Source organism: Rhizobium sp. SRDI969, assembly GCF_025152725.1.
GTDB lineage: Bacteria > Pseudomonadota > Alphaproteobacteria > Rhizobiales > Rhizobiaceae > Rhizobium > Rhizobium leguminosarum_I.
In genome coordinates this window covers 3789286-3904628 of sequence record NZ_CP104035.1, presented here as the reverse complement: position 1 = coordinate 3904628, position 115343 = coordinate 3789286, and the positions used below count along the sequence as shown (strand labels likewise).

Sequence of the window (115343 nt, the reverse complement as noted above, 5' to 3'; positions counted from 1 at the left end):
GAAACCGACACCGTGGCCTTTGACAAGACGGGCACCTTGACGATCGGCAGTTCGCGCCTTGTCAGAGTGGATGCCATGGACGAGAGCGCCACCGCGATCGCCCGTGGATTGGCAGCGCATTCACGGCATCCCCTTTCTCGGGCCCTGGTACGGGACACCGAAACCGACCTCATGTCCTTCGACATCGTCACGGAAATCCCCGGCAGGGGACTGGAAGCCAGGAACGGAGCAGATGTCTATCGATTGGGCAACTTGGCGTTTGCCTGCGGAACCAGCATCGTGCCCCGCACCGCCGACAGTCCGTTCTCGGAAGTGGTCCTGTCGAAGAATGGTGTCGATCTTGCCCGCTTCTTCTTCGATGACACGCTTCGTCCGGGTGCTTGCGAGGCAATCGACCGGCTCGATGCAGCCGGCCTTGAAACGCTGATCGTGTCCGGAGACAGGCAGACCGTCGTCGACAATACGGCGCATGCCCTGGGTATCGACAGGGCTTTGGGCTCTCTGACGCCGAAACAGAAGGTCGAGGAATGCCAGAGGCTGAATGGCGAAGGTCGTCGCGTGCTCATGGTTGGCGACGGGATCAACGACGCCCCGGCACTTGCAGCCGCGCATGTCTCGATGGCGCCGGCCACAGCCTCCGATATCGGAAGACAGGCGGCCGACCTGGTTTTCTTCAACGATCGCCTTGACGCTGTTCCGGAAGCGATCGCCGTTGCGCGACGATCCGCCAGCCTCATCCGGCAGAACTTCGCTCTCGCCATCGGTTACAACGTTCTAGCAGTGCCGATCGCCATCGCCGGATTGGCGACGCCGCTGATAGCGGCGGTGGCAATGTCGACATCTTCGATCATCGTCGTGACGAACGCCCTGCGCCTGAACGCCTTCGGCAAGCGTCCGGATATGCACATTCGAGGGCGGATCGGCAGGAGTGCGGAGGTCAAAGCCGCATGAACATGTTGATCTATCTCATACCGATCGCGCTGCTAATGGGAGGAATAGGACTCTTGGCATTCCTCTGGTCGCTGAAGAGCGGCCAGTATGACGACCTTCAAGGCGCCGCCTGGCGAATCCTCGCCGAGGACGAAACCGATCAACGAGAACCCTGACCGCACAGTGGGTCCAAACACGAAAGGAAGATGGATGCTTGCGAAAAATTCTGTGCTTCTGCAGTCTGACCTGTTTGCTGGTTTGGATCAGGCGACTGTGGAGCAATTCGCCGCAACGGCTGAGCTTCGAACCTTCGCCGCTGACGAGAAGATCGTAGCCGAGGGCCAGCAGGCATCGTTCGTCTACTGCGTCATGAACGGGTTTGTGCGACTTTCAAAATCGGAATCCGCCGGGCGCGAAGCGGATATCTGCGTGTGCGAGCCGGGCGACACCTTTGGAGAATATCTACTCGCGGGGGGCGGCTCCTACGCTTATAGCGCGCGGTCCGCCGACGGGGCCGAGATCGCGCTGTTTGCGCTTGCGGAGTTGCAGGCGTTCGCCGACCAACATCCGGTCGTACACAGGAACGTCATGCGCATCGTGGGCAGGCACCTGCTCGGCGCGATGGATTGTATTGCGGGAGACCGGTTGCTCACAGCCGCGCAACGGGTGGCAAACTACCTTATGAGCCGCTGCCCCGCCTCGGCGGCCACCTCGCGGGTTACGTTCCGCCTTCCTTACCGAAAGCGAATCCTGGCCGGCAAACTGGGACTGGCGCCGGAAGCCCTTTCCCGCGCGTTTGCGGCGCTCGCCCCGGCGGGGGTCGAAGTCAGAGGCAAGGTCGTCCTCGTCGATAGCGTCGACCTGCTGCGGGAGGCATGTTAACCGTTGGATCACCGGGCCACATGTTGAAGTTCGCCGCGCTGTTCCTGCCATTAACTACCATGTCAATGGGGTACCTGTTCGCCGCAGACTCAAGCCTCTCAAGGCCTCCACACACTACGAGTTCATTTGCAAAGCATGGGCTTCATAACCCGAGCGCTTCACCAGATTCGCTCTATCTAATGCCAGGTCTAAACATCCAGCGCGTGCCAATCATTTTATTATCTATCGCGGAGTTCGGGGAACCGGAAGAATCCGACTAGCGCAATAGTGTCGATCCTATTAGTAACGCAATGATGCGGGCATTTATTCCGACATAGGCTTTAAATGCTCGAGCCGAGTGCTTCAGATTACGGCGATATCACAAGCTTTTCGCGTGCCCAGGAAGCCCTGTTAACCCACGTTCGTTCACCTCTTGTACGACCCTTGGGACGGCATCGCGTTCTAGGTCAAGGTGGTTCATCAACGCGGACTCCACCAAGTTTGTCGCGGCGCCTAGTTCAGACATTGCGGCAATTAATTTCTCGAGGCTTTCGACAAATGCGGGCCTAAGTTCCGACGCAGTTATTTCCATTCGTAGAGGGTGAGTGCAAAAACAGAATCGTTGAACGATTTTACATGCCTCGCAATTCGATGCTTCTTCGGCGATTCTAGTAAATATCGCTTCTGCCGTTAGGGCGAGTTCGTCGGGGGACAATTTATCTGCCACGGCCCAGCTCTCTGGGATCTGCGGCCGCTTTCGATTCAACGCCGAGATTAGCGTCTCACTTCCAACAACATAAAAATCTAACAGAGTACCCTCCAACATCGGCCTGGTGAAAAAGCCCTTCTGAGGGATGTATTGGATCTTCCCTTCAGCTGCTAGTCGCTGAAGTGCTTCGCGAATTGGTGTTCGACCAAGATCAAGATTAGACGCCAGATCCTGTTCCCTGAGATGTTGCCCCGGCACACGGCCGTTATTGTGGAGAATTCGTCGAATAGCATCGTAGGCAATATCGGCCTTTGCAGGTTCTGGTTCAGTAGAAAAGTTTGTGTCAGCCCCACGCTGTGGGGGCGCGTTCTTGCAACACCGCATTTGATGGTTTTCCTCTGTCGATGTCCTTCGGGGACCCTACAGGAGCTTATTCATTGATATCGGGCGGCGTTCCGATTCAAGCCCGAATTAATTGGCCTCACCATATCGGCACGCGTTTTAACCCAGGCGAGATTCGGGACCTTTATAACAGCCGCGGCCGCAGCTGGCCGCTATCGCACTCTCTCGCCGCTGAGTTCAACGGAATGGGGCAAGAGGAAGCTGTCACGTTCTCCATCTAAGAGGGCGATCTTCATCTCTGGCCTGTCGGATCTGATTTTGTCTGGGTGCATGTTGTCACGTCGGTTCACCTAAGCCTCCCGTCGCTGACCGGGGTAGACCCCCGTGCCGCTTGTTGACCAGATCTAGACGGCGCTCCGCGATATATCAACACATAACATTGATATTTTTTTTGATATATTTTGGCCTATCGCGCCACCTTAACGTTTTGTTTTTTCTGCTGTTGGCAAAGAACTCAGGCAGCGTCTAATTTGTGACGCATTATCCAGCCCGCAGAAAGGTTTGCGCGGATTTCCGAGTTGGCGATTCCGGTTGGCGGATCGAAAAAGCTCTGGGTGTTTAGTCCCGGCATTTGATGGTGGATTATTTTCGTTAGAATGGAGGGAGGCACTATGGGCCCTAGTAGCCGAGACGAGAGGAGCTAGCAGACTGGATGCGCGACCGACCCAGTCAGCCATTACGGATCGCGAGATGTCTATCCCTAACCGCTCGTACATCTCGGATAGGCGATAGAGGGGAATGTGATCGTCGAATTTAGCGATCATGATATGGGCGAGCAGTCCCGGCCCGGGTTTGCCGCGCTCGATCGGCAGGGTCGGCATCTCGCCAGCTACCGTCGTATCGCCATCCCTGCAGATCATGCGCTTTTCGACATGGCGGACAATCTTAACCGACGCCGGCACGTGCTCCAACACCTGGACCACCCTGTCGGCCGCCTTCAGGAACGATGCGCCACCCCAGGTCGGGCAGATGTCGACGTTCCGCGTCACTTCACAGCGGCGTCACCGTCGGCTTCGTTTTGTTTCTGTTGATTGAAAAAGAATCGTGATCGCCCGCACTTCCTACCAGCCAAACCGCCATGCATACCGCATTGTCGGGGAACAACCTAGTTCCATAAATCTACTTATGCCTCAGAGACATCCTCGAATCTCGACCAATTTTACAAGTCTCTGTGCGATCAGGCCCCCGCAACCAAATCTTCCCAAATACACTCCTGAGCAGTATCGCTGGCGCGAAGACTTCATCTTCGCTGGCGATGGTAGCTCGTCGTCCTGCGGACCATAACCTGAAGGCCGCAGGTTCAAATCCTGCCCCCGCAACCAAATCCCAAATACACTCCTGAGCAATATCGCTGGCGCGAAGACTTCATCTTCGCTGGCGATGGTAGCTCCTCGTCCTGCGGACCATAACCTGAAGACCGCAGGTTCAAATCCTGCCACCGCAACCAAATCCCAAATACACATACGCAAAAGCCCGCCTCCTGCGGGCCTTTTGCGTTTCTGCTTACCGGTGGGTCGAGACCTTGCCCCCAAGTTTTATCCAGTTTTGAGTTCGCTCCAGCGGTTTTTGGTTGCTGTTGTTGGTTCGGTAGCGGCGGGTTGCGGTGCGGAGCCATGGTCGCCATCATCGCGATCTGGATTGGTGTCGGTCTGATCACATGGACAATGATGCTGAAGGTTATCTCAGTTCGAGCCTGAGTGCCAGGCATGCCTAAAGAGGCATGAAACCACCGAGCCACAACCAGAGGCCAGCGAAGACCATGGATAGGAGTGTGATCGGTACCCCAGCTTTCGCGTGATCCCGAAAAGTCAGCCGTACCCCTTGGGCTGAGGCACGCTCGGCCACGATCAGATTTGCAAGGCTTCCGACCAGAAACAGGTTTCCGGCCAGCGTCGAAAGAATGGCGAGGCCGACCAGGACCCCCTCCGGGATCTCTTGCCAGACCTTCAGGATCATCACCACGGCGGGAACATTGCCGATCGTGTTGCTCAGAAAAAGCGAGATCGGCACAAGGAACGAAACTCGATCGGGAAGGAGGCCATGGGCGGCGAGCATCCGCACGGCCTCCTCCGGAATTCCGGTCCGCGCGAAGGCGTCGTTGACGACGAACAAGGCCGCAAACAGGATCAGCAATGGCAGATCGATTTCGCCGAAGAGTTGTCGGGTCGGAAGGGTGCGGCTTACGATCAGGCAGGCGGCGACCAAAAGAGCCGAGATCTCGCGTGGCAGCGGCGTGGCAAACAAGACAAGCAGCGCAAGAAGGGCGACGGTACAGATTCCAACCTGAGCGCGGTCGAAGGCTACAGGCTCGAGGGGTGCGCCGTCGTCTGCCGCTGCGAGACTTGATCGCCAGATGAACGCGATACATCCGAAACTGAGAACAAGACCTGCGATCGCCGGGATGACGGCCTGCGCGAAATAGGGCCAGAACCCCAGCGCGCCGGCCTGACCGATGAGGATGTTTTGTGGATTGCCGATCAAGGTGGCGGCCGAACCCGCATTGCTGGCCGCGGCGAGACCAAGCAGGAATGGCCGTGGGTCGAGTTTCCGCACTTTGAGGCCGGTGCACAGCAGCGGCGTCATGGCGAAAACAACGATATCGTTGACAAGGAAGGCGGAGAGGATGCCGCCGACCGTGATCGTCAAGGCGAGCAGGCGCAGCGGCCTGCCTGCCTGGCCCGCTATCCAAACCGACGCCGCATCGTAGAAGCCGCTTGCACCAACACGCGCGGAAAGGATCATCAAGCCGCCAAGCAAAAGCAAGGTCGGAAAATGGATCGCTTCGCTCATCCCGTCGACGGGAACTGCCCCGAGAGCGACTAGCGCGACTGCGACGATCATTGCGATGCCGGCGCGGTCGATCCTAAGTCCTGGGACGCGTCCCAATGCCATCCCGAGATAGGTGAGCCCGAAGAGAATAACGACGAGATTTGTCATTGTGTGAGGTCGTCCATCGCGTCCGTTTACGATCGCACCATTGTGTCGACAAAGGCCGGCAGCCGGTCAAGCGGCTCCTGACCTGCCCACTTCTTGTTTCGCTAATTTCCAACGCGAGTAGAGACGCTCTCCACTGCAGTTTCTCCGGCCTCGCATCGTCGCCTGTCATCTGATTGTGGTGAAGATCTCCGCTTATGATCTTGTAGAGCGCCGCCGATTTCAGGCGCGTTGCCCATCCCGCCCCAAACCATGCACCGAACAGGCTTCCACCGAGCAGGTTGGAAACGATAAGCCAGTTCTCAGCGAGAGCGGCGAAAGGCACTGTTCCGGCGCGGAACGGCAGGGCGGTTGCGACCCCAACGAGGCTCATGGCCTTGTTAAGGATGGCCACTTCCAGGCCGCGAAACTGAAAAGGCCGATCAGAAGAGGCAAGCGGAACTGCGCGCCGCCAAGGCCAACCAGCCTGCCGAGGGTGCCGATAATTGCACCTCCGCCGAATGCAATGGGTAAGCTTCGAGACTGAGGTGCTGTCGTTGCGTTCATCGGTATTGCGGTCGATAGCGCCTGATGGAAATATCGACTCTGTAGCGGCTTTCGTTGGCCCATGCCAGTCACATACCCGCCAAGTGTAGCTAATGCTTCATCATTATTGGAAGCGTTCTATGTGACAACAGATAGCGAGTGACGCGGCCGAGCAGCAACTCCAAGAAATATCCGTGCTTGTAGGCGCCGATCAGCAGGCAGGTGGCCTTCTCGGTTTTTGCGAAATCGAGGATCGTTTCGCCGACGGAGCGGCCGCCTGAGTTGATCGCGATAACGTCGCCGTCGAGTCCGAGTTGCTTGAGCAGTTCCCGCGCCGTGAACTGATAACTTCCGTCGGGTCTGTCGTTGACGCAGAGAACGGTAATGCGATCGGCCGTCGCCAGCCAGTGTCTCGCCGCGACGACGGCGCGCTGCGCATGATCCTGCGGCTTCCAGCCAATCACGACATGGCCGAGCAGGTTGCCGGCATATTGGCCGGGTGGCGGCACCAGCACCAACTTGCGTTCGTTGAACAGGATGTCGTGGAACGTGTCACGGGCATCCATGTTGCCATGGCACGGGGCAACGACGAGCGCCGTCTCATGGCATTCGGTCGTCACGCAACGATCGAGATCGCCGCGGCAATCGTCGAGAAGGAGCCGGTCTCGACCAGGCTTACCTTGCTTCCAATCCTCGAAAGCGCGTGCGACACGCTCGAACCGCTGCGACGGCGAGCCTTCATCGTGTTCTCTCAGTAGCTGCAGGTCGATCTCCTCGGCCGCAGCGATCATCCTTTCCGGATCCGCACCGACGTGGGCGGCGGCCATGGTGCCATTGATGGCACCTGCGGCATCCTCGGCGATATCAAGGCAAGAGCGCGCTGTTGCCGGATCGGGCAGCAATGCGAGAATATCGGCATGGACGGTGATCTCATGCACATGGTCGGCGAAGATGACACCAGCCGGTTGTGACGGCGGTCTCGACGAGCCGTCACTTGAGAGCACATAGTTCATGTCGGACCTCCTTCCACGATGCTTGCATCGCTCCCAGTCCACAGAACTTCATTTTACGCCCGCGTCGCATGGCTCGCAACGCCGCCGGCGGTGCAGGATTGTTCAAGGTCACCCGTTCAATTGATCGGCGCCTCCGGCCGACGCTGCGAGAATGTCCTAATATAGAAATCCCTCGCCAAAACTCGTGCGCAAAGGCGCCGCCTCGGTAAGCTTGAAACTGCGGGTTCCGTCGTCCCGGCGTTCGGCGCGCAGGAACGCCACGTCGGACCTGGCTTCCTCCGCGAAGTCGTTGGCGAACTCGAACATGCGGGTGACGAAGAACATGCGCGCGCGATCGTCGAGGAAGGTGGCGACGATCTGCCGGGCGATCTCCCTGACTTCGCGTTCGTTGGTCGTAGCGAAGGATTCGTTGAACGAAGAATCCCTCAAACTTTTGCCAGAGCTTCAGGTCCTTGGCAGCGCAGCGTCGTATCACTGTAGCAGGCCCCGCGCGCGCTTCTTCCCCAAAAGAGGGAGCAAGAGATCGGCCACCGATATCAAAGATATGGACCTTCCGCTGCCCGCGGCTGCCAATACGTCGATAACTTCATGCGACGGCGGTCGGAACCTTCAATGTCTTCGATCGGTTCGTACGCGTGAAGTGGAGGAACTGACCATGTCCGCAAAAAATGCTGCCCCATCCGAGAAGGGCATTCCTGAAGACCAGCGCGTCAATCGCCCCGACCACAAGGAAGCGCCACCGGACCCTGACGATCGCAAAGATCCGCCCCGAGATACAAGGGAGGCGCCCGTGCCCAACCCAAACAGCGAGCCTGTCGACAAGTCTTAGCGCCGCCAGATCGTCGCCAATTGACTTGAGGATTAGCGGAGCATTTGCCGAGGATCAGCAAAAGCAACGGCAATGGAGAGGGTTTGTTGAAGACGTTGCCCATAATCCGGGTGAATTGATGGATGTCATCACAGATATCGCCGCATTTCTGATGCCTCATGCCTCGCCGCGACAGATGAGGCGTGCATAATCCTCGGATCAACCCATTTATCGGTTCTTAAGCAAAGAATGACAGTTTGGCTCCGATCGGTGGTGGGGGTGCATTCGTGGTAAATGGTTTGATGTCGCAGGTTCGCATTCAGACGAAGGTGCTGGTACTTTTGGCGCCATTCGTCATTAGCCTATGCGCAGTGGGGCTGACGGGCTATTACGCGGCCAGCCTTCTCGAAGGTCGGATGGAGATCTCCAACCATGTTTTGCAGTCCCTGAACGGGTTCAAACATGTTTCTTCCAGCATGACCGGCTTTCTGATGAAGCCGTCGCAGGAAGCCCGTGATACCGCGCTTGCGGATGCCCGAGAGCAACTGGGCAACCTGAAGCAGACGATCGAGAGCCTAAGGCCGACGACCGATGTGGGGCTTCTTGACCGGGCACTCGATCAATCGCAAATCATCCCGCAAAAGATCGAAGCGATCTGGCAAATCGAAACGGGGCAGCAGAAAATTCTCAGTGATGTTGACGCTGCTTCCGCGGCACTTCTTGATCTGCAAGGGCAGGTTGGCAAGCGCTCGTTCATGCTGATGGCTAGCGCGAAGAAGACGGAAAATGCCAACAAGGGCGGACTGAACAATTCCGTCTCCGTCAGCGCCGCTGCCAGTGTCGCGACAAAACTTCGCAATGACTATACGAATGCGATGACGCCGGCTGACAAAGTTAGCCTGTTAGCCAAATACGCGCCCGATTTGCAAAAGGCAAAGGAGCAGCTTTCGCCTGCGGTCGCGACCGACAAACAAGCGTTCGCCGCGCAGTATGCCGCTGCTGTGGACGTCATTGCCAACGCTTCGAAGGTGTCGCCTGACACTTTGGATGTCCCAGCAACGGATGCCACCGTTACCAATCTTGCTGCAACCGGCGACAGTCTCAAGGCGATTGGCGACGATCTGATGCGGACCTCCGTGCTCGCGCTTGCCGCGTCGGACAAGGATATTTCGCAGGCGACGAATGTCGGCAACGAACTGCGCGCCATCGTTAACAGCAATAACGAGATCCGCGTCGGCTTCGCCGAACTCGCCGGCAATCCAGACGACGCGCGAGTGAAGAAAGTCCAGCAGTCGATCTACATGTATCAGACCGAGCTCGGCCGTCTTGCCGGCGTGGTGAACGACGATCCTGTCTTTGCCGAAATTCCGAAGAAGGCTCAACCCGTCCTCGATCTGCTTGCAGCAAACGCTGCGGCGCTCTCCGAAGGTGCGGCGCGCAAGCTGGCGGAATTCGACAGCGCTGCTGCGCAGATCGACAACACCTGGAACCTGCTTGCTCAATTCGCCGAGACGCAAAGGCAAAATGCTGGGCAGGATCGTCAACAGGCCAATAGGATATCCGGTGGCGCCATTGTGTTCGGCATCCTGATCGCTATGACCGCGGGTGCCGCGCTGGTCGTCACCCTGAAGGGACCGATCACCCAGATTACCGCAGCGATGCGCAAGATCGCAGAGGGAAGGCTCGATACCGCAATCACCGGCGAGGCACGGGGCGACGAAATCGGGGAAATGGCCCGAGCGCTTTCCGTCTTCAAACAAAATGCGCTGTCGAATGTCGATATGGAACATCGGGCCGAGATCGCGCGGAGCGATGCGGAATCCGAGCGCGCCCGTAACGAACTCGAGCGACGTAGCGCCAAGGTCCAGGTTGACGCCGCAATCGAGGCGCTTGCAGAAGGGCTCACGCGGCTGTCGCGGGGAGAGTTGAATTTTTCGATCGATACGCCCTTTGCCGCCGACCTCGACCGGATCCGTACCGATTTCAACATGTCCGTCGCGGGTCTCAGGGAGACGCTTTGCGATATCCGCGAGACGTCTTCCCTCATCAGCGACAATGGCCGACAGATGGCGGAAGCCGTTGATGACCTGGCCAGCCGAACGGAAAAGCAGGCCGCCGCACTTGAGGAAACCGCAGCGGCAGTGGAGGAGATTTCTTCCGCCGTCAACACCTCTTCAGGACGGGCAGCAGCAGCGCTTGCGCTTGTCCAACGCGCCAAACAGGGCGCCGACGCCTCGGCTTCAGTGGTCCAAAACGCGGTTTCGGCCATGGGACGAATTGAGGACGCGTCGGGCAAGATCGTTCAGATTGTCAGCGCCATCGACTCCATCGCTTTCCAGACCAATCTCTTGGCCCTAAATGCAGGAGTCGAAGCGGCAAGAGCGGGTGAGGCCGGCAAGGGCTTTGCAGTCGTGGCGCAGGAAGTGCGAGAGCTGGCGCAGCGGTCGGCTCGCGCAGCCAAGGAAATCGGTGAGCTCATCAACAATTCCGTCCGAGAGGTTGCATCCGGCTCCGAATTCGTCGGTCGCACCGGCGATGCGCTGATGGAGATTTCCAGCGAGATCGTCCATATTGTCGGTCATATCGAGCTCATTGCCTCGTCAAGCCGCGACCAAGCGACGACACTCCATTCGATCAACGCATCGGTGAACGATATTGATCATATGACGCAGCAAAATGCGGCGATGGTGGAAGAGACGAATGCTGCCACCAGACAGCTATCGTCCGAGGCGCTTGCACTTACCGACATGATTGCGCGCTTTCGGCTTGAAGGCCACGAGCGCGCGGCTTCAAGAGGGTACCAGACTGCGGCGGCATGACGGCAGCATGTATTCGCAGTACCTGTTAACTTGCTTTGAGATGGATGATTTCCGATCATCAGGCTGATGAGTGATACGTTTCCCTTGATCAGTTTTCAGGCGCACGATAGTTGCTAAAATAGCAATCTTCTAATATACGTGGAGCCGCCGTTTTAATATTTCCGCAGCGGCAAGCAACGTCCCTCCAACTGACGGGCGTTTATTATCCTATTCAGCAGGACGTTCGATTTCATGAAGTAGATTAGAGATTTATGGGAGGAGGAATAATGCGAAAATGGGCATCTTCTCTACTGACGGCCCCGCATGGAAGGCGTCTTCTTCTCTTTGCTATCTCGGGATTGCCAACGTTCTGCGCAGTGGTGCTCTTAGCTGGCGCCTCGTCCGCGCAGGCGCCGACCGAAGAGCAGCGCAATGCGATCAAGGCGGAATGTCGCTCCGATTTCATCGCGCAATGTTCAGGGGTGACGCCGGGCGGCATCGAGGCGCTCACTTGTCTGCAACAGCATAATGCCACACTGTCGGCGGGCTGCCGGAAGGCGGTGTCGGCGGTGAGCAAACCCAAGTCGACATCCGCGGAACCGGCCCCGGCTGCGCCCGCAACCACCGGGGCGACCACACCGGCGCCGGCGACGGCCGCACCGACGCAGGCGCAGCGCAATGCCGTCAAATCGGCTTGCCAACGCGATTTTATGGCGCAATGCTCTGGTGTCAAACCGGGCGGTACCGAGGCGCTCAGCTGCTTGCAACAGCACAGTGCCGCTCTATCGGCGCCGTGTCAGCAGGCCGTTGCGGCCTTGGGAGGATCAGCCTTGGGAGGATCAGCCGGATCAACCCCAGCCAGCGGTGCTGCCGCGACGGTTGCGACCACGCCTGTTCCTCGGACCATGATGCCGGCCTTCTCGCCGCGCGAGGAACTGATGATCCTGCGCGAAACCTGCGGATCGGATTTTCAGGCTCTGTGCCGCACGGTGCCTTTGGGCGGAGGACGGGCTATCGCTTGTCTGCGGGACAATTTGCAACGCGTGTCGCCTGCATGCCACCGGGTCCTGACCTCGGGATTATAGTGTCTGTTCGAAACTTGCGCAGTGAAGAGACTCAACAGCAACCTGCCTCCGCGTGAAACCGCTGGTGATTGCGCGACAGGCTGTTGCAACAGCCTTACTGAACCTTCGGCATCTCCGCCCCCGCGACGGCTGCTGTCTTTATGCGCCCTTTCCAATATTCCTCGAGGCGCTGCAGCAGGACGTAGAAGGACGGTACGAAGAGCACGGCGAGGCAGGTCGAGGCGATCATCCCGCTGAAGACCGATATGCCGATCGACTTGCGGGCGGATGCGCCGGCGCCCGTCGCCAGCACCAGCGGCAGGACACCGAGAATGAAGGCGAAGGACGTCATCAGAATCGGCCGGAAACGCAGGCGGGCGGCCTCGACTGCGGCATCCAGAATTTCCATGCCTTCCGCCCGCTTTTCCCGCGCATATTCGACGATGAGAATGGCATTCTTCGATGCCAGCGCAATCAGCAGGATGAGACCGATCTGCGTATAGAGATTGTTGGCAACGCCCGCCGCCGTCAGGGCCGCCACCGTGCCGAGGAGGGCGAGCGGCACGGCCAGAATGACCGCCAGCGGCAAGATCCAGCTTTCATATTGACCGGCGAGCACGAAATAGACGAGGAGGATGACGAGCGCGAAGACGAAATAGATCTGCCCGCCCACGGCCTTCTCCTGGTAGGATAGCGCCGTCCATTCGAAACTGGCGCCCGGCGGCAGCGTTCGATCGGCAATCTGCTCCATGACGTCGAGTGACTGGCCGGAGCTGAAGCCGGCGGCCGGCCCGCCAACGATCGTTGCTGAGGGGTAGAGATTGTAGAGGCTGATCAGGGAGGGGCCTTGAGTCGTCGTGACATCGACGACCGTGCCGAGCGGCACCATTGTCCCGTCACCGGCCTTGACCCTCAGCTTGCGGATATCATCCGCGCTGACCCGGAAATCGGAAGCGGCCTGCGCATAGACCTGGAAGGTGCGGCCGAATTTGTTGAACTGGGTCACATAGCTCGAGCCGACGTAGCCGGAGAGCGCCGAGAAAACCTGACCGACGGTAACCCCCAATGTCTCCGCCTTGATGCGGTCGACGGCGACTGCGAGTTGCGGCACGTTCGAGCGGAAGGGCGTGCTCAGCCTTTGCAGCGACGATTGGGCACTGCCGTTCTTGACGATCGTATCGGCAAGCGATTGCAGCAGCGGGTAGTCGGAAATGCCGTTCTTGATCTCGACCTGCATGGTGAAGCCGCTGGCATTGCCGACGCCCTGGATCGGAGGCGGCACGACCACCAGCGTCTTGGCGGCGAGCACGCTTTGCAGCGCGCCGTTCAGATGCTGGTAGATCGACAGCAGATCCTGCCCCTTCTGCTTGCCGCGCTCGTCCCAATCCTTCAGCACGACATATGCGACGCCGGCATTCTGCAGGCTGGCATTGTTGTCGAGAACGGAAATGCCGCTGATCGTCAGCACCTGATCGACGCCAGGTGTGGCTTCGGCGATCTTGCCGACCTCGTTCATTACGGCATCGGTGCGCTCCTTCGAGGCACCGTCAGGCAGTTGTGCACTGATCAGCACGTAACCTTGATCCTCGATCGGCAGGAACGCGGTCGGCAGGCGGGTGAGACCCCAGACGGCGACCCCGATCAGCACAATTGCCGCTATGGCCATGACACCGGCGTGGCGGGTCATCGATCCGATCAGCCCGGCATAGCCGCGTTCGCCTTTGTCGTAGACCCTGTTGAAGCCGCGATAGAGGGCGTTGCGTTTCTCGGGCGGGACCGGCGGCCGCAGCCAAAGGGCGCATTGCGTCGGTTTCAGCGTGGCGGCATTGATGGCGCTGATCAGCGCCGTGGCGGCGATGACGAGGGCGAATTGCCGATAAAGCTGTCCGGTCAGGCCGGGCAGGAAGGCGGCCGGAATGAAAACGGCCATCAGCACCAGCGTAATGCCGATGACCGGACCGAGGAGTTCCTCCATGGCCTTCTCGGCCGCCTGTCGGCCGGACATGCCCGCCTCGATGTGGCGGGCGACACCCTCGACGATGACGATGGCATCATCGACGACGATGCCGATGGCGAGAACGATGGCAAACAGCGTCGACAGGTTGACCGTGAAGCCCAATGCCGCCATGGCCGCGAAGGCGCCGATAATGGTGACCGGAACGGTGGTCGCCGGAACGAGCATTGCCCGCCAATCCTGCAGGAAAACGAGAATGACGATGAGAACGAGGACGCCCGCCTCGATCAAAGTGACGTAAACCTCGTCGATGGACGCCTTGACGAATTTCGTCGTGTCGAACGGCACATGATATTCGAGGCCCTGCGGGAAGCTCTTCGAGAGCTCCTGCATTTTTGCGCCCACCTCCTGCGCCACCGCAATGGCGTTGGCCTCCGGAAGCTGAAAAATGCCGATGCCGGCCGCCGGTCGGCCGTTCTGCATGAAGGACTGGCTGTAAGTCTGGGCGCCGAGTTCGACGCGACCGATATCGCGGATGCGCGTGACGCGGCCGCCTTCGCCGCTTTCGACCTTGACGACAATATTCTCGTAATCGGCAGCCTCGTTCAGCCGGCCGTTGACATTCAGCGTGTATTGGAAGACCTGCCCGTTCGGGACCGGCGGAATGCCGATCTGGCCGGCGGCGACCTCCTGGCTCTGCTGCTGCACCACGTTGACGATATCCTGCGGCGTCAGACCGCGTGCCTGCAGCAGGTTCGGGTCCATCCAGATACGCATGGCATACTGGCCGGCGCCGAAGACGGTGACGTTGCCGACGCCCGGCAGGCGGGCGAGTTCATTCTGCAGGTTGATGACGGCATAGTTCGACAGGAACAGGCTGTCATAGCGGCTGTCCGGCGAGGTCAGGCTGACGAAGCCGAGGATCGCCGTCGATTTTTTCTGTGTCGTGACGCCTTGAACCTGCACCGCTTCGGGAAGCGATGACATCGCTATGGCGACGCGGTTTTGCACCAGAACCTGCGCTTGATCGGGATCCGTTCCGATGGCGAAGGTCACCGTCAGCGAATAGGTGCCGTCGCTGGCGCTCGTCGACTGCATGTAGAGCATGTCCTGCACGCCGTTGACCTGCTGCTCGATCGGCAGAGCGACGGTGTCGATGAGGGTCTGGGCGCTGGCGCCTGGGAAGCGCGTCGTCACCTGCACCGTCGGCGGGACGACATTCGGATATTGCGCCACGGGCAGTTGGAACAGAGCCACCGCGCCGATGAGCACGAAGACCAACGCCAGAACGTTGGCGAGTACCGGTCGCTCGATGAAGAAGCGCGAGATCATGCTGTTGTCCTTAGACTAGACGGTCAGGTGAAGCATGGTGGCGAATTCATTGCGTGGTGGTGGTCTTTGCCTTGGTATCGCCAGCGGCAGCTGCCGGCGGGTTCATTTCGATCTTCTCGGGCGTGACCTTGCTGCCGGGGATGGCCTGCTGGATCCCTTGGGTTACGACCCAGTCTTCCGGATCGAGGCCGGAGTCGATGACACGAAGTGCACCTTCGCGCTGGCCGGTCTTGACCTGCTTCTGCTCGACGACGTCGTCCTTGCCGAGAACGAGCAGGTAGCTGCCCAGCTGGTTCGTTCCGATGGCATCGTCGCGCACCAGCAGAGCCTTGTCGTTATGGCCGACCGGCACCCGGACGCGCACGAAGAGACCGGGCAGCATGGCGCGGTCCTTGTTGTCGAACAGGGCGCGTACCTGAAGCGTGCCTGTGGAGGCATCGAGCTGCGGCGAGACGTAATCGAGATGTCCCTTGTGTGGGTAACCTTCTTCCGTCTGCAGGCCGAGCTCTGCCGGGATACTCGGAAGATCCGTCTGCTTGAAGGTATGTCCCTGCTTTGCCAGCGTTTCCTTGATCATCAGCACCTGTGTTTCGCTGACGTTGAAATAGGCATAAAGCGGATCCGTCTGGACGATGCTGGCAAGCTTGGTGGGGCCTGATACGCCGACAAGTGCGCCGATATCGACGAGGTGATCGGTGACGGTACCGTCGAAGGGGGCAAGCACTTCGGTATATCCGAGGTTGATCGTCGCGAGATCGAGATTGGCCTGGGCATTGAGGATGGACGCATTCGCCTCGTCGAGTGTCGCCTTGGCGCTGTCGACCGCGGTCTGCGTGGTGACCTGTTGCTTCGATAGATTGAGCTGCCGGTCGTATTCCTGCTTCGCGCCAACCTGAGATGCCTGTTGCGAGGCAAGCGATGCTTTGGCCTGATCCAGTTGGGCCTGGTAGGTGTTACGCTCAATTCCGAAGAGCTTGGTGCCCTTCATCACCATCATGCCGTCCTGGTAGTCGATCGATTGGATGTAGCCTTGGACGCGCGCCTCGATATCGACGGAGTTGAGCGGTGCGGTGTTGCCGGTGAGTTCAAAATAGAGCGTTACCGGTTGCTGGACCGGCTGGGCGACACGAACCGGAGGTGGCGGCGGTGGAACGTAAGCGTTGCCGCTTTCCTGGCATCCACCGAGAATTGCCATGCCGAGCAGCGCCACGGAAAGTTGTAGACTCTGATACAATCTCACACGCATTGCCGCCGCCCCGACATCATGAGCCTACTTAAGAAATGTGCAGTAATTTCAAAGATCCACAGCGTCCTTTTGCGCGTCTGAAAAAGACGCGCGACGCTGTAGTCTCCATGCGTGCTTCGGCGGAGACCACCCTTCTCCGAAAGTTCCGGGCATGCGATATTATGTCGCGGCATTGCTAAAAATTGCAATAGCTGCTGGTGCACAATTAAACTGTGAGCTTGTCCTCGACGGACGCCGTGCTGCGGCTACGGTTTCCCGAGGGCCACGTAGGTCCTGCAGCCACCGCGATTGCGTGCAAGCTGTGCAGTAGATCCCGTCATCATAGCGGAAGACTGACCGAGCGCGGAACTCTTTACTTTCCGGATCTTGTGCGGCGGCAATCGGGCGGGTTTCATTGCTGGAAAATCAGCAGCACGTAAGCCAGGAAAAGCACCAGATGGACAGCGCCTTGCATGAGATGCGTGCGGCCGCTGGCAAAGGTGATGATGCTGACAGCAAGAGTAAGCAGGAGCATCACCAGATCTCCATGCTCCAGGCCGAGTGTCACGGGGTGTCCGTAGAGCTGACTGACAACGAGCATCGCCGGCACCGTCAGCCCGATCGTCGACAGCACCGAACCAAGGAAGATGTTGACGGAGCGCTGGAGATTATTGGCGATGGATGCACGCACGGCGCTGACTGCTTCAGGCGTCGCGACGAGGATGGCCATGACAACACCGCCAAATGCGGTTGGAGCATGCAGGGTTTCGATAATGTAATCGATCGGCCGGGCAAGCTGTTCGACGAGAAAGACGACAGGACCCATATGGGCGAAAAGCAGAATGGCATGAAGCCAGACCCGTCCATGACGAGGGACACGTTCGCTGATGCGCTCGTGACGGTTGCTGTCGTCGGTGAAATAGTCGCGATGGCGGCCGGCCTGAAGGAACAGAAACGTAGCGTAAAGGCCGACCGATATTATACCCAGTATCAGTTGTCTCGGTGCAGATGGATGCTGACCCTCCGGCCCCGCAAGAAATGTCGGCATCACCAGGCTCAGGGTCGCCAGCGGTACGATGACCCCGAGATAGGCGTTGGCGCCCTGCAGGTTATGCTGCTGTTCCGGTCGCCGCCATGCGCCCAGCAGCAAGGACAGGCCAACCATGCCGTTCAGGATGATCATGACGACTGCGAAAAGGGTGTCGCGCGCAAGTGTGGGATTGTTCTCGCCGTGAAGCATGACGGCTGATATTGCCATCACCTCGATTGAGGTGATGGCAAGCGTCAGAATGAGCGTGCCGTAAGGCTCCTTCAGCCGCTCTGCCAAATGATCCGCGTGCCGGACAACCGACAGAGCGGAGCCAAGGACGGCAGCGAACAGCCACGCGAAAACGACAGTGAACCAAAGCGGATCGGAAAGCTGCCCGAAGAGTTGCTCCTGGAAAACAAGAAACGCCAAGCTCGTCGCGACGCTGACACCCAGGAACCATTCCTCGCGGGCCTCCGGCCCGATCGGTCCCATCTGGAAACCGCCGACGGTGTTGACCAATGCACTGACGCCGCCGAAGCGCTTGACGGCCCGGGCGACAGCGGCGGCGCAGGAAGCATAATCGGTGAGATCTGTTCCCGCGATCGACAGAAAATCGGTGGAAGCTGGAAGATCGCCGGCCAAGGCTTCCAACTCGTGGCTCGAACGGTTCATGCAGACGAGTTTTGCGCCGGCGCTGGCAAGCTCGCGGACAACGGCGCTGCCGAGGTTGCCGCCGGCTCCCGTCACGATCACGGCTTTCTGTTCGTTCATGGCAATCGATCTCCTGACGTGCCCGCGCTGGACGCTGCCGCACATTGTTGATCCAGGCTGCGCGGCAGCGCAAGCCCGCCGCCCAAGACAAGGTCAGATGTTTGCGGAACGGCCCGCGGAGCTATCCGCGGGCCGTTCGTCTTTGATCGTCTGTCGGACCTGATTTCAGTGATATTTCGCCCGTTCTCGGCCGAGGATGACAGGCGCGTCGAGGCCGGCGATCGGACGGGTGACATCGGCCGGAATGTCGCCGGTGAGCTGCAGGTCGAGATAGCGAGCGCAGCAGACCCGCAGGAAGGACGTGAAGTTGCCGAGATCGTGGCCGGCATCGATCGATTCATGATGCAGCCGGGTGATCAGCTGGACGACATTCATGCCGTCGCGCCGCGCGATTTCCTCCAGCTTCGCCCAGAAGAAGTTCTCCAGCCTGACGCTGGTGACCATGCCGTCGATGCGCAGCGACCGGGTGGTGCTTTCCCAGAGCCGAGCATCCGCCTTGATGAACAGTTCACACATATCATCCTCCCCAGTGCAGCCCTCCTCAGGCGGCGTTGGTTTCGAGCAGTGCTGCGGCATCGAGCACGGCCATGAACTGGCGCAGCCACGACGGATGCGCCGGCCAGGCCGGCGCCGTGACCAGATTGCCGTCCGAGACTGCATCGGTGATTGCGATGTCGGCATAGATGCCGCCGGCAAGTTCGACTTCCGGCCGGCAGGCGGGATAGGCCGAGCAGGTTCGGCCCTTCAGCACACCGGCAGCGGCAAGCAGCTGTGCGCCGTGGCAGATGGCGGCAACCGGTTTTCCGGCATCGAAGAAGTGCCGGACAGATTTGATGACGTCGGCGTTGAGGCGTAGATATTCGGGCGCACGGCCGCCGGGAATGACGAGGGCATCGTAATCTTCGGCGCGCACGCTATCGAAGGTGGCATTCAGCGCGAAATTATGGCCGCGTTTTTCGGAATAAGTCTGGTCGCCTTCGAAATCATGAATGGCGGTCGCGACGGTGTCGCCGGCCTTCTTGCCGGGGCAGACGGCATCGACGGTATAGCCGCAGGCGAGCAGCGTCTGGAACGGCACCATCGTTTCGTAATCTTCGGTGAAGTCACCCGTGATCATCAGGATCTTTGAGGCTGGCATCGTTTCCTCCCTTTGAAACCAACTGGCGGAGATTAGCAAAGAGCTTCTGCGAGCAGGTACTATAGGAATACTACAGGCGAAATTCCCACCCGACGGGCGACGGCATCAGACCGCCCTGACCTTCACATCAGGCACTGCGCAAGCCTCGCCGCCGCCGAAGAGACGGGAACGAGTGAGGAAGCGTTTCTCGCGGCCATTGTCGAGCGAGAACATGCCGCCGCGTCCCGGCACGACGTCGATGATCAGCTGCGTATGTTTCCACGCCTCGAACTGGCCAGCGCCGATATAGACCGGCACGCCGCCGATCTCGCCGAGCTTGACGTCGCCGTCGCCGATCATGAATTCGTTAGCCGGATAACACATCGGCGAGGAGCCGTCGCAGCAGCCGCCGGACTGGTGGAAGAGAATATCGGGATGATCCCGCTTGATTTCCAAGATCAAATCGAGGGCGGCGTCGGTTGCGAGAACACGGGGTTCGCCGTTGACGGTGGGTTCCATGGCTGCTCCTTCAGCGCATAACCCCGAAAATCGGATCGATTTTCGGAAGGATCATACGCAAATTCAAAGCGTTAGAGCGTCATGAGGGATGCGTGGCGCTCTAAAGACAAGGCCTTCTCCCCCGTGTCGGGGAGAAGGCTTTTCATCATAACACCATTGGCTGCCCTCAGAAGAAGCCGAGTGCCTTCGGGCTGTAGCTCACCAGCATGTTCTTGGTCTGCTGGTAGTGGTCGAGCATCATCTTGTGGGTTTCACGGCCGATGCCCGACTGCTTGTAGCCGCCGAAGGCGGCATGGGCTGGGTAGGCGTGATAGCAGTTGGTCCAGACCCGGCCGGCCTGAATCTCCCGGCCGAAGCGGTAGCAGCGATTGGCATCGCGGCTCCAGACACCGGCGCCGAGACCGTAGAGCGTGTCGTTGGCGATTTCGAGCGCTTCCTTCTCGTTCTTGAAGGTCGTGACCGAAACAACCGGTCCGAAGATTTCTTCCTGGAACACACGCATCTTGTTGTGACCCTTGAAGATCGTCGGCTTGACGTAATAGCCATTCGCCAACTCGCCGCCGAGATCGTTGCGCGAGCCGCCGGTCAGCACTTCCGCGCCTTCCTGCTTGCCGATATCGAGATAGGCGAGGATCTTTTCCAGCTGCTCCGTCGAGGCCTGGGCGCCGATCATTGTTGCGGTGTCGAGCGGGTTGCCCTGCTTGATCGCCTCGACGCGTTTGACGGCCTTTTCCATGAAGCGGTCGTAGATCGATTCCTGGACGAGGGCGCGGCTCGGGCAGGTGCAGACTTCGCCCTGGTTGAGGGCAAACATCGCAAAGCCTTCGAGCGCCTTGTCGAGGAAGTCGTCGTCTTCGGCCATCACATCGGCGAAGAAGATGTTCGGCGATTTGCCGCCGAGTTCCAGCGTCACCGGAATGAGGTTCTGGCTGGCATATTGCATGATCAACCGGCCTGTCGTCGTCTCGCCGGTGAAGGCGATCTTGGCGACGCGCTGGCTGGTCGCCAGCGGCTTGCCGGCTTCGAGGCCGAAACCGTTGACGATGTTGAGCACGCCGGGCGGCAGGAGATCGCCGACGAGTTCGGCCCAGAGCAGGATCGAGGCTGGTGTCTGTTCGGCGGGCTTCAGCACGACGCAGTTGCCGGCGGCAAGCGCAGGTGCCAGCTTCCAGGTGGCCATCAGGATCGGGAAGTTCCACGGAATGATCTGGCCGACGACGCCGAGCGGCTCATGGAAGTGATAGGCCACGGTATCGTGGTCGATCTCGCCGATCGAGCCTTCCTGGGCGCGAATGCAGGAGGCGAAGTAGCGGAAGTGGTCGATCGCCAGCGGAATGTCGGCCGCCATGGTTTCGCGGATCGGTTTGCCGTTGTCCCAGGTCTCGGCCTGGGCGAGCAATTCCAGCTTGTCTTCCATGCGCTGGGCGATCTTCATGAGGATATTGGAGCGCTCGGCAGCGGAGGTGCGGCCCCATTTTTCCTTAGCCGCATGGGCGGCGTCGAGCGCGAGATTAATGTCCTTTTCATTGGAGCGGGGAATGTCGCAGAGCTTGCCGCCGGTAACGGGCGTCAGGTTTTCGAAGTATTTCCCCTCGACCGGCTCGCGCCATTCGCCGCCGATATAGTTGCCGTATTTCAGTTTGAACGGCGACTCGACGATTTTCTGATGAAGCATGTCATCCTCCCTTGATGATCCAGGTTCCCAAGCGAACCAGTGGGAGGAAAATGTGCATATTTTGGCGGAGGGAATAGGGCGGGTCTTCCATACCGCACTGCACAGTGTCGCAGACCTGCGACAGCATCGCGTCAAGATTGCTTCAGGAGCGGAACCTTTACCCTGATCAGTGGAGATCGAGCTTCTTCATCTTCCTGTGCAGCGTGGCGCGGCTGATGCCAAGCGCGATCGCCGCCTGCGAGACATTGCCGCCGGCGCGCGACAGTGCCCGTAGCAGTGCCGCCTTTTCCGCCTCGACGATCTCGTCCTGCTGGGAGACGCCAGCCTCGTGCAGGGCATCGGCGGCAGGAATGCCGGCGGCGATGCGCTTGTCGTCCAACTGCAGTGCGATGCGGGCAGCGCGCGTTGCGCCGAGCACCAGATCATGCCTGTCGACGGCAAGCAGAGCGGCGGCGGAATTGGCGCCTGCCGGGACCATCAGGAAACGCGCGCCGGCAAAGGCCGAGCGGAAAAGGTTGAGCTCGATGCGCATCGCCGCATCGCGCACGGTCTGCGTCAGGATTGCCAGCGTCATCTCGTTGACGTCGTCGCGGCATGTGGAGATGTCGAGGGCTGCTGCCACTCGGCCACGATGATCGCGGATTGGTGCCGTCGTGCAGCTGAGGCTGGTATTCGAGCAGAAAAAATGCTGATCGCGGAAGATGGCGACGGCACGCTCGTCGGCAAGTGCAGTGCCGATGCCGTTGGTGCCGATGCTGGCCTCGGTCCAGACCGAGCCGGTCCACAGGCCGAGTTCACGGAATTCCTTGTCGTCGCCGGCAGCCCCCCGGCGCTCCAGCGCGATGCCGTTCTTGTCGGTCAGAAGCAGGCAGCAGCCCGCCCTGCCAACGGTGGTAAAGAGACGATCGAGCTCTTCCGTCGCGCTGGCGATCAGCTGTTCGGACTGCTCGCGCGCACGGCGGAATTCCTGGTCGGTGAGGCGCAGTGGAGCCCGCTGGTCCTCGGGGGCGAGCTGGTGCATGGTCATGCACCGCCGCCATGAGGCGACTACAGGAGAACTGGCTGCCGCAGAATCGCGCTGGGCAGACGTGTAGACGTGCTCGGCGTGCGCAGAGTGTTCGTGCATCGGCTCCTCCCACCGAAGTTCAGCACATTCTGATGGAAAAGCGGCTGGTTTGCAATCGGCCGGTACTGGCGGTCGTCAGCATGCGGCTCTTCCTGACGAAAGTGGCGGAGATCACATTTCGGTGTTTGGGCGGCCATGGCGTAACAAATGACGCCTCTCTCTCGTAGTTCTGTACGGTAGAAGGTTTGCGAGATGAGGAGATCCGACCATGCTGAATAGACGATTGTTGCTGATGGGCGCCGCTTTTGGGGCGTTTGCGGTTCGCCTGGGCCCGGCCGGCAAGGCGATCGCCGCCGAGACGTTTGCGGTGACGCACACCGACGAGGAATGGCGCAAGCTGCTGACGCCGGATCAATATGTCATCCTGCGCCGGGCGGGGACGGAGCAGCCCTTCACCAGTGCCTTGCTGCATGAGGAGCGAAAGGGCAATTTCGCCTGCGCCGGCTGCGACCAGGACCTCTTTTCCTCGACCACCAAATTCGACAGCGGCACCGGCTGGCCGAGCTTCTGGGCGCCGCTCGAGAAAGCCGTCGGCACCACGAGCGACACGACTTTCGGCATGGTGCGCAACGCCGTGCACTGCAGCCGCTGCGGTGGGCATCTCGGCCATGTCTTCGATGACGGCCCGAAGCCAACCGGGCTTCGCTACTGCATGAATGGGCTCGCCATGACATTCCGTCCCGCCTCGGCCTGACCGAGAGATGGCCTTGTCCGGTGCTGACGACTGCCTGCGCCTAGAACAGGATGATTTTAGGCCGGGTCGGCCTAAAATCTGAATCCTGTTCTAAATTAAGAGTTGGAGCATGATGTCGTCCGAAGACCGATCACACTTTTCGGCATCATGCTCTGCGCTGCAGCCAGGCTTCGATGCCGCGGGCGGCCGCCCGGCCGGTCGCCAGGCAGGCGGTGAGGAGATAGCCGCCGGTCGGCGCTTCCCAGTCGAGCATCTCACCGGCGACGAAGGTGCCCGGCAGCGCCTTCAACATGTAGCTGTCGTCGATGCCGCTCCAGCGGATGCCGCCGGCCGAGGAGATCGCTTCAGCGATCGGGCGGGTTTCGATCACCGGCACCGGCAGGGCCTTGATCATGCCGGCGAGACGCTCGGGACCGGTCCGGTCGCGCTCGGGAGTAAGTTCGCGCAGCAGCGCCGCCTTGACGCCGTCGAGGCCAGCGCCCTTGCGCAGGCGGTTTGAAAAGCTCGATTTGGCGTCCTGCCGGGCAAGGTCGCGGGTCAGTCTCTCGATGGTGCGGCCGGGTGCGAGGTCGAGCGTCAGGGCAGCGCTGCCGTGGTTCAGCAGCCGGTCGCGGAGGCTAGCGGTGTGGGCATAGATCAGGCTGCCCTCGATGCCGCTCCCGGTGATGACGAATTCGCCGGGAAACGTGCCGGCCTCGGATGTTGCGGTGACCGACTTTACCGGCTCGCCGGCGAAACGTTCGCTGAAGCTTCCGCTCCAGCCGACGGCGAAGCCGCAATTGGCGGGCTTGAAGGATTCGATCTCGACGCCTCTCTCCGATAGCCGAGCCAGCCAGCTTGCATCGGAGCCGAGGCGCGGCCAGCTTGCGCCGCCGAGCGCCAGCAGGGCTGCGTCGCAATGGACGATGCTGCGCCCTTCGGGCGTTTCGAAAGCATAACCATCTTCGGCAAACCCGCTCCAGCGGTGGCGGGTGCGCAACGTGGCGCCCTGCGCCTCCAGTCGCCTGAGCCAGGCGCGCAGCAAAGGCGAGGCCTTCATCACCTTCGGGAACACCCGGCCGGACGAGCCGACGAAGGTCTCGGTCCCGAGCCCTGCTGCCCAATCCCTGATATCATCAGGGGTAAAGGCATCAAGAGCGGGGCGCAGACGGGCGGAGGCCGCGCCGAAGCGTATGATGAAACGGGCATAATCCTCGGAATGGGTGATGTTGAGACCCGATTTGCCGGCCAGCAGGAATTTGCGGGCGAAGGTCGGCATGGCGTCGTAGACCGTCACCGCATGACCGGAACGGGACAGCAGTTCGGCAGCCGCGAGACCCGCCGGGCCGCCGCCGATGATCGCAATCCGTTTCTGGTTCATGGATGTCTTCGCCCGATTCTGTCTGCATTCAGTTTTGGCGCGGGCGCGGACCGCCTGCAAGGGCAGCGGTCAGTGGTGCGGATGTGTGCACTGGCCGTGGTCGGCGAGCACCTCGATGACTCGGCATTGGTCGACGCGGCCGTGGCCGCAGCCTTCCACCATGGTTTCCAGCTCGGCCTTCAGCGCCGTCAAGCTGCGGATGCGCTGCTCGACTTCGATGAGACGCGCCTTGGCGATGGCGTCGGCCGAGGCGCAAGACTGGTACGGATCATCCTGCAGGGTGAGCAGCGTGCGGATCGCCTCGATCTCGAAGCCGAGTTCGCGGGCGTGGCGGATGAAGGCGAGGCGGCTGATATCGGCGGGCTCGAAGGAGCGCTGGTTGCCCTCGCTGCGGCTCGGCGCCGCGAGCAGGCCGATGCTCTCATAATAACGGACCGTCGGCACCTTGACGCCGCTTTGGCGAGCAGCTTCACCAATGGTGATCTTTTTCATGATTTTCCTCTTGCACCTCTAGTCGCTAGAGGATGTAGGAGGGATGCTTCTGTTTGACAAGGAAGCGGATCATGGCTGAGAGCGAGACACGATACCGGGTTGGCGGCATGGATTGCGCCGGCTGCGCAACCAAGATCGATACGGCGGTCAGACGCGTGGCGGGTGTCGCCGATGTTTCCGTCTCGGTGATGGCGGGCACGATGACCGTCCGCCACGATGGCAGCAGCGATCTCAAGGTGATCGAGAGGAAGGTGACAGGGCTCGGCTATTCCGTCGCGCCGCTTGCTGGAAGCGCTGCGCCTGCGCATACCCAGGGCTCGCAGCATCGTCACGACCACGATCACGGCGATCATGCCGGCCATGATCACGGCTACGAAGGCCACGATCACGCAGGTCATGATCACGACCACCCTCACGATCATGCGAGCCATGACCATGACGGCGAAAAGGAAATCGAAGGCCTGCATGGGCACGACCATGCGCCGATGGCCGGTCCATGGTGGCAGAGCAAGAAAGGCCGTCTGACCATTCTTGCGGGCGTGGCGCTCGTTGTTGCCTACGCCGTCGGCCATCTCGTGCCGGCGATTGCGTCCTATGCCTTCATCGTCGCCATGCTGATCGGGCTGGTGCCGATCGCGCGGCGCGCTATCATTGCCGCCCTATCAGGTACACCGTTCTCGATCGAGATGCTGATGACGATTGCCGCCGTCGGCGCCGTCATCATCAATGCCGGCGAAGAGGCGGCAACCGTCGTATTCCTGTTCCTCGTCGGCGAGATGCTGGAAGGGGTGGCGGCCGGCAAGGCGCGCGAAAGCATCCAGTCGTTGGCGGGTCTGGTGCCGAAGAATGCGCTGCTCGAAGACAATGGGCAGACGCGGGAAGTGCCGGCAGAAAGCCTTGCCGTTGGCGCGACTATCATGGTTCGCCCTGGCGACCGTATCTCTGCGGACGGCATCATCATCTCAGGCGAGAGCGCAATCGACGAGGCGCCGGTGACGGGCGAAAGCACGCCGGTTCGCAAGGGCGTCGATGCCGTCGTTTTTGCCGGCACGGTCAATGGCGATGCGGTGCTCAGGGTTCGCGTCACGGCGGCGGCCGCCGACAACACCATCGCCCGTGTCGTCAAGCTGGTGGAGGAAGCGCAGGAATCGAAGGCGCCGACCGAACGCTTCATCGATCGGTTTTCGCGCTATTACACGCCCGGCGTGGTCGTGGTTGCAGCGCTGGTCGCGGTCGTTCCGCCGCTGCTGTTTGCCGGCCCGTGGGGCGAATGGGTCTATAAGGGTCTTGCCATCCTTTTGATCGGCTGCCCCTGCGCGCTCGTCATTTCGACGCCGGCGGCAATTGCCGCCTCGCTTTCGACAGGTGCGCGGCGCGGGCTGCTGATGAAGGGCGGCGCGGTGCTGGAAACGCTCGGCAAGGTGACGATGGTCGCCTTCGACAAGACAGGCACGCTGACGGAAGGCAGGCCTCAGGTCACCGATATCATCTCCTTCGGATTGAGCGAGGCGCAGGTGCTGTCGCGCGCGGCGGTGCTGGAGCAGGGTTCCAGCCATCCGCTGGCGTTGGCGATCCTCAACCGCGCCAAGTCAGACGGCGTTCCCGTGCCGCCGGCCTTCGAGCTGGAAGCGCTGGCGGGCAGGGGCGTCAGCGGCAAAGTCGGCGGCGAGACGCTGGACCTGCTGTCGCCGCCCGCCGCCCGTGAGCGCGGGGCGCTCAGTGCTGAACAGGATGCACGCATCGCGGCGCTGAACGACGAGGGCAAGAGCCTGTCGGTGCTGCTCGTCAACGGTGTTGCGGCGGGTTTGATCGCCATGCGCGACGAGCCGCGCGAGGATGCCGAGGCCGGGCTCGCTGCCCTCAAATCAGCAGGCGTCAAGGCGATGATGCTGACGGGCGACAACAAACGGACGGCGGCAGCCGTTGCCGGCATGCTCGGCATCGACTGGCGCGGCGAGATGATGCCTGAGGACAAGCAGCGGGTCGTCGGCGAATTGAAGCACCAGGGCTTCATCGTCGCCAAGGTCGGCGACGGCATCAATGATGCTCCGGCGCTGGCTGCTGCCGATATCGGCATTGCTATGGGCGGCGGCACCGATGTGGCGCTCGAGACGGCGGATGCCGCCGTGCTGCACGGACGCGTCGGCGACGTGGCGCGGATGATCGAACTTTCCAAACGCACGATGCGCAACATCCTGCAGAACATCACCATCGCACTCGGGCTGAAGGCGGTGTTCCTAGTGACGACGATCGCCGGCATTACCGGGCTCTGGCCGGCGATCCTCGCTGATACCGGCGCTACCGTGCTGGTCACGATCAACGCGCTGCGGCTGCTTCGAATAAAAATATGAATATCGTTTCGGGGAGCCGGCTTCTGTCGGCTCTTTCTGACCGGTTCTCCACAGCGCCTTTTCGTTAACGCTTCATTATCCACATCATACACGGGCGCGGCGATTCGTTGCCGCCATTGCTGCAGCGCCACAACTACTTGTTGACGTCATCAGCGATTCGAGTACCATATCTAGTGTTCGAGGTTCCGTCGATTCGTGAGGATCGGCGGCTAAGACGGGAATACGGTGCGCCTCGCCATCATGGCGAAGCAATGCCGGAGCTGCCCCCGCAACTGTAAGCGGCGAGCAACTGTCCGATTTCTGGTCACTGGAGCATGATGCTCCGGGAAGGCTGGGCAGGAGCGTTGACCCGTGAGCCAGGAGACCTGCCTCGAACGAAACGTCCACGGGCGGGGTGTCCGGAAGGTCGCGTTGCATGGCTGCGGGGAATGTCCGCATCGCGTTTCGCAGGCCCGAGCCTCCGCCCCCGAAACCTTCGTATTGTGCCACTTCGGGGTGAAGTCATGTCAGTATCTCAGTTCAGGCCGCCACCCGCTGGAGGTAGAGGGCGGAGTACGCCCAGCGGCTGAACAGCCGCATAGCTCAAATCACCAGAGATTTTTCGACGGATATCGGCAGATTTCCGATCGATCTCCTGCGTCCCAATCGCGTCACGAGGAATATCATGACCATTACCGTCTACAGCAAGCCTGCCTGCGTCCAGTGCACCGCCACCTACCGTGCCCTCGACCGGTTGGGTGTCGATTATGACATCGTCGATATCTCGCAGGATGCCGAAGCGCTCGATCGCGTCCGCAGCCTCGGCTACATGCAGGCGCCTGTCGTCATCGCCGGCGAGCAGCATTGGGCGGGCTTCCGCCCCGACATGATCAGCGCACTTTCCTGAGGAAAGGCGATGGCTCTGATCGTCTATTATTCCAGCCGATCCGAGAACACCCATCGGTTCGTCGCCAAGCTCGGACTGCGCGCAACGCGCATTCCGCCAAGTGGCGCTGACGCGTTCCATATCCGCGAACCCTTCGTGCTTGTTGTGCCGACCTATAGCGGCGACGGCGGCAAGGGTGCCGTTCCCAAGCAGGTGATCCGTTTCCTCAACGATGCGGAAAACCGAGGACACATCCGCGGCGTGATTGCCGCGGGCAACAGCAATTTCGGCGAGACATACGGGCTCGCCGGCGACGTCATCTCGAAGAAATGCCAGGTGCCTTACCTCTACCGGTTCGAGCTGCTGGGCACGGAAGCGGATGTCGCCAACGTCAAACACGGAATGGAACGGTTTTGGACACGGGAACAACTCTGACGCGGGATGCGGGCGCAAAACCGCATAACACTTTTGCTCATCCCGCCGGCGAACGCCCTTTGAAAGCGGCGGAAACGCTCGACTATCACGCGCTGAATGCGATGCTGAACCTCTATGACGATGAGGGCAGGATCCAGCTCGACAAGGATCGTTTGGCTGCCAAGCAGTATTTCCTGCAGCATGTGAACCAGAACACGGTGTTCTTTCACAACCTCCGGGAAAAGCTCGATTACCTCGTCACCGAGGGTTACTACGAGCAGGAGGTTCTCGACCAGTATTCCTTCAATTTCGTGCGCGACCTGTTCGACCAGGCCTATGCCAAGAAATTCCGTTTCCCGACCTTCCTCGGCGCCTTCAAATACTACACCAGCTATACGCTGAAGACCTTCGACGGAAAGCGCTATCTCGAGCGTTATGAGGACCGCATCTGCATGGTGGCGCTGGCGCTCGCGCGCGGCGACGAGGGGCTTGCCCGCGACATGGTCGAGGAGATCATTTCCGGCCGCTTCCAGCCGGCGACGCCGACCTTTCTCAATGCCGGCAAGAAGCAGCGCGGCGAACTGGTTTCCTGCTTCCTGCTGCGCGTTGAGGACAATATGGAATCGATCGGCCGGTCGATCAATTCGGCGCTGCAATTGTCGAAGCGTGGTGGCGGCGTGGCGCTGTCATTGACGAACATCCGCGAGGCGGGCGCGCCGATCAAACATATCGAGAACCAATCGTCAGGCATCATCCCGGTGATGAAGCTGCTCGAAGACAGTTTCTCCTATGCCAACCAGCTCGGCGCGCGCCAGGGCGCGGGGGCCGTCTATCTCAATGCCCACCACCCCGATATCATGCGCTTCCTCGATACCAAGCGCGAAAATGCCGACGAGAAGATCCGCATCAAGACACTGTCGCTCGGCGTCGTCGTGCCCGACATCACCTTCGAACTCGCGAGGAACAACGAGGACATGTACCTGTTCTCGCCCTATGACGTGGAGCGCGTCTATGGCGTGCCCTTCACCGAGATTTCGGTGACGGAAAAGTACCGCGAGATGGCGGACGACGCCCGCATCTCCAAAAAGAAGATCAAGGCGCGCGAGTTCTTCCAGGTGCTTGCCGAAATCCAGTTCGAGAGCGGCTATCCCTACATCATGTTCGAGGACACGGTGAACCGGGCGAACCCGATCGCCGGGCGCATCTCGATGAGCAATCTCTGCTCGGAGATCCTGCAGGTGAGCGAGGCCAGCGAATATCATGACGACCTTTCCTACAAACATCTCGGCAAGGATATTTCCTGCAATCTCGGCTCGCTGAATATCGCCGCGGCAATGGATTCGGGCGATTTCGGCAAGACGATCGAGACCTCGATCCGGGCGCTGACTGCCGTTTCCGACATGAGCCACATCTCTTCGGTTCCCTCGATCGAGAAGGGCAATGACGAGAGCCATGCGATCGGCCTCGGCCAGATGAATCTGCACGGCTACCTCGCCCGCGAACGCATCTTCTACGGCTCCGAGGAAGGCGTCGATTTCACCAATATCTATTTCTATACGGTGACCTATCACGCAATCCGCGCCTCGAACCTTTTGGCGGTCGAGCGGGGCACAAGTTTCAAGGGCTTCGAGGAGTCGAAATATGCCTCCGGCGAATATTTCGACAAATATACAGACCGGCTCTGGCACCCGGCGACGGAGGCGGTGAGGACGCTGTTCGAGACGTCGGGCATTCACATTCCGACGCAGGAAGATTGGGCGGCATTGAAGACGGCGGTGATGGCCTCCGGCCTCTATAACCAGAACCTGCAGGCGGTGCCGCCGACGGGCTCGATCTCCTATATCAACCACTCGACCTCCTCGATCCATCCGATCGTCTCGAAGATCGAGATCCGCAAGGAGGGCAAGATCGGCCGCGTCTACTATCCGGCGCCGTTCATGACCAACGACAATCTCGACTATTATCAGGACGCCTATGAGATCGGGCCGGAGAAGATCATCGACACCTATGCGGCGGCGACCCAGCATGTCGACCAGGGCCTGTCGCTGACCTTGTTCTTCCGCGATACGGCAACGACGCGCGACATCAACAAGGCGCAGATCCACGCCTGGAAGAAGGGCATCAAGACGATCTACTACATCCGCCTTCGCCAGATGGCGCTGTCCGGCACCGAGGTGCAGGGCTGCGTGTCTTGTACACTGTAAGTTGATATTTCGCGCCGGAGCATTTTCCCCTCACCCTAATCCTCTCCCCGTTCTGACGGGGAGAGGGGACTTGCCACACGAACCGGCAATAAAGACGGAAAAGGGCGCGGCATGTCCTCTTCGCCCCGCTGGCGGGGGTCCGTAGGACGGGTCGAGACCAGTGGCTCGACCCAGGCAACGGTGCCGGCAGGCGGATGAGGGGCAAATCCGGACACATTTCTCAAGAGGGACGACCTAATGAACATGCAAATCAAACCCGCCTCCCGCGTGCGCGCCATCAATTGGAACCGCATCGAGGACGACAAGGATCTCGAAGTCTGGAACCGGCTCACCGGCAATTTCTGGCTGCCGGAAAAGGTGCCGCTTTCCAACGACATTCCCTCCTGGGCAACGCTGACGCCGGCCGAGCAGCAGCTGACCATCCGCGTCTTCACCGGGTTGACGCTGCTCGACACGATCCAGAACGGCGTCGGCTCCATCCGGCTGATGGAGGATGCGGTCACCCCGCACGAGGAGGCGGTACTTTCCAACGTCTCCTTCATGGAAGCGGTGCATGCGCGCTCCTATTCCTCGATTTTCTCGACGCTGTGCTCGACGCCTGATGTCGATGATGCCTATCGCTGGTCGGAGGAGAACGAATTCCTGCAGCGGAAATCGGCGCTGATCATGGAGCAGTATCGCTCCGGCGATCCGCTGAAGAAGAAGGTCGCGAGCGCCTTCCTCGAAAGCTTCCTGTTCTATTCCGGCTTCTACCTGCCGATGTACTGGTCGAGCCGTGCCAAGCTGACCAACACGGCCGACATGATCCGGCTGATCATCCGCGACGAAGCGGTGCACGGCTATTATATCGGCTACAAGTTCCAGCGCGGGCTGGAACGGCTCGGCGACGAGCGGAAGCAGGAGACCAAGGATTTCGCCTTCGAGCTGCTGCTCGAGCTCTATGACAACGAGGCGAAATATACCGAGGCGCTCTATGACGGCGTCGGGTTGACCGAGGACGTCAAGAAATTCCTGCATTACAATGCCAACAAGGCGCTGATGAACCTAGGCTATGAGGCGCTGTTCCCGGCCGAGGCCTGCAAGGTCAATCCGGCGATCCTGTCGGCGCTTTCGCCGAATGCCGACGAGAACCACGACTTCTTCTCCGGCTCTGGTTCCTCCTATGTCATCGGCAAGGCGGTGGCGACTGAGGACGAGGACTGGGATTTCTGAGGCTTGATCGCCGTCTGCCTCTTATCATTTGCTCTCTGATCGCCCACATTCAGCGGAAACTAAATTCGGTCCTCGCCGATGATGCGGCATAGCGGGAGTTTTTGATGTCGTCTTTTTTGAACAAGGTCGGGACTCTCGAGGCGGGCGAAGGCGTCTGGCCGATCCGCAGAAGACGGATTCTCGACTGGCTGGTGAACGAGACGCGCGGCGAGCGATTCATCGACAATATCCTGGTGGACATGTGCGAGAAGCTGCAGGCGGCAGGAGTGCCGGTGGCGCGGGCGACATTGCATTTCAGGACGAACCATCCGCAATGGGTCGGTGCCCGCATTCTCTGGAAAGAAGGCCTGGCGGAAGCGAAGATCGACACTTTCGCCTATGGTGTCGAAAACACGCCGGAGTTCCTCAGGAGTCCCGTCAATGCGATCCATCAGGGTGCGGAGGAGGTACGCAAACAGCTGGAAGACGCAGCCGACGGCGGCGAGGATTCATTCTACCAGGAACTGCGCGATGACGGCCTCACGGAGTATATCGCCTGGCCGCTCGAGCACACTTTCGGCAAACGGCATGTCGTGACATTTTCCACCAGCCGGCCGGGCGGTTTTACCAGCGAGCATGTCGATTTCCTGCGCGATCTGCTGCCGGCCTTGACGCTCGTCAGCGAAATCCGGCTGAAGAACATCATGGCGCGCACACTGCTGCAGACCTATGTGGGACCGCATGCGAGCGAACAGATCCTCTCGGGCGTCACGACGCGCGGCAGCGGCGCGACCGTCGGCGCAGCGATCATGATCTGCGACCTGCGCGACTTTACGGCGATCTCCGATCTCTGGCCGCGCGACGATGTCATCCATCTGCTCAACGATTATTTCGACGCCATGTCGGATCCGATCGAGCGGCATGGCGGAGAGATCCTGAAGTTCATGGGCGACGGATTGCTGGCGATCTTCCCATTGAGCAAGGACACGGCCTGTCATGATCTGCTGCAGGCGATCCGCGAAGGGCAGGCGTTGATGGCGCAATTGAACCAGCAATATGCGGGCAACGGACGCGAACCGCTGCGCTATGGCGTCGGCGTGCATGTCGGCGACGTTATGTACGGCAATATCGGCTCGCGCCGGCGGCTGGATTTCACCGTCATCGGCCCTGCGGTCAATGTCGCCTCTCGGCTGGAAACCTTGACCAAGGAGGTCAAGCGTCCAGTGCTCTTGTCGCGGGCCTTCGTCGAAATGGCGGACTGCGCGAAGGACATGGATAGCCTCGGCACTTTCCCGCTGCGCGGGCTTGGAGAGCCCGTCGATGTTTTTGCCTTTCCGGAGCGTGTTGCCGCATAGTTTCAGTGCAGGCAGGCTCATACGCCTCGCTTGTTTCCCCAGAGCAGCACGTGCAATTGGGGCAGTACGCGTACCGAAAACCATTGGTCGGCCGTCACCTTATCGACAAGCCAGTGCATCCGATCCATCACGCCGTCGATATCAACGCGCGCGTCATCGTCATCGGGCGGCGGCGGCGTATGATTGCCGGGCTGAAGGAACAAGGGAATTTGGGGATAGCGCTGCCCCGCCTGTTGGGCGAATTCGTAGTCGGTTTCATCGAAGACAACGATCTTCAATGCGACCTCCGGTCCGCCGGCGGCCAGTTGAAGACAATGATCCACCTGGTTCCAATCCGTCAGCATTCCGCTTGATGGCGGTTTGGGGCTGATGACCAGGGTGTCGAGATCGCGAAACCAGCCCTGGGCTACGCTTCCCTGTGTTTCCAGGGCGAAGCGATATCCTTGCGAATGGCCAAGCTCGATCAGCGGCTTTAAGGGCTGAATCGCCGGATTGCCTCCGGAAAGGGAAACCGTCAGTGGCTTTCCCCCGGAGAGTTCGGTGACTTTATGCCAGATCGCCTCAGTGGACATGGGAATCCATTGATCCCGGAATGCGCTGTCGACCGCGTGAAGACTGTCGCACCAGGAACACCGATAGTCACAGCCGCCTGTCCTCACGAACACAGTCGGCAGCCCGATCAAAGCACCTTCACCCTGTATGGTCGGGCCAAAGATTTCGCTGACGCGAATGCTCCCCACGCTCACGGCCTGTACTCCGCCCAGGTTTTAGGGGTCTCGCTGACGCGAACGGACGATGTCTCCGGGAAGCGCTGTTTGCACCAGTCGTAAAAGTGCCTTGCCAGAAATTCGGAGGTAACTTTCGAATGGCCGAAGACATCGTTCAGGTGACGATGATCGAAAGTTTCGTCGATATAGCGTTTGAGCGGCGAGAGGTCGTGATAGTCACGGACGAAGCCATCATCATTCAGGTTTTCCGCAGCCAGTTCGACGACGACGACGTAGTTGTGACCGTGGAGCCGAGCACATTGATGGTCGACAGGCAGGTGATCCAATTGATGGGAGGCGGAGAGATGAAACTCCTTGGTGATGCGGTACATCAACGCACCTCCGTGGCCGAGTATCGCGACACGGCCGCTCTCCAAAAGTCCGGGTCTTCGTACTCCGTGGGATCGGGAACGCCGGCAAGATGGAAAGCTTCACGGCGTTCCACACAGGTTCCGCAGCGCCCACAGTGAAGTTCGCCGCCTTTGTAGCAGGACCAGGTCTCCGAGAACGGCGTGCCATGTTTTGTGCCGTCAACAACGATCGCCGCTTTGGAAACATCGACGTATGGGGCAAGCAGTTTCACGCTGGCATAACCGTCCAGCGCTTCGTTCTGCATGCGCTGGAAAGCATCGATGAAGCCCGGTCGGCAGTCCGGATAAATGAAGTGGTCGCCGCCATGCACGGCGACGGCCACGGCATCTGCTTTTTGCGCAGCAGCCAAACCGAACGCGATTGCCAGCATGATGGCGTTGCGGTTGGGCACGATGGTGGCTTTCATAGTTTCCTCGGCGTAGTGGCCATCCGGAACCTCGACATTATCAGTCAGGGCCGATCCGCTGAGATGGCCGCCGATGCCGGCGATGTCGATGATATGATGGGGAACGGAGAGGCGTAAGGCACATCTGGCGGCGAAGTCGAGTTCCTTGCGATGCCGTTGGCCGTAGTCGAAGGAGACGAGACCGATAAGTTGTTTTTCCGTCGCTACCTTATGAGCAAGCGAAACGGAGTCCAGTCCGCCGGAGCAGACGACGATGGTTTTCATATTTTGGATCCCTTGTTTTGACCGGGTGGGCTGCGACCGGATTAAGCGGTGCTTCTAGGACAAATCACGCGTCATGGAAACAGTTTTGAAGCGTGAGCGTCATTAAACGATGAGATGACATTGATTTCACGGCGGTGGCTTCGGGGTGCTAGCGCCTCCCATAGCCGAGTAGCCTAACCGATCGGAAAGTTGATCTGCGGCGGCAGCAGGAGCTGCAGATCCTCGGCGTCCGGATTGCTGATGCGCTGCAGCAGCATGCGTCCCAGATCCTCGCCGGCCGCCGTCAGGTCCTCGTGGATAGTGTCGACCTTCGGCTGCAGCTGGGTGAGAAGGCGGGACGTCTCCTTTGCGACGATATCGTAATCGACGGCGAGTATGCGGCCGGCATCGCTCACGCCGCTGATGACGGCGAGCGCCGAAACTTCGCCGGGACAGATGAAACCATCAGGAGCATCCGGGGCATCAGCGCGGCTGCGGATGAAGTCGCGCAGCACGTCTGCCGGTGTATCGAGATCGACTGCCTCGGGGATTTCATAGGCAATGCCTGCCTCCCGCACCGCCGTCATGAAGCCGTGCAGGATATGCTGGCAGAAGGTCAGCCGTTTTGGCGGCAGGATCAACATTACCTTTTTGCGGCCCTTGGCGATCAGCCGGCGCGCCGCCTCATAGGCAAAAGTGAAATTGTCGTAGTCGACATAGGGGTGCGGCGTCGAAAATTCGGTGCGGCCGTGGCAGACAAAGGGAAAGCCGGTTTCGAGCAGCAGGCGGACGCGGGCATCGAGCGGTTCGGTGCGCGTGAAGATCAGCCCGTCGGCGAGATGGTTGCGGATGATGTATTCGGCGGCCTCGATATCGGTCGTCGACAGGAAGTTCGGGGCGACGACAAGATGGTAGGAGGTTTCCTTCAGCGCCTTGGCGATGCCGTACATGATCGAGGTACTGAAACCGACCACTTCCTCGTGCGAATCGAGCAAGATGGCGATGACGTTGGTGCGGCCGGTCTTCAGACGCTGCGCGGCGCGGTCGGGGAGGTAGCCGATCTCGCGGGCGATGCGGTGCACCCGTTGACGGGTCTCGAGCGAAATCTGCGGCGCATCGGAAAGCGCCCGTGACACCGTCGTCACCGCAAGGCCGGCGATCGTGGCGATCGTTCGCAAGGTCGGCTTGCCGCGCTTATGCGTGATATCGAGATTTTCGCCGCGCTGCGGTCGGGACGGTTCGGTCACCCTTGGTTTTCCATGCTGGATTTGCCGACACAATAACACGACGATTTCAGCACGCAATCGACGAATGAAAACGTTTTAAATTTTAACGTTTTGTTAGTCACGAATATAATTCATAGCAAATTCAATAGAATGGCGAAATAACCATATTTTTCTCGACTGCCGAGAAAGGGCTTGACGGCCTATGACTTATAACGTTTTAAATTAGCAACCGCGCGGAGGAGTGCGGCCGTATGCTGACCGCTGCAAGAGCGGGAGGCGTCGGGCGGCTGGGAGGTCCCGCCGCCGATTTGCAAATGGGAGGAAATTCATGCGCAAGTTTTTGAGCTCGGCAGCTGTTGCTGTCGTGATGATGGCCGGCCTCAGTGCGGCCCACGCCGCCGACGTCAAGGAAGTACAGATGCTGCACTGGTGGACGTCGGGCGGCGAGGCAGCGGCACTGAACGTCTTGAAGCAGGATCTTTCGAAGGAAGGTTTTGCCTGGAAGGACGTGCCGGTTGCCGGCGGTGGCGGCGATGCGGCGATGACGGCGCTGAAGGCAATGGTGGCGGCCGGCACCTATCCGACAGCCTCGCAGATGCTCGGCTATACCGTGCTCGATTATGCCCAGGCCGGCGTTATGGGCGATCTGACCGAGACGGCGAAGAAGGAAGGCTGGGACAAGTCGGTTCCGGCAGCCCTGCAGAAGTTCTCGGTCTATGACGGCAAGTGGGTTGCCGCCCCGGTCAACGTCCACTCGGTCAACTGGCTGTGGATCAACAAGGCGGTGATGGACAAGATCGGCGGCACCCAGCCGAAGACCTTCGACGAGCTGATCGCGCTGCTCGACAAGGCCAAGGCCGCCGGCGTCATCCCGCTGGCGCTTGGCGGCCAGAATTGGCAGGAAGCGACGATGTTCGATTCCATCGTGCTGTCGACCGGCGGGCCGGAGTTCTACAAGAAGGCCTTCAACGACCTCGACGAGGAATCGCTGAAGTCCGACACGATGAAGAAGTCGTTCGATAACCTCGCCACGATCATCAAGTATGTCGACCCGAACTTCTCGGGCCGCGACTGGAACCTGGCGACCGCCATGGTCATCAAGGGCGATGCGCTGGTGCAGGTGATGGGCGACTGGGCCAAGGGCGAATTCGTCGCCGCCAAGAAGACGCCTGACACCGACTTCCTGTGCTACCGCTTCCCCGGCACCGACGGCAGCGTGGTCTACAACTCCGACATGTTCGGCATGTTCAACGTTCCCGATGACCGCAAGGCGGCCCAGGTGGCGCTGGCGAAGGCAACGCTGTCGAAGAGCTTCCAGTCGGCCTTCAACGTCGTCAAGGGTTCGGTGCCGGCTCGTACCGACGTTCCCGATACCGACTTCGACGCTTGCGGCAAGAAGGGCATCGCCGATCTGAAGGCAGCCAACGAGGGCGGCACGCTGTTCGGTTCGCTGGCGCAAGGCTACGGCGCCCCGCCGGCGATTGCCAATGCCTACAAGGATGTCGTCTCGAAGTTCGTCCACGGCCAGATCAAGACCTCCGACGAAGCCGTCAAGCAGCTCGTCCAGGCGATCGACGACGCCCGCTGAGACCACGTGTGATGACAAATGCTTCCCCGCATCTCGCGGGGAAGCTTCAGGCTCCGCGCCGATCATGCGGGATGATCATGCAGGGCGGATTGCCCGGACGATTATGCAGGGAGGAGATGATATTCCATGAGCACCGTTGCGACCACCGATCCGGTTCTGACGCCGCGGCAATCGACGGCGATCTCGTTGCGGGGCCGGCTGCAGGATGCGCTGCCGAAGATCGTCTTGGCGCCGAGCTTCGTCATCACCATCATCTTCGTCTACGGCTTCATCGTCTGGACGGCCTATCTCTCCTTCACCAATTCCAAGACCTTTCCCTCCTATGCGCTGACCGGGCCACGCGCCTATCAGCGGCTGTGGCGCTGGACCTTCGAGAGCGATCCGCCGTCCTCCTGGTATACTTCGATCACCAACATGGCGATCTTCGGCTTCCTCTATATCGGCATCTGCCTGGCGCTCGGCCTGCTCCTCGCCATCCTGCTCGATCAGAAGATCCGCGGCGAGGGTCTGCTCCGGCCGATCTTCCTCTACCCGATGGCGCTGTCGTTCATCGTCACCGGCGTTGCCTGGAAATGGTTCCTCGATCCCGGCCTCGGGCTGGAACAGACGCTGCACCATTTTGGCTGGACCAGCTTCCACTTCGACTGGATCAAGAACAAGGACTTCGTCATCTACACCGTCGTCATTGCCGGCGTCTGGCAGGCGTCGGGCTTCGTCATGGCGATGTTCCTGGCGGGCCTGCGCGGCATCGACGGCGAGATCATGAAGGCCGCCCAGATCGACGGCGCCTCGCCATTCCAGCTCTATCGGCGCATCGTCATTCCGCTGCTGCGGCCGATCTTCCTCTCCGCCTTCATCGTGCTCGCCCATATGGCAATCAAGTCCTACGACCTGGTGGTGGCGTTGACCTCCGGCGGCCCCGGCGGCTCGGCCTGGCTGCCGTCCAACTTCATGTATGAATACACCTTCAAGCGCAACGAAATGGCCGTCGGCTCGGCCAGCGCCATCATCATGCTGATGACGATCTCGGCGATCATCGTTCCCTATCTCTATTCCGAACTGAAGGAGAAGGCCCGATGAGCAGCGTGACCTCTTCAACCCAGACCTTGGCCGCAGCTTTGCCGCAGGGTGGCGATAACAGGACCAACAACACCCGCTGGATCGGCCGCACCGTCATCTATGGCCTGCTGCTGATCTTTGCCGTCCTTTATCTGATGCCGCTCTTCGTCATGCTGACGACCTCGTTCAAGACCATGGACGAGATCCAGAACGGCAACATGCTGGCGCTGCCGCAAGCGCCGACCTTCGATCCCTGGATCAAGGCCTGGGGCGAGACCTGCGTCGGGCTGACCTGCGCCGGCATCAAGGGCTACTTCTGGAACTCGATCAAGATGGTGGTGCCGGCCGTCGCAATCTCCACCATCATGGGGGCGCTGAACGGTTATGTGCTGACCAAATGGCGCTTTCCCGGCCATACGCTGGTGTTCGGGCTGATGCTGTTTGCCTGCTTCATCCCGTTCCAGTCGGTGCTGCTGCCGATGGCAACGATCCTCGGCTCGCTCGGCCGCTTCGGCGCCACGCTGCAGAACGCCACCGGCTTCAACTTCGGCTTCGGCAATCCGACGGTCAATCTGGTCTTCGTGCATGTCGTCTATGGCTTGGGCTTCACGACGCTGTTCTTCCGCAATTTCTACGAGGCCTTTCCGACCGAGCTGGTCAGGGCCGCCCAGGTCGATGGCGCCAGCTTCTTCCAGATCTTCCGCCGCATCATGCTGCCGAACTCGCTGCCGATCATCGTCGTCACGGTGATCTACCAGTTCACCAATATCTGGAACGACTTCCTGTTTGCCTCGGCCTATGCCGGCACCGGTGAATCCATGCCGATGACGGTGGCGCTGAACAATGTCGTCAACACCTCGACGGGCGTCGTCGAATACAATGTCAACATGGCGGCGGCGATGATCGCCGCCGTGCCGACGCTCATCGTCTATATCCTCGCCGGCCGCTACTTCGTGCGCGGTCTGATGGCGGGCGCTGTCAAAGGGTAATCCATGGCCTTCCTCGAAATCTCCGGTCTCAAAAAGCGCTTCGGCGCCGTCGACATTCTCAAGGGGATCGACCTCGAACTGGAAAAGGGCGGCTTTCTCGTGCTGGTCGGCCCGTCCGGCTGCGGCAAGTCGACCCTGCTCAACACCATTGCCGGGCTGGAGACGATCACCTCTGGCGATATCAGGATCGACGGGCGCGACATCAGCGGTCTGCATCCTTCCAAGCGCGACATCGCCATGGTGTTCCAGTCCTATGCGCTCTATCCGAACATGACGGTGGCGGGCAACATCGCCTTCGGCATGGAGATCCGCGGCGTGCCGAAGGAGGAGCGCGCCAGGGCGATCGCCCAGGTCTCCGACATGCTGCAGATCGGCCATCTGCTCGACCGCAAGCCGAGCCAGCTGTCCGGCGGCCAGCGCCAGCGTGTCGCCATGGGAAGAGCGCTGGTGCGCAATCCGCAGGTCTTCCTGTTCGACGAGCCGCTCTCCAATCTCGACGCCAAGCTGCGCGTCGACATGCGCACCGAGATCAAGCGGCTGCATCAGCGCATGGGCACCACCTTCGTCTATGTCACCCATGACCAGATCGAGGCGATGACGCTGGCGACCAAGATCGCCGTATTGAAGGATGGCGTGCTGCAGCAGTTCGGCACGCCGGCCGAGATCTATAACAGCCCCTCCAACATCTTCGTCGCCGACTTCATGGGATCGCCGGCGATGAACCTCTTGACCGCCACCGTCGAAAACGGCGCCGGCGGCCTCGAAGTCTCGCTGGAGCGGCCGAATGCCGCCCCGCTCCGATTGCCGGTCATCTCAGGCAATCACGGCCTGACCGCCTATACCGGCAAACAGGTGATCTTCGGCATCCGCCCGGAGGCGCTGACCGATCCCGATGGCGCCGACCGCAAGGCGCGCGCGCTGACCGAGGGCGATTGCCTGATCGAGGTGGTCGAACCCGCCGGCTCCGACACCTTCGCCGTCACTAAGCTCGGCGGCAAATCCGTCGTCGCCCGCCTGCGCGCCGATACCGGCATCGCTCCCGGACAACAAACCCGCCTCGCCTTCAATCTCGACAAGGCCGTGTTCTTCGATCCAGCGAGCCAGGTCCGGATTGGGTGAGGGTCGTTAGAGCGCCGCGCGTCGGTAAGACGCGCTAAGGACGCTCTAACACTCTGAGTTTGCGCATAATCCTTTCCGAAAATCGACTTCGTTTTTCGGGGTTATGCGCTAGCCGGCCGTGACACCGAGTGTCACCGGCGCGAAACGCGTGGAGACCGCTTCGACGGTGATCTCGCCGGTAAACCCCGTCGCCTCCAGCCAGAAGCCGGCGGTGCCGCCCTGCAGCGGCACATTGGTCGGGCCGACGATCCTTGCCGGACCGTGAACCTTCAGCGAAATGCTGTCGTTCATGAAGGGCAGGCGCTGGCCGCGCTGGTCGAGGGCGCGGATGATGACCCGCGTGCTGTCGCGTTCGCGGGCCTTCAGCGTCGAGCTATCGGCAACCACTTCCAGGGTCGTCGGCAGCGGATCGGCCGCCAACGTCAGACTGGCCACCGGCTCGCCGCCGATATAGCCGGTGAAAGTGCCGTCGATCCATTCGAGACCCCAGGTGCCGAGTTCATCGGCGGTGAAGTGCCGATGGTCGAGCACGACGGGCGGATGCGGCAGATGCGGATAGTTCTCGCGGTCCGGACCGATGCGCTTGCTGAGCGAGCCATATTGCAGCTCCACCTCGTCGCAGTTGGTCAGGATGATCAGCGGCAGCACGCCGCCGATATTGCGTTCGCCGCGCGCCCAGAAGGTCACCGGCTGCATGACGATCTCCTCGGAAGGGTCGCACTGGCTGATATAGGCATAGGCTGCGAATTTCGGCTCGCGGAACATGTCCATGACGCCGTGATAGCAGATGCGGTCGCCGGAGCCGAAATCCTTGTGGGTGTTGTAATCGAACATGCACCAGCCGATGGCGCCGGAGATATCGGGATCGCCATAGGCGGCATTCAGCACTTCCAGGTGACGGCGCACATGCTCGGCCTGACGCTGCTCCTGGTCATAAATCTTGGTCGGGTGCATGTGGCCGTTGAACTCGGTGATGAGGTACGGCACCTTGTGCGACAGTCCGGTATTTTCCTGCTGGGCGCGCAGCGCGGTGCGCGGACGGTTGGCGCCCGGCAGCTCTTCATTGCCGAGGATGAAGTCGTTCATCGTGTAGACGTCTTCGAGCAGCTCGCTCTCGGTGAGATAACGCACGCCGCCGGTCTGGCGGGTGCTGTCGAGTTCACGGGCGAGGCGATTCGTCTCGGCGTAGAAATCGTGATTATCTTGCGACTCGTTGATGCGCACGCCCCAGATGATGATCGAGGGATGGTTCCAGTCGCGCTCGATCATGCGACGAACATTCTCGATCGATTCCTGCTGCCATTCGGCATCGCCGATATGCTGCCAGCCAGGGATCTCTTCGAAGACCAGCAGGCCGATCGCGTCGCATCGGTCGAGGAACCATTTCGACTGCGGATAATGCGAGGTGCGGACGATATTGCACTTCAGCACCGTCTTCATGATGTCGGCGTCACGCTCTTGGGCGGAGCGGCCGGCAGCATAACCGACATAGGGGAAGGCCTGGTGACGATTGAGGCCGCGCAGCTTCAGCGGCTTGCCGTTCAAGAGGAAACCTTCCGGCGTGAATTCGGCAGTGCGGAAGCCAAACCGTGTGGAAAGACGGTCGGAGCCGTGTTCGGTCCTGAGTTCGACGGTGACGTCATAGAGCGTGGGATCGGTGATGTCCCAGAGGGCAATGCCGGTGAGGCCGCCAAAGGAGAGCGTGGTGCGGCTGCCGATCGTTTCGGTTGCGGCAGTGGCGACCACCGTGCCGTCGGCCTGTTTCAGCGTGGCGGTGACGGTCGCCGAGAAGCTGCGGCCGTCGGGGTTGGCGATGTCGACGCGTATGGTCGCCGATTTCTCCGGGCGAAGAACGTCGGTGGTTTCGATCTTGAGATTGCGGATCGAGACCGGGTTGGTGACCTTCAGCCAGACATCGCGGTAGATGCCGGCATAGGTCAGATAATCGATGCGGCCGCCGAAAGGGGGAATGTCAGGGTTCTCGCTGCCGTCGATCTTGACGGTGACGAGGTTCTCGCCCTTGACGAGCTTGCCGGTGAGGCGGGCCTCGAAGGGCGTGTAGCCGTCCTTATGGGCAATGATTTCTTCGCCGTTCAGATAGACGACGCTGTCGGCCATGGCGGCGTCGAAGACGAGCGAGATCTCGCGGCCCTCGAATTCCGGCAGCCAGCGCAACACCTTCTGGTAGGTGAAGGCACGCTGGTAGCTGGTCTCGTCGAAATAGCTGAAGGGCAGTTCGACGGCGGAATGCGGCAGGCTGACCGACTTGGCGGCATCGAAAGCTTCGAGCAAACGCTGGCCGAAGCCCTCATGGAAACTCCAGCCTTCGTTGAAGGAAACGACGGAACGCATGTCAGGCTCTCCAGGTTGCTGCATCAAGGACGGTGCGGCGCCTTTCGGCGCATGAAAATTGGGTCATAATATTCCTCCTTGATGCAATGGATATGCGAGCTGTCAGAACCGGATGCGGTCAGAAAACCGCTCACAAGTTTCGGCATCAGGCTCTGAGGCGCGCACATCGAATCTCATTCGTGTGACGCGCTTTAGCTTTTTTTACGGAACTCGTCATCCCGGAACGGCGATCTTGAAGCCGGCGCCCTGATCCTCACGGATATTGTGCGCCGGTCGTTTTGATGTAAATCGAATAGACCGAGCGCGTCGCGGTGATGAAGAGCCGGTTTTTCTTGGGGCCGCCGAAGGTGAGGTTGGACACCGTCTGCGGCACCCTGATCTTGCCGAGCAGGGTGCCGTCCGGCGAAAAGCAGTGTACGCCGTCGGACGCGCTCGTCCAGAGATTGCCGCTGACATCGAAGCGGAAACCATCAGGGTTGCCGACGTCTAGGCTGCAGAAATAGCGGCTGTTGGCAAGCGCCCTGCCGTCTACGACGTCGAAGACGCGGATATGGCGCGGCACGTCATGTTTTGATGAGCCGGAGTCGGCAATATAAAGCTTCGTCTCATCGGGCGAGAAGGCAAGGCCGTTCGGTTGGATGAAATCGTCGACGACAGCGTCGATCGCGCCGCTTAAGGGGTCGATCCGGTAGACGTTGCGCGTCGGCTGCTCGGGCTCGGCCTTGTGGCCCTCGTAATCCGACAGGATGCCGTAGGTTGGATCGGTGAACCAGACCCCGCCGTCGGAGTGCACGACGACGTCGTTCGGCGAGTTCAGCCGTTTGCCTTGGTAGCTGTCGGCGAGAACGGTGATGGTGCCGTCCGTCTCGGTGCGGGTGACGCGGCGGCCGCCATGTTCGCAGGAGACCAGCCGTCCCTGCCGGTCGCGGGTGTTGCCGTTGACGTAATTGGAGGGCGAACGGAAGACGGAGACGGTCCCATCCGGTGTCCAGCGCATCATCCGTTCATTCGGGATATCGCTCCAGAGAAGGCAGTTCAGGTCGGCAAACCAGACCGGGCCTTCCGTCCAGCGGCAGCCGGAATAAAGCTCCTCGAGGCCGGCGCTGCCGATGACCATTGCACCGAAGCGTTCGTCGCGGATCTCATAAATCGGATTGTCGCCCATGCCAGTTTCCTCCCTGAATGCTGCCGTTCTTTTCCTATCGGCAAAAACCTGGAGGTGCCAGAGCCCGGCGATGGAAATGCCGGGCTCCGGTTTCGTCAGAGCACCGCGACCGGATGCGGCGAGCCGTCGTAAGCGCCCCAAATCGACTGGTCGAAACAGATGACCGAGCCGGTCATCAGGCCGGATTCGGAAGACGACAGGTAAGCGCAGGCGCGCGCCACCTCGTGCGGATCGACGAGGCGGCCGAAGGGCTGGCTTGCTGCCGCCTTCTCCAGCCAGTCGGCGGGGGCATCGTGATATTCGCGCTGGATCCGGTCCTCGCCCTCGGACGCCATCCAGCCGATGTTCAGACCGTTGACGCGAATGCGGTTGCGCAGGAGCGCGTAGGCGGTGTTCTTCGTCAGCGTTTCCAACGCGCCCTTGGAGGCGCAATAGGCGGCGATGAAGGGCTGGCCGGCTTTGGCCGACATCGAGCCGATATTGACAATCGTACCCTCGATGTTTTGGCGGCGCATGACCTTCACCGCCTCCTGCATCAGGAAAAACGGCGCGCGAACATTGACGGCGAAAATGGAGTCGAAGAGCTCCGGGCTGGTATCGAGGATGGTGCCGCGATCGGTGATGGCGGCGGCATTGACCAGCGCATCGACACGGCCGAAGGTCTCGTCACAGGCGCGCACGACATTCTGTGCATCCTCGATCTTGCCGAGGTCGGCTTTGACGTAGACGATTCTGGCGCCGGTCGCAGCCGAAATCTCCGCCGCCTTCGCCTTGCCCTTGGCTTCGTTGCGGCCGCAGATGACGATGCCTTCCGTGCCGCGTTCGGCGAAGAGGCGGGCAATGGTCGCGCCCAACCCTTGCGTGCCGCCGGTGACGATGGCGATCTTGCCGTCCAGGCGGCCGTGGTCTGTGCTCATGTGGTTCCTCCATTTGTAATGATTTGCGTGGCCTCCCGCCGGTTCGGGAGGCTGTTATGTCCGTGCGGATGCCCCCTCATCCGCCTGCCGGCACCTTTGCCTGGGTTGAGCCACCGGTCTCAACCCGTCCTTCGGCCCCCCGCTGGGGAGAAGAGATTCGCGGCAACGTCTCGATTTCCCCTTCTCCCCTCGGGGAGAAGGTGCCCGTAGGGCGGATGAGGGGGCTCCAGCCTCCAAGTTAGCTCAACTTCTTGCCCGCCTGCTCGGCAAGTGCAGCCGTAAAGGCTTCATCGCTCCAGCCTTCCCGCAACGCCTCATGCATCAGTTGCGCCTGCGTTTTCGGCGCCAGTCCGCCGAGCGGCGGGTCGCGGTCGAGGTTGGTCGGGAAGGAGTAGCCTTCGGCGCAGGCGGCGACGGCGTTGGCGATTTCGTTGGGCGAGAGCCTGCCCTGCAAGGCCTTCAAAGCCGGAAACAGCCTGGCGCTCATCCTCTCGCGATTGACGGTTTCCATTGCCCGGCCGAAGGCGGAGGAGATCTGAAGGAGATTGGCGACACGTTTGATATCGGCCGAGCGATTGGTGCCGGCGGCATGGAAGAGGGCGGGATTGAAGACGACGACGTCGCCTTTTTCGAGCGGCAACTGGACATGGTTGGTCTCGAAATAATCCCGGAACTCCTGCCGCTTCAGCGCGAGATAGCCCGGTACATAGGTCTGACTGTGCGGCAGGAAGAGCGTCGGGCCGCTTTCGAGCGGCATGTCGCAATGGGCGACCGCACCCTGCAATGTCAGCACCGGCGAGAGCCGGTGCACATGCGCCGGGAATTGTTCGATCACCTTCGACGACTGAAAGCCGAGATGATAGTCGCGATGCGCCGACTGCGCCGAACCGCCCGGATTGACGCGGTTGACCTGCGCCGTCATCTGGTAGCTTGGGCCGAGCCAGGCTTCGCTGGCCAGAGCGATGATGGCATTGCCGTAATATTCGGCGAAATTTGCCGGATCGGCTAGGCAATGTTTTTCCAGCGAGTTCCAGATACGGTCGTTGGCGCCGGGTTTGGCAAAGTGATCGCCACCGCCGGTCGAGGTGCGGTGCTGTTCCTCGATGATCGCATCGAAGATCACGCTGGCTCGACCGATGATGCCGGTGTCTTCGTAAGCGCGCTTGAACACGACGACACCAGGACCCTCGCCGAAGGCGTCGCAGATTTCGGCTAGCACGGCGCGTCGGCCTTCTGGCGTTGCGGCCGCCATCATCACCTTGCGGCTGTCATAGATCAGCACGTTTTTTTCGACCGCAGATGCCGAGGGGTAATCGGCAAGTGCCGTCGTCTTTTCTGCAAGCGCGCGAAACTCATCGAGATCGCAGGCGTCTTCACTCAGCCAGACACGGTCGGCGCGCAGTTTCTGCTGGTTGTCGGTCTTCATGGCGGGCTCCTCCCTCGTTCCAATGGAGGCACTATACGCCGCGATGCCAGGTGATATAGATCAGAAATCCATCAAAAAACCATCAGGCCGGTCGCATGGCACACCTCTTTCTCGTCAAGGATATCGCCTTCCAAGCAGGGCTCAGCACCGCGACCGTCGACCGGGTGCTGAACGGCAGGCCGGGTGTGCGCCGGCAAACCGAGATGCGGGTGAAGGCGGCGATCGCGGAGCTGGAGAAGCAGCAGGCAGGTGCAATGGGCAGCGGCCGCATGCTGGCGATCGATATCGTCATGGAGACGCCGCGGCGTTTCAGCGATGCGGTGCGGGCCGCCTTCGAGGCGGAGATGGCGACCTTCCTGCCGGGTGTCTTCCGCTGCCGGTTCCATTTTGCCGAGGTGATGAAGCCGGCCGAACTGGTGCAGCTTCTCGATCGCATCCGGCTGCGCGGCACGCACGGCATCGTACTCAAGGCGCCTGACGTCGTCGAGGTGGCCGCCGCCGTCGCGCGGGCGGATGCGGCCGGCATTCCCGTCGTGACGCTGGTGACCGACCTGCCGAATTCGGCACGCATCGCCTATGCCGGCGCCGACAACCGGGCGGCGGGAGAGACCGCCGCCTATCTGATCGGCGAATTTCTCGGGAGTGATGGTGGCAAGGTGCTGGTGACGCTGTCGAGCGGGCGGTTCCGTGGCGAGGAGGAGCGCGAAATCGGCTTTCGCCGCGTCATCCGCGCCCGTTATCCCGACATCGGCATTACCGAAATCAGCGAGGGGCACGGCACCGATGCTGTGACGGGAACGCTTGCCGCGGCAGCGCTTGCGGCCGACCCCGACATCAGCGCCGTCTATTCGATCGGCGGCGGCAACCGGGCGGTGCTTGCGGCCTTCGACATGGCCAAACGCCCCATCCGCGTTTTCGTCGCTCATGATCTTGATGCGGATAATCGCGCCCTGCTTGCCGCGCGCCGGATCGGCTTCGTGCTGCATCATGATCTCAGAACCGATGCGCGTTCGGCCTTCCGGGCGATCATGAGCCGGGCGACTGCCTTGCCGCGCGCGGTTACGCCCTCGCTTTCATCAGTCGAAATCGTCACGCGCTACAATATGCCCGCGGCCGATTGAGCCAATTGACTTTCCTTCGATGCCGGATTCGGGCTACAGCTTTGACACGAGTGAAGGTGAGCGGCATGGATTACAGTGACGTCAGCACGATTGCAGCCTGGATCACGGAGCAGGGACTGAAAGGCGCCTCGGAAGCCGAGCTCATGACCGGTTTCTGCGCAGCTTGCCGGGATGCCGGCCTGCCGCTCGATCGCGGTCTGGCGCTGATGGATACGCTGCATCCGGTGCATGAGGGCCGCGCCTTCCGCTGGGACAGCGTCGAGGAAGTCCAGACCGAATTCGAATATGGTCCGACGATCTCGGGGGAGGCGGCGTCGAACTGGCAGCGTTCGGCCTTCTATCATCTTTGGTCTCGCAACGAGCGGGAGATACGCCGGCGTCTCGGCTTCGGTGATCCGATCGATTTCTCCATGCTCGATACGATCGCTGAAGCCGGTCACACGGATTTCGTGGCGATGATGCATCGTTTTTCCGAGGCCGGCACGATCGGCGAGATGGATTGCTTCTTCTCGCATTTCGCGACGAAACATCCGGAGGGCTTTTCCGATCACGACCTCGCCATCCTGCGCAAGCTGGTGCCGGTGCTGGGGCTGGCGATCAAATGTATCGCGCTCGGGCGTATCGCCCGCACCATCGCCGAGGTCTATCTCGGCGAGGACGCCGCGCGCCAGGTGATGGAAGGCAAGATCAGCCGCGGCAAATCGGAGCGGATTTCCGCGGCGCTCTGGTTTTCCGACCTGCTGAACTACACCAAGATCTCCGACAGCGTGCCGCCGGAGGAGATCATCCCGCTGCTTAACGACTATAGCGAGGCAGTGATCACGGCGATCCACGAGTCCGGCGGCAACGTGCTGAAGTTGATCGGCGACGGTGTGCTCGCCATCTTTAAGGGTGCGGTGCCGGCGGAGACATGTCGTGCGGCGCTGAGCGCCGAATCGTTGCTGCGGGAAAAGCTGACCACGCTGAATGCCGTGCGTGCGACCGACGGCCGGGCGACGACCGACGTCTATATCGGCCTGCATATCGGCGACGTCTTTTACGGCAATATCGGCAGCCAGGACCGGTTGGACTTCACCGTCATCGGACCTGCCGTCAACGAGGTCAGCCGCATCGCCTCGATCTGCCGCTCGGTCGATCTCAACGTCTTGATGTCCTCCGATTTCGCCGCAGCGATACCAGAGGAGGAACGCACATCACTCGCCTGCATCGGGCGCTATGTGTTGCGCGGCGTGCAGCGCGCGCAGGAACTATATACTCTCGACAGCGCCCGGCTGAACGGCTGAGTTCCTGACTGCAAGGGCTATCGCAACAAACCCTGGCCGCCGTCGATCCAGATCGGCGTACCGGTGATATGTCGGGCGCGTTCGGATGCGAGAAAGAGGATGGCTTCGGCAACATCCTCGCTCTTGCCTGCCTTGCCGCCGGCGATCGGAATATCCCCCTGCGGCCAGATGACCGGAACCTCCGTCTCCTCGCGATGGCGGCTGTCGGTATTGGCGCTGATATTGGTGTCGATCTCGCCCGGGCAGACGGCATTGACGCGAATGCCGTGCCGGCCGAGTTCGAGGGCGAGCTGCTGGGCCATGGCGACCTGGCCTGCCTTGGTTGCGGTGTAGGCGGTGGCGCCCGGCGTGGTGAAGGTTCGGGTGCCGTTGATCGAGGAGACGACGATGATCGAACCGCCGTGCCGCTTCAGATGCGGAACCGTCAGATGCAGGGTCAGGTAGGTGCCGCGCAGATTGACGGCGATGGTCTTGTCCCATTCTTCCGGCTTCAGATCGTCGATCGGCGCCCAGACGCCGTTGATCCCAGCATTGGCGACAACGATGTCGAGGCCGCCGAAGGTGTCGGTCAGTTGCGCGACGGCGCCCCGCATTTGAGCTTCGTCGCTGGTATCTGCCGTCAACGCTATTGACTGGCCACTGGCGGCCTCGATTTCGGCGCAGGTCTTTTCGACCTCGTCAGCGGTGCGGCTCAATGCTGCGACCCTCGCCCCCTCGGCGGCGAGCCGCAATGCGGCCGCTTTGCCGATGCCGGAACCAGCGCCTGTCACCAATGCGATCTTTCCCTTCAGCTCCATGGGTGGGCTCTCCTTGCCGTTTTGCCGACATGCCAACTGTTCAGCACGGCAGTTGGTTCCGGAGGAGGCGGGTCGTCGCGGTTATCTTAGAAGCGTTTGCTTCAACGCCCATCTCTCCGGCCCGTGGACGGCGGCAAAGAGCAGACCGGCGAGGAAGGTAAAGTGATCGATGAAAAAGCCGAATTCGGCCTGGTTCTGTTGCCAATGGGATGGGCCGTGGAAGGCGAAAGCGAGGAAGATCACATAGACGGCTGCGAGCAGGCTGGCCTCGGTGAAGAAGGCCCCTGTTATGAAAGCGAGCGCCAGCGCGATCTCGAAGAAGGCGGCGACCCAGGTAAGAAATGTCGCCATCGGAAAACCGGCGGCAGTGATATAGCCCGCTGTTGCGCCGATATCGGCGAACTTGAAGCCGGCGGCCATGAAGAAGACGAAGCTGAAGATGATGCGGGCGACGATGATTGCGATTGCTCTGGCCATCCTGAAATCTCCTCTTTGAGTTTCCACTATGACGGACGAGACCCCCCGACATCCTACACGGTGAATGAAAAAGGGCCGCTTGCGCGACCCTATCACTTTGAATTGCGCACAATCCTTTCCGAAAATCGGTTCCGATTTTCGGGGTTATGCGCTCTCACCATTCGGCGAAGCTGCCGTCGGCATGCCGCCAGATCGGGTTGCGCCAGCGGTGGCCCTCCTTGGCGCGTTCGATGACATAGGCCTCGTCGACCTCGATGCCGAGCCCTGGACCCTGCGGGATCGAGACGAAACCATCGGCATACTGGAACACCTCCTTGTTGGAGATGTAGTCGAGGATGTCGTTGCCCTTGTTGTAATGGATGCCGAGGCTCTGTTCCTGGATGAAGGCATTGTAGCTGACGGCATCGACGTGCAGGCAGGCGGCAAGCGCGATCGGACCCAGCGGGCAATGCGGTGCCAGCGCCACGTCGTAGGCTTCGGCCATGGCCGCGATCTTGCGGCATTCGGTGATGCCGCCGGCATGGGAGAGATCCGGCTGGATGATGTCGACATAGCCGTCCGAAAGGACCTGCTTGAAGTCCCAGCGCGAAAAGAGCCGTTCACCGAGCGCAATCGGCGTAGAGGTGTGGTTGACGATATCGCGCAGCGCTTCCTTGTTTTCGGAAAGCACCGGCTCTTCGATGAACATCAGCTTGTAGGGATCGAGCTCCTTGGCGAGAACCTTCGCCATCGGCTTGTGCACGCGACCGTGGAAATCGACGCCGATGCCAATATGTGGGCCGATCGCCTCGCGGATGATGGCGATGGTCTCGACCGCCTTTTCCACCTTCTCATTGGTGTCAACGATCTGCATTTCCTCGCAGCCATTGAGCTTGATCGCCTTGAAGCCGCGGGCAACCACTTCCTTGGCATTGTTGGCGACATCCGAGGGACGATCGCCGCCGATCCAGGAATAGACCTTGATGCGATCACGGAGCTGACCGCCGAGCAGAGAATGGATCGGCTGGCCGAGCGCTTTGCCCTTGATATCCCACAGCGCCTGGTCGATGCCCGAGATCGCGCTCATGTGGACGGCGCCGCCGCGATAGAAGCCGCCACGATACATCACGGTCCAGTGGTCTTCGATCAGGAAAGGATCCTTGCCGATCAGGTAGTCTTCCAGCTCATGGACGGCGGCCTGAACGGTGAGCGCACGGCCTTCGACGACCGGTTCGCCCCAGCCGACGATGCCTTCATCGGTCTCGACCTTCAAAAACAGCCAGCGCGGGGGAACGATATAGGTGGTGAGTTTGGTGATCTTCATCGCTGCTCTTTCAGTCTCTTCCCGGGTTTGCGATCGGCGGCGCGTCCGCAGATTTGTCGTGATAGTTCATTTCGTTCTGCCGATCGCTTTTTCGGCGGCGGCAAGATCGCGCACCGCAAGATCAAGCATGCGGTTGGCGCATTCGCGGGCGCCCGCCTTGTCGCGCATGCGCAGCGCCTCGACCAGCTGGCCGTGAACGAGCACTGCATCCTCGCGATTCTCGACACCGATATTGGAGGCATGCAGCGCATATTTCAGCGCCGCGTGAATGGCGCTCGACAGGCGGCGGAAGACCTGGTTGTGGCTGGCGGTGAGCAGCACCGTGTGGAACATGACGTCGGCATCGGTGAAGCTTTCCGGGTCGCGGGCGCTGTCGCGCATCTGCCGCCAGGCGTTGTCGAGATCGGCGATCTCCTGGGCGCTGGCGCGCTCGGCGGCATATTCGGCGGCTGCCGGCTCGATGGTGCGGCGGGCTTCGAGAATGCAGCCGAGCAGGTCGAAATCCTTGATATAGGGACCCATCCATTCAAGCACGTCGGCGTCGAGGATATTCCAGTCGTCCTTGTCGCAGACGGTGGTTCCGATGCGCGGCTTGCCACGGACGAGGCCTTTGGACTCCAGCACTTTCAGCGATTCGCGAATGACGGTGCGGCTGACGCCGTAAAGTTCGCAGAGATCGTTTTCGCGCGGCAGCGGCGAGCCCGCGGGATAGCGGTCCGCACAGATATCCTGAGCGATCGCCGCCGTGACGTTGCGGCGTACGCGTGGGCGGCGCTCGATGCGGCGGCTTTCGGCCCCGCTCTGTCGCTCGATTGTTTCCAACTCACCTCTCCGCTCTGTCTCGCGTGCTAGGCAACCGAACCTGATTATCCGAATTCGATCCGCTTTGCGACGCTTCCTCCCGACACCTCGTCAATAATCCTATTATTCCAATCATCATACATTGGCAATTGACTGGTATGATGATTTATCCTAATTCATTGGACGTTGCCTGGGAGGCAGCGGCTCGGTTTTTGAGAGTTTAGGGAGAGAGACATGCGCTTGTTCAAAGCAGCCATTCTGGCTGGCACTTTCGCCATTCTGGCAGCCGGCTCGGCATTTTCCGCGGACGTCAAGATAGGCTTCATCGTCAAGCAGCCGGAGGAGCCTTGGTTCCAGGACGAATGGAAATTCGCCGACCAGGCCGCCAAGGAAAAAGGCTTCACCGTCGTCAAGATCGGCGCCGAAGACGGCGAGAAGGTCCAGTCGGCGATCGATAATCTCGGCGCCCAGGGTGCGCAGGGCTTCATCATCTGCACGCCCGACGTCAAGCTCGGCCCCGGCATCGTCGCCAAGGCCGAAGCCAACCAGCTGAAGCTGATGACGGTGGACGACCGCCTCGTCAGCGCCGACGGCAAGCCGCTGGAAGACGTGCCGCATATGGGCATTTCAGCCACCAAGATCGGTGAGACCGTCGGCCAGGCGATCGTCGACGAAATCAAGAAGCGCGGCTGGGACATGAAGAGTGTCGGCGCCGTGCGGGTCTCCTACGACCAGTTGCCGACCGCCGTCGACCGCGTCGAAGGTGCGATCTCGGTGCTGAAGTCCGCCGGCTTCCCGGCAGAAAACATCTACGACGCGCCGCAGGCGAAGACGGATACGGAAGCGGCGCTCAACGCGGCGACCACCGTTCTCAACAAACATGCCGACGTGAAATACTGGGTCGCTTTCGGCCTCAACGATGAAGCCGTCCTCGGCGCCGTCCGCGCCTCCGAATCGGTCGGTATTCCGGCCGCCAACGTCATCGGCGTCGGCATCGGCGGTGCGGAATCGGCGATCAACGAATTCAAGAAGCCGGCAGCGACGGGCTTCTTCGGCACCGTCATCATCTCGCCGAAGCGCCACGGCTATGAGACGGCGCTCAACATGTACGACTGGATCGCCAACGACAAGGAGCCGGCTAAGCTGACGCTGACCTCCGGTTCCCTGGCGCTGCGCGGCGATTACGAAAAAGTCCGCAAGGATCTTGGAATCGAGTGATCGTCCTTCCAAGATGATATCGTCCGGCGGCCGGTCAGCGTGCCGCCGGGTCTTTCTCGGCGGAGCGATGATGGCTTTCCTCGAATTCAGCAATATCTCCAAAGGTTATCCCGGTGTGCAGGCGCTGGCGAACGTGTCCTTCACGGTCGAGAAGGGCGCCGTCCACGGCCTGATGGGGGAAAACGGTGCCGGTAAATCGACACTGATCCGCGTACTGTCAGGCGATCAGGCGGCCGATGCCGGCAACATCCTCATCGACGGCGAGGAGCAGAAATATGGATCCGTCCGTCACGCCTTCAATGCCGGTGTGATCGTCATCCATCAGGAACTGCAACTCGTCCCGGAGTTGACCGTCGCCGAAAATCTCTGGCTCGGACGCTTTCCGGCCAAGGGCGGCGTCATCCATTCGAAGACGCTGATCGAGACGGTGCGCTCGAGGCTTGAAGAGATCGGCATCGATATCGATCCGTCGGCCAAGGTAGCTTCGCTTTCGATCGGTGCGCGGCAGATGGTCGAGATCGCCAAGGCCGTCATGCTCGATGCACGGGTGATTGCATTGGACGAACCGACCTCATCGCTCTCCTCGCGTGAAAGCGATATCCTGTTTTCGCTCATCGATACACTGAAGGCCAAGGGAACGGTCATTCTCTACGTCTCGCATCGTCTCGACGAGATTTTCAGGCTTTGCGACAGCCTGACGGTGCTGCGCGACGGCAAGCTTGCCGCCCACCATCCTCAGATCGCCGACACGACGCGCGAGCAGATCATCTCGGAAATGGTCGGACGCGAGATCAGCAATGTCTGGGGGTGGCGCGAACGTCCGCTCGGCGGCATACGGCTGGAGGTCAAGGGCCTGTCGGGGCCGAGGCTGCGCCATCCGATCAGCTTTTCCGTCCGCCAGGGCGAAATCCTCGGTTTCTTCGGGCTGATCGGTGCCGGCCGTAGCGAGATGGCGCGGCTGCTTTACGGCGCCGACACCAGGCATCAAGGGCAGGTGACGATCGACGGCGTTGCCGTTTCGCCGAACAATCCGAAAGCGGCGATCAATGCCGGCATAGTGCTCTGCCCCGAGGACCGCAAGTTCGACGGCATCGTCCAGGGACGATCGATCGAGGAGAATATCGCGATCTCTTCGCGCCGGCATTTTTCGCCTTTCGGCATTCTGAGCCCGAGACAAGAGGCGGCGCTGGCGGACCGGTTCATCGCCAAGCTTCGGGTGCGAACGCCGTCGCGCCGGCAGGACATCATCAATCTCTCGGGCGGCAACCAGCAGAAGGTCATTCTCGGCCGCTGGTTGTCCGAGCAGGGTATCAAGGTCCTGGTCATCGACGAGCCGACGCGCGGCATCGATGTCGGGGCGAAATCGGAAATCTACGAAATCCTCTACGAACTTGCGGCCGGCGGCATGGCGATCGTGGTCATTTCAAGCGAGTTGCCCGAAGTCATGGGCATTTCCGATCGCATCATGGTGATGTGCCAGGGCAGGGCGGCGGCCAATGTCGCCCGTCCGGATTTCGATGAGCGCAGCATCCTGACGGCAGCGCTGCCCGACAAGAATGCCGCAGGCATCCTTTAGAACCGGGAAAATACGGACGATGAATTCGGTGAAAAAAATCCTTCTCGGCGAACAGGGGCTGGTGGTGATCTTCGCTGCTGCCTTCGTGATCGTCTCGCTTTTCGTTCCGAACTTCCTGACCGAGCGAAACATGCTGGGGCTGCTGCAGTCGGTCGTCACGATCGGCATCGTTGCCTGCACGATGATGTTCTGCCTGGCGTCGCGCGATTTCGACCTTTCGGTCGGATCGATCGTCGCCTTCTCCGGCATGATCGCGGTGATGGTCTCGAATGCGACGGGCTCCATTCCCGTCGGGCTGCTCGCCGCCCTGCTTTGCGGCGCCGTCGTCGGCCTCGTCAACGGCATCGTCATTGCGCGCTTTCGCATCAATGCGCTGATCACCACGCTTGCGACCATGCAGATCGTTCGCGGGCTGGCGCTGATCGCGTCCGATGGCCGCGCCGTCGGCATCAACGATGCCGATTTCTACCAGCTTGCCCTGTCGCGATTTCTGACGGTGCCGACGCCGATCTGGATCATGCTGATCCTTTTCATCCTCTTCGGTTTCGTGCTCAACCGCACCGTCTTCGGCAAGAACACCCTGGCGATCGGCGGCAATCCCGAAGCCTCGCGGCTTGCCGGCGTCAATGTCGTCAACATGCGCATCTGGATCTTTGCGTTGCAGGGGCTCGTCTGCGGCATTGCCGGCATCCTGCTTGCCTCGCGCATCACCTCCGGCCAGCCGAATGCGGCGACGGGGCTTGAGCTTTCGGTGATTTCGGCCTGCGTTCTCGGCGGCGTTTCGCTGGCCGGCGGCCGGGCGGCGATGAGCGGCGTCATCGTCGGCGTGCTGATCATGGGCATTGCCGAAAACGTCATGAACCTCCTGAATATCCAGGCGTTTTATCAGTATGTGGTCCGCGGGCTGATCCTGCTGATCGCAGTGCTCCTCGACAATTTGAGGTCTTCGGCTGCGGGACGGCGCGGATGAACCAGGGACAAGCCGGCGACGACATCGAACTGAGGCACGGCGATTTCGCCGTCCGGGTCAGCAGTCGGGGTGCCGCCGTCACTGCCGCGACGTATCGCGGCACCCCCTTTCTCGTTGCGGCCGGCGGTCCGGAGGGAGCGATGGCGAATTTCGCGATGGTGCCTTTCGGCAACCGCGTGGAAGGCAATACCATGTCCTTTGCCGGACGCGATTATGCCTTCCAGCCGAATGCATCCGATCCGCTCTATCTCCACGGCGACGGCTGGCTCAGCCTCTGGCAGCTTGAAGACGCCAGCCCGGAGCATGCGCAGTTCTGCTTTTCCCGGAGCGCCGACGGGGTTTCGCCTTATGCCTATCTTACCCGGCAGGAGATCCGTCTCGCTGGCGATGCGCTGGTGCTGAGGCTTTCCGTGGAAAACCGCGGCGAAGCGGCTCTTCCTTTCGGGCTTGGTCAACATCCCTTCTTCGCGCGGACGCCAAAGACGCGACTGACGATTGCGGCCGATCGCTATTGGAGCGAGCGGCCGGACCATCTGCCAGAGATGCCTGGCCCTGTGCCGGACCATTTCGATTTCGGATCCGAAAAGCTTTTGCCGCAGAGGTGGATGAACAATGCCTTCGAGGGCTGGAACGGGCGGGCGGCAATCGCCTGGCCGGAACTTGGAATTCAGGCGGCGCTGGAAACCAACGGTGCGCTCGATCGCTTTATGCTGTATATGCCGGTCAACCGGAGCGACTTCTTCTGCCTCGAGCCGATGAGCCACCTGCCGAACGGCCACCACCTTCCCGATTTCGGTGGGCTCACGCCGCTTGCGCCGGGAGAGGCGCTTGCCGGCACGGTGACGATCCTGATGTCGGCGCTGCCGGTTCAACCGGAGGAGGGATAGATGAGCGGCCGCCTGCAGGGCAAGAACATCCTGGTCACCGGCGCTGCGCAGGGTATCGGCCTTGCGATCGCAAAGGCTTTCATGCGGGAGGATGCCGCCGTCTTTCTCGTCGATCGCGACGCCGCGCTGCTGGTGAAGACAGCGAAAGACCTCCAGCGCAGTGGTGGCCGGCTTGGTTATCTGCCGGCCGATATCACCGATTCCGGGACGATCACCACGTTGGTCGCTCAGGCGAAAGAAGAGATCGGACAGCTGAACGCGCTCGTCAACAATGCCGGGGTGAATGTCTTCGCCGAACCGCTCGAGACGACGGACGAGGAATGGAACCGCTGCTTCGACATCAATCTCAAGGGCGCATGGAATTGCTGCAGGGCGGTGCTGCCCGGCCTGATCGAACAGGGTGGCGGCGTCATCCTCAACATCGCCTCGACGCACGCTTTCACCATCATCCCGCACACATTTCCCTATCCGCTGGCAAAACACGCCCTGCTCGGAATGACGAAATCCTTAGGGCTCGAATATGCCGCCCGCAATATCCGCGTCAACGCGCTGGCGCCGGGTTATGTCTCGACGCAGAAGGTGATCGATTACTGGAACGGCTTTCCCGATCCGGAGGCGGCAAAGGCCGAGACGATGAAACTGCACCCCGGCGGGCGCATCGCGACGCCGGAGGAGATTGCCATGGCGGCCGTGTTCATGATCTCAGACGAGTGCCCGTTCATCAATGCCACATGCCTGACGATCGACGGCGGCCTCAGCATGCTGCAGCATTCCGCCTGAAGGGCTTCGACCCCGCTATTTTACAAGCCTGTCGTCTTCTCGCGATAGAGCATTATATTGCCCATCGGGAAGGTTATCCGATCTCCCGCAGGCATGGAGCGGCGCCCTGCCGCTTCCTGGAAACAGTTGGAGCATGATGTCGTCCGAAAACCGTGTACACTTTTCGGCATCATGCGCTGAAAGCTCAATCGAAAACAGGAGGACGGCATGCAGATCAATCGTACGGCTTCGGCTCACTGGACCGGTGGCCTCAAGGACGGAAGAGGCCTGATCTCGACACAGAGCGGCGCCCTGAAGGATTATCCCTACGGCTTTGCGAGCCGCTTCGAAGGCGTTGCCGGCACCAACCCGGAAGAACTGATCGGTGCCGCCCATGCCGGCTGCTTCACCATGGCGCTGTCGTTGATCCTCGGGGAAGCCGGCTTTACCGCCGAGCATATGGAAACCTCTGCCAAGGTAACGCTCGAAAGCGTCGAGGGCGGCTTTGCCATTACCGCCATCCATCTTTCGCTCTCCGGCCGTATTCCCGGTGCCGATGAGGCGACCTTCACCGAACTCGCCAACAAGGCAAAGGCCGGCTGCCCGGTTTCCAAGGCGCTCGCCTCCGTTCCGATCACACTCGACGTCAAGATCGTCTGACACGTCATTTCATTGACCAGGTGCCGCGCGCTTCTCGCCGCGGCACTTTCCATTTGTCGCCTGCATTATCGGGTCCGCCTATCCCGAAGTCGTCGGCTGTCGGCATGACGCGGGCGGTACAGGCCTTCTCACCGCTAGATTGTCGCTTCCGCCGGATCGTGCTCGTCCCTCGACAATTTGTGCTGCGCCGCGGCATATTGACAAATAACGTCTTATATTTTACGACTGACGAAATTCGAAAATCGTCAGTCGTAAAATCAGGCCTCGGAACTATGAACGACCTCGCGGAAAATACACTCGACATCACGCGGCAGGAGAATGTCACGCGGATTCTCGATTCGGCCGAGCGGCTGTTCCGTCACTATGGCTACAGCAAGACGACGGTGGCCGACATCGCCCGCGACCTCGGCATGTCGCCGGCCAATATTTATCGCTTCTTCGCCTCCAAGGTTGAGATACACCAGGCGCTCTGCGGGCGCATGCTCGCCATGTGCTATCAGATCGCCTACGACGTCCGCCATCAGCCGGCCAGCGCCAGCGAAAGGCTGCGCCGCTATGTCGAGACCCAGTATCAGTGGACGCTGGATGTGATGCTCGACGAGACGAAGGTGCACGAGATGATCATCGTCGCGATTGAGCGCGACTGGCATGTCATCGAAAAACATATCGACCGCGTTCATGATCTCATCGCCGAAATCATTGCCGAAGGCATTGCATCCGGCGAGTTCGCCGAGCAGGACCCGGTCGTTGCCTCGCGCTGCTTCGGCGCGGCGACGAACACGCTCTGCCATCCGCAGATGGTGGCGCAATGTCTTGCCAAAACGAACCGCGCGAGCGTCGACGAACTGATCGACTACGTGATCAGGGCGCTGAAGAAATAATGGACGGCGGGCGCCGTCGAAACCCCCGAAACGATCCAGGAGTGCGGAAGATGTTTTCGCTCAAGACCCTCAGCCATCGCATGCCGTCCGTCGCCAGTCTCGTGCTCGTGGGCGCCATCGGCATCGGCGTTTCCGCCTGCTCGGAAGAGAAGGCTGAGGTCAAGGAAGTCATCCGGCCGGTGAAGGTCGTCGAGATCGCCAAGGCCGGGGACACGCGCAAGCTCGATTATTCGGGTTCGGTCAAGGCGCGCACGGAGATGAACCTCGGGTTTCGCGTCGCCGGCAAGATCACCGAACGCCTCGTCGATATCGGCGACCGGGTGACGCCGGGCGACGTTCTCGCCCGCGTCGATGCCACGGACTACCAGCTGGCGGTCCGGACGGCGGAAGCCAATCTCGCCTCGGCGGAAAGGGGCGTCGAAACCACCGATCTCGTCAACAAACGCGCCGAGCAGCTTTTCGACAAGAGCGTCGCCCCGAAGTCGCAGGTCGAACAGGCTTCGCTCAGCCATGACCAGGCGATCTCACAGCGCGATGCCGCACTTTCCGCGCTCGACCAGGCGAAGAACCAGGTGAGCTATACCGAGCTCAAGGCCGGTCAGAACGGCATCGTCACTGCGATTAATGCCGATACCGGCCAGGTCGTCGGTTCCGGCACCGCCGTCGTCACGGTTGCGGTCGACGGCGAGAAGGAAGTGCAGATCGCCGTTCCGGAAAACGACATTGCCGAATTCAAGCCGGGCAAGACAGTCAAGGCAAGCTTCTGGGCCGACGACAGGCTGGTACTCGACGGCAAGGTGCGGGAAGTTTCCGGCAGCGCCGACCAGCAGTCGCGCACGTTCGCCGTCCGGGTGAGCCTGCCGAACGATCCGCGCGTGCTTCTCGGCATGACGGCGACGATCGAGGCCGAGGTCAGCAATGGCAGCAGCTATGTCTCGATCCCGCTCAGCGCCCTGGCTGAAAAGGACGGCAAGCAGATGGTCTGGACCGTCGACCGCGACACGGCGACCGTACATGGCCGCGACATCAAGGTCGCCGATTTCACAGGTGACGGCGTGCATGTGACCGAGGGTCTCGATAGCGGCGATCTCGTCGTTTCGGCCGGCACGCAGTTCATGAGCGAGAACCTGAAGGTGAAAGTGCCGGACCAGCAGTCGGCCCTGGCCGCCACGGACCAGGCCGTGCGCTGATCGCGCCATAGGATAGGGAACAAGACCATGGACGCCACCACCACCGAAAAGCGGCCCTTCAATCTGTCGCGCTGGGCAATCGGACATCCGAGCATCGCCCGCTTCCTCTTCGGGCTGATCATCGTCACCGGCGTGCTCGGCCTAATGCGCATGGGCCAGCGCGAGGACCCCGAATTCACCTTCCGCGTCATGGTTGTTCAGGCGATCTGGCCAGGTGCTTCCATTCAGGAAATGGAAGATCAGGTCGTCAACAAGATCGAGCGCAAGCTGCAGGAAACGCCGCATATCGACTGGGTCAAGTCCTATACGCGGGCGGGCAGTGCGATCATCACCCTGCAGGTCAAGGGCGACACGAATTCGCAAGAGGTGGCGGATGCCTTCTACCAGGTGCGCAAGAAGGTCGGCGACATCTCCAACGAGCTGCCGCAGGGCCTGCTCGGCCCTTATTTCAACGACGAGTTCGGCGATACCTTCATCACGCTGCATTCGATCAGCGGCGACGGCTATTCCTATCCGGAGCTGAAGAAATTCGCGATCCAGGCGCGCGACATGTTGCTGACGACGCCGGGCGTCGAGAAAGCCGTCATCATCGGCGACCAGCCTGAGAAGATCTATGTCGACGTCTCGTCCAAGTCGCTCGCCGAGCGCGGCCTGACGATCCTCGATCTGCAGAATGCCATCAAGGGCCAGAACAATGTCGATCCGGCAGGCTCGGTCGATACCGGCCTGCGGTCGGTGCGCATATCGGTCGAAGGCGACGTGAAGAAAGCAGCCGACATCCGCGAACTGCGCCTTCGCGCCGGCGGTCAGGTGACGCGCCTCGGCGATATCGCCACCGTCAGTTCCGGGCTCGAAGATCCCTACCAGCGCAAGTACCGTTTCAACGGCCACGACAGCGTTCAGGTCGGCGTCGTGATGGCCAAGGGCTTCAACGTTACCGATGTCGGCAAGGGCGTGGAGGCGACCTATCAGCGCTTCGAGGAGGCGCTGCCCTACGGCGTTGCCGTCGACCAGATCGCCAACCAGCCCGACGTGGTGACGGATGCTGTCAGCGAATTCATGCATGCGCTCGGCGAAGCTCTCATCATCGTGCTGGTCGTCTCGTTCGTGTCGATCGGCTGGCGATCGGGCCTCGTCATCGCCATCGCCATTCCGCTGGTACTCGCCGCCACCTTTGCGCTGATGTACGAACTCGGCATCGATCTGCAGCGCATCTCGCTCGGCGCGCTGATCATCGCGCTCGGCCTGCTCGTCGACGATGCGATGATCGTCGTCGAGATGATGGAACGAAAGCTGGAGGAGGGGCTCGTCAAGATCGAAGCGGCAAGCTTCGCCTATTCCTCGACCGCCTTCCCGATGCTGACGGGCACGCTGATCACCACGGCCGGCTTCATTCCCGTCGGCTTCGCCGCCTCGACGGCCGGCGAATATGTGCGCTCGCTGTTCTACGTCGTCGGCATCGCGCTCGTCACCTCGTGGTTCGTCGCGGTCTACTTCACGCCGTGGCTCGGCTATATGATCCTCAAGCAGCGCCATCATGCCGGCGAGCATCGCGACGCCTTCGACACCGGCTTTTACCGTCGGCTGCGCGGCACGGTCGGCTGGGCGGTGCGCCACCGGGTCATCGTGCTGCTGCTGACGCTCGGCACCTTCGTCACCAGCCTCTGGGCCTTCCAGTTCATTCCGCAGAATTTCTTCCCGCAATCCTCGCGGCCGGAAATTCTCGTCGATCTCTGGCTACCCGAGGGCACCAGCATTCGGGAAGTCGAGGTGCAGGCAAAGGCGCTCGAAGCCAAGATGATGGATGATCCCGACAAGCGGTTCATCGCCACCTATATCGGCGAAGGCGCGCCGCGCTTCTTTCTGCCGCTCGACCAGCAGCTGCGCAATCCGAACTTCGCCCAGCTGCTCGTCATGGCCAATGACGAACCGGCACGCGAGCGGCTGATCGTCAAGCTGCGGACGATCCTTGCGGAAGACTTCCCCGACATTCGCGGCAAGGTCGACCGCCTCTTCCTCGGTCCGCCGACCGGCTGGCCGGTGCAGATGCGCGTCATGGGACCCGACCGCCTGAAAGTCAGGGAGATCGCCGATCAGGTAAAGGCGCGCTTCCAGGCCAACCCGGAGCTCGGCGCCATCCATGACGACTGGCTGGAAGAGGTGCCGGCGATGAAGCTGGTGATCGACCAGGACCGCGCCCGGGCACTCGGCGTCACTTCGCAGCGCGTACGCCAGGTGCTGCAGACCGCCATGTCGGGGACGTCGCTCGACGATTTCCGTGACGGCGAGGAGACGGTCTCGATCGTCGCTCGCGAGCCGAATTCCAGCCGTTCGCTGCTGTCGGCCGTCAATTCCGTCTATGTGCCGACGGACTTCGGCAGTTTCGTGCCCGTTTCGCAGGTCGCCAAGGTCGTGCCCGTCATGGAGCAGGGCGTCGAATGGCGTCGCGACCGGCTGCCGACGATCACCGTGCGCGCCACGCTGCCGGACGGCGTGCAGCCGAACGACGTGGTGATGAAGATGTATGCCGACATGAAGGACCTGCGCGACAGCCTGCCGGCCGGCTACAATGTCGAGATCCAGGGCGGCGCCGAGGATGCGGCGGAGAGCCAGATGTCGATTGCCGCCAAGGCGCCGATCATGCTCGCCGTCATCATCGTGCTGCTGATGATACAGCTGCAGCATTTCGGCAAGGCGATGCTGGTGCTCGCCACCGGCCCGCTCGGGATCATCGGTGCGGCGGCCGCATTGCTGATCAGCGGCGCGCCTTTCGGCTTCGTGGCGATCCTCGGCGTCATCGCCCTGCTCGGCATCATCATGCGCAACTCGATCATCCTGGTCGATCAGATCGATCAGGATATCAAGGCCGGCATGCACCGGCAGGAGGCGATCGTCGGTGCTGCCGTGCGGCGTTTCCGGCCGATCATGCTGACGGCGCTGACCGCGGTGCTGGCGCTGATCCCGATTTCGCGCGGCGTCTTCTGGGGCCCGCTCGCCTACGCGATGATGGGCGGCATCCTGGTTGCCACAGTGCTTACCATTCTGGTTCTACCCGCCGGTTACGCCCTCTTCTTCGGCCGGGAGCCGAAGGCAAAGGACGAGCCAGGCCAGCATGCCGACGCCATCCAGGAAGAGGCGGATGACAGATATCCGCCGGCGTTGGCAGCAGAGTGAGGACGGCGCGGCGAAAGCCGCGCCGTTTTCTTGCAGGGTCAGCTCTCCGTCAAAGCACGTTGCTGCTTAGCCGCGGCTCGGCAGCCAGCCTTTGAACGGCTCATCGCTGTCCGCTCCGCCTCAGACCCGGGCCACGATTCCATTGCCGCCTCGAAAAAGCTAAGCTGCGAAAGCATGCCGGGAGACCAACCGCGATCCCGGCCACTCAGCGACGAGGCAGGGCACGACCATGGTCGATTACCATCTGGAAGCAAGCTGGAGCCCGATCGAGGACAGTTTCGGGCGCCTCACCTTCACGCTTTTCAATCTTTCGGCAGAGCTGCTGTCCGGCTTCTCGCTCGCCTATACGTCAGAGACGCGGGTTGCCGACAAACATGTCTGCGACGGCGGCAGCCTCAGGCGGCAGGTCGCGCATTTCCACGAATTCCTGCCGCCCGAAGGGCTGAGCGTGCCGCCCGGCGGGCGCTGGCGGTTCACCGTCGAGGGGCTGACCAGGGCGCCGAAACATATGACATCAGGCGTCAAATCGGCCTATCTGACACTTGGCGACGGACGCCACGTTCCGGTTGGTTTCGGCGATCTCATCCTCGAAGGCCGGGATGCTGGCGTGGCGCCGCCGCTTCTGCCGCCGGGCCGCGCCGAGGAACCTTATTCGCTGCTGCCTTGGCCGCTGGCGCTTGGGCTGAAGGCGGGAGAGCTGCCGGTCGTCCTTCATCCGGTCGAGCGGACGCCGCCCGATGCGGTCAAGGCGCTCTCGCTGGTTCTTGCGCTTTACCAGCGGCTCTATCCGGCCGACAATATGCCGTTTTCCCTCAGTGCCGTCGAAGGCGGGCGGGCCATTCGTTTCGTTACCGAATCGTCGATCGCCGCCTCTGCTTACGAATTGCGTTTTACGGCGCATGAGATCGTGCTTTCGAGTGCGGATACGGCCGGGCGGCATTACGGGCTGATCAGCCTGGCGCAACTGCTGCACGGCTCCCGCGCCGATCGCGAGCGCTTCAAATTCCCCAATTTCGGCACAATCGCCGACCAGCCGCGTTATGACTGGCGCGGCTGCCATCTCGATGTGTCCAGGCAGTTCTATCCGGTGACAGACGTCGTGCGGCTGATCGATATTCTCGCCTGGAACAAGCTCAACATCTTCCACTGGCATCTGACCGACGACGAAGCGTGGCGGCTGGAGATCAAGGCCTATCCGGCGCTGACGGAGATCGGTGCCCGGCACGGGCCGGATGAAGTGCTCGTGCCGCAGCTCGGCGACGGGGCTGAGACGCGCTCCGGCCATTACACGCAGCAGGACGCCAGGCGGATCGTTGCGCATGCAGCCTCGCTGCATATCGAAGTGGTGCCGGAAATCGATATTCCGGGTCACAGCACGGCGACGCTGTTCTCGTTGCCCGAACTCGTCGACGGGCAGGAGGCGCCGGACAGTTACCGCTCGGTGCAGGGTTATCCGAACAACGCCCTTAATCCGGCGGTGGAATTCACCTATGAATTTCTCGGCAAGGTGTTCGATGAGATGGTGACGCTGTTTCCCGGCGAATATCTTCATATTGGCGGCGACGAGGTGGCGCATGGCTCCTGGCTTTCCTCGCCGCTCTGCAAAGTGCTGATGGAGCGGGAGAAACTTGCCGGCACTGCCGAGCTGCAATCCTATTTCCTGAAACGCATCAAAGCCATGCTGTCGGAGCGCGGCAAGAAGCTCGCCGGTTGGAACGAGGTCTCGCATGGCGGCGGCGTCGATCGCGACGGCACGCTGCTGATGGCCTGGGAAAAGCCGGCCGTCGGCATCGAGCTCGCGCAAGAAGGTTACGACGTGGTGATGACACCGGGGCAGGCCTATTATCTCGACATGGCGCAGGCGGAGGCCTGGGCCGAGCCGGGCGCCAGCTGGGCGGGCCACGCACCGCCGGAACACACCTATGCTTACGAGGCCGAGGGCGAGCTGCCGGAGGCGCTGCAGGAGAAGATGCGCGGCATCCAGGCCTGTATCTGGACCGAGAACTTCGTCTCGCGCGCCTATTTCAACCGGCTGGTTTTTCCGCGTCTCCCGGCAATCGCCGAGGCTGCCTGGACGCCTTTGGCGCGCAAGGACTGGGATCGGTTCGCAGCAATCGTGCGGATGTGGCCGGTGCTTTAAGGAATGGCTGCGGACGGAAGATCGCTTCGCACTTTTCGCGGAATTGCTTCAGTCCGCCTTGGCCTTCAGTCCCAGCAGTGCCGCGCCGATCAGACCGGGTTCGATGCGGCATTCGCTGCGCACCACCAGCGGGCGATCGAGCTTGCGCAGGATGCGGGCGCGCACCGCGTGGTCGAGCGCGGCAAGCAGCGGCTCGGCATTGGAAAGCCCACCGCCGACAGGCACGATGGTCGCGCCGGTGATGTTGATCGTCAGCGCCAAGGGCGAGGCGACGAGATCGACATAGACGTCGATCGTCCGTGTCGCCTTCTCCTCTCCATGGCGCCACTGAGCGATGATCTCCTCGCTGGCAAGGTCGAGATCGTGCAGCGTCTTGTGCAGGCGTTCGAGGCCGCGGGCGCCGCCGACGGTGTCGACGCAGCCCCTCTGGCCGCAGCCGCAGGCATAAGCGGGAATGGCGACGGGCGGGTTGCCGGCCGCGGATGCGATGATCGGCCCGTGACCCCACTCGCCGGCAAAGCCGCCGGCCTCGTTGACGAGGCGCCCGTCGGCAACCAGGCCGCCGCCGACGCCGGTGCCGAGGATGGCGCCGAAGACGATGCGGTGGCCGCGGCCGGCGCCGAGACCGGCTTCGGCCATCGCGAAACAGTCGGCATCGTTGGCGATCAGCACCGGCAGGCCGAGTTCGGCTTCGAGATCGGCGCCAAGCGTGCGTTCGTGGATGCAGGGAATGTTGGCGCAGATCAGGCGCTGCGTATCGGGATCGACGACGCCGGCGATGGAGAGGGCGATGCCGTTCGGTTGTTGGCCGGTTTCGGCGATGATGTCGTGCAGGGTCTCGACGAAAGCGGCAAAATCATCCCTGGGCGTCGGGCGGCGGCCGAGGGGAACGATGTCTGTCTCGGAACGAGCGATGCCGCCCTTGATGGCGGTGCCGCCGATGTCGAATGAAATGATCATTGCCACTCTGCCGTTTCTCTCCCGCGTCTGCTTGCATTGTTGGCGGGGAATTTCAAGCGCTCATTCGGCGGCGGTGTCGCCGGGTTTAGGGTCGTGCCGTCTGGCACCTCCGCTGTTCTGCCGGACATCTCTCCTACAAGTGGGGAGATCAGATAGGCGGGACGGGTTTCCGTCCCCGCAAGTCATTCAATTGGCATATTGCATCGCCAGAATCCGGCCCTACACTTTCATCAACTGCCGGACCCACGACCATCGATACGAGAGAAAACAGTACCATCCGAAGACCACGTCCCAAAGGCCGCCGCCTCTCATCCATTTTGCGGCAAATGGCCGCCGATCAAAGCCGCGAACGGATCTCGATCGGCGATCTGTTCGACACGATGGGCGACAGGGCGATCAGCGCGTTGATGCTGATCTTCGCGCTTCCGAACGCCTTTCCTACGCCGCCGGGCACCTCGGCCGTGCTCGGGGCGCCATTGGTCTTCCTGGCAGCGCAACTGACCTTTGGGCTGAAACCCTGGCTACCGAAGGTGATTGCCAACCGTTCGATGCGCCGGGAGGATTTCGAGGCCATTGTCGGCCGCATCTACCGCTGGCTCGCCTGGGCCGAACGCATGCTGAAACCAAGGCTTGCGATCTTCGCCGAACCGCCGGCGGAATATCTTGCAGGGGCGGCATGCCTGCTGCTGGCGATCGTGCTGCTGCTGCCGGTCCCGCTCGGCAACATGCTGCCGGCGATCACGATCTCGGTCTTCGCCTTCGGCATATTGGGCCGTGACGGTCTCTTCGCGCTCATCGGCTTCGTGATGACGGCCGTGTCGCTCGTCGTCGCCGGCGGGGTGATTTACGGTCTCGTGAAGGCGGCGATCTATCTCGTCGTGCAATGGTTTGCCTAAACGGAGTTTGCTTGAGTGACGGCCGTTATTTGGCGAGGCTCTTTGCAATAGGCTCGACATTTGCCGGAATTTTGTTTTGATCTGGCGCGATACAGACTCAAATCATGTTCGGCGCCGGCCCGCCGGCTCACTTTGCGCGATAGGCATTAGATGGTAAAAAGATCCGAGACCCCCGCACGGCTGGACGATGCGGCGCGTGCCGGCTGGCTCTATTACGTCGCCGGGCGCACGCAGGATGAAATCGCCGCGGCGATGGGCATTTCACGACAATCGGCGCAGCGGCTGGTGTCGCTGGCGGTCGCCGAGCGCCTGATCAAGGTGCGGCTCGATCATCCGATCGCCGCCTGCCTGGAACTCGGCAATCAGCTGCGTCGGAAATTCGGGCTGAAACATGTGGAGGTGGTGCCGAGCGATCCCGCGTCGTCGTCGACGACGGTCGGTATTGCCGAGGCGGCCGCGGCCGAGATCGAGCGGTGGCTGAAACGGCCGGAGCCGATCGTACTCGCCATCGGGACCGGCCGCACGCTGAAGGCGGCCGTCGACCAGCTTCCGGCGATCGAATGTCCCAATCACCGCATCGTTTCGCTGACCGGCAATATTGCCCCGGACGGATCGGCCGCCTATTACAACGTCATCTTCAGCATGGCCGATGCCGTGAAGGCGCGGCACTATCCGATGCCGTTGCCGGTGCTCGTCACCTCGGCGGAGGAGCGGGAGCTGCTGCATGGCCAGCAGCTGGTACGCTCGACGCTTAATATAAGCGCGCAAGCCGATGTCACCTTCGTCGGCATCGGCGAGCTCGGCATCGATGGGCCACTCTGCGTCGATGGTTTTCTCGAGAAGGACGAGATGATGGAACTGATGCGCGGGGGTGCTGTCGGCGAAATCTGCGGCTGGATCTTCGATGTCGACGGCAGGTTGATCGACAACCCGATCAACGAGCGCGTCGCATCCGCCCCGATCCCGTCCCGCGATGCATCGATGGTCATTGGGCTGGCCAAGGGCAAGCGCAAGTTCAAGGCGATCAGGGCCGCCGTTGTCGGTCATCAAATCAATGCTCTGATCACTGACGAAGAGACGGCCGAGTTTTTGCTCAAGAGCTGAGCAAAAAATATCCGATTTAAATCAAGGGTATCACTACTGCCTTCGGCGTTGCAGCAACGATTGCCGATTGACATTCTTTATCGTTTGTTGAGTAATTGCCCATGAGCGAAGCGAATGCTCACACCCCATCTTCTGGGAGGAAGATTATGACATTGAGAACTTTTCTGCTGGGCGCCTGCTCAGCACTGGCGTTTGCCGGCATGGCTTCGGCCGAGACACTGACAATCGCGACCGTGAACAACGGCGACATGATCCGGATGCAGAAGTTGACGGATGATTTCAAGGCGAAGAATCCCGGCATCGACCTTGAATGGGTAACGCTCGAAGAAAACGTGCTGCGCCAGAAGGTCACGACCGACATCGCGACCAAGGGCGGCCAGTACGACGTCTTGACGATCGGCACTTATGAAGTGCCGATCTGGGCAAAACAGGGCTGGCTGGTGCCGCTCGACAATCTCGGCGCCAACTACGACGTCGACGACCTGCTGCCGGCGATCCGCAGCGGCCTGACCGTGGACGGCAAGCTCTATGCGGCGCCGTTCTACGGCGAAAGCTCGATGGTCATGTACCGCAAGGACCTGTTCGACGCCGCCGGCCTGAAGATGCCGGACGCGCCGACCTGGGACTTCATTGCCGACGCTGCCCGCAAGATCACCAACAAGGACAAGGAAGTCTACGGCATCTGCCTGCGCGGCAAGGCCGGCTGGGGCGAGAACATGGCCTTCCTGACGGCCATGTCCAATTCCTTCGGCGCACGCTGGTTTGACGAGAAGTGGAAGCCGCAGTTCGATCAGCCGGAATGGAAGGACACGCTCGACTTCTACGTCAAGCTGATGAAGGATGCAGGCCCTCCTGGCGCCTCCTCCAACGGCTTCAACGAGAACCTGGCGCTGTTCCAGACCGGCAAGTGCGGCATGTGGATCGACGCAACGGTTGCCGCTTCCTTCGTCGCCGATCCGAAGCAGTCGCAGGTCGCCGACAAGGTCGGCTTCGCGCTCGCCCCGGACAAGGGCCTCGGCAAGCGCGGCAACTGGCTCTGGGCCTGGAGCCTTGCCATCCCGGCAGGTTCGCAGAAGGCCGAAGCTGCCGAGAAGTTCGTCGCCTGGGCCACGAGCAAGGAATACAGCAACCTCGTCGCCGAGAAGGAAGGTTGGCTGAACGCACCTCCGGGCACTCGCAAATCTCTCTACGCGAATGCGGACTACCAGAAGGCGGCTCCCTTCGCCAAGATGACGCTCGACTCGATCGAGTCGGCCGACCCGACCAAGCCGACCGTCAAGCCGGTCCCCTATGTCGGCGTCCAGTTCGTGGCGATCCCGGAATTCCAGGGCATAGGCACGGCAGTGGGTCAGCAGTTCTCGGCAGCCCTTGCCGGCCAGCTTTCGGTCGACCAGGCCCTGAAGAGCGCACAGCAACTGGCAACCCGCGAAATGACCAAGGCCGGTTACATAAAATAGAACCTCCCGAGCAAGAGGCGGATACTTGACATTCCGCCTCTCTGGGCCGCCGATTGCCCGAACTGCATCGGCGGCCTCTTTTTTCAGACATAGCTGCCTTGCGGCCGCTCCCCGCTTCAGTCCAGATCGGTGATTGCCATGGCAACCTTACACACCCGCTCCTCCGCGCGTCTGATGATTGCGCCCTCCGTGCTGCTGCTTTTTGCATGGATGATCGTCCCACTTGCGATGACGATCTATTTCTCGATGCTGAACTACAATCTGCTCAGCCCCGGCATGGAGAGCTTCGTCGGCTTTCTGAACTACGAATATTTCCTATCCGATCCGGCCTTCATCGCCGCGCTGGTCAATACGCTGCTGCTCGTGGCCGGCGTTCTATTGATCACCGTCATCGGTGGTATCGCCTTTGCGCTGCTGCTCGACCAGCCGATGTACGGCCAGGGCATCGTGCGCATCCTGGTGATCGCGCCGTTCTTCGTCATGCCGACGGTGGCAGCACTCGTCTGGAAGAACATGTTCATGAACCCGGTCAACGGGTTGTTTGCCCATCTTGCCAAGGCGATCGGCTTGCAGCCGATCGATTGGCTGGCGAATGCGCCGCTGTTTTCCGTCATTCTGATCGTCGCCTGGCAGTGGCTGCCCTTTGCCACCCTCATCATGTTGACCGCGTTGCAGTCGCTCGACGAGGAGCAGAAGGAAGCCTCCGAAATGGATGGCGCCGGTCCGATCTCGAAGTTCATCTACATCATCCTGCCGCACATGGCGCGTGCCATCACCGTGGTGATCCTGATCCAGACGATCTTCCTGCTTTCGGTCTTTGCCGAAATCCTCGTCACCACCAACGGCGGACCGGGCACCGACAGCACCAACCTCACCTACCTCGTCTATGCCCAGGCGCTGCTGCAGTTCGATATCGGCGGGGCATCGGCCGGCGGTATCGTGGCTGTTATCCTCGCCAATATCGTCGCGATCTTCCTCGTGCGCCTCGTCGGCAAGAATCTGGAGGCTTGAGATGGCCAGAAAAGTCACAACGAAGCGCAAGCTCATCGTCACCGCGATCGCCTGGACGCTCGGTATCCTGATCTTCTTCCCGATCCTGTGGACGTTCCTGACCAGCTTCAAGTCGGAAGCCGACGCCATTGCCTCGCCGCCGCAGTTCCTGTTCTTCCACTGGACGACGGAAAACTATGCCGAGGTGCAGAGCCGGTCGAACTATCTCAGCCACTTCATGAACTCGGTGATCATCTCCTTCGGCTCGACGCTGATCGGCCTGATCATTGCCATTCCGGCCGCCTGGGCGATGGCGTTTTCGCCGACCAAGCGGACCAAGGACGTGCTGATGTGGATGCTGTCGACCAAGATGATGCCACCTGTGGGCGCACTGATCCCGATCTATCTGATGTTCCGCAATTCGGGTCTACTCGACACGCGCACCGGCCTGGTGGTCGTGCTGACGCTGATCAACCTGCCGATCATCGTCTGGATGCTCTATACCTACTTCAAGGAAATCCCCGGCGAGATCCTCGAAGCGGCCCGCATGGACGGAGCGTCGCTGATGAAGGAAATCGTCTACGTGCTGACGCCGATGGCCGTGCCCGGCATTGCCTCGACGCTGCTTTTGAACATCATCCTTGCCTGGAACGAGGCGTTCTGGACGCTCAACCTCACCGCCTCGAAGGCGGCGCCGCTGACGGCCTTCATCGCCTCCTATTCCAGCCCCGAGGGCCTGTTCTACGCCAAGCTGTCGGCGGCATCGACGATGGCGATCGCGCCGATCCTGATCCTTGGCTGGTTCAGCCAGAAACAACTCGTCCGCGGCCTGACCTTCGGCGCTGTGAAATAAGATAAAAGGGAGAGAAACATGGGCAGCATTACCCTTCAGAAGGTTTCCAAGGTCTTCGGCGAAGCCAAGGTCATCCCGTCGATCGATCTCGACATCAAGGACGGCGAGTTCGTCGTCTTCGTCGGCCCGTCGGGCTGCGGCAAGTCCACGCTGCTCAGGCTGATCGCCGGGCTCGAAGACGTCTCGGGCGGCAAGATTGTCATCGACGGCCGGGACGCCACCGAAAAGGCGCCGTCTGAGCGCGGCCTTGCCATGGTGTTCCAGTCCTATGCGCTTTATCCGCATATGAGCGTGCGCAACAACATCGCCTTCCCGCTGAAGATGGCCGGCATCAACAAGGCGGAGATCGACCGTAAGGTGACGGATGCGGCCCGGGTGCTCAACCTCACCGACTATCTCGAGCGCAAGCCGCGCCAGCTTTCCGGCGGCCAGCGCCAGCGCGTGGCGATCGGCCGCGCCATTGTGCGCCAGCCTTCGGCCTTCCTGTTCGATGAACCGCTGTCGAACCTCGATGCGGCGCTGCGCGTCAATATGCGCCTTGAAATCAGCGAGTTGCATCAGCAGTTGAAGACGACAATGGTCTATGTCACCCACGACCAAGTCGAGGCGATGACCATGGCCGACAAGATCGTCGTCCTGAACAGGGGCAATATCGAGCAGGTCGGCTCGCCGCTCGAACTCTACGGCCGCCCCCGCAACCTCTTCGTCGCCGGCTTCATCGGATCGCCAAAGATGAACTTCATCACCGGCCAGCACGCCGCCGCGCTCAACGCTCATACCATCGGCGTCCGGCCCGAGCATGTGCTGTTGTCGATGGAGAGCGGCGACTGGAAGGGCAGGGTCGTGGTCGCCGAACATCTTGGTTCCGACACCTTCCTGCATATCGATGCCGATAGCATCGGCATGGTGACGGCGCGCGGCAGCGGCGACTTCCCGGCCAAAGCGGGAGACACGGTTTTCCTGACGCCGGACCGTTCGCGTATTCACAAATTCAACGAGGGCGGTCTTGCCATTTGAAGCGGACCGCGGGTGGGGGCAGGCATGCGAGCCGGACGATGGCGCCCGGCCGTCTCGGCAAGACCTTCAAGAGGACTGAAACATGACGTGCAAATTATCGCTGGCAACACTTTCGGATGTGGCGCGCACTGCTGCCATTCCTGGATATGACAGGGCATCGCTGAAAGCCGGCATCGTGCACTTCGGCGTCGGCAATTTCCACCGTGCCCACCAGGCGATCTATCTCGACGATCTCTTCAACGCCGGCATGGATCACGACTGGGCAATCGTCGGCGCTGGCGTGCTTCCATCCGACGCGGCCATGCGCGAAAAGCTTGCGGCGCAGGATTTCCTGACGACGGTGGTCGAACAGGACAACAACAAGACGGCGGCGCGCGTCACGGCACCGATGATCGATATCCTGGCGGTCGGCGATGCCGCTGCGATCATCGCCAAGCTTGCCGATCCCGAGATCCGCATCGTCTCGATGACGATCACCGAAGGCGGCTATTTCATCGATGCATCGGGCACCTTCAATCCGACCCATCCGGCGATCGCCGCCGACGGACAAAATCCCAACGCGCCGAAGACGGTGTTCGGCCTGATCGTCGCCGGCTTGAAGGCGCGCAGAGACAAGGGCATCGGTCCCTTCACCGTCATGTCCTGTGACAACATTCCCCATAATGGCGTCGTCACCGCCAATGCCGTCGTCGGCACGGCCGCACTTTCGGACCCAGCCTTTGCCGATTGGATCCTGGCGAACGTCGCCTTCCCGAACGGCATGGTCGACCGCATCACGCCGGCGACCAGCCAGCGCGAGGTCGATTTCCTCCGGGACAATTTCCAGATCGAGGACAGTTGGCCGGTCTATTGCGAGGAATTCAAGCAATGGGTGCTCGAGGATAAGTTCACGGCCGGCCGGCCGGCGCTGGAAAAGGTCGGCGTCACCTTCGTTGCCGATGTCACGCCCTACGAGCACATGAAGATCCGCATCCTCAACGGCGGGCATGCCGCGATCGCCTATCCGGCGGCGCTGATGGACATCCATTTCGTTCATGATTCCATGGAAGATCCGCTGATCCGCGCCTTCCTTGCCAAGCTCGAGAAGGACGAGATCATCCCGATCGTGCCACCGGTGCCGAACACGTCGCTGACGGATTATTTCGCGCTGATCGAACATCGCCTGCTCAATCCGAAGATTGCCGATACCATTCCGCGGCTGGCGCAGGATGGCTCCAACCGCCAGCCGAAATTCATCCTGCCGTCGACGCTCGACAATCTGCGTCAGGGTAGTGACGTCATCGGCCTGGCGCTGGTTTCAGCACTCTGGTGCCGCTATTTCGCCGGCAAGACCGACAGCGGCAAGGATATCGTCTTCAACGACGCCAGTGCAGAGCGCCTGCATGCGGCAGCGCTGAAAGCCAAGGACGACCCGTCGGCCTTCCTCGTCTTCGACGATATTTTCGGCGAAGTGGCGAAATCCGAACTTTTCCGCAAGCGTTTTGCCCATGCTCTCAAAACGCTGTGGGAAAAGGGCACGCGGGAGACGCTGCAGCTCTATCTCGACGGCAAGCTCGCAGTGTAAGGAATCCCGATGGCGGTAACTGCTGCCGCCATTCATCCGGCCTTGCGAGCGACGCGGGACGGTAACACGTGCGATTTGAACTCAGGTTGGGTCTTCCATGGCTGATGCTGAAACACGGCTGGTCATCTTCGATTGCGATGGCGTACTCGTTGACAGCGAGCCGATCTCGATCAGTGTGCTCGTCGGGGCGATGAACGATCTCGGCGTCTCGATCACCGAAGACCAGGCTTATGAGCGTTTTCTCGGCCGCAGCCTGTCTACTCTCATCGATACGCTGGAGACCGAATTCAACGTTCATGCCGGCGAGGAATTCCTCGAGCGCATCCGCACCGATCTTTACGCCCGTTTTCGCACAGAACTGAAGCCGATCGAGGGTATCGCCGCGGCCATCGACGGGCTTGGCGTTCCCTGTTGCGTTGCCTCGTCCAGCCAGATGGAGCGAATCCGGCTGTCGCTGTCGGTGACCGGGCTTCTCGACAAGCTGCCCGATATCTTCAGCGCGACGATGGTCAAGCGCGGCAAACCGGCACCCGATCTCTTCCTGCATGCGGCGCGTGAAATGCAGGTCGAGCCGGCTCATTGCCTTGTCGTTGAAGACAGCCCGGCCGGCGTTGCCGCCGCCAAGGCGGCAGGCATGACGGTCTTCGCCTTCACCGGCGGATCACACGCCAACTTCGCCGGATACCGTGCCGAACTCGACCGCCTTTCGCCGGAAGTGGTGTTTGACGCCATGCCGGATTTGATACACCTTGTCCGCAACCATAAGCTGGACGGGACCAAGACTTGATGCGTGATCATGTGGTTGCGGTGGATATCGGCACGGGCAGTGCGCGCGCCGGCGTCTTCGATGCACGCGGCCGACTGCTCGCCAAGGCCGAGCATCCGATCGTGATGAACCGGCCGCGCGAAAACCATGCCGAGCATGATTCCGAAGATATCTGGTCGGCCGCCTGCACGGCAGTGCGCAGGGCGATGGAGCAATCCGGCATCGCCGCCGCCTCGGTCGGAGCGATCGGTTTCGACGCCACCTGTTCGCTCGTCGTCCGTGACCTCGAGGGCCGGCAGCTCAGCGTTTCCACAGGCGGGGAGAGGCGTTTCGACACGATCGTCTGGCTCGATCATCGGGCGCTGAAGGAAGCCGATTTTTGCACGGCGACGCAGCACAGGGTGCTCGAACATTCCGGCCACGTGATGTCGCCGGAAATGGAGATGCCGAAGTTGATTTGGCTGAAGAAGAAGCTGCCGGCCACATGGGAAAAGGCTGGCTATTTCTTCGATCTCGCTGATTTCATGACGTGGAAATCGACCGGATCGCCCGCCCGTTCACGCTGCACGCTGACGGCGAAATGGAACTATCTCGCCCATCTCGAAGAGGGCTGGCAGCAGGATTTCCTCGAACGGATCGGTCTCGAGGATCTTCAGGCGCGCGGTCATCTGCCGGATGAGACCACGCCCGTCGGAGACAGCGTCGGCCGGCTGACGCAGGAAGCGGCGGAAGCGCTGGGTCTGACGACGGACTGCCATGTCGCTGCCGGGATGATCGACGCCTATGCCGGCGCACTTGGCGCGCTCGGCGGCTACGCCGCCGATCCTGTCAAACGCGAGCACCAACTGGCGCTGATTGCCGGCACGTCGAGTTGCATCGTTACCTTCTCGCGGGAACGCAAGCCGAGCCATGGCATGTGGGGTCCCTATTACGAGGCTGTCTTCCCGCAGTCCTGGCTGGTGGAGGCCGGGCAATCGGCGACCGGCGCGTTGCTCGACCACATCGTGCGCATGCATGCGGCCGGTGGCGAGCCGACGGCAGCGCTGCATCAGAAGATCGTCGCGCGCATCGCCGAATTGCGGGCCGAGGAGGGCGATGACTTCGGTGCGCGGATCTTCGTGCTGCCGGATTTCCACGGCAACCGTTCGCCGCTCGCTGATCCGCATGCCGTCGGCGTTGTCAGCGGGCTGACGCTCGACACGTCCTTCGACGGGCTCTGCGCACTCTATTGGCGCTCTGCAGTGGGGATTGCGCTCGGCATCCGCCATATCCTGGAAATGATGAAGGAATACGGCTACATGCCCGATACGCTGCATATTGCCGGCGGGCATGTGAAGAACCCGGTGCTGATGGAGCTTTATAGCGATGCAACCGGCTGCAAGGTTGTGATGCCGAAGATGAACGAGGCGGTGCTGCTTGGCACGGCGATCGCAGCATCCGTCTCCTGCGGCTTGTACAAGGATCTGGCGGCGGCCGGGGAAGCGATGTATCCGGGCGGCGACGAACGACTTCCCGACAAAGCGAAGCAGGCGCTCTACGACCGCGACTACCGCCGTCTTCTCGCCATGCACCGGCACCGCGCCGAATTGGAAACGATGCAATAAAGCGACGCTCTAAGGACGCTCCATCACATTGAATCTGCGTATAACCGTTCAAATTAATGGTTTACCGTCTCGCCGAGGACGGTCGCGAATTCCATCATGCGGCGGCGGCGAAGTGCGGCCTCCTCTCCGACTTGGAGGATGACGGATTCCGACAGGCAATCGAGCAGCGCGATCAGCGGCGGAAGATTGTCGAGATCGGGGGCGCGAGCGGGCGGCAAGGGCAGCATGACGTTCGACTGGTCCGCCATCCAGTCCGCTTGCTGCGGTGAAATGAGCACGACCTTATAGCCGTAGCGCCGCGCCGTTCTGGCCAGCAGCCGCGCCTTGGCGAAGCGGCGACAGTCAATGATGACAAGCAGCGCGTCGTCGACTGCCAGTCGGGCGAAAAGTTCCGCGAAACGGTTGTCGGCGGCGTCGAGCGTGTGCACGCCGTCGCGAGCTTGCGTCAGCCGCTGGCAGAAATGATTGGCCAGGCTCGAGAGCCGCGCATGCGTGGCGATCGACACTTCGCGGGCAGTGCTGATCAAACTGACGGCTTCCGACCAGTGCGGCTGCGCCGTCAGATGATAGATATGATGGAGGGCCTGGATCTGTTCGGCAACCAGCACAGCGAGCGGTTTGCCCGCCGCGGCGTCCGCATGCAGCTCGCTCATGGCGCTTTGCAATTGCGCCGGCGATGCTGTCACGGTCTCGCGAATCTCCACCTTGACGCTGTCCAATCCCTGATAGCCAAGCGCGCGCAGGAAGCGCCCGACGGTCATCGGCGAAAGATCCAGCCTGTCGGCGACAGACGCAGCCGTCTCGAACGGCAGGTCGTTCAGGTGTTCGGTGAAATATTTCGCGATACGGCGTTCGGCCGGCGTGCCGGTTTTTGCGTATTGCCTGAGTTTGTGCACAAAGTCTTCCACGTTAGCCTCCCCCGTCTCCCCTCAGAGGCGTTCCGTGGGTGCGCTTTCTCGCCCCCTTGTCTTTGCAACTATTCTCGGAAGCTGCTTCTCAGGCCCATGCGTATTTCTAGATGCCTCACAATATTATATTAGCATTCAGTTTTCGACAAGTTTTCTATTACAGAATGCAATTTTATTCTCTCTTGCCGATGGCCTCCACCCTTCCTACATCTTCGGCGCAACCGGAGACGCCTGGGACATGATTCTTGACGCCGCTCGACTATCGCTCGCCAATTTGTTCGCATCGGAAACGCGTTCTGTCTTCTGGAAGGTACTCGGCCTGACGATTCTCGTGCTCGTCGGCCTCTGGTTCGTGCTGCGCGGGGCCTTCATGATCTTCCTCTTTCCCTGGCTCACGGGTTTTTTTCCCGATCTGCCGGATTGGGCGGGATGGCTCGCTTTCCTCTTCGCGATCCTGGCCGGTATCGGCCTTGCGTTGATGCTGGCGCTGCTGCTGTCGCCGGTCACGGCGCTGATCGCCGGCCTGTTTCTCGACGATGTCGCCGATGTCATCGAAAAGCGCGACTATCCCAAGGATGCGCCGGGCACCGCCATGCCGCTCGGTCCGGCGATGGCGAGCTCGATCAAGTTCCTCGGCGTGGTGATCCTCGGCAATATCGTGGCATTGTTGCTGCTGTTTATCCCCGGCGTCAATCTGGTCGCGTTCTTTCTGGTGAACGGCTATCTGCTCGGACGGGAATTCTTCGAATTCGCCGCCATGCGCTTCCGTTCGCCGGATGAGGCGCGGCTCTTCCGCGCCAAGCATGCCTCCACCGTCTTTCTCGGCGGGCTGGTAATCGCCCTCTTTCTGGCCATCCCGATCGTCAATCTTCTGACGCCCCTTTTCGCAGCCGGCATGATGGTGCATCTGCACAAGCTGATTTCCGCACGGGACACCGGGATGCGAGCCTGAGGCTCAACCGGGCAGGGCGGAGGCCTCGTACATCGCCGCGAATTCGGCGCTTGGCGGGATCAGCTTGATGATGTCGATCAGCACGCCGTTCGGATCGGCGGTGATGAAATGCCGCTGGCCGAAATCCTCGTCGCGGATTTCTCTCAGAATTGGCAGGCCGGCGCTCCGGCAGGCTGCATAGATCGCATCGACATCGGCGACCTCAAAATTGAGGAGCAGGCCGGACACCCTGCCGCGGGCTATGGCCGGAATGGTTTCGTGGCCGCCGTCAAGGACGGCAAGCGAGATATGCTCCTCCTCTGCCGATTGCAGGTGTACATACCAGTCGCTCTCGAACAGAGCTTTAAAGCCGAAATGCGTGCAATAGAAGCTGGCGGTGCCGGCGACGTCGTCGGTCATGATGACCGGATAATAGCTGGTCGCTTTCATCTCTTTCCTCCTTTTATTTGCATGCAATCTGTATGTTTTTGGGTGTTAACATACATTCTGTTTGTATGTAAAGAGGACGTATGAGCCGCAGCAATCGCGAGAGAACGGAACAGACGAGACAGGCGCTGATCGATGCCGGTCGACGTCTCTTCGTCGAGAAAGGTTATCCCGAAACCTCGACGCCGGAGATCGTTGCGGCGGCTGGGGTAACGCGTGGCGCGCTCTATCATCATTTTGAAGACAAGAGGGCGCTTTTTCGCGCAGTCATCGAATGCGAGGCGAAAGCGGTGGCCGAGGAGATCGAGGCGCGCTCGGCGTGCTACGACGCGCCGCGTGCCGGGCTGATTGCCGGCGCCTCGGCCTATTTCGATGCAATGATGGCGCAAGGGCGCACGCGGCTACTGCTGATCGAGGCACCTGCCGTGCTCGGCCCGCCGGCGAGCGCGACGATCGATGCAGAGAATGCGCAAGCGACGCTGCGGGCAGGGCTTGCAGCTATGCTTCCGGAGGCCGGCGCTATGCTCGAACCGCTGACGTCGCTGCTATCGGCAGCCTTCGATCGCGCGGCGATCGCGATCGAGGCGGGCGCGGAAAGGCTGCATTACGAGCAGGTGATCGCTGTCCTACTCGACGGCCTCGCCGATCACCTGCGGCGGTAGCTCGACCAGCGGAGCCGGCACATCCCAACTCTTCTCCGGCGATTTGCAGAGATCGGCAATGATACAACGCTCGCATTCGGGCCGGCGCGCCTTGCAGGTGTAACGGCCATGCAGGATCAGCCAGTGATGGGCGTGATAGAGGTAATGGCTGGGGATCACCTTCATCAGCCGCGCCTCGACCTCGTCGGGCGTCTTGCCGGGGGCAAGCCTGATGCGATTGGCGATTCGGAAGATGTGAGTATCGACGGCCATCGTCGCCTGGCCGAAGGCCATGGAAAGCACGACATTGGCCGTCTTGCGGCCGACGCCCGGCAATTTCACCAGTTCGTCGCGCGTCTCCGGCACCTTGCCGCCGAATTGGTCGACCAGCATCTGCGAGAGCGCGATAACGTTTTTCGCCTTGTTGCGGTAAAGGCCGATCGTTCTGATGTAATCGCGCAGCCGCTCCTCGCCGAGATCGAGCATCTTTTCCGGCGTATCGGCAACCCTGAAGAGCGCGCGCGTCGCCTTGTTGACGCCAACATCGGTCGCTTGCGCCGAAAGTGCCACGGCGACGACGAGCGTGAAGGGGTTGGTGTGCTCGAGTTCGCCCCTCGGCTCCGGCCGCTGCACCGAGAAGCGGCGGAAGATCTCCTCGCGCTCGGCCTGGGAATAGGCCGTGCGCACCGCGGCTGGCGGTTTGCGGCGGACGATCACTTTCGTGTCCTGAGGCATCTTGTTAACGGATTTGAGTTTCGGATTTGCCATGGAAACTCTATACTCAGCAGCCATGATGGAAAGCAACGCCGACAGCTTCAACGAGCAGCCTGTTTTCGCCGCCGAGCTCTTTCCCCACCGGTCGCTCGGCCGCCGGGGCTTCAAGGTGTTGCTTGCCCTATCCGGTGCCGTCTGCTTGCTTTACGGCATGTTCTTCATCGCGACGGGGGCCTGGCCGATCGGCTTCTTCTTCGGACTGGATTTCGTGCTTCTCTACGGCGCATTCTGGCTGAATTACCGCTCCGGGAAAGCGCGCGAACAGGTGACGGTGTCGCGCACGGATGTGTCGGTGCGTAAGTTTGCGCCATCGGGACGGATGGTGGAGCATCATTTCAATCCGTCCTGGGCGCGCTTCCTCGTTCGCCGGCACCAGGAGATCGGCATCCTTTCCATGCATATCTTCGGCGAGGGCCGGCGTACGGATATCGGCTCCTTCCTCAATCCCGACGATCGCGAAAGCTTCGCCAAAGCCTTCAAGGGAGCACTGGCGACGGTCAAGCAGCGGATCTGAGCTAGAGCGGTTCAGCTTTTCACGGAAGCGCAGAACCGCTCTAACTTTTGTTTTTACGCAATTCCGGACGGAAAACCGCTTCGCACTTTTCCTGGCATTGCTCTATCCAGCGACCGCGCAAGAAACGGGTGGTTTGCTCACCCCCTATTGACTATCTCCTTGTTACAAGGAGAAAGACGATGAATATGATTGCCAACCCGCAGACAGACATCACGCCTGACGGCCCTGATTATGACATTGTCCGTCGGGTGATCGAACTCATCACCGAGGATTACCGCGACCAGCCTTCGCTGGAAACGATCGCTGCGCGGCTCAACCAGTCGCCGACCCAGCTGCAGAAGACCTTCACCCGCTGGGCTGGGCTATCGCCCAAGGGCTTCCTGCAGGCGGTGACGCTCGACCACGCCAAGCGACTGCTGCGCAAGGAAGACATGCCGCTGCTCGAGACCTCGATCGAGGTCGGCCTCTCCGGGCCGAGCCGCCTGCACGATCTTTTCGTCACGCATGAGGCGATGTCGCCCGGCGAATGGAAGGCGAAGGGCGGTGGTCTCACCATCCGCTACGGCTTCCACATCTGCCCCTTCGGCGTGGCGCTGATCATGGTGACCGATCGCGGCCTTGCCGGCCTTGCCTTCAGCGATTCCGGCGACGAGCGGGCCTGCCTCGAGGATATGACCTGCCGCTGGCCAAACGCCCGTTATGTCGGAGACCTGCAGGCGACGGTTCCCTATGCCGCCCGCATCTTCGAGCCCGGCAAATGGTCCTGCGACCAGCCGCTGCGTGTCGTGCTGATCGGTACGGATTTTCAGGTGCGCGTCTGGCAGAGCCTGCTGAAAATCCCGTTCGGCAAGGCCGTCACCTATTCCGATATCGCCAACGATATCGGCCGGCCGACGGCGCAGCGCGCCGTGGGTGCGGCGGTCGGGGCAAACCCGATCTCCTTCGTGGTGCCTTGCCATCGGGCGCTCGGTAAGAATGGCGCGCTGACGGGCTACCATTGGGGCCTCACCCGCAAACGGGCGATGCTCGGCTGGGAATCGGCGCACGCCTGAGCGGGTTTGTGGAGCGAAGCGGTGGGTCATTCGCCGCCTATCGCTCCCCCAGCCGCCTGCCGGCACCGACCGAGGTCGAGCCGCGGGTCTCGACCCGTCCTTCGGACCCCCGCGGGTGAGAAGAGTCAAGCCGTTATGTCTCCGCCAATTCCAGCAACGCTCGTGCAGCACTTTCGTCGGTGATCAGCGTGTTGCAGCCGATGCGCTTGATCGTCGCACGGATCGCCACGGCCCGATGGGCGCCGCCGGAGGAAAGCACGATGTGCTTTGCCTCCTTCAGCGTGTCGAGGTCGACGGACATGACGCGGCGGTTGATCGAATGGTCGACCGAATTGCCGTCCTTGTCGAGGAAGTTGAACATCGTGTCGCAGACGCAGCCGGCATCGATCAACTCCTGCAACTCGGCCTTCGATATCCAGCCTTCCGACAGCGAGGTCGAATGCGGGCCGATATCGCCGCAACTGACGATCGCCAGATCGAGGTTCTCGGCGAGACGATAAATCGTGTCCAGCCCGCATTTCTCGATCAGATTGCGCTTGGTCTCGATGGAATCGACGAGAAGCGGCGCCAGGAACATGTAGCATTCGGCACCGAGCTGGTTTGCCAGTCGCCATGTGTAATCGATCGGGTTCGTCTGATGCACGGCGACGATACCGCCGAGCAGCGAGACGACCTTGCAATTGGCGCGGCGCGGCGGCCGGAAGCTCGACAGCGAGGCGGTCATGGTGCGGCCCCAGCCGACGCCGATGGTGTAGTCGTTCGGGATCGCTTCTGAGAGGAACTGGCCAAGCGCCAGGCCGACATTTTTAGCCAGTGAATTGACGTCGCCATTGACCGGCGCAGGGACGACGATCGCCTCGTCGAGGCCAAAGGCATGCTCCAGCTTCACCGAAAGTTCAACGCAGTCGCCAATCGAATCGTTGATCCAGATCTGGACTTCGCTGCGTTTCATCGCCTCGTCGAGCAGGCGGATGACGGTGGTGCGGCTGATGCCGAGCTGTTCGGCAACATCCTTCTGGGTCAGACCCTCGTTGTAATAGAGCCATGCCGCCCTTAGCCGCAGCGAGGATGCCTCCGAATAGGCCGTGTGCGTACCGCGTTTGAGCTTGACCACATCTCCTCCGCACGATTTCGTGCCCTAGATCCCTCATGGGATGAAAGGCCTTAGCGACGCCCTTGTTGCCGGGGATAATGACGGGTGTGACACTTATGTCAATTGAAATGCACAAATGTCCTTGACTTTTCGTAGGGCAAATGGCGATAGTCCGGGTGACATACGTCGTTCTTGTCCGTCCGAGGAGGACATAGTGCGGGCATACCGAAAGTCACGACTGGCCCTCCAGCCGCAAGCGGCATCGCTTGCGTTTGAGCTGCCGTTCGTTCGCGGCCGGAACAGGGCCACTGTCCTTCACGTTTATGAATCATCCGTAACGGATGCGCGCCTTTTCGCCTGCAGCATGCAAACTACCTGTCGGTAGATCACCTTGCCCGGCGGAACGCGCGCCGGTCGCAGCCCAAGTTCAACAAGGATTATTGACCATGACATCCAAGCTTGACCAACTCCGTGAGATTACCACCGTGGTCGCCGATACCGGCGACATCGAAGCCGTCGCCCGCCTGAAGCCTGTGGATTGCACGACAAACCCCAGCATCGTGCTCAAGGCTCTCGGCACGCCGATGTTTGCCGACGCCGTCAAGGAAGCCGTCGCCTGGGGCAAGAAGCAGGGCGGCAATCCCAAAGCCGTTTCTTCTGCCGTCGCCGATCGTCTTGCCATCTCCGTCGGTGCAGCCCTAGTGAAGCTCGTCCCGGGCCGCGTCTCGACCGAGGTCGATGCCGACCTGTCCTTCGATACCGAGGCTTCGCTTGCCAAGGCGCGCGCAATCATTGCCGCCTACAAGGATCGCGGCATCGGTCAGGACCGCATCCTCATCAAGCTCGCTTCCACCTGGGAAGGCATCCGCGCCGCGGAAGTGCTGCAGAAGGAAGGCATCGACTGCAACCTGACGCTTCTCTTCAGCAAGGCCCAGGCGATCGCCTGCGCCGACGCCAAGGTGTTCCTGATCTCGCCCTTCGTCGGCCGCATCCTCGACTGGTACAAGAAGTCGACCGGCAAGGAGTTCGCCCCTGAGGAAGATCCGGGCGTCATCTCCGTCCGTGAAATCTACAACTATTACAAGACCAACGACATCAAGACGATCGTCATGGGCGCCTCCTTCCGCAGCGCCGGCGAAATCGAAGCCCTTGCCGGCTGCGACCGCCTGACCATCAGCCCCAACCTGCTCGACGAGCTCGCCAAGGATGAAGGCAAGCTGGACCGCAAGCTGTCGCCGGAGAGCCGCAAGCCGGACCCGAAGGTCTCGGTCGACGAGAAGACCTTCCGCTGGATGATGAACGAAGACGCGATGGCGACCGAAAAACTCGCCGAAGGCATCCGCGCCTTCGCCAAGGATCTCGGAACGTTGCGCACCATGGTGCAGAAGGAACTGCAGTTCGCCGCCGCCTGATAAGGCACGGCATGCAATCGAAGGCGCGGCTGCCGGCTGGCAGGCGCGCCTTTTTCGTGGTGTTGTCAAGGGCATATGCTGTCGGAGACCGATATGGCGGATGAGGAACGAGCAAATTCGCTCACGGCATTTGCCTATAAGCATGCGAGCTTCATCATCGCCGCCCTTGCCGGACTGGTGGTCTTCTTGGCTGTGACCTCGCGTGAGGTCAGCGCCGGCAACATCCTGTTCGGCTGGAATGTCAGCGCCGGCGTTTTTGTCGCGCTCACTTGGCGCAAGATGTTGCGGGCGACGGTTGAAAGCATCCGGAAACGCTCGGCGGATCTCGATTTCTCCGACACCGTCCTCTTGGCTCTTTCGATCGGTGCGGCACTTGCCAGCATCGCCGGCATCGGTCTCGAGCTTCATTCGATCAAGGAGGCGGCACCTGATGTCGCGCTGGCACGGGCAGGTGTCGCGGTGCTGACGATCCTGATCTCCTGGATCTTCCTGCACACGCTTTTCACCATTCATTATGCCCACTATTTCTATGGTGGTTCGGACGAAGAAGGCGGCCTCAAGTTTCCTGATGGAATCGAGGAGCCCGGCTACTGGGATTTCCTCTATTTCTCCTTCACCATCGGCGTTGCCGCTCAGACGGCGGATGTCGCGGTCAGTTCGACCAGCATGCGCAAGCTGACGCTGCTGCATGCGGTGCTGTCGTTCCTGTTCAACACGACGATCCTGGCGCTTGCGATCAATGTCGGGGCGAGCTTGCTTTAGATCATTAAAAACTGGAGCGTGATGTCATCTGAAAACCGCTCACACTTTTAGGCATCATGCTCTCGCCGCCGCCCTGAAGACGGACTCGAACTCGGCCAGGTCGCCCGCGGCGACATCCGAAATCGCCCAGAACACGAGCCCGCCATCCGACCATTGCTTCATGTTGTAGCCGTCGTGCACCGTCGTCGTCTGCGCGGCCGATGCCGTCGGCCAGATGAACAGGTTGATGACGTGGCCATGGCGCCGGTAGACGAGGGCCGCAACGGCGCGATCACCGATATAGTCGACACGTCCGCCGACCAGCGGAAAGCCATCCTTGGCGAGATCGCTGACCGGCGGCGAAAAATCGACCTTGCCGTTGAACCAAGGTTTTACTGTATGCTGATCCGAGGTCAGCACATCGGTCAGATGATCGGCCATCATCGACCTGACATGGCTTGCCATGATCTGGTCCTGCAAAAGCACAGTCTGCGACGGCGCGTTGACAAATAGGATGGTGCCTGCCGCCAGGACCGCAAGCGAAGGCACGAAGCTCCATTTCCGAATGAAATCCAAGACGCGGTGCCAGACAGGCGCCTGGCGCGGCGGGGGCAGGCTGGACGCCGCCGCTGCCTGTTCGAATGACAGCATCGACAGGACCTGCGATCGCAGTGCCTCCGGCGGACGCCACTTGACGCCATCCTGATCGATGATCTCTCTCACGGCACGGACCCTTTCCATCTCCGCCCTGCAATGCGCGCAGCTGGCAAGATGATCCTCGAACTGCGCTGCATGGGCGGAATCCAGTTCGCCATCGACAAAGCCGTGCAGCATGACGCGCCATTCCGGGCAGCCTTTCCGTTGGGCTTCACTCATCCTGCGGTCTCGCTCTTGTTGCATGCATCCCAGGCTTCGCCAAAGTCACGCCGCGCCCTGGCAAGCCGCGACATGACAGTGCCAATCGGCGCATCGATGATCTCGGCGATCTGCCGGTAGGAGAGATCCTCAAGCTCGCGCAAGACAAGAATTTCCCGCATCGCCTCCGGCAGCCGGCTGATAACGGCGCGCACGCGCTGCTGCTCGCTTCGCCGGATCGTTTCTGTCTCCGGCGAATCCTCCTCCGAGGCGATCTGATACTCACCACCTTCATCAGGGTCAGCGTAACCGTCATTGCCCATAGGCTGCTCGAACCGCGCTTTGCGGCGATCCTGCTTGCGCCAGACGTGGCAGCAGTTCCTCACAATGGCAAAGAGCCAGGCGCGCGGATCGCCGCCACGATAGGTTTCGAAATTGCGGTAGGCGCGCAGGAACGCTTCCTGAACAATATCCTGTGCGGCATCTGCGTCGCGGCTGAGGAAGCGGGCAAAATTATAGGCCGCGTCAAGATGCGGAACGATCATGTCCTGAAAGCGCTGCATGAACTCGCGCTGCATGGTCGCATCCGCCGTCGAAGCGATCGGATCGCTGCTCGATTTTTCCGAGACCATGAGGTGCAATAGTCGGCCCACGCCGCCGAGAAACACCGCTAGCGGTGATGGCCGAATGCGGGTCCCTGACGCGTGCCGGGCCAACAGCAGCATCCAATCGGTCGAACCGACGGGATAGGTGATCTGAGCGTTTGTCATCATCCTCCCTGCCTCAACAGCAGCAGAATCTAGGCGTGAGACCGGCAGGCATGCAATGCGGTCCTTGCCGTCTAGACCGATCGGCACGCGGTTTTATTCCACGTCGGCGCCGATTTTTCTGCATGCAGCGGGATGCTGGTCGCACGCGATAGAAATCACGCTTGTTTTTCAATCGCTTGAAGAAATAACACCCAAGATCGGGAATAAGCGTGCCCCGCCGGCGATCTAGTTTGTCAGCGAGGACATCTGAGCAATAGCCGTCTTCGCCACCAGAAATGCCATCAACAAGAGGAGACATATCATGTTTACCATGTCACGTCGCGCCGTCCTGGGGTCGGCTGCTGCGGCGGCAGCATTCGGGCTGTCGTCGAAGCTTGAATTCGTCATGCCGGCATTTGCTGCAACTCCGTTGGAGCCGGCGGTCGGCTTCTATAAATACAAGGTCGGCGATATCGAGGCTACGGCAATCTACGACGGCATCTGGAGAAAGCCGCATGACCCGGCCTTCATCAAGAATGCCTCGATCGAGGATACCAAGGAGGCGCTATCGAAGGCCGGGCTTACCACCGAGTTCATGCCGATCCCGCTGACCGTCGTGGTCCTGAAGCTCGGTAACCGCCTGATCATGATGGATGCCGGCTCGGGCGTCGGCCAGTGGCAGGAAAATGCCACCCATCTGCCAGCGAACATGGCCGCGGCGGGGATCGACTACAAGAAGATCGATACGATCATGATCTCGCATTTCCATCCCGACCATGTCTGGGGACTGATGGAAAAGGGCACCAACAATCCCATCTTCCCGAATGCCGAGCTCATCGTCAATGCCGACGAATACAATTGGTGGACCGCGCCCGGCCGCGTCGAAAAGCTCGCCGAAGGCCGCAAACCGGCAGGCAAGCGTATCGCTGAGGTCTTTCCGAAATGGAAGAACTGGAAGCTCGTCGCCGATGGTGCCGAAGTCGCACCCGGCGTGCAGCTTGTCGCCGCGCCCGGCCACACGCCCGGCCATTCGACCTATCTTGTCGCCTCCGGCAGCAAGCAACTGCTCGTCTCGGCCGATATCATGTATGTGCCGGCGCTGCTCGCACCCCATCCTGAGTGGCAAGGCAGCTACGACCAGGATGGGCCGACGGCCATCGACACTCGCCGCCGTCTTATCGACCGCATCATTGCCGACAATATCGCGATTTGCGGCTCACATTTTCCATTCCCTGGCTCCGGCACCTTTGTCAAGGACGGAAGCGCCTATGGCTTCACGCCGACAATCCAGGCCTGAAAGGCCGAAAGGAGATCACCATGACGAAATATGCAATTCTCGGATACATCTGGCTTTGCGCTATATCCGCAGGCTTCTCCGCGGTGACGGCGCTTCCCGCCTTTGCCGTCGACAACATGCAATCGACAGACGCTCCCGACCTGACCTCGGCGCGCGCCAAGATCGATGCCAAGGACTATGCTGGTGCGTTGGCAGAGCTTCGCGGTCTTGCCGAAGACAACCAGCAGGCGGATGTCTATAATCTGATGGGATATACGCTGCGCAAGACCGGCGACTACAGAACGTCGCTGACCTACTACACCAAGGCGCTAGAGCTGCAGCCCGATCACAGGGCAGCGCGTGAATATCTCGGCGAACTCTATGTCGAGACGGGCGATATGGCGAAGGCGGAGGAGCAGGTGTCATCGCTGAAGCAACTTTGTCCGAGCGGCTGCGAGGAACTCGAAGATCTGCAAAAGGTCATCGCGGCCAAGGACGGCAATTGACGAGCATATGAACGCGAGAGCAGGCGGGAGAGCCGCCTGCTCTTCTAACTGGAGGGTATGATGGAAAGCGCCTCAAGCCGGCCCGGACTGGCCGATCTCATTCTTTTCCTCGGCAGGCTCTTGCTGTCGCTGATCTTCCTGCACGAAGGTTGGTCACTCGCGGCAGATATCACGGCGACCATCGACATTTTCGCGAAACTGGGGCTATCGGCGCCGGTCGCGCTTGCCACCATTGCCCTTCAGATCGGCGCCGGCCTTTCCGTTGCGACAGGCTTCCTCAGCCGGCTTGGCGCACTGGCGCTGGCGCTCTTCTGCCTGGCGACCGCCTTGCTCTTTCACACGAACTTTGCGAGCCAGAACGAGCTGCTGCATTTCGAGAAAGACTTGGCGATTGCCGGCGGCATGTTCGTCCTGGCGGCTTCGGGTGCGGGAGCCATATCGATCGACAGGCTGCTGAGAAAGCGGGCCGGGATGCATCCCTGGCTGAGGGCGGCGTTGTCGTGAATATGCGCCGAAGTCAGCATACCTTGGCAAGAGAACGAATGACGATGGCACGTGGAATATGCGGCGGGATCAAAAGGGCCGCCGCCCGTTACCGAAGGGCCGAGTAGAGGGGCGAGAAGCCGCGCCGCCCCTCCATCTCAATCTCTCCTCCGAATCGTGTGTCGGAACGAGCCTCAGGCGCGTCGTGATCTTTCCGATTCCCTTTGATTTCCACATGTCGTGCTTGCAAAGCCGCCGCACACTTTTTGCGCGACATGCCTCAGGCTGCGCTGAGCCGTCCGTCCGCTTACAGAACCGCCTGGCCGGCCATCAGTGCAAGGACGAGGAAGATCAGGAAGATCACCAGCGCGATGCCGAAGAGAACGCGGGCTATCGTCGCGGTGGCGGCGGAGACGCCGGAGAAACCGAAGAAGCCGGCGATGATCGAAATCACGAAAAATATCAGAGCCCATTTCAACATGACGTCATCCTTTGCGGTTGCCTGGGAAAGACGCAGCAACCGGCAAATTGTTCCAGTTCATTTGAAATGGGCTGGCGTTCTCCCTGGGTAAATGAGGCTCTTTTCAAAGCCTATACGATCTGTTTCAAGAAATTGTCGATTTGCCCATCGATGAAAGCTCCGCCATCATGCCAGCTTTTCTGGACCAACATACAATCTCCGCTTATTTCGAAGTCGTCGTGATCAATCTCCTCCTGTCGGGAGACAATGTCATCGTCATCGGCATGGCCGCTGCCGGCCTCGTCAGCGAGCTGCGCGGCAAGGCGATCGCCGTCGGCATTGCAGCGGCGGCCGTTATCCGCATCATCTTCGCCGTTATCGCTGCCAGGCTTCTTGTCATCACCGGCATCACGCTTGCCGGCGGCCTGATGCTGCTGTGGATCTGCTGGACGATGGGCTGCGAGCTGCTCTCGGCGGAAGCGGAGGAAGCTCATGCCGGCGATGCGGTCTCCCATATCAAGCCGAAGCTCTTCCGGCAGGCGATCGGCCAGATCATCTTCGCCGACGTCTCGATGTCGCTGGACAATGTGCTCGCCGTTGCCGGTGCTGCGAAAGAGAACACAAACGCGTTAATCTTCGGCCTCCTCCTTTCGGTGCTGCTGATGGGCGTCGCGTCGAATTTCGTCGCCAAGCTGCTCAACCGCTTCAGGTGGATCGGCTGGATCGGCCTTGCGATCATCGTCTATGTCGCGTTCGACATGGTCTGGAGCGGCGGCGAACAATTGCTGGCGCTTTACGGCCACACGGCTTGAGATATTCCGCGGCGGATGTCGCGTCGAGCAGTCGTTCGGCCGGAGGCGCGCTTCATATCTATGGGATATCTTTCGCCGTCAGCCGTGATTGATCATCACGTGGCGCACCGCCGTGTAATCTTCCAGCGCGTAGACCGACATATCTTTGCCGTAGCCCGACTGTTTGAGGCCGCCATGCGGCATCTCGTTGACCAGCATGAAATGCGTGTTGATCCAGGTGCAGCCATATTGCAGGCGGGCGGCGGTCTTCATGCCGCGACCGATATCCTTGGTCCAGACGGAGGAGGCCAGGCCGTAGTCGCTGTCGTTTGCCCAGGCAACGGCGTCGTCGGCATCGGAGAAGCGGGTGACCGAGACGACCGGGCCGAAGACCTCGCGGCGGACGATCTCGTCGTCCTGCGTGGCGCCTGCGATGACCGTCGGGGTGAAGAAGAAGCCCTTGTCGCCGGAAATCTTGCCACCGGCGGTGATTTCCATGTGCTTGTGCTCGGAAGCGCGGGCGACGAAGCTTTCGACGCGGTCGCGCTGGCGCTTGGAGATCAGTGGGCCGATCTCGTTTTCGGTATCATCGGCCTGGTTGAAGCGGATGCTCGAGACGGCGGAGGAGAGGTCGGCGACAAAATTGTCGTAGACCTTGGCATCGGCATAGATGCGGCAGGCGGCCGTGCAGTCCTGGCCGGCATTGTAATAGCCGAAGGTGCGGATGCCTGCGACGACGGCATCGATATCGGCATCGTCGAAGATGATGACCGGGGCCTTGCCGCCGAGTTCCAGATGCGTGCGCTTGACCGTCTTGGCAGCAGCCTGCAGCACCTTCTTGCCGGTGGCGACATCGCCGGTGATCGAGACCATGCCGATCTTGGCGTGATTGATCAGCGCATTGCCGACACTTTCGCCGCGGCCGAGAATGACGTTGACGACGCCCTCGGGAATGATTTCGGAGAGTAGCTTGGCCATCTTCAGCGCCGTCAACGGCGTCTGCTCCGAGGGTTTGAAGACGACGGTGTTGCCGCCGGCGATCGCTGGCGCCAGCTTCCAGGCCATCATCATCAGCGGATAGTTCCACGGCGCGATCGAGCCGACGATGCCGATTGGATCGCGACGGATCATCGAGGTGTGGCCGGGCAGGTATTCGCCGGCCGCCGGTGCGTGCAGGTTGCGCACGGCGCCTGCAAAAAAGCGATAACAATCGACGATCGCCGGGATTTCGTCGTTCAACACCGCATTGATCGGCTTTCCGCAGTTCAGCGCTTCCAGCGTGGCGAAGCCGACGGCATCCTTTTCGATTGCATCGGCGATCTTCAGCAGGTAGCCGGAGCGCTCACCGGGCGTTGTCTGCGACCAGCTCTTGAAGGCCTTTTCGGCGGCATCGACGGCAGCGTCGACCTGGGAAAGCGACGCTTCGGCAAGGTCCAACACCGTTTCGCCCGTCTTTGGGTTCAGGACGTGCTCTTCAGTTTCCGTGCCTTTTTCAAAGCGGGAACCGATCAACATTTGGATATCCATGATGTTCTCCCTGTTATTTGCCGCCGCCGGCGATCTGGTCGCCGTCGCGGGTGAGGTAATAGGCTGCCAGGATCGGCAGGAAGGTAACCAGCACAACGACCATGGCGACCACGTTGGTGACCGGGCGCTGGCGCGGGCGGATGAGCTCTTCGAGCATCCAGATCGGCAAGGTCGATTGCTGGCCGCCGGTGAAGGTGGTGACGATGACCTCGTCGAAGGACAGCGCGAAGGCGAGCATGCCGCCGGCAAGAAGTGCGGTGCCGATATTCGGCAGGATGATATGGCGGAAGGTCTGAAAGCCGTCGGCGCCGAGATCCATCGAGGCCTCGATCAGCGAGCCTGAGGTGCGGCGGAAGCGGGCGACCGCATTGTTGTAGACGACCACGACGCAGAAGGTGGCGTGACCGAGTACGATGGTCCAGACCGAAAACGGAATATCGAACAGGCTGAAGGCGGAACGCAGCGCAATGCCGGTGATGATGCCGGGAAGGGCGATCGGCAGGATGACGAGCAGTGAGATCGCCTCGCGGCCGAAGAATTTCGTCTGGCTGACGGCTGCCGCAGAGAGCGTGCCGAGCACCAGCGCGATCGCCGTGGCGATGACGGCGACCTGCACGGAAAGCCCAAGCGCCGACCAGACATCAGACCGGTTCCAGGCAACCGCGAACCATTGCAGCGTCAGGCCAGGCGGCGGCCACTGATAGCTCTTCTCCTCCGTCGTGAAGGCGTAGACGAAGATCAAGAGGATCGGCAGGTGCAGGAAGAGCAGCCCGCCGGCGGCTGCGATCTTCAGGGGAAGCGGCGATGTCTTGAGGTCAGAGCGCATCGAAGGCCCCCTGTTTCTTGGCGAGCCAGAGATAGAGCGCCATGATGACGATCGGCACGACGGAGAAGGCGGCCGCCAGGGGCACGTTGCCGGCCGTTCCCTGCTGGGTATAGACCGCCTGGCCGATGAAGAGCCTGGACGAGCCGATGATCTGCGGGATGATATAATCGCCCAATGTCAGCGAGAAGGTGAAGATCGAGCCGGCGACGATGCCGGGCAATGCCAGCGGCAGCAGCACGGTGCGGAAGGTTTGGCGCGGCGTGGCGCCGAGATCGGACGAGGCCTCGATCAGGTTGCCGGGCACACGCTCGAGGGCTGCCTGTGTCGGCAGGATCATATAAGGCAGCCAGATATAGACGAAGACGATGAAGGTGCCGAGGTAGCTCACCGAAAGCGAATTGCCGCCGATAACAGGCAGGTTCAGGATGCCGTCCAGCAGCCAAGAGAGATGCACCTTCTCGAAGATCCAGGTGAGTATGCCTTCCTTGGCGAGGATGAGCTTCCAGGCGTAGATCTTGACGAGATAGCTCGACCAGAGCGGCAGCATGATGCCGAGATAGAAAAGCGCCTTCCATTTGCCTTGCGCATAACGCGCTGTGTAGTAGGCGATCGGGAAAGCGATCAAGGCGGAAGCGATGGTCACCAGCGCTGCCATGACGAAAGTGCGGATGATGATGTCGAAATTCGTCGGGTTTAGAAGCTGCGCATAGGTCGAAAGGGTGAATTCGTAATTCACCAGGCCTGAGAAATCGTCGATCGAAAAGAAACTCTGCAGAAGCAGGGCGAGCAGCGAACCGATATAGATGATGGCGAGCCAAAGCAGCGGCGGCGTCAGCATCAGGAAGAGCAGCAGTTTCGGGTGCCGCCAGAAGACATCGGACAGCCGGCCGAAGAGGCCGCCGCGCCCCGGAAGAATCGATGTCGCCTCATTGGAGGTGATGAAGATCGCCGTCATGCCGCGTCATCCATGTAGTGGATATCGCCGGGCTGCCAGGCAAGGCGTATGCCGGCGCCGACGACAGGCACATCTGCGCCCGCCGGCAGCATCACATGCAGCCGCGCCCCCCGGAGGCCAACGGTGAGGCGCGTGGCTGCGCCGAGGAAGCTCGCATTGTCGACCTGCGCCTCGACGCCGTCGCCTGCCAGCCGGATTGCTTCGGGACGAAGGCTTGCCCAGCGTCTTTCGCCGCCGAACGAGGCCATCAGATCAGGCGCGATGACATTCGACGAGCCGACGAAATCGGCGACGAAGCGGTTCTTCGGGCGGCGGTAGATATCCTGCGGCGTGCCCTCCTGCACGATGTTGCCATCGTTGAAGACGGCGACGCGGTCGGCCATGGACAGGGCCTCGCCCTGATCGTGAGTGACAAAGATGAAGGTGATGCCGAGCGCGCGCTGGAGGCTCTTCAACTCCTCCTGCATCTGTTCGCGCAGTTTCAAGTCCAGGGCGCCGAGCGGCTCGTCGAGCAGCAGCACCTTCGGCTTGTTGACGAGCGCGCGGGCCAGGGCCACGCGCTGGCGCTGGCCACCGGACAGCTGGCCGGGGCGGCGGGCGCCGTAACCCGGCAGCTTGACGAGCTCGAGGGCGTCGCCTGCTGCCTTCATCCGCTCCGCCTTGCCGATGCCCTTGACCATCAGCCCGTAGGCGACATTGTCGAGGATGTTCAGATGCGGGAAGAGCGCGTAGTCCTGGAATACAGTGTTGACGTTGCGGCGATAGGGCGGGACGCCCTCGGCCGTCTCGCCGAAGATCTGGATATGGCCCGATGTCGGCTGTTCGAAGCCGGCTATCAATCGCAGGCACGTCGTCTTGCCCGAGCCGGAGGGGCCAAGCATCGCGAAGAACTCGCCCGGCGCGATCTCGAGATCGACGCCGTCGACGGCGCGAACCTGACCGAAATGGCGCGATACCTGCTGGAAACGAACGGCTGACGTCATTGGGGGCTCCGGCTTCTTTGCTTTTAGAGAGGCTGCGGTCTTGGTTCATATGACCCCGCCCCAAACCCCTCCCCACGAGGGGAAGGGGCTTAATCTGCCGTACCCCTTTCGCAAATACCTTGGTGTTTCGGCAGGAATTCGGCGGTGCCACTCGGAGCCCCTCCCGCTTGTGGGGAGGGGTTGGGAAGGGGTCTCACGCTACAACGGTCATCTCGGTGAGGACGTAAATTACCGCCCGCCGATCACGCCGATATAATCCGACACCCAACGATGGTACGGCACGCATTCGCTCTGGGTGGCGCATTTGGCGACCGGGGTCTTCCAGAACTTGATCTTGTCGAAGTGATCGAAGCCGTTGGTGGCGCAGCCGGCATCGCCCATCAGTTCGTTGCCCTTGCAGGCGGCGGGAACGGAGGGAACGGCGCCGAACCAGGCGGCGGCGTCGCCCTGGACCTTGGCCTTCAGCGAATGTTCCATCCACATATAGGCGCAGTTCGGATGCTCGCTGTCGGCGTGCAGCATGGTGGTATCGGCCCAGCCGGTCACGCCTTCATCCGGGAAGGTGGAGGCGATCTTCTGCTTGTCGGCCTGCAGCAGGTTCACCTGGAAGGGCCAGGAGCCGGAAGCGACGACGCCTTCGTTCTTGAAATCGTCGATCTGGATCATCGCGTCGTGCCAGTAGCGCGAGACGAGCTTGCGCTGCCCGCGCAAGAGGTCGAGGGCGGCCTTGTACTGGTCCTCGTTCAGCTCATAGGGGTCCTTGATGCCGAGATCCGGCTTATGGGCCATCAGATACATCGCGGCGTCGGCGATGTAGATCGCACCGTCATAGGCCTGGACGCGGCCCTTATTCGACTTGCCGTCGGGCAGCGTCTGCTCTTCGAAGACGACATTCCAGCTCGTCGGCGCCTTGTCCTTGAAGGCGTCGGTATTGTACATCAGCACGTTCGGCCCCCAGAGATAGGGCACGCCGTAATGCACGCCGCCGACCGTGTACCACGGGCCGTTCTGCAGGCGCTCGTCGACGGTCTTGAAGCTCGGGATCAGATCGGTGTTGATCGGCTGGACACGTTTGCCGGCGATGAGGCGGAGCGAGGCGTCGCCCGATGCGGTGACGAGATCGAAGCCACCCTCGTTCATCAGCGATACCATTTCATCGGAGGTGGCGGCGGTCTTGACGGAGACCTTGCAGCCGGTCTCCTTTTCGAAATCGGTGACCCAGTCGTAATTCTTATCGGTTTCGCCGCGCTCGATATAGCCGGCCCAGGCCACGATGCTGACCGCACCTTCGCCCTTGCCGAGTGACTTGAGCGGTTCTGCGGCGATCACCTGCGTGGCGAAACTCAAGCAGGCGATGGCTGCCGTGCAGGATTTCAAGAGATTCGTCATCATCCGTCTCCCGGTTTGGTGCCACTTCTGTGGCGCTTTGTTCCCGCTTGAAAAGGTGACGTGAAAAGTTCGCTTTCGCAAATTCATTTATCAGAAAGGCGATATCGGAAATTCCGATATCAGCGGACGCGGCCAGAGCGCATGCTTTCGGCGATGCCGACAAAATCGCGTGCTGCCTGCGGCAGGCTGGAACCCTTGCGCCAGACCATGCCGACCTGAACGACCGGCAGCGAGCCCGAGACATCGCGGCTTTCGATGCGGTCGCCTTCCAGCGACCATGGTCGGTAAACGAGATCGGGAAGCAGGGCTACGCCGGCGCCTGTCGCAACCAGGCTTCGCACCGCTTCCACCGAGCGGGTGCGGAAGGCGACATGCGGGCGGGCGCCGAGGGCTGAGAGCAGCTTGCCGGTGTTCTCCTCGATTTCGTCGACCGTCAGCATGATCAGCGGTTCGCGGGCGATATCGGCGACCGAGATGATGTCGGCCGACACCAGTGGGTGGCCCATCGGCAGCCATAGTCGATAGGGCGAGGTCTCGAGGATTTCCGCCTGCAGCGCCATGCGGTCGCGCAGGTTTGATATCACCATGACGGCGACATCCAATTCGCCGCCGACCAGCAGATGTTCGAGATAACCGCCATTGTCCTCGATGGCGCTGACCTCGATGCCCGGGCAGGCGCGGCGGTATCGCGCCAGCAGGTCGGAGAGCACGTAGCCGGCGACAAGCGAGGTAACGCCGATGTTCAGCGTGCCGGAAAGAGCGCTTTGCTGGCCGGAAAAGCTGGTCCGAGCATCGGAGACAGAGGCCAGGATCTTCGTCGCGTGACGCAGGAATTGGTGGCCGTTATGGGTGATCGTCAGGCCGCGCGGATGGCGCTCGAAGAGCTCGACGCCGAGGTCGGTTTCGAGCTCCTTCAGTGCTTCCGTCACCGAGGATTGCGAGATCGAAAGATTCTGCGCGGCTCGCGTCACCGAACCCTGTTCGGCGACGGCGACGAAATATTGAACCTGGCGAAGCGTGAAGGCCATGGGCGTTTAGAGCATGGCGGAACAGGCCGTGGCAAGCGGCCGGAAAAAGCGGACCTTTTTTGGTGTTTTCCCAAAATGGGTCAGGCTTCGCATGCCCACTTAAACTTTCGGAAACGTCATTTCCTTAGCGTTCTTAGCACTTGTCCTGCGTTGGAGTTTCAGATGGCGGAGCAGTTGGCGTGAAGGCCTTACTGCGCATCTTCCGGCCTTCCCGGAAATTGGCAATCATCATCGGTGGAGTCGCTCTTCTCATGGGCGTGTCCGGCGGTGCGGCGGTCTATGTCGGCAAGGACAGGCTGATCGGTGCAGCTGGTGGTAGCTACGGGCTCGAATGCAGCGACGTCAACCTGGTGACGATCCGGAAGCAGGACCACGTCTGGGTACGCAAATACATCAAGACCGAACCGACCGATGGGATGACCCGCGTCAAGACCGCGCTTCGGGTCGCCCAAGCCGTTTATGCCGCGCAGAAGCCGGATCTGGTCCAGGTGGTGGTGCTCGACGACAACGGCCCGACGTTGCGTGCCGACATTCGCGGCCGCGCGATCGGCGCCGATGTCGTCTATATCCCGCATCCCGACAAGACCGTTCCCGGCCTCGACGACAAGTCCTATACAGCGCGCTACTATGACGGCAAGGCCAGCGAAAACGGACTGTTCTTTGGCGAGCGGATAGAGATGCCGTTTGACGAGATCGCCATGATCAGCGCCGCTTTCAAGGATCCCGAGGATTGCGTCGACCCGGTCGCGGTTGCTTCCACAAAGGGTGAGGGCAAGGCAGCCGGCGGGCACGGCGTAGCGCCCAAGGATGCAGCCACTCCAGCAAAAGCCGCTGCCGAAGAGGCGCCGCCAGCCAAGAGCGGGCACTAGACCCAAAAAGCATCAGGCGGCAGGCCTGATATTTTCTCTTATCAGCGAGGCGTCGCGCGCCGGCGGCTGGCCAAAGAAGCGTGCATATTCCCTGGTGAATTGGGAAGCGCTTTCGTAGCCCACGGAATAGGCGACGGAGGATGCATTTCCGGATTGGGAAATCAGAAGCTGGCGGGCCTGCAACAGGCGGATGCGCTTTTGGAACTGGATCGGGCTCATCGCCGTCACAGCTTTGAAATGGCGATGAAAGGCCGAGACGCTCATGGCGGTGAGGGCGGCGAGTTTTTCGACCTCGACCGCTTCCGAATAGTGTTCGCGAACCCAGCGGATGGCGAGCCGTATCCGCGACAGGGCGCTATCAGGTGCTGCGATATCGCGCAGCATCCAGCCCTGCGGTCCCTGCAGCACGCGATAGAGGATTTCGCGTTCGTAGGCCGGGGCAAGGGCAGGGACATCCTGTGGGCGCTCCATGAGCTGCAGCATCCTCAGCCAGGCACCCAGAAGTTCCGGCGTCATGCGACAGACGGAATAGCCGCCGGTTTGTCCCTCCTGATAGGATTGCGGCGGAAGATCCAGAAGAAGCGCTGCGACCCTTGCCGGATCGAGCGATAGGCTGACGCCGATATAGGGCCGGTCGGGACCTGCCTGTTGCACCATGCCCGTCGCCGGCACATCGATCGATATCACGAAGTAGCTCGCTGGATCGTAATAATAGTCCTGCCCGGCGATCGTCAGCGTCTTGCTGCCATCAAGGATCAGGTTGACCATCGGCTCATAAACGGCGCCGAGCTTGTGTTCGGGGATCTCCCCCTTGACCATCAGGATGCCGGGGATGCCGGTTTCCGTCGGGCGGTTTTCAGCATGGGCCGTCAGGCGGCGCATCTCTTCGAGCATCGTTTGCATGGCGAAATCCTGGACCAGCAAATGGTGGGACGCAAGGCAAAAGCAGGAATAGGCAAGAACGAGGCAGTTTCCGGCGGAGTGCAGGCCGGCTGTTTCCCATAGCTTCCGGCCATCGAAGCAAAAGGAGACAGAGATGAAAATCGCAATCATTACCGGCGGCAGCCGTGGCATTGGTCAATCGGCAGCGCAGGAATGCGCAAGGCGCGGCATGGGTGTCATCCTCACCTACAACAGCCACAAGCCAGGTGCGGATGACGTCATCGCCGAGATCAAGACAGAAGGTAGTCAAGCCGTTGCGCTTGCCCTCGATGTCGGTGATGCCGACAGCTTTCCGGCCTTCGTGACGGAGGTGAAACGGCTGCTTTCCACTTATTGGGGCCGGAATACGTTTGACTGCCTCGTCAACAATGCCGGTTTCGGCATGTTCAATCTCATGGAGACGGTGACGACAGGCCACTTCGACGCTCTGATGAATGTCCACCTGAAAGGGCCGTTCTTCCTGACGCAGGCCTTGCTGCCGCTGATGGTCGACGGCGGCGTGATCCTCAATGTAACGAGCGCTTCGGTTCGCGTCGCAACAGCTGGTGTCGCGCCCTATGCAGCCCTCAAGTCCGGACTTGAAACGTTGACCCGCTATCAGGCGAAGGAGTTCGGCAATCGCAGGATCCGCGCCAATGCTATCTCGCCCGGTCCCATCCGCACCAATCTTGCCGACGCTGCGCTGGACAAGAACCCGGAGTTCGCCGCGTTGCTTGCCTCACAGACGGCTCTCGGCCGTATCGGCGAAGCCGAGGATGTCGGCCGCGTCATCGCCATGCTCGCGTCCGACGACAGTGCATGGATCAATGCGCAGACAATCGAAGTCGCCGGCGGCTACATGATCTAAGTGTGACGACGAACGCGGTCATTCACAAGCCAACGAAATAAGGTCACTCCGTCATCGACCAATCCACTGTGTCTTCGTCCGTCGGCTGAGTTTTCGCTAGAGCACTTCCGTTTTTCTTCGAATCACGGAAGTGCTCTATCTCTTTGTGTTCACGCAATTCCGGACGCAAGACCGCTGCGCACTTTTGCTGAAATTGCTCTAGCCTGCCTAAAACAAAACGGAGCGTCCTTTCGGGCGCTCCGTTTTTTCAGTTAAAAAATGTGGTTCTCAGTCGGCTTTGTTGCGGCGGGCCGGGAAGAGAATGACGTCGCGGATAGACGGCGCATTGGTCAGAAGCATGATGAGACGGTCGACGCCAATGCCGAGGCCACCTGCTGGCGGCATGCCCTGGTCGATGGCGTCGAGGAATTCCTCGTCCAGCTGCTTTTCCTTTTCGCCGCGGGCATGCGCCAGTTCGAGCTGCTCGACCATGCGGCGGCGCTGCTCCTCGGGATCGTTCAGCTCCGAGAAGGCGTTGCCGAGTTCCCAGGCGTTGCAATAGGTCTCGAATCGCTCGACCAGGCGCGGCTCGCCCGGCACTTCCTTGGCGAAGGGCGATATGTCCTTCGGGAAATGCGTGACATGCGACGGCTGGATCAGCGTGGATTCGACCTTTTCCTCGAAGATGAAGGCGAGGCATTCGCCCCAGGTCCAATCCTTCTCGACCGCAAAGCCGGCAGCCTTGGCGGCGGCGCGCGCCTCTTCATCGGTCTTGATGGCGAGGAAGTCGATGCCGGTCGCTTCCTTGACGGCATCCGGCATCGGAACGCGCTTGAACGGACCCTTGAAGGACATGGTCTTGTCGCCGAAGGGGAATTCCGTCGCACCGTGAATGGAGAGCGCTAAATTCTCGAACAGCCGCTCGACGAGGTCCATGATGTCCTCGTAATCGGCATAGGCCCAGTAACACTCCATCATGGTGAATTCGGGATTGTGCCGGGTGGAAACGCCTTCGTTGCGGAAGTTGCGGTTGATCTCGAAGACCTTGTCGGTCAGCCCCGAGACCAGCGTGCGCTTGAGGAACAGTTCCGGCGCGATGCGCAGGTACATGTCGAGTTTCAGCGTGTTGTGATGGGTCTTGAACGGCTCGGCGGTGGCGCCGCCATAGACCGAATGCAGCATCGGCGTCTCGACTTCCATGAAGCCGTCATTTTCCATGAAGCGGCGGATGCCGGACAGGATCTTCGAGCGCTGCTGGAAGCGGAGCTTCGAATCCTCGTTGGTCATGATGTCGAGATGGCGCTTGCGATAACGCAGTTCGATGTCGGAGAGACCGTGCCACTTCTCGGGCATCGGTAAGAGCGACTTCGTTAGCATGGTGATCGTCTGCGCGTTGATCGTCAGCTCGCCCCGCTTGGTGCGGCGCACGATACCGGTGACGCCGATGATGTCGCCGATGTCGATCATCGGCAGCAGGGCGCGGGCTTCTTCCGGGGTCGTGTCCTTGTGACTGAAAATCTGGATCTTGCCGCCGGCATCGTGGATGTCCATGAACATGCCGGAGTTGCGCGACGAGTATACGCGGCCGGCGACGGTGACGACATCCTGCGTCTCGACGTCAGGTTCCAGGTTCTCGTATTTCGCGATCAGCTCGGCATTGGTCATCGTGCGGTGGAAATGCGCCGGATAGACCTCGCCGATCTGCTCGCGCAGCAGCTTCAGCTTCTGGGCGCGCACTTCCGTGGCGTCGGAGGAAAGGGTGTTTTCGGTCTTGTTGTCAGCCACTGTCGAAATCCTCTGACTGTTCTTACTTCGAGCCGACGAGGGCGGCGACCGCCTGCGAGGCGAGCTTCAGGCGCTGACGCACGACGGACCGGCCAAGGATCGCCATGGAATCGAAGAGCGGCAGGGAACGCGACGAGCCGGATACGGCGACGAAGAGCGGCGAGACCACGACCTTCAGCTTCTTGCCCATACGGTCGGCGATCGCGCGCAGCTCCGCCTCGATCGTCTCGACCTTCCATTCCAGGATCTTTTCGAGATCCGGCTGAACGGTGTTGAGGATCTCCAGAATCTCTTCCGGCGGTGACTTGATCTTGGCGAAGTCGGAAGGCTGCAGGCCAAGATCGGATTTCAGCAGGAAACCGGCGAGATCGGGCAACTCGCCGAACTTGGAAATGCGCGTCTGCGACAGGCGCAGACCTTCCTTCAGGCGGTCGTTTTCCATCGCCCAGGTCAGTACACGTGCTTGGAATTCCTCTTCTGAGAGCTTCTCGCGGATCCAGCGGCCATTCAGCCAATCGAGCTTCTGAATGTCGAAGATCGCACCGGCCTTGGAGAGGTTTTCCGGATCGAACTTCTCGGAGAGCTCGTTGATATCAAGCAGCTCTTCGCCTTCGGCGATCTGGATGAAGAACAGACCGAGGAAGTTCATCAGCGCTTCCGGGATATAGCCGAGCGCGGAGTAATAGGAAATCGAGGTCGGGTTCTTGCGCTTCGACAGCTTCGACTTGTCGGAGTTGCGCATCAGCGACAGATGCATGAAGACCGGCTCGTCCCAGCCGAAATAGCGATAGAGCAGGATGTGCTTCGGCACCGAAGCCAGCCATTCCTCGCCGCGCGCCACATGGGTGATCTTCATCAGATGGTCGTCGATGACGTTGGCCATGTGATAAGTCGGCATGCCATCAGCCTTGACGAGCACTTGCATGTCGACGGAATCCCAGGGGATGCTGACGTCGCCGTAGACGCCGTCCGTGAAGTCGCAGGAGCCTTCGGCCGGGATCTTCATGCGGATGACGGTCGTCTCGCCGGCGGCCATGCGCGAGGTGACTTCCTCGGCCGTGAGGTTGAGGCAGAGACCATCATACTTCGGCGGCTTGCCGGCGGCGCGCTGAGTTTCGCGCATCTGCTCCAGCCGCGCGGGCGTGCAGAAACAGCGGAAGGCATGGCCCTTGTCCAGCAATTCTTGCCCGTAAGGATGGTACATTTCCTTGCGGTCGGATTGGCGATATGGGCCGTAGGGGCCGCCGATATCAGGGCCTTCCTTCCATTCCAGCCCGCACCATTTCAGTGCGTCCAACACCTTCGTTTCGAATTCCGGGGTCGAGCGCGTCGCATCGGTATCCTCGATGCGAAGGATGAACTCGCCACCGTGCTTCTTGGCGAAAAGGTAGTTGAAAAGAGCGATGTAAGCGGTGCCGACATGCGGCTCGCCTGTCGGCGAGGGAGCGATGCGGACGCGGACGCCGGTAGCTGTCCCGGAAACTGTCATTGTGTGTGCCCGTCAATAAGTACCGGACGGCTTTCATGGGGAAAGCGACGTGCGGCCGGAAGGATGCAGATATCTTCATCGGCAAACCGGCCGGAAAAGGGCATGCGCCCGCACCATCCGCCGATCGTCCGTTCGGCTGGCCTTAGGCCATATTCAACCGGTCGCGTCAAGAAAAACCATGCCTGCAAAGGCCTTGATGGCGGTGTGTGAGGGCGCGCCGGTTCCGCCGCGCCCTCCTGCCCAGCCTCAATGCGCGGCGTCGCGTTTACGTTTGCGGGCGTTGCGCGCGAACATGTTCAGCACCTCGACCAGCGCCGAGAAGGCCATGGCGGCGTAAACGTAGCCCTTCGGCACATGGAAGCCCATGCCTTCGGCGATCAGCGTCGTGCCGATCATCAGCAGGAAGGCGAGCGCCAGCATGACAATCGTCGGGTTCCTCTCGATGAAGTTGGCAAGCGGGGTCGCGGCAACAAGCATGACGGTGACGGCGGCGACGACGGCGACCACCATGATCGGCAGATGCGGCGTCATGCCGACGGCGGTGATGATGCTGTCGACGGAGAAGACGAGGTCGAGCAACAGGATCTGGCCGATGGCCGATGCAAAGCCTGTCGTGACGGATTTCGCGATGAAATCCTCCTGATGATCGATCGGATCGACGGTGTGATGGATTTCCTTGGTGGCCTTCCAGACGAGGAACAGACCACCGGCAATCAGGATCAGATCCTTCCAGGAGAAGCCGTGGCCGAAGGCTTCAAACAGCGGTTCGGTCAGTTGCACGATCCAGGCGACGGTGCCGAGCAGGGCGAGGCGCATGACGAGCGCAAGACCGATGCCGGTCTTGCGCGCCTTCTCCCGGTGCTCAGGCGGCAGTTTGTTGGTGAGAATGGAAATGAAGATCAGGTTGTCGATCCCGAGAACGACTTCCATCACCACCAGCGTGATGAGCGCCACCCAGGCGGCCGGATCCTGAATGAGCGTCATGATTTCCTGCATCAGCGTATATCCCCTTCGCGTCACATACGTGAATGACGCTCGCAATGTAATGTTGCCGGCCTGCCAGGCAAGCGCCGCAAGGGGTATACGAAACCGATGTGACTTTTATTCCCTACAACAGGATGATTTAAGGCCGGGTCGGCCTTAAATTTGAATCCTGTTCTAAATTAAAGAGTTAGAGCATGACGTCCGAAAACCGCTCGCACTTTTCGGCATCATGCTGTGATCGGCAACCAGATTTCGGTGACGCCCATGCCGGTATAGGGGTCGAAGCGCTCGTCGTAGCGTTCGAACATGTCGGGTGTCTCGCCGTGCTCCAGGCCTGAGGTCGGCCACCATGCGCCAAAAATCCGGTTCATCGTCGCCGGAATGCCGGAGACATGGCCGCGATGAGCAAAGACGACGTAGCGCTGGCCCGGTAGCTTGAGCGTTGCAAAATCCGCCGGCAGATCGCCGGCATCGGAAATTTCGACCGCAGCCATATAGCGGAATTTCTCCACTTCGCCGTCGATATGGGTACAGATGCCGTAGGCGACATTGCCTTTCTGGCCGGAGATATGTCCGAAATGGGCATTGAATTTCTGCCAAAGAGAGGGGATGGCGGCATTGCCGCCATAGGGGTAGGTCTCCTGCAAGCCGGCAAACAGCATCGGCTGGAGGGTTTCGAAGCGGGGCGGTTCGAGGTCGCTGAGGTGGGCGGGGTCCATTCTGATCGGCTCCAGCAAGACAAGGTTACGAGCGTGCCCCTGTCTGCGCACCGCATCCGGCGTCATGCCGAACTGGTCGCGGAAGGCACGGGTGAAAGCCTCGTGCGAGCCGTAGCCCGCACAAAGCGCAACCTCGAGAATGGTGGATGAACCGCCGACCAGTGTGGGCACGGCGCGGCTGAGGCGGCGCCCTCTTATATAGCTGCTGATCGAGTGGCCGGTGACGAGCCCGAAGACGCGCGACAGATGGTAGCGCGACAATCCGGCTGCTTCCGATATCTCTTCCAGCGATATATCGCTTTCGAAATGGCTCTCGATGAACCAGATCGCCCGTCCAACGGCGGTCATCCTCATTCTCCTGATTGCAGCTTCTTTCTTAGAGGAAGGCCGGCAGCCGGATTTGATCGCTGTTGCGGGATTTCGGCCGATGAAGCGCGACGGTCAAGAGTGCGGTCGGGCGGCCTGGTGCCGGGGCGCGCCGTAGGCGGCCATGAAGACCCGGATCGCGCCGCGGATAACGCGCTCGATTTCGTCGCGCGGCGGCGGCTCTTCCATGCTTCCGAACAGGCGGAGTTTGAAGAAACTGCCGCTGGCGAGATCGAGGAACTGGCCGGCGGCAAGATCGATGTCGTCGATCTCGAGTGCGCCTTCGGCGATGTGCCGTTTCAGGAAGTCGCGCATGATGGTGCGCAGGTTTTCCGGGCCCCTGAAGAAGCGTTGACAGAGCACCGGCATACGGTCGCGAACGCCGAGAACGGTGCGCATCGCGCTGATGACCTTTTCATCGGTCATATGAGTGACGAAGCTTATCCCAAATTCGTACAGGCCGGCCTCGGGATCGTCATGTTCGGCAAGCGCCGTGCGCACGGCCGCCACGAAGGCGGCGCGCTCGGTCTCGATCATCGCCGAAAACAGTTCTTCCTTGTTGGTGAAATAGACGTAGAGCGTTCCCTTCGAGACTCCGGCCTCGCGCGTCACGTCGTTCATGCTGGCGGCGTCGAAACCCATCTTCATGAAGACACGCTTGGCGCCGGCGAGGATCTGCTGGCGCTTGGCCGGATCTTCGCCTGCGGCAAATCGGCCTCCGGCAGCGGGAGGACTGAATACGGCGGCGTGGTCGGGTTTCAGCGTCATGTCCTCTTAACCGTGTTGACGGTTTCGCATTTTCTTTAAAGAAATCGAACCGATTGGTTCTATACATCTTGATATGACGATAAAACAGGTTTAAGTCAACTGAACCGAACCGTTCAGTTCGATTATTTACTCCAAGATCGGTAAAGTGGCCATGTCGAGCAACCAGAAGGGCAATGTCGCGCGGATCGTCAGCGAAAACGCCGAGACCGAAGAGCTAAAGTCCGAGGTCGCTGCCGTTGCAGAAGCTCCAGTGGCGGAAGCTCGCGAAGTGCCGTCTGCCCCCGCGCAGTTGGCGCCGGCTTCGGTCGCCGCACCCGCAACTGCGAAGAAGCGCCGTAGCCCGGTGCTACCGATCGTCGTGCTCGCCCTTCTCGCAGGCGGCGGCTGGTATGGTTACGAATGGTGGACGAACGGCCGCTTCATGGTGTCGACCGACGACGCCTATATCGAAGGCGATATCGCAACGATTTCGCCGAAGGTCACGGGCTACGTCGCGAAGGTGAACGTCGTCGCCAACCAGGAAGTCAAAGCGGGCGACGTGCTTGCCACGCTTGATAATGGCGACTATCAGAACGCCCTCGACTTGGCGCAGGCCCAGATCGTCACCGAACAGCTTTCGCTACAGCGTATCGACGCGCAGATCGAAGGCGCGAATGCGAGCCTCGTGCAGGCGCAGGCGCAGAAGGTGGCACTCGAAGCGGCCGTTCGCGGTGCCGAGATCACCCAGAAGCGCCAGAGCGACCTTCATGCGAAGTCGGTCGGGACCGCCGCCGATCTCGACAACGCCAATATCGCCCTCGACCAGGCCAAGGCCAATCTTGCCGGCGGCGACGCCAACATCACCGCTGCGCAGGCCAACATCACCATTCTCCAGGCCCAGCGCAAGGAAGCCGAAGGCTCGGTCCGTTCGCTTGAGATCTCGCGCGACAAGGCCGTCCGCGACCTTTCTTTCACAGTGCTCAAGGCGCCTTATGACGGCATTGTCGGCAACCGCTCCGTCCAGGAAGGCGACCTCGTCTCTCCCGGCCAGCGCCTGATGGCGCTCGTTCCGGTGCGCCAGCTCTATATCGATGCCAATTTCAAGGAAACGCAGATCCAGCATCTGGTGCCGGGCTCGAAGGTCAACGTCCATGTCGATGCCTATAGCGATCATCCGATCGTCGGCACCGTCGCATCGATCTCGCCGGCTTCCGGGTCGGTCTTTTCGATGCTGCCGCCGGAAAACGCCACGGGCAATTTCACCAAGGTGATCCAGCGGGTACCAGTGCGCATCGCGCTGCCGCAGGATGCGCTCGACAGCGGGCGTCTGCGCGCGGGCCTGAGCGTCGTCGTCGACGTCGACACCCGTACGGCGCCGAGCAAGTAAGCCTTCAGAGCAATTCCAGCAAAAGTGTGCAGCGGTTTTGCGTCCGGAATTGCGTGAAAACAAAGAGATAGAGCAATTCCGTGACTCGAAAAAAAACGGAATTGCTCCGGAAAAGGCGGAGGTGATCTGATGGCCGGGAGCGCGGCAGCAACAGCGGGAACGATTCCAGCAGCGCCTGCCCATGCCGACGAGCGCATGGATCCGAAGAAGCTCATCGCCTTCTTCGCGATGGTGCTCGGCATGTTCATGTCGATCCTCGACATCCAGATCGTCTCGGCCTCTCTTGCCGAAATCCAGGCCGGCCTTTCGGCAGGCAGCGACGAGGTCGGCTGGGTGCAGACGGCTTATCTGATCGCCGAAGTAATCATGATCCCGCTTTCCGGCACGTTGGCGCGCATTATCTCGACGCGTTATCTCTTCGCGATCTCGGCCGCCGGCTTCACCATGGCGAGCGCGCTTGCGGCGACGGCGACGAATATCGACCAGATGATCGTCTACCGCGTCATCCAGGGCTTCATCGGCGGCGGCATGATCCCGTCGGTTTTCGCGGCTGCCTTTACCATCTTCCCGCCTTCGAAGCGCAGCATCGTCTCGCCGATCATCGGCCTGATCGCGACGCTGGCACCGACCATCGGCCCGACGGTCGGCGGTTATCTCAGCCACGCCTTCTCCTGGCATTGGCTGTTCCTCGTCAACATCGTTCCCGGCATCATCGTCACGATCGTCACCTGGAACTTCATCGATTTCGACAAACCGGAACTGTCGCTCTTCAAGAAATTCGACTGGTGGGGGCTGATTTCGATGGGGGTGTTCCTCGGCGCGCTGGAATATGTGCTCGAAGAGGGCAATTCGAACGATTGGTTCAACGACAGTTCCATCACCATCGCAGCGATTGCCTCCAGCGTTGCAGCCATCGTCTTCTTCTACCGCGCCTTTACGGTGGATTTCCCCGTCGTCGACCTGAAGGCTTTCGCGAATCGGAATTTCTCGTTCGGTTCGGTGTTTTCTTTCGTCATGGGCATCGGTCTCTATGGCCTCACCTATATCTATCCGGTCTATCTCGGGCGCATCCGTGGCTATGATTCACTGATGATCGGCGAGACGATGTTCGTCTCCGGGCTGGCGATGTTCTTCACCGCGCCGATCGCTGGACGATTGTCGACCAAGATGGACCTGCGCCTGATGATGGCGATCGGCTTCGTCAGTTTCGCCGCCGGCACTTTCATCATGATGCATCTGACCGCGGATTGGGATTTCTACGAGCTGTTCATTCCGCAGATCTTGCGCGGTTTCGGACTGATGATGTGCATGGTGCCGATCAACAATATCGCGCTCGGCACAATGCCGCCCTCGCGCATTCGCGGCGCGTCCGGCCTTTTCAATTTGACCAGAAACCTCGGCGGCGCTGTCGGCCTTGCCGTCATCAACACCGTGCTCACCAGCCGCCAGGACGTGCATTACGAGCGGCTGCGGGAGAATATGGACTGGGGCAATCCGGCGGCGATCGACCAGATGAACAACATGGCCGCCAAGTTCAACACTTACGGCATGGACGGCGCCTCTGTGGCGATCAAGCAGATGGTCGGGCTTGCCACCAAGCAGGCGATCATCCTTTCCTTCAGCGACGTGTTCCTGATCCTGACCGCACTCTTCCTTGCCATGATCCTCGGTGTCGCCATGATCAAGAAACCCGCGCCGCAAGGCGGGGGAGGCGGTGGCGGCCACTGACCTCCGGCCAGCCGCCCCTTGAAAAGGCCCTCTTCGGAGGGCCTTTTTGTTGCTGTTCTCCGGCCGCTGTGTCATCAGGCGGATGATCGTCGGCTGGATCGGTGCGACTCGGGTAGGCAATGCCGGGAAAACGAAGCGGGAATCGGGTCGCTCGATTTTTTGATTTACGTACATCAAAATTGGCGCTAATGGTCTCGTCAGGAGGAATGATGAGGCCAACCGTTCACGATATCGCTGCTGCCGCCGGTGTCAGTCTCGCGACTGTCGACCGGGTCCTCAACCAGCGCCCCGGTGTGCGCCACGTCACGCGGGAAAAGGTCGAGACCGCGATCCGCGAGCTCGGTTATATCAGAGACGTCGCCGCCGCCAATCTTGCCAAGGGGCGCACCTATCCCTTGGTCTTCATCCTTCCGGCCAGCGACAATTCCTTCATGCACGGGCTCAATGCCGAGATCCGCCAGGCGATCGTCCGCTCGTCGGCCGAACGCACCGATATCCGCACCATCGAGGTGCCGGCCTTCGATCCCGCCGCCCTGGTCTCCGTGCTTGAAGGGCTTTCCCGGGAAAAGCCATGCGGCATTGCGCTGGTTGCGACCGATGCGCCCGAAGTACGCGCCGCCGTCGACAGGTTGGTTCGCGAGCGCTTTCCCGTCGTCACCCTGGTTTCCGATCTCACGGGGTCGCTACGCCATCACTATGCTGGTGTCGACAATATCGCAGCCGGCCGCACTGCCGCCCGCCTGCTCGGGCGATTCCTCGGGCCGCGAAAGGGCGAAATCGCCGTGCTCGCCGGCTCCATGCTGGTGCGTGACCATCGCGAGCGGCTGGAGGGCTTCACCGCTGTCATGGCCGAGGAATTTCCCGATCTTGCGATCCTGCCGGTTCTCGAAGGCCGCGACGACCCGGAGGTCGCCCATAGGCTCGTCGCCGACGCGCTCGGGAATGCCGGCATCATCGGCGTCTACAGCCTCGGCGCCGGCAATCGCGGCCTGATCCGGGCGTTGAAGGAGAAGGCCGTCGACCGCGTACTGACTGTCATTGCCCACGAACTGACTGCCCATACGCGCGCGGCACTGATCGACAATACGATCGATGCGATCCTCAACCAGGACGCCGGCCATGAGGTGCGGAGCGCCATCCGCGTGCTGAAAGCCAAGGCGGACGGGCTTGCCGTCATCGAAGCGCAGGAGCGCATCCGCCTCGACATATTCCTGAAAGACAATCTGCCGTAACGGCAAAGGGAGAAATGCCACATGTACCTGGGTCTCGATCTCGGAACCTCCGGCGTCAAGGCGATGCTGATCGACGGCGATCAGAAGATCGTCGGCTCGGCCAATGGTTCGCTCGACGTGTCGCGTGCGCATTCCGGTTGGTCGGAGCAGGAGCCGGCCCACTGGGTGCGCGCCACGGAAGAGGCGGTCGCCGGCCTCAAGGCGAAGCATCCGAAGGAGCTTGCCGCGGTCAAGGGCATCGGGCTTTCCGGACAGATGCACGGCGCGACGCTCATCGATGCCACCGACAAGGTCCTGCGCCCCTGCATCCTCTGGAACGACACGCGCAGCTACGTCGAGGCCGCGGCACTCGATGCCGATCCGCGCTTTCGCGCGCTCACGGGCAACATCGTCTTTCCCGGTTTCACGGCGCCGAAGCTCGCCTGGGTCGAAAAGCATGAGCCCGATGTTTTCGTCAAGATCGCCAAGGTGCTCTTGCCGAAGGACTATCTGCGTCTTTGGCTGACCGGCGAATATATCTCGGAAATGTCGGATTCGGCCGGCACTTCCTGGCTCGACGCCGGCAAACGCGCCTGGTCGTCCGAACTGCTCGCCACCACCAAGCTTTCTAAGGAGCAGATGCCGGCGCTTGTCGAAGGCACCGAGCAGGCCGGCAAGCTGCGGTCCGAACTGGCGGCGCAATGGGGCATATCAGGCGATGTCGTCGTGGCCGGTGGCGCAGGCGACAATGCGGCCTCTGCCTGCGGCATGGGCACGGTCAGCGATGGTGCAGCCTTCGTCTCGCTCGGCACCTCGGGCGTGCTTTTTGCCGCCAACGCTTCCTATCTTCCGAAGCCGGAAAGTGCCGTGCATGCCTTCTGCCACGCGTTGCCGAACACCTGGCACCAGATGGGTGTCATCCTGTCGGCCACCGATGCGCTCAACTGGCATTCCGGTGTCACCGGCAAGTCGGCCGCCGATCTCACCGGCGAAGTCGGCGAGACCCTGAAGGCTCCCACCGGCGTTACCTTCCTGCCCTATCTCTCCGGCGAGCGCACGCCGCACAATGATGCCGTCATCCGCGGCGCCTTCATCGGCCTCGAACATGAAAGCAGCCGTGTCGTTCTCACCCAGGCGGTACTCGAAGGCGTCGCCTTCGCCATCCGCGACAATCTCGAAGCGTTGCGCTCGGCCGGCACCGGCATATCCCGGGTCACGGCAATCGGCGGCGGTTCGCGCTCGCGTTACTGGCTGGCGTCGATCGCGACCGCCCTCGGCGTTCCGGTCGACCTCCCGGCCGACGGCGATTTCGGTGCGGCCTTCGGCGCCGCCCGTCTGGGCCTGATTGCGGCAACAGGGGCGGATCCCATTGCCGTCTGCACGCCGCCAATAACAGCCGGAACGATCGAGCCGGTGTCCGCACTGAGCGGCGCTTATGAGGATGCTTACAAGCGCTACCGCGCGCTTTATCCGGCGATCAAATCGCTGGCGCACTGAGAACTGGAGCCGGCGGCCCCCTCATCCGCCTGCCGGCACCGACCGGGGTCGAGCCACGGGTCTCAACCCGTCCTTCGGACCCCCGAGGGGAGAAGAGGTTCGCAGCGGCGCCTCATTCCCCTTCTCCCCTGGGGGAGAAGGTGGCCCGAAGGGTCGGATGAGGGGGCTGCACGGCACGAACGATAAGACTGAATTACGAACCCAAGGAGAACCAACATGAGCACCGGATTTTTCGGCGATATCCAGAAAGTAAAATACGAAGGCCCGGACAGCACCAATCCGCTGGCCTTCCGCTATTACCAGCCGGACGAGATCGTCATGGGCAAACGCATGAAAGACCATCTGCGCTTTGCAGTGGCCTATTGGCATACCTTCACGTGGCCAGGCGGCGACCCGTTCGGCGGCCAGACCTTCCTGCGTCCCTGGTTCGAGGACTCGATGACGGCCGCCAAGCTCAAGGCCGACGTCGCCTTCGAATTCTTTTCGCTGCTCGGCTCGCCCTATTACTGCTTCCATGACGCCGACGTACGTCCCGAAGGCAAGAATTTCGCCGAGAACACCAAAAACCTCAACGAAATCGTCGATTATTTCGCCGAGAAGCAGGCGGCAACCGGCACCAAGCTGCTCTGGGGCACGGCGAACCTCTTCTCCCACCGTCGCTATATGTCGGGCGCTGCGACCAATCCGGATCCCGACGTCTTCGCTTTCGCAGCCGCGACGGTCAAGACCTGCATCGATGCCACGCAGAAGCTCGGCGGAGAAAACTACGTGCTCTGGGGCGGGCGCGAAGGTTACGAGACGCTGCTCAACACCGATATCGGCCGCGAGCTCGACCAGCTCGGACGCTTCCTCAACCTCGTCGTCGAATACAAGCACAAGATCGGCTACAAGGGCACAATCCTGATCGAGCCGAAGCCGCAGGAGCCGACCAAGCACCAGTACGACTATGATGTCGCGACCGTCTATGGCTTCCTCAAGAAGCACGGCCTTGAAAACGAGGTGAAGCTCAATATCGAGCAGGGCCACGCGATCCTTGCCGGCCATTCCTTCGAGCACGAACTGGCGCTTGCCAATGCGCTCGGTATCTTCGGCTCGATCGACATGAACCGCAACGACTACCAGTCCGGCTGGGATACAGACCAGTTCCCGAACAATGTTCCCGAAATGGCGCTCGCCTATTACCATGTTCTGGTAGGCGGCGGCTTCAAGACCGGCGGCACCAACTTCGACTCGAAGCTTCGCCGTCAGTCTCTCGACCCGGCGGATCTGCTGATCGGCCATATCGGCGGCATGGATTGCTGCGCCCGCGGCCTGAAGGCCGCTGCCAAGATGATCGAGGACAAGGCTCTGTCGCAGCCGCTCGCCGATCGTTATGCCGGCTGGGAATCCGCCGAGGCGCAGAAGCTCTTCCGCGGCGAGTATTCGCTGGATGAGATCACCCACTATGTCGAGAGCCACGACGTCAACCCGCAGCCAAGGTCGGGCAAGCAGGAATTGCTCGAGAACGTCGTCAACCGCTACGTCTGATAAAGCGCGCCGGGGGTCATCGGCCGCCGGCGCAACCCTCTCCGGCCGGAAGCTTTCAGCCTATATGGGCTTACCGTTTCAACCAGTTGCGCGACGGCGCCGAGACGGAGTTCCGAACCACCAGATCCGGCCTCAGCAGGATTTCCGTTTCGGTCGGCCGGCCATCGGACAGAAGTTCCAGCAGCAGCGCCATTGCCTGCTTGCCGATTGCCGTTCTCGGCTGGCGGATGGTGGTCAACGGTGGGGATATGAAGACGGCCTGCGGCACGTCGTCGAAACCGGTCACCGAGAAATCCCGTGGAATGTCGTAGCCTCGCGCGCGGAGGCCGACCATGACGCCGATTGCCGTCTGGTCGTTGACGCACATGAAGGCGGTCGGAAGCGTGTCGCGCATGAAAAGCTGTTCGACCGCATGCCGCCCGCTTTCGATCGTGCCGTCACCTTCGAGCACGATCCTGGTGTCGGGTGGGATGCCGGCGGCGTCGAGGCCGGCATCGTAACCCATGCGCCGTCTGGTGTAGGCAAGCCGAGTGCGCGAATCGCCGATGAAAGCGATCTTGCGATGCCCTTCGGCCAGCAGCAGGTCCACCGCTTTGCGAGCACCCTCGGTATCGTCGACGCCGACATAGGGAATGCCGCCGTTGAAGACGGGCTCGAAAACGCCGACGCTCGGCGGCAGCCGCGCGGTCATGGTCTGATGACCAAAGGGCAGGATGCCGGTGAAGAGAATCAATCCGGCCGCTTGGTTGGAATTGAAGAATTTCAAATATTCCAGGCCGCGCTGGGCATCGTTCTGGGTGTGGCCGATCAGGATGCCGTAGCCATGCGCGCGCGCTTCGTTCTCCAGGCCGACGAGAATGTTGGAGAAATTCGGATCGCCGATATCGGGCGCCACGACGAGGATCATGTTGGAGCGGCCGAGCCTCAGGCTACGCGCCATGGCATTGGTCGTATAGCCGGTGATGGCGATCGCCTGGTTGACCTTTAGGCGGGTGGAGTTGGCGACCTTCTCCGGCATGTGGATTGCCCGGGAAACCGTCGCGATAGAGACCTCGGCGATCCGGGCGACGTCTTCGATGGTTGCGGGCGTGGAATTCGACACTTGGCTCTGCCTTGGGGCTGTCTTCGC

101 protein-coding genes, 2 pseudogenes and 1 riboswitch (1 of these 104 running past the window's edge) are annotated in these 115343 nt (G+C 61.0%); of the genes and pseudogenes, 54 read left to right on the top strand and 49 right to left on the bottom strand.

Annotated elements, in window-relative coordinates:
* The 3 genes in view from N2A41_RS19315 to N2A41_RS19305 are tightly spaced (at most 34 nt apart) and all read left to right on the top strand, a layout consistent with a single transcriptional unit that may run on beyond the window.
* Positions 1-951, top strand: the final stretch of a protein-coding gene (locus N2A41_RS19315) for a cation-translocating P-type ATPase (RefSeq protein WP_260109502.1). The gene continues 1335 nt to the left of window position 1, outside the view; 951 of the gene's 2286 nt are visible here — the last part of the coding sequence; its start codon lies off the left edge, out of view; it ends in the stop codon at positions 949-951.
* Positions 948-1106: a cbb3-type cytochrome oxidase assembly protein CcoS gene (gene ccoS / locus N2A41_RS19310; RefSeq protein WP_003549679.1), complete on the top strand. Its 159-nt coding sequence runs from the start codon at positions 948-950 to the stop codon at positions 1104-1106. The genes N2A41_RS19315 and ccoS overlap by 4 nt, the downstream gene beginning before the upstream one ends.
* A 34-nt stretch (positions 1107-1140) precedes the next feature.
* Entirely contained in the window at positions 1141-1812 is a 672-nt protein-coding gene (locus N2A41_RS19305) for a Crp/Fnr family transcriptional regulator (protein WP_260109501.1), read from the top strand.
* A 358-nt stretch (positions 1813-2170) separates the two neighbouring features.
* Here the strand turns inward: N2A41_RS19305 and N2A41_RS19300 are convergent, their stop codons facing one another.
* The 6 genes and pseudogenes from N2A41_RS19300 to N2A41_RS19275 form a co-directional block, all read right to left on the bottom strand.
* Positions 2171-2884 carry a GntR family transcriptional regulator gene (locus N2A41_RS19300; protein ID WP_003549684.1) on the bottom strand — a complete coding sequence of 238 codons (714 nt, stop codon included), beginning with the start codon at positions 2882-2884 and terminating at the stop codon, positions 2171-2173.
* Positions 2885-3501: 617 nt separating this feature from the next.
* Positions 3502-3870 (bottom strand): annotated as a pseudogene (locus tag N2A41_RS19295) (IS66 family transposase); the annotation flags it as partial.
* A gap of 742 nt (positions 3871-4612) precedes the next feature.
* Positions 4613-5839: an SLC13 family permease gene (locus N2A41_RS19290; RefSeq protein ID WP_260109500.1), complete on the bottom strand. Its 1227-nt coding sequence runs from the start codon at positions 5837-5839 to the stop codon at positions 4613-4615.
* A gap of 190 nt (positions 5840-6029) precedes the next feature.
* Positions 6030-6382 (bottom strand): annotated as a pseudogene (locus tag N2A41_RS19285) (TSUP family transporter); the annotation flags it as partial.
* Between the two features lie 89 nt (positions 6383-6471).
* Positions 6472-7374, bottom strand: a complete 903-nt coding sequence (locus tag N2A41_RS19280) for a universal stress protein (protein ID WP_260109499.1) — start codon at positions 7372-7374, stop codon at positions 6472-6474.
* Between the two features lie 156 nt (positions 7375-7530).
* The gene (locus N2A41_RS19275; RefSeq protein ID WP_260109498.1) at positions 7531-7803 is read right to left on the bottom strand and encodes a hypothetical protein; all 273 of its coding nucleotides are present in this window, start codon (positions 7801-7803) and stop codon (positions 7531-7533) included.
* Positions 7804-8469: 666 nt separating this feature from the next.
* Here N2A41_RS19275 and N2A41_RS19270 point away from each other — a divergent pair.
* Complete coding sequence (locus tag N2A41_RS19270; RefSeq protein ID WP_260109497.1) at positions 8470-11001, top strand: methyl-accepting chemotaxis protein; 2532 nt, start codon at positions 8470-8472, stop codon at positions 10999-11001.
* A 266-nt stretch (positions 11002-11267) separates the two neighbouring features.
* The gene (locus N2A41_RS19265; protein WP_260109496.1) at positions 11268-12065 is read left to right on the top strand and encodes a hypothetical protein; all 798 of its coding nucleotides are present in this window, start codon (positions 11268-11270) and stop codon (positions 12063-12065) included.
* A gap of 94 nt (positions 12066-12159) precedes the next feature.
* Here N2A41_RS19265 and N2A41_RS19260 read toward each other — a convergent pair whose 3' ends face one another.
* The 8 genes from N2A41_RS19260 to N2A41_RS19225 all read right to left on the bottom strand — a co-directional run bounded on the left by N2A41_RS19260 (position 12160) and on the right by N2A41_RS19225 (position 22793).
* Positions 12160-15330, bottom strand: a complete 3171-nt coding sequence (locus tag N2A41_RS19260; RefSeq protein WP_260109495.1) for an efflux RND transporter permease subunit — start codon at positions 15328-15330, stop codon at positions 12160-12162.
* A 46-nt stretch (positions 15331-15376) separates the two neighbouring features.
* Positions 15377-16576 (bottom strand): efflux RND transporter periplasmic adaptor subunit, encoded by a 1200-nt coding sequence (locus N2A41_RS19255; RefSeq protein WP_170259923.1) that lies wholly within the window; start codon positions 16574-16576, stop codon positions 15377-15379.
* 391 nt (positions 16577-16967) lie between these two features.
* A complete protein-coding gene (locus N2A41_RS19250) occupies positions 16968-18356 on the bottom strand; it encodes an SDR family NAD(P)-dependent oxidoreductase (protein WP_260109494.1) in 1389 nt (462 codons plus the stop codon).
* 165 nt (positions 18357-18521) lie between these two features.
* On the bottom strand, positions 18522-18872 hold the full coding sequence (locus N2A41_RS19245; RefSeq protein WP_017968034.1) for a ribbon-helix-helix domain-containing protein: 351 nt from the start codon (positions 18870-18872) through the stop codon (positions 18522-18524).
* A gap of 25 nt (positions 18873-18897) precedes the next feature.
* Positions 18898-19494: a DJ-1/PfpI family protein gene (locus tag N2A41_RS19240; protein ID WP_064250232.1), complete on the bottom strand. Its 597-nt coding sequence runs from the start codon at positions 19492-19494 to the stop codon at positions 18898-18900.
* Between the two features lie 105 nt (positions 19495-19599).
* The gene (locus N2A41_RS19235; RefSeq protein ID WP_260109493.1) at positions 19600-19992 is read right to left on the bottom strand and encodes a DUF779 domain-containing protein; all 393 of its coding nucleotides are present in this window, start codon (positions 19990-19992) and stop codon (positions 19600-19602) included.
* A 166-nt stretch (positions 19993-20158) separates the two neighbouring features.
* Complete coding sequence (adh, locus tag N2A41_RS19230; protein WP_017968031.1) at positions 20159-21667, bottom strand: aldehyde dehydrogenase; 1509 nt, start codon at positions 21665-21667, stop codon at positions 20159-20161.
* 166 nt (positions 21668-21833) lie between these two features.
* The gene (locus tag N2A41_RS19225) at positions 21834-22793 is read right to left on the bottom strand and encodes a helix-turn-helix domain-containing protein (protein ID WP_222310860.1); all 960 of its coding nucleotides are present in this window, start codon (positions 22791-22793) and stop codon (positions 21834-21836) included.
* A gap of 208 nt (positions 22794-23001) precedes the next feature.
* Here N2A41_RS19225 and msrB point away from each other — a divergent pair, with 208 nt between their 5' ends.
* Positions 23002-23487, top strand: a complete 486-nt coding sequence (gene msrB / locus N2A41_RS19220) for a peptide-methionine (R)-S-oxide reductase MsrB (RefSeq protein WP_260109492.1) — start codon at positions 23002-23004, stop codon at positions 23485-23487.
* Positions 23488-23632: 145 nt separating this feature from the next.
* Here the strand turns inward: msrB and N2A41_RS19215 are convergent, their stop codons facing one another.
* Both N2A41_RS19215 and N2A41_RS19210 read right to left on the bottom strand, forming a co-directional pair.
* Positions 23633-24847, bottom strand: a complete 1215-nt coding sequence (locus N2A41_RS19215; RefSeq protein WP_260109491.1) for a TIGR03862 family flavoprotein — start codon at positions 24845-24847, stop codon at positions 23633-23635.
* A gap of 69 nt (positions 24848-24916) precedes the next feature.
* Positions 24917-25339 carry a MerR family transcriptional regulator gene (locus tag N2A41_RS19210; RefSeq protein ID WP_170259916.1) on the bottom strand — a complete coding sequence of 141 codons (423 nt, stop codon included), beginning with the start codon at positions 25337-25339 and terminating at the stop codon, positions 24917-24919.
* A 71-nt stretch (positions 25340-25410) separates the two neighbouring features.
* On the opposite strand from N2A41_RS19210, the gene N2A41_RS19205 reads away from it, so the two are divergent.
* The 6 genes from N2A41_RS19205 to N2A41_RS19180 all read left to right on the top strand — a co-directional run bounded on the left by N2A41_RS19205 (position 25411) and on the right by N2A41_RS19180 (position 33719).
* Positions 25411-27690, top strand: coding sequence for a heavy metal translocating P-type ATPase (locus tag N2A41_RS19205; RefSeq protein ID WP_260109490.1), 2280 nt, complete (start codon positions 25411-25413; stop codon positions 27688-27690).
* A gap of 163 nt (positions 27691-27853) precedes the next feature.
* Positions 27854-28077: riboswitch (cobalamin riboswitch) on the top strand.
* A gap of 277 nt (positions 28078-28354) precedes the next feature.
* Complete coding sequence (gene nrdH / locus N2A41_RS19200; RefSeq protein WP_018243700.1) at positions 28355-28576, top strand: glutaredoxin-like protein NrdH; 222 nt, start codon at positions 28355-28357, stop codon at positions 28574-28576.
* Between the two features lie 9 nt (positions 28577-28585).
* Positions 28586-28990 (top strand): class Ib ribonucleoside-diphosphate reductase assembly flavoprotein NrdI, encoded by a 405-nt coding sequence (gene nrdI, locus N2A41_RS19195; protein WP_260109489.1) that lies wholly within the window; start codon positions 28586-28588, stop codon positions 28988-28990.
* Complete coding sequence (nrdE, locus tag N2A41_RS19190; protein ID WP_260109488.1) at positions 28969-31173, top strand: class 1b ribonucleoside-diphosphate reductase subunit alpha; 2205 nt, start codon at positions 28969-28971, stop codon at positions 31171-31173. Before nrdI ends, nrdE begins: the two co-directional genes overlap by 22 nt.
* Before the next feature lie 237 nt (positions 31174-31410).
* The gene (gene nrdF, locus N2A41_RS19185) at positions 31411-32385 is read left to right on the top strand and encodes a class 1b ribonucleoside-diphosphate reductase subunit beta (protein ID WP_260109487.1); all 975 of its coding nucleotides are present in this window, start codon (positions 31411-31413) and stop codon (positions 32383-32385) included.
* A 104-nt stretch (positions 32386-32489) separates the two neighbouring features.
* The gene (locus tag N2A41_RS19180) at positions 32490-33719 is read left to right on the top strand and encodes an adenylate/guanylate cyclase domain-containing protein (protein WP_260109486.1); all 1230 of its coding nucleotides are present in this window, start codon (positions 32490-32492) and stop codon (positions 33717-33719) included.
* 17 nt (positions 33720-33736) lie between these two features.
* Here the strand turns inward: N2A41_RS19180 and queE are convergent, their stop codons facing one another.
* The 4 genes from queE to N2A41_RS19160 all read right to left on the bottom strand — a co-directional run bounded on the left by queE (position 33737) and on the right by N2A41_RS19160 (position 36754).
* A complete protein-coding gene (queE, locus tag N2A41_RS19175; protein WP_260109485.1) occupies positions 33737-34465 on the bottom strand; it encodes a 7-carboxy-7-deazaguanine synthase QueE in 729 nt (242 codons plus the stop codon).
* Positions 34462-34818 (bottom strand): 6-carboxytetrahydropterin synthase QueD, encoded by a 357-nt coding sequence (gene queD, locus N2A41_RS19170; protein ID WP_260056795.1) that lies wholly within the window; start codon positions 34816-34818, stop codon positions 34462-34464. The genes queE and queD overlap by 4 nt, the downstream gene beginning before the upstream one ends.
* Positions 34818-35528, bottom strand: a complete 711-nt coding sequence (queC, locus tag N2A41_RS19165; RefSeq protein ID WP_260109484.1) for a 7-cyano-7-deazaguanine synthase QueC — start codon at positions 35526-35528, stop codon at positions 34818-34820. Before queC ends, queD begins: the two co-directional genes overlap by 1 nt.
* A gap of 173 nt (positions 35529-35701) precedes the next feature.
* Positions 35702-36754, bottom strand: coding sequence for a LacI family DNA-binding transcriptional regulator (locus N2A41_RS19160; protein WP_260109483.1), 1053 nt, complete (start codon positions 36752-36754; stop codon positions 35702-35704).
* A gap of 307 nt (positions 36755-37061) precedes the next feature.
* Here N2A41_RS19160 and N2A41_RS19155 point away from each other — a divergent pair, with 307 nt between their 5' ends.
* The 4 genes from N2A41_RS19155 to N2A41_RS19140 all read left to right on the top strand — a co-directional run bounded on the left by N2A41_RS19155 (position 37062) and on the right by N2A41_RS19140 (position 41488).
* Complete coding sequence (locus N2A41_RS19155; protein WP_260109482.1) at positions 37062-38321, top strand: ABC transporter substrate-binding protein; 1260 nt, start codon at positions 37062-37064, stop codon at positions 38319-38321.
* 126 nt (positions 38322-38447) lie between these two features.
* Positions 38448-39401 carry a carbohydrate ABC transporter permease gene (locus N2A41_RS19150; protein WP_260109481.1) on the top strand — a complete coding sequence of 318 codons (954 nt, stop codon included), beginning with the start codon at positions 38448-38450 and terminating at the stop codon, positions 39399-39401.
* Positions 39398-40369, top strand: a complete 972-nt coding sequence (locus tag N2A41_RS19145) for a carbohydrate ABC transporter permease (RefSeq protein WP_260109480.1) — start codon at positions 39398-39400, stop codon at positions 40367-40369. Before N2A41_RS19150 ends, N2A41_RS19145 begins: the two co-directional genes overlap by 4 nt.
* Positions 40370-40372: 3 nt before the next feature.
* Positions 40373-41488, top strand: a complete 1116-nt coding sequence (locus tag N2A41_RS19140) for an ABC transporter ATP-binding protein (RefSeq protein ID WP_017963935.1) — start codon at positions 40373-40375, stop codon at positions 41486-41488.
* Positions 41489-41596: 108 nt separating this feature from the next.
* On the opposite strand, the gene N2A41_RS19135 is transcribed toward N2A41_RS19140, so the two are convergent.
* From N2A41_RS19135 to N2A41_RS19120, 4 genes are all read right to left on the bottom strand, one after another.
* Positions 41597-43840 (bottom strand): glycoside hydrolase family 2 protein, encoded by a 2244-nt coding sequence (locus N2A41_RS19135; protein ID WP_260109479.1) that lies wholly within the window; start codon positions 43838-43840, stop codon positions 41597-41599.
* A 253-nt stretch (positions 43841-44093) separates the two neighbouring features.
* Entirely contained in the window at positions 44094-45005 is a 912-nt protein-coding gene (locus N2A41_RS19130; protein ID WP_260109478.1) for an SMP-30/gluconolactonase/LRE family protein, read from the bottom strand.
* A gap of 95 nt (positions 45006-45100) precedes the next feature.
* Positions 45101-45922, bottom strand: coding sequence for an SDR family oxidoreductase (locus tag N2A41_RS19125; protein ID WP_260109477.1), 822 nt, complete (start codon positions 45920-45922; stop codon positions 45101-45103).
* Between the two features lie 238 nt (positions 45923-46160).
* Positions 46161-47348 (bottom strand): phytanoyl-CoA dioxygenase family protein, encoded by a 1188-nt coding sequence (locus tag N2A41_RS19120; RefSeq protein WP_260109476.1) that lies wholly within the window; start codon positions 47346-47348, stop codon positions 46161-46163.
* Between the two features lie 95 nt (positions 47349-47443).
* Here N2A41_RS19120 and N2A41_RS19115 point away from each other — a divergent pair, with 95 nt between their 5' ends.
* Positions 47444-48469 (top strand): LacI family DNA-binding transcriptional regulator, encoded by a 1026-nt coding sequence (locus N2A41_RS19115; RefSeq protein ID WP_260109475.1) that lies wholly within the window; start codon positions 47444-47446, stop codon positions 48467-48469.
* 65 nt (positions 48470-48534) lie between these two features.
* The gene (locus N2A41_RS19110) at positions 48535-49752 is read left to right on the top strand and encodes an adenylate/guanylate cyclase domain-containing protein (protein ID WP_170259899.1); all 1218 of its coding nucleotides are present in this window, start codon (positions 48535-48537) and stop codon (positions 49750-49752) included.
* Between the two features lie 17 nt (positions 49753-49769).
* On the opposite strand, the gene N2A41_RS19105 is transcribed toward N2A41_RS19110, so the two are convergent.
* From N2A41_RS19105 to N2A41_RS19090, 4 genes are all read right to left on the bottom strand, one after another.
* Positions 49770-50549 (bottom strand): SDR family oxidoreductase, encoded by a 780-nt coding sequence (locus N2A41_RS19105; protein WP_260109474.1) that lies wholly within the window; start codon positions 50547-50549, stop codon positions 49770-49772.
* Positions 50550-50630: 81 nt separating this feature from the next.
* Positions 50631-51026: a DoxX family protein gene (locus N2A41_RS19100; RefSeq protein WP_260109473.1), complete on the bottom strand. Its 396-nt coding sequence runs from the start codon at positions 51024-51026 to the stop codon at positions 50631-50633.
* 154 nt (positions 51027-51180) lie between these two features.
* Entirely contained in the window at positions 51181-52329 is a 1149-nt protein-coding gene (dgoD, locus tag N2A41_RS19095) for a galactonate dehydratase (RefSeq protein ID WP_260109472.1), read from the bottom strand.
* Between the two features lie 66 nt (positions 52330-52395).
* A complete protein-coding gene (locus N2A41_RS19090; RefSeq protein WP_003543153.1) occupies positions 52396-53151 on the bottom strand; it encodes a FadR/GntR family transcriptional regulator in 756 nt (251 codons plus the stop codon).
* Positions 53152-53364: 213 nt separating this feature from the next.
* On the opposite strand from N2A41_RS19090, the gene N2A41_RS19085 reads away from it, so the two are divergent.
* From N2A41_RS19085 to N2A41_RS19040, 10 genes are all read left to right on the top strand, one after another.
* Entirely contained in the window at positions 53365-54348 is a 984-nt protein-coding gene (locus N2A41_RS19085; protein ID WP_260109471.1) for an arabinose ABC transporter substrate-binding protein, read from the top strand.
* Between the two features lie 70 nt (positions 54349-54418).
* Positions 54419-55924 carry an L-arabinose ABC transporter ATP-binding protein AraG gene (araG, locus tag N2A41_RS19080; protein ID WP_260111073.1) on the top strand — a complete coding sequence of 502 codons (1506 nt, stop codon included), beginning with the start codon at positions 54419-54421 and terminating at the stop codon, positions 55922-55924.
* 19 nt (positions 55925-55943) lie between these two features.
* A complete protein-coding gene (gene araH / locus N2A41_RS19075) occupies positions 55944-56894 on the top strand; it encodes an L-arabinose ABC transporter permease AraH (protein WP_260109470.1) in 951 nt (316 codons plus the stop codon).
* Positions 56891-57781, top strand: coding sequence for an aldose 1-epimerase (locus N2A41_RS19070; protein ID WP_260109469.1), 891 nt, complete (start codon positions 56891-56893; stop codon positions 57779-57781). Before araH ends, N2A41_RS19070 begins: the two co-directional genes overlap by 4 nt.
* On the top strand, positions 57782-58561 hold the full coding sequence (locus N2A41_RS19065; RefSeq protein ID WP_260109468.1) for an SDR family oxidoreductase: 780 nt from the start codon (positions 57782-57784) through the stop codon (positions 58559-58561).
* Positions 58562-58768: 207 nt separating this feature from the next.
* Positions 58769-59200 (top strand): OsmC family protein, encoded by a 432-nt coding sequence (locus N2A41_RS19060; protein WP_170257601.1) that lies wholly within the window; start codon positions 58769-58771, stop codon positions 59198-59200.
* A 272-nt stretch (positions 59201-59472) separates the two neighbouring features.
* On the top strand, positions 59473-60081 hold the full coding sequence (locus tag N2A41_RS19055) for a TetR family transcriptional regulator (RefSeq protein ID WP_170282091.1): 609 nt from the start codon (positions 59473-59475) through the stop codon (positions 60079-60081).
* A 50-nt stretch (positions 60082-60131) separates the two neighbouring features.
* Complete coding sequence (locus tag N2A41_RS19050) at positions 60132-61271, top strand: efflux RND transporter periplasmic adaptor subunit (protein ID WP_222384496.1); 1140 nt, start codon at positions 60132-60134, stop codon at positions 61269-61271.
* Between the two features lie 27 nt (positions 61272-61298).
* Positions 61299-64445: an efflux RND transporter permease subunit gene (locus tag N2A41_RS19045; protein ID WP_260109467.1), complete on the top strand. Its 3147-nt coding sequence runs from the start codon at positions 61299-61301 to the stop codon at positions 64443-64445.
* Between the two features lie 229 nt (positions 64446-64674).
* On the top strand, positions 64675-66585 hold the full coding sequence (locus tag N2A41_RS19040) for a beta-N-acetylhexosaminidase (RefSeq protein ID WP_260109466.1): 1911 nt from the start codon (positions 64675-64677) through the stop codon (positions 66583-66585).
* Between the two features lie 48 nt (positions 66586-66633).
* Here the strand turns inward: N2A41_RS19040 and N2A41_RS19035 are convergent, their stop codons facing one another.
* Positions 66634-67545, bottom strand: a complete 912-nt coding sequence (locus N2A41_RS19035; protein WP_222384498.1) for an ROK family protein — start codon at positions 67543-67545, stop codon at positions 66634-66636.
* A gap of 326 nt (positions 67546-67871) precedes the next feature.
* Between N2A41_RS19035 and N2A41_RS19030 the strand changes: the two genes are divergently transcribed.
* From N2A41_RS19030 to N2A41_RS18990, 9 genes are all read left to right on the top strand, one after another.
* The gene (locus tag N2A41_RS19030) at positions 67872-68441 is read left to right on the top strand and encodes an exopolysaccharide biosynthesis protein (protein WP_246730980.1); all 570 of its coding nucleotides are present in this window, start codon (positions 67872-67874) and stop codon (positions 68439-68441) included.
* A gap of 150 nt (positions 68442-68591) precedes the next feature.
* Positions 68592-69545, top strand: coding sequence for a sugar-binding transcriptional regulator (locus N2A41_RS19025; protein WP_017967990.1), 954 nt, complete (start codon positions 68592-68594; stop codon positions 69543-69545).
* Positions 69546-69691: 146 nt separating this feature from the next.
* Complete coding sequence (locus tag N2A41_RS19020; protein WP_017967989.1) at positions 69692-71002, top strand: ABC transporter substrate-binding protein; 1311 nt, start codon at positions 69692-69694, stop codon at positions 71000-71002.
* Between the two features lie 138 nt (positions 71003-71140).
* Positions 71141-72013, top strand: a complete 873-nt coding sequence (locus N2A41_RS19015) for a carbohydrate ABC transporter permease (protein ID WP_017967988.1) — start codon at positions 71141-71143, stop codon at positions 72011-72013.
* Between the two features lies 1 nt (position 72014).
* Positions 72015-72845, top strand: coding sequence for a carbohydrate ABC transporter permease (locus N2A41_RS19010; RefSeq protein ID WP_017967987.1), 831 nt, complete (start codon positions 72015-72017; stop codon positions 72843-72845).
* An 18-nt stretch (positions 72846-72863) separates the two neighbouring features.
* Complete coding sequence (locus N2A41_RS19005) at positions 72864-73862, top strand: ABC transporter ATP-binding protein (RefSeq protein ID WP_222280346.1); 999 nt, start codon at positions 72864-72866, stop codon at positions 73860-73862.
* A gap of 82 nt (positions 73863-73944) precedes the next feature.
* The gene (locus tag N2A41_RS19000) at positions 73945-75426 is read left to right on the top strand and encodes a mannitol dehydrogenase family protein (RefSeq protein WP_170259883.1); all 1482 of its coding nucleotides are present in this window, start codon (positions 73945-73947) and stop codon (positions 75424-75426) included.
* A gap of 97 nt (positions 75427-75523) precedes the next feature.
* Positions 75524-76213 (top strand): HAD family hydrolase, encoded by a 690-nt coding sequence (locus N2A41_RS18995; protein ID WP_017967984.1) that lies wholly within the window; start codon positions 75524-75526, stop codon positions 76211-76213.
* Positions 76213-77796 carry an FGGY-family carbohydrate kinase gene (locus N2A41_RS18990; RefSeq protein WP_260109465.1) on the top strand — a complete coding sequence of 528 codons (1584 nt, stop codon included), beginning with the start codon at positions 76213-76215 and terminating at the stop codon, positions 77794-77796. The genes N2A41_RS18995 and N2A41_RS18990 overlap by 1 nt, the downstream gene beginning before the upstream one ends.
* A 53-nt stretch (positions 77797-77849) precedes the next feature.
* On the opposite strand, the gene N2A41_RS18985 is transcribed toward N2A41_RS18990, so the two are convergent.
* Positions 77850-78704: a MurR/RpiR family transcriptional regulator gene (locus N2A41_RS18985; protein WP_260109464.1), complete on the bottom strand. Its 855-nt coding sequence runs from the start codon at positions 78702-78704 to the stop codon at positions 77850-77852.
* 238 nt (positions 78705-78942) lie between these two features.
* On the opposite strand from N2A41_RS18985, the gene N2A41_RS18980 reads away from it, so the two are divergent.
* Entirely contained in the window at positions 78943-79656 is a 714-nt protein-coding gene (locus N2A41_RS18980; protein WP_170277021.1) for a sulfate transporter family protein, read from the top strand.
* A gap of 3 nt (positions 79657-79659) precedes the next feature.
* On the opposite strand, the gene N2A41_RS18975 is transcribed toward N2A41_RS18980, so the two are convergent.
* Positions 79660-80085, bottom strand: coding sequence for a VOC family protein (locus N2A41_RS18975; RefSeq protein WP_162119112.1), 426 nt, complete (start codon positions 80083-80085; stop codon positions 79660-79662).
* Positions 80086-80165: 80 nt separating this feature from the next.
* Between N2A41_RS18975 and N2A41_RS18970 the strand changes: the two genes are divergently transcribed.
* Positions 80166-80744, top strand: coding sequence for a TetR/AcrR family transcriptional regulator (locus tag N2A41_RS18970; protein ID WP_222384503.1), 579 nt, complete (start codon positions 80166-80168; stop codon positions 80742-80744).
* Here N2A41_RS18970 and nth read toward each other — a convergent pair.
* Complete coding sequence (nth, locus tag N2A41_RS18965) at positions 80709-81515, bottom strand: endonuclease III (protein ID WP_222384504.1); 807 nt, start codon at positions 81513-81515, stop codon at positions 80709-80711. The two genes, N2A41_RS18970 and nth, sit on opposite strands and share 36 nt — an antisense overlap.
* Here nth and N2A41_RS18960 point away from each other — a divergent pair.
* Together N2A41_RS18960 and N2A41_RS18955 are read left to right on the top strand one after the other, a co-directional pair.
* Entirely contained in the window at positions 81514-82011 is a 498-nt protein-coding gene (locus tag N2A41_RS18960) for a DUF2244 domain-containing protein (RefSeq protein WP_170277179.1), read from the top strand. The two genes, nth and N2A41_RS18960, sit on opposite strands and share 2 nt — an antisense overlap.
* Positions 82012-82190: 179 nt before the next feature.
* Positions 82191-83063, top strand: coding sequence for a bifunctional helix-turn-helix domain-containing protein/methylated-DNA--[protein]-cysteine S-methyltransferase (locus N2A41_RS18955; RefSeq protein WP_260109463.1), 873 nt, complete (start codon positions 82191-82193; stop codon positions 83061-83063).
* 133 nt (positions 83064-83196) lie between these two features.
* Here the strand turns inward: N2A41_RS18955 and N2A41_RS18950 are convergent, their stop codons facing one another.
* Positions 83197-84177 (bottom strand): sugar-binding transcriptional regulator, encoded by a 981-nt coding sequence (locus N2A41_RS18950; protein ID WP_170259878.1) that lies wholly within the window; start codon positions 84175-84177, stop codon positions 83197-83199.
* A 425-nt stretch (positions 84178-84602) separates the two neighbouring features.
* On the opposite strand from N2A41_RS18950, the gene tal reads away from it, so the two are divergent.
* Positions 84603-85568, top strand: coding sequence for a transaldolase (gene tal / locus N2A41_RS18945; RefSeq protein WP_170282082.1), 966 nt, complete (start codon positions 84603-84605; stop codon positions 85566-85568).
* Between the two features lie 93 nt (positions 85569-85661).
* Entirely contained in the window at positions 85662-86330 is a 669-nt protein-coding gene (locus tag N2A41_RS18940; RefSeq protein ID WP_170282081.1) for a DUF1345 domain-containing protein, read from the top strand.
* A 54-nt stretch (positions 86331-86384) separates the two neighbouring features.
* Here N2A41_RS18940 and N2A41_RS18935 read toward each other — a convergent pair whose 3' ends face one another.
* Together N2A41_RS18935 and N2A41_RS18930 are read right to left on the bottom strand one after the other, a co-directional pair.
* A complete protein-coding gene (locus tag N2A41_RS18935; protein ID WP_170282080.1) occupies positions 86385-87185 on the bottom strand; it encodes an anti-sigma factor family protein in 801 nt (266 codons plus the stop codon).
* The gene (locus N2A41_RS18930; RefSeq protein WP_170282079.1) at positions 87182-87937 is read right to left on the bottom strand and encodes a sigma-70 family RNA polymerase sigma factor; all 756 of its coding nucleotides are present in this window, start codon (positions 87935-87937) and stop codon (positions 87182-87184) included. The genes N2A41_RS18935 and N2A41_RS18930 overlap by 4 nt, the downstream gene beginning before the upstream one ends.
* Before the next feature lie 298 nt (positions 87938-88235).
* Here N2A41_RS18930 and N2A41_RS18925 point away from each other — a divergent pair, with 298 nt between their 5' ends.
* Genes N2A41_RS18925 through N2A41_RS18915 form a run of 3 tightly spaced genes read left to right on the top strand, consistent with a single transcriptional unit; the run spans position 88236 to position 90199 of the window.
* Positions 88236-89210 (top strand): MBL fold metallo-hydrolase, encoded by a 975-nt coding sequence (locus tag N2A41_RS18925; RefSeq protein ID WP_170282078.1) that lies wholly within the window; start codon positions 88236-88238, stop codon positions 89208-89210.
* Between the two features lie 20 nt (positions 89211-89230).
* Positions 89231-89695 carry a tetratricopeptide repeat protein gene (locus N2A41_RS18920; protein ID WP_170282077.1) on the top strand — a complete coding sequence of 155 codons (465 nt, stop codon included), beginning with the start codon at positions 89231-89233 and terminating at the stop codon, positions 89693-89695.
* Between the two features lie 57 nt (positions 89696-89752).
* Positions 89753-90199: a DoxX family protein gene (locus N2A41_RS18915; protein ID WP_170282076.1), complete on the top strand. Its 447-nt coding sequence runs from the start codon at positions 89753-89755 to the stop codon at positions 90197-90199.
* Positions 90200-90485: 286 nt separating this feature from the next.
* On the opposite strand, the gene N2A41_RS18910 is transcribed toward N2A41_RS18915, so the two are convergent.
* Entirely contained in the window at positions 90486-90659 is a 174-nt protein-coding gene (locus tag N2A41_RS18910) for a DUF1328 domain-containing protein (protein ID WP_004678026.1), read from the bottom strand.
* Positions 90660-90826: 167 nt separating this feature from the next.
* Here N2A41_RS18910 and N2A41_RS18905 point away from each other — a divergent pair, with 167 nt between their 5' ends.
* A complete protein-coding gene (locus N2A41_RS18905) occupies positions 90827-91450 on the top strand; it encodes a YjbE family putative metal transport protein (RefSeq protein WP_260109462.1) in 624 nt (207 codons plus the stop codon).
* 78 nt (positions 91451-91528) lie between these two features.
* Here the strand turns inward: N2A41_RS18905 and N2A41_RS18900 are convergent, their stop codons facing one another.
* The 6 genes from N2A41_RS18900 to N2A41_RS18875 all read right to left on the bottom strand — a co-directional run bounded on the left by N2A41_RS18900 (position 91529) and on the right by N2A41_RS18875 (position 98137).
* Entirely contained in the window at positions 91529-92956 is a 1428-nt protein-coding gene (locus N2A41_RS18900; RefSeq protein WP_260109461.1) for a gamma-aminobutyraldehyde dehydrogenase, read from the bottom strand.
* Positions 92957-92969: 13 nt separating this feature from the next.
* Positions 92970-93782 carry an ABC transporter permease gene (locus tag N2A41_RS18895; protein ID WP_260109460.1) on the bottom strand — a complete coding sequence of 271 codons (813 nt, stop codon included), beginning with the start codon at positions 93780-93782 and terminating at the stop codon, positions 92970-92972.
* Positions 93772-94737, bottom strand: coding sequence for an ABC transporter permease (locus tag N2A41_RS18890; RefSeq protein WP_162119101.1), 966 nt, complete (start codon positions 94735-94737; stop codon positions 93772-93774). Before N2A41_RS18890 ends, N2A41_RS18895 begins: the two co-directional genes overlap by 11 nt.
* A complete protein-coding gene (locus N2A41_RS18885) occupies positions 94734-95720 on the bottom strand; it encodes an ABC transporter ATP-binding protein (RefSeq protein WP_260109459.1) in 987 nt (328 codons plus the stop codon). The genes N2A41_RS18890 and N2A41_RS18885 overlap by 4 nt, the downstream gene beginning before the upstream one ends.
* Before the next feature lie 228 nt (positions 95721-95948).
* The gene (locus N2A41_RS18880) at positions 95949-97109 is read right to left on the bottom strand and encodes an ABC transporter substrate-binding protein (RefSeq protein ID WP_260111072.1); all 1161 of its coding nucleotides are present in this window, start codon (positions 97107-97109) and stop codon (positions 95949-95951) included.
* Between the two features lie 119 nt (positions 97110-97228).
* Positions 97229-98137 (bottom strand): LysR family transcriptional regulator, encoded by a 909-nt coding sequence (locus tag N2A41_RS18875; RefSeq protein WP_017967962.1) that lies wholly within the window; start codon positions 98135-98137, stop codon positions 97229-97231.
* A 179-nt stretch (positions 98138-98316) separates the two neighbouring features.
* Between N2A41_RS18875 and N2A41_RS18870 the strand changes: the two genes are divergently transcribed.
* On the top strand, positions 98317-99006 hold the full coding sequence (locus N2A41_RS18870; RefSeq protein WP_260109458.1) for a hypothetical protein: 690 nt from the start codon (positions 98317-98319) through the stop codon (positions 99004-99006).
* Positions 99007-99018: 12 nt separating this feature from the next.
* Here the strand turns inward: N2A41_RS18870 and N2A41_RS18865 are convergent, their stop codons facing one another.
* Positions 99019-99909 carry an AraC family transcriptional regulator gene (locus N2A41_RS18865; protein WP_162119380.1) on the bottom strand — a complete coding sequence of 297 codons (891 nt, stop codon included), beginning with the start codon at positions 99907-99909 and terminating at the stop codon, positions 99019-99021.
* A gap of 133 nt (positions 99910-100042) precedes the next feature.
* Between N2A41_RS18865 and N2A41_RS18860 the strand changes: the two genes are divergently transcribed.
* Positions 100043-100795 carry an SDR family NAD(P)-dependent oxidoreductase gene (locus tag N2A41_RS18860; RefSeq protein ID WP_260109457.1) on the top strand — a complete coding sequence of 251 codons (753 nt, stop codon included), beginning with the start codon at positions 100043-100045 and terminating at the stop codon, positions 100793-100795.
* Between the two features lie 267 nt (positions 100796-101062).
* Here N2A41_RS18860 and lysS read toward each other — a convergent pair whose 3' ends face one another.
* The 5 genes from lysS to N2A41_RS18835 form a co-directional block, all read right to left on the bottom strand.
* Positions 101063-102559, bottom strand: coding sequence for a lysine--tRNA ligase (lysS, locus tag N2A41_RS18855; protein WP_170279884.1), 1497 nt, complete (start codon positions 102557-102559; stop codon positions 101063-101065).
* A gap of 22 nt (positions 102560-102581) precedes the next feature.
* Positions 102582-104048, bottom strand: coding sequence for a glutamate--tRNA ligase (gene gltX / locus N2A41_RS18850; RefSeq protein ID WP_260109456.1), 1467 nt, complete (start codon positions 104046-104048; stop codon positions 102582-102584).
* A 246-nt stretch (positions 104049-104294) separates the two neighbouring features.
* Positions 104295-105044: a TerC family protein gene (locus N2A41_RS18845; RefSeq protein WP_017967954.1), complete on the bottom strand. Its 750-nt coding sequence runs from the start codon at positions 105042-105044 to the stop codon at positions 104295-104297.
* A gap of 215 nt (positions 105045-105259) precedes the next feature.
* Positions 105260-106099 carry an AraC family transcriptional regulator gene (locus tag N2A41_RS18840; protein ID WP_017967953.1) on the bottom strand — a complete coding sequence of 280 codons (840 nt, stop codon included), beginning with the start codon at positions 106097-106099 and terminating at the stop codon, positions 105260-105262.
* Between the two features lie 93 nt (positions 106100-106192).
* The gene (locus tag N2A41_RS18835) at positions 106193-106885 is read right to left on the bottom strand and encodes a TetR/AcrR family transcriptional regulator (protein WP_170259867.1); all 693 of its coding nucleotides are present in this window, start codon (positions 106883-106885) and stop codon (positions 106193-106195) included.
* A 151-nt stretch (positions 106886-107036) separates the two neighbouring features.
* Between N2A41_RS18835 and N2A41_RS18830 the strand changes: the two genes are divergently transcribed.
* The 5 genes from N2A41_RS18830 to xylA all read left to right on the top strand — a co-directional run bounded on the left by N2A41_RS18830 (position 107037) and on the right by xylA (position 114214).
* Positions 107037-108251, top strand: a complete 1215-nt coding sequence (locus N2A41_RS18830; RefSeq protein WP_260109455.1) for an HlyD family secretion protein — start codon at positions 107037-107039, stop codon at positions 108249-108251.
* Positions 108252-108380: 129 nt separating this feature from the next.
* Positions 108381-109979, top strand: coding sequence for a DHA2 family efflux MFS transporter permease subunit (locus N2A41_RS18825; protein ID WP_162119373.1), 1599 nt, complete (start codon positions 108381-108383; stop codon positions 109977-109979).
* Positions 109980-110188: 209 nt separating this feature from the next.
* Entirely contained in the window at positions 110189-111211 is a 1023-nt protein-coding gene (locus N2A41_RS18820; protein WP_032985740.1) for a LacI family DNA-binding transcriptional regulator, read from the top strand.
* 21 nt (positions 111212-111232) lie between these two features.
* Complete coding sequence (xylB, locus tag N2A41_RS18815; RefSeq protein WP_260109454.1) at positions 111233-112687, top strand: xylulokinase; 1455 nt, start codon at positions 111233-111235, stop codon at positions 112685-112687.
* Positions 112688-112903: 216 nt separating this feature from the next.
* Positions 112904-114214 (top strand): xylose isomerase, encoded by a 1311-nt coding sequence (gene xylA, locus N2A41_RS18810; protein ID WP_260109453.1) that lies wholly within the window; start codon positions 112904-112906, stop codon positions 114212-114214.
* Positions 114215-114284: 70 nt separating this feature from the next.
* Here the strand turns inward: xylA and N2A41_RS18805 are convergent, their stop codons facing one another.
* Positions 114285-115316, bottom strand: a complete 1032-nt coding sequence (locus tag N2A41_RS18805) for a LacI family DNA-binding transcriptional regulator (protein ID WP_260109452.1) — start codon at positions 115314-115316, stop codon at positions 114285-114287.
* Between the last annotated feature and the right edge of the window lie 27 nt (positions 115317-115343).

Excerpts from the sequence above, each read along its gene's own strand:
- ccoS (WP_003549679.1), top strand. The coding sequence starts at position 948 with ATGAACATGTTGATCTATCTCATACCGATCGCGCTGCTAATGGGAGGA.
- N2A41_RS18820 (WP_032985740.1), top strand. The coding sequence starts at position 110,189 with ATGAGGCCAACCGTTCACGATATCGCTGCTGCCGCCGGTGTCAGTCTC.
- N2A41_RS19020 (WP_017967989.1), top strand. The coding sequence starts at position 69,692 with ATGACATTGAGAACTTTTCTGCTGGGCGCCTGCTCAGCACTGGCGTTT.
- N2A41_RS19290 (WP_260109500.1), bottom strand. The coding sequence starts at position 5,839 with ATGACAAATCTCGTCGTTATTCTCTTCGGGCTCACCTATCTCGGGATG.
- N2A41_RS19215 (WP_260109491.1), bottom strand. The coding sequence starts at position 24,847 with ATGAACCAGAAACGGATTGCGATCATCGGCGGCGGCCCGGCGGGTCTC.
- N2A41_RS18895 (WP_260109460.1), bottom strand. The coding sequence starts at position 93,782 with ATGCGCTCTGACCTCAAGACATCGCCGCTTCCCCTGAAGATCGCAGCC.
- N2A41_RS18935 (WP_170282080.1), bottom strand. The coding sequence starts at position 87,185 with ATGAGTGAAGCCCAACGGAAAGGCTGCCCGGAATGGCGCGTCATGCTG.
- N2A41_RS18845 (WP_017967954.1), bottom strand. The coding sequence starts at position 105,044 with ATGCAGGAAATCATGACGCTCATTCAGGATCCGGCCGCCTGGGTGGCG.
- N2A41_RS19065 (WP_260109468.1), top strand. The coding sequence starts at position 57,782 with ATGAGCGGCCGCCTGCAGGGCAAGAACATCCTGGTCACCGGCGCTGCG.
- N2A41_RS18990 (WP_260109465.1), top strand. The coding sequence starts at position 76,213 with ATGCGTGATCATGTGGTTGCGGTGGATATCGGCACGGGCAGTGCGCGC.
- N2A41_RS19005 (WP_222280346.1), top strand. The coding sequence starts at position 72,864 with ATGGGCAGCATTACCCTTCAGAAGGTTTCCAAGGTCTTCGGCGAAGCC.
- N2A41_RS18955 (WP_260109463.1), top strand. The coding sequence starts at position 82,191 with ATGAATATGATTGCCAACCCGCAGACAGACATCACGCCTGACGGCCCT.
- N2A41_RS18840 (WP_017967953.1), bottom strand. The coding sequence starts at position 106,099 with ATGACCGCCGTTGGACGGGCGATCTGGTTCATCGAGAGCCATTTCGAA.
- N2A41_RS19045 (WP_260109467.1), top strand. The coding sequence starts at position 61,299 with ATGGACGCCACCACCACCGAAAAGCGGCCCTTCAATCTGTCGCGCTGG.
- N2A41_RS19260 (WP_260109495.1), bottom strand. The coding sequence starts at position 15,330 with ATGATCTCGCGCTTCTTCATCGAGCGACCGGTACTCGCCAACGTTCTG.
- N2A41_RS19280 (WP_260109499.1), bottom strand. The coding sequence starts at position 7,374 with ATGAACTATGTGCTCTCAAGTGACGGCTCGTCGAGACCGCCGTCACAA.
- adh (WP_017968031.1), bottom strand. The coding sequence starts at position 21,667 with ATGCTTCATCAGAAAATCGTCGAGTCGCCGTTCAAACTGAAATACGGC.
- N2A41_RS19240 (WP_064250232.1), bottom strand. The coding sequence starts at position 19,494 with ATGCCAGCCTCAAAGATCCTGATGATCACGGGTGACTTCACCGAAGAT.
- N2A41_RS18890 (WP_162119101.1), bottom strand. The coding sequence starts at position 94,737 with ATGACGGCGATCTTCATCACCTCCAATGAGGCGACATCGATTCTTCCG.
- N2A41_RS19030 (WP_246730980.1), top strand. The coding sequence starts at position 67,872 with ATGGCCGCCGATCAAAGCCGCGAACGGATCTCGATCGGCGATCTGTTC.
- N2A41_RS19235 (WP_260109493.1), bottom strand. The coding sequence starts at position 19,992 with ATGGAACCCACCGTCAACGGCGAACCCCGTGTTCTCGCAACCGACGCC.
- N2A41_RS18960 (WP_170277179.1), top strand. The coding sequence starts at position 81,514 with ATGATGGAAAGCAACGCCGACAGCTTCAACGAGCAGCCTGTTTTCGCC.
- N2A41_RS19025 (WP_017967990.1), top strand. The coding sequence starts at position 68,592 with ATGGTAAAAAGATCCGAGACCCCCGCACGGCTGGACGATGCGGCGCGT.
- N2A41_RS19125 (WP_260109477.1), bottom strand. The coding sequence starts at position 45,922 with ATGAGCACAGACCACGGCCGCCTGGACGGCAAGATCGCCATCGTCACC.
- tal (WP_170282082.1), top strand. The coding sequence starts at position 84,603 with ATGACATCCAAGCTTGACCAACTCCGTGAGATTACCACCGTGGTCGCC.
- N2A41_RS18975 (WP_162119112.1), bottom strand. The coding sequence starts at position 80,085 with ATGAAAGCGACCAGCTATTATCCGGTCATCATGACCGACGACGTCGCC.
- N2A41_RS19300 (WP_003549684.1), bottom strand. The coding sequence starts at position 2,884 with ATGCGGTGTTGCAAGAACGCGCCCCCACAGCGTGGGGCTGACACAAAC.
- araG (WP_260111073.1), top strand. The coding sequence starts at position 54,419 with ATGGCTTTCCTCGAATTCAGCAATATCTCCAAAGGTTATCCCGGTGTG.
- N2A41_RS19180 (WP_260109486.1), top strand. The coding sequence starts at position 32,490 with ATGTCGTCTTTTTTGAACAAGGTCGGGACTCTCGAGGCGGGCGAAGGC.
- N2A41_RS18920 (WP_170282077.1), top strand. The coding sequence starts at position 89,231 with ATGACGAAATATGCAATTCTCGGATACATCTGGCTTTGCGCTATATCC.
- N2A41_RS18930 (WP_170282079.1), bottom strand. The coding sequence starts at position 87,937 with ATGATGACAAACGCTCAGATCACCTATCCCGTCGGTTCGACCGATTGG.
- N2A41_RS19050 (WP_222384496.1), top strand. The coding sequence starts at position 60,132 with ATGTTTTCGCTCAAGACCCTCAGCCATCGCATGCCGTCCGTCGCCAGT.
- N2A41_RS18995 (WP_017967984.1), top strand. The coding sequence starts at position 75,524 with ATGGCTGATGCTGAAACACGGCTGGTCATCTTCGATTGCGATGGCGTA.
- N2A41_RS19145 (WP_260109480.1), top strand. The coding sequence starts at position 39,398 with ATGAGCAGCGTGACCTCTTCAACCCAGACCTTGGCCGCAGCTTTGCCG.
- N2A41_RS19120 (WP_260109476.1), bottom strand. The coding sequence starts at position 47,348 with ATGAAGACCGACAACCAGCAGAAACTGCGCGCCGACCGTGTCTGGCTG.
- N2A41_RS19205 (WP_260109490.1), top strand. The coding sequence starts at position 25,411 with ATGGCTGAGAGCGAGACACGATACCGGGTTGGCGGCATGGATTGCGCC.
- N2A41_RS19015 (WP_017967988.1), top strand. The coding sequence starts at position 71,141 with ATGGCAACCTTACACACCCGCTCCTCCGCGCGTCTGATGATTGCGCCC.
- N2A41_RS19265 (WP_260109496.1), top strand. The coding sequence starts at position 11,268 with ATGCGAAAATGGGCATCTTCTCTACTGACGGCCCCGCATGGAAGGCGT.
- N2A41_RS18905 (WP_260109462.1), top strand. The coding sequence starts at position 90,827 with ATGCCAGCTTTTCTGGACCAACATACAATCTCCGCTTATTTCGAAGTC.
- N2A41_RS19105 (WP_260109474.1), bottom strand. The coding sequence starts at position 50,549 with ATGGAGCTGAAGGGAAAGATCGCATTGGTGACAGGCGCTGGTTCCGGC.
- N2A41_RS19255 (WP_170259923.1), bottom strand. The coding sequence starts at position 16,576 with ATGCGTGTGAGATTGTATCAGAGTCTACAACTTTCCGTGGCGCTGCTC.
- N2A41_RS19140 (WP_017963935.1), top strand. The coding sequence starts at position 40,373 with ATGGCCTTCCTCGAAATCTCCGGTCTCAAAAAGCGCTTCGGCGCCGTC.
- N2A41_RS18830 (WP_260109455.1), top strand. The coding sequence starts at position 107,037 with ATGTCGAGCAACCAGAAGGGCAATGTCGCGCGGATCGTCAGCGAAAAC.
- N2A41_RS19070 (WP_260109469.1), top strand. The coding sequence starts at position 56,891 with ATGAACCAGGGACAAGCCGGCGACGACATCGAACTGAGGCACGGCGAT.
- N2A41_RS19150 (WP_260109481.1), top strand. The coding sequence starts at position 38,448 with ATGAGCACCGTTGCGACCACCGATCCGGTTCTGACGCCGCGGCAATCG.
- queC (WP_260109484.1), bottom strand. The coding sequence starts at position 35,528 with ATGAAAACCATCGTCGTCTGCTCCGGCGGACTGGACTCCGTTTCGCTT.
- N2A41_RS18980 (WP_170277021.1), top strand. The coding sequence starts at position 78,943 with ATGATTCTTGACGCCGCTCGACTATCGCTCGCCAATTTGTTCGCATCG.
- nrdF (WP_260109487.1), top strand. The coding sequence starts at position 31,411 with ATGAACATGCAAATCAAACCCGCCTCCCGCGTGCGCGCCATCAATTGG.
- N2A41_RS18835 (WP_170259867.1), bottom strand. The coding sequence starts at position 106,885 with ATGACGCTGAAACCCGACCACGCCGCCGTATTCAGTCCTCCCGCTGCC.
- queD (WP_260056795.1), bottom strand. The coding sequence starts at position 34,818 with ATGTACCGCATCACCAAGGAGTTTCATCTCTCCGCCTCCCATCAATTG.
- N2A41_RS18970 (WP_222384503.1), top strand. The coding sequence starts at position 80,166 with ATGAGCCGCAGCAATCGCGAGAGAACGGAACAGACGAGACAGGCGCTG.
- gltX (WP_260109456.1), bottom strand. The coding sequence starts at position 104,048 with ATGACAGTTTCCGGGACAGCTACCGGCGTCCGCGTCCGCATCGCTCCC.
- N2A41_RS19055 (WP_170282091.1), top strand. The coding sequence starts at position 59,473 with ATGAACGACCTCGCGGAAAATACACTCGACATCACGCGGCAGGAGAAT.
- N2A41_RS18875 (WP_017967962.1), bottom strand. The coding sequence starts at position 98,137 with ATGGCCTTCACGCTTCGCCAGGTTCAATATTTCGTCGCCGTCGCCGAA.
- N2A41_RS19245 (WP_017968034.1), bottom strand. The coding sequence starts at position 18,872 with ATGTGTGAACTGTTCATCAAGGCGGATGCTCGGCTCTGGGAAAGCACC.
- xylA (WP_260109453.1), top strand. The coding sequence starts at position 112,904 with ATGAGCACCGGATTTTTCGGCGATATCCAGAAAGTAAAATACGAAGGC.
- N2A41_RS19155 (WP_260109482.1), top strand. The coding sequence starts at position 37,062 with ATGCGCAAGTTTTTGAGCTCGGCAGCTGTTGCTGTCGTGATGATGGCC.
- N2A41_RS19135 (WP_260109479.1), bottom strand. The coding sequence starts at position 43,840 with ATGCGTTCCGTCGTTTCCTTCAACGAAGGCTGGAGTTTCCATGAGGGC.
- xylB (WP_260109454.1), top strand. The coding sequence starts at position 111,233 with ATGTACCTGGGTCTCGATCTCGGAACCTCCGGCGTCAAGGCGATGCTG.
- N2A41_RS18825 (WP_162119373.1), top strand. The coding sequence starts at position 108,381 with ATGGCCGGGAGCGCGGCAGCAACAGCGGGAACGATTCCAGCAGCGCCT.
- N2A41_RS19110 (WP_170259899.1), top strand. The coding sequence starts at position 48,535 with ATGGATTACAGTGACGTCAGCACGATTGCAGCCTGGATCACGGAGCAG.
- N2A41_RS19000 (WP_170259883.1), top strand. The coding sequence starts at position 73,945 with ATGACGTGCAAATTATCGCTGGCAACACTTTCGGATGTGGCGCGCACT.
- N2A41_RS18865 (WP_162119380.1), bottom strand. The coding sequence starts at position 99,909 with ATGCAAACGATGCTCGAAGAGATGCGCCGCCTGACGGCCCATGCTGAA.
- nrdI (WP_260109489.1), top strand. The coding sequence starts at position 28,586 with ATGGCTCTGATCGTCTATTATTCCAGCCGATCCGAGAACACCCATCGG.
- N2A41_RS19210 (WP_170259916.1), bottom strand. The coding sequence starts at position 25,339 with ATGAAAAAGATCACCATTGGTGAAGCTGCTCGCCAAAGCGGCGTCAAG.
- N2A41_RS19100 (WP_260109473.1), bottom strand. The coding sequence starts at position 51,026 with ATGGCCAGAGCAATCGCAATCATCGTCGCCCGCATCATCTTCAGCTTC.
- N2A41_RS18925 (WP_170282078.1), top strand. The coding sequence starts at position 88,236 with ATGTTTACCATGTCACGTCGCGCCGTCCTGGGGTCGGCTGCTGCGGCG.
- N2A41_RS18915 (WP_170282076.1), top strand. The coding sequence starts at position 89,753 with ATGATGGAAAGCGCCTCAAGCCGGCCCGGACTGGCCGATCTCATTCTT.
- araH (WP_260109470.1), top strand. The coding sequence starts at position 55,944 with ATGAATTCGGTGAAAAAAATCCTTCTCGGCGAACAGGGGCTGGTGGTG.
- N2A41_RS19225 (WP_222310860.1), bottom strand. The coding sequence starts at position 22,793 with ATGCACGAACACTCTGCGCACGCCGAGCACGTCTACACGTCTGCCCAG.
- N2A41_RS19130 (WP_260109478.1), bottom strand. The coding sequence starts at position 45,005 with ATGGGCGACAATCCGATTTATGAGATCCGCGACGAACGCTTCGGTGCA.
- N2A41_RS18885 (WP_260109459.1), bottom strand. The coding sequence starts at position 95,720 with ATGACGTCAGCCGTTCGTTTCCAGCAGGTATCGCGCCATTTCGGTCAG.
- N2A41_RS18940 (WP_170282081.1), top strand. The coding sequence starts at position 85,662 with ATGGCGGATGAGGAACGAGCAAATTCGCTCACGGCATTTGCCTATAAG.
- N2A41_RS19250 (WP_260109494.1), bottom strand. The coding sequence starts at position 18,356 with ATGAACGAACAGAAAGCCGTGATCGTGACGGGAGCCGGCGGCAACCTC.
- N2A41_RS19040 (WP_260109466.1), top strand. The coding sequence starts at position 64,675 with ATGGTCGATTACCATCTGGAAGCAAGCTGGAGCCCGATCGAGGACAGT.
- N2A41_RS19085 (WP_260109471.1), top strand. The coding sequence starts at position 53,365 with ATGCGCTTGTTCAAAGCAGCCATTCTGGCTGGCACTTTCGCCATTCTG.
- N2A41_RS18910 (WP_004678026.1), bottom strand. The coding sequence starts at position 90,659 with ATGTTGAAATGGGCTCTGATATTTTTCGTGATTTCGATCATCGCCGGC.
- N2A41_RS18860 (WP_260109457.1), top strand. The coding sequence starts at position 100,043 with ATGAAAATCGCAATCATTACCGGCGGCAGCCGTGGCATTGGTCAATCG.
- dgoD (WP_260109472.1), bottom strand. The coding sequence starts at position 52,329 with ATGAAGATCACCAAACTCACCACCTATATCGTTCCCCCGCGCTGGCTG.
- N2A41_RS19035 (WP_222384498.1), bottom strand. The coding sequence starts at position 67,545 with ATGATCATTTCATTCGACATCGGCGGCACCGCCATCAAGGGCGGCATC.
- N2A41_RS18880 (WP_260111072.1), bottom strand. The coding sequence starts at position 97,109 with ATGACGAATCTCTTGAAATCCTGCACGGCAGCCATCGCCTGCTTGAGT.
- N2A41_RS19305 (WP_260109501.1), top strand. The coding sequence starts at position 1,141 with ATGCTTGCGAAAAATTCTGTGCTTCTGCAGTCTGACCTGTTTGCTGGT.
- N2A41_RS19060 (WP_170257601.1), top strand. The coding sequence starts at position 58,769 with ATGCAGATCAATCGTACGGCTTCGGCTCACTGGACCGGTGGCCTCAAG.
- nth (WP_222384504.1), bottom strand. The coding sequence starts at position 81,515 with ATGGCTGCTGAGTATAGAGTTTCCATGGCAAATCCGAAACTCAAATCC.
- msrB (WP_260109492.1), top strand. The coding sequence starts at position 23,002 with ATGCTGAATAGACGATTGTTGCTGATGGGCGCCGCTTTTGGGGCGTTT.
- N2A41_RS19010 (WP_017967987.1), top strand. The coding sequence starts at position 72,015 with ATGGCCAGAAAAGTCACAACGAAGCGCAAGCTCATCGTCACCGCGATC.
- nrdH (WP_018243700.1), top strand. The coding sequence starts at position 28,355 with ATGACCATTACCGTCTACAGCAAGCCTGCCTGCGTCCAGTGCACCGCC.
- N2A41_RS18900 (WP_260109461.1), bottom strand. The coding sequence starts at position 92,956 with ATGGATATCCAAATGTTGATCGGTTCCCGCTTTGAAAAAGGCACGGAA.
- N2A41_RS19115 (WP_260109475.1), top strand. The coding sequence starts at position 47,444 with ATGGCACACCTCTTTCTCGTCAAGGATATCGCCTTCCAAGCAGGGCTC.